This window comes from Curtobacterium sp. MCBD17_035, from assembly GCF_003234815.2.
In the GTDB taxonomy this organism is placed as follows: domain Bacteria; phylum Actinomycetota; class Actinomycetes; order Actinomycetales; family Microbacteriaceae; genus Curtobacterium.
On record NZ_CP126279.1, the window covers coordinates 1021522 to 1136864 of the forward strand.

Annotated in this window: 101 protein-coding genes (2 of these 101 only partly in view); 54 read left to right on the forward strand and 47 right to left on the reverse strand. The window is 70.6% G+C overall.

The annotated features are described in order from the left end of the window. On the reverse strand, window positions 1–165 hold the start of the coding sequence (locus DEI93_RS04935) for an aldo/keto reductase (protein WP_111012891.1). 714 nt of this gene lie to the left of the window's left edge; 165 of the gene's 879 nt are visible here — the first part of the coding sequence; it begins with the start codon at window positions 163–165; its stop codon lies beyond the left edge, outside the window. A 162-nt stretch (window positions 166–327) separates the two neighbouring features. On the opposite strand from DEI93_RS04935, the gene DEI93_RS04940 reads away from it, so the two are divergent. Beyond that, window positions 328–918, forward strand: coding sequence for a YdcF family protein (locus DEI93_RS04940; protein WP_181435438.1), 591 nt, complete (start codon window positions 328–330; stop codon window positions 916–918). A 185-nt stretch (window positions 919–1103) separates the two neighbouring features. On the opposite strand, the gene DEI93_RS04945 is transcribed toward DEI93_RS04940, so the two are convergent. Then, entirely contained in the window at window positions 1104–1445 is a 342-nt protein-coding gene (locus tag DEI93_RS04945; RefSeq protein WP_111011342.1) for a hypothetical protein, read from the reverse strand. A gap of 10 nt (window positions 1446–1455) precedes the next feature. Between DEI93_RS04945 and DEI93_RS04950 the strand changes: the two genes are divergently transcribed. From DEI93_RS04950 to DEI93_RS04960, 3 genes are all read left to right on the forward strand, one after another. After that, on the forward strand, window positions 1456–2409 hold the full coding sequence (locus DEI93_RS04950; RefSeq protein ID WP_146244109.1) for a hypothetical protein: 954 nt from the start codon (window positions 1456–1458) through the stop codon (window positions 2407–2409). A gap of 93 nt (window positions 2410–2502) precedes the next feature. Beyond that, complete coding sequence (locus DEI93_RS04955) at window positions 2503–4167, forward strand: ABC-F family ATP-binding cassette domain-containing protein (RefSeq protein ID WP_111027408.1); 1665 nt, start codon at window positions 2503–2505, stop codon at window positions 4165–4167. A gap of 57 nt (window positions 4168–4224) precedes the next feature. Further along, window positions 4225–5739, forward strand: a complete 1515-nt coding sequence (locus tag DEI93_RS04960) for an outer membrane protein assembly factor BamB family protein (RefSeq protein WP_111120515.1) — start codon at window positions 4225–4227, stop codon at window positions 5737–5739. Window positions 5740–5760: 21 nt separating this feature from the next. On the opposite strand, the gene DEI93_RS04965 is transcribed toward DEI93_RS04960, so the two are convergent. Next, on the reverse strand, window positions 5761–6549 hold the full coding sequence (locus DEI93_RS04965; protein WP_111027406.1) for a helix-turn-helix transcriptional regulator: 789 nt from the start codon (window positions 6547–6549) through the stop codon (window positions 5761–5763). 49 nt (window positions 6550–6598) lie between these two features. Here DEI93_RS04965 and DEI93_RS04970 point away from each other — a divergent pair, with 49 nt between their 5' ends. From DEI93_RS04970 to pgi, 3 genes are all read left to right on the forward strand, one after another. Further along, complete coding sequence (locus DEI93_RS04970) at window positions 6599–7042, forward strand: DUF2000 family protein (RefSeq protein ID WP_220035694.1); 444 nt, start codon at window positions 6599–6601, stop codon at window positions 7040–7042. Between the two features lie 95 nt (window positions 7043–7137). Continuing rightward, window positions 7138–8124, forward strand: a complete 987-nt coding sequence (locus tag DEI93_RS04975) for an aldo/keto reductase (protein WP_111011336.1) — start codon at window positions 7138–7140, stop codon at window positions 8122–8124. Between the two features lie 300 nt (window positions 8125–8424). Beyond that, window positions 8425–10152, forward strand: coding sequence for a glucose-6-phosphate isomerase (pgi, locus tag DEI93_RS04980; protein WP_111027405.1), 1728 nt, complete (start codon window positions 8425–8427; stop codon window positions 10150–10152). A gap of 167 nt (window positions 10153–10319) precedes the next feature. Here pgi and DEI93_RS04985 read toward each other — a convergent pair whose 3' ends face one another. Next, a complete protein-coding gene (locus DEI93_RS04985) occupies window positions 10320–11564 on the reverse strand; it encodes an endo-1,4-beta-xylanase (RefSeq protein ID WP_111120514.1) in 1245 nt (414 codons plus the stop codon). A gap of 250 nt (window positions 11565–11814) precedes the next feature. On the opposite strand from DEI93_RS04985, the gene DEI93_RS04990 reads away from it, so the two are divergent. Next, window positions 11815–13131: an LCP family protein gene (locus tag DEI93_RS04990; protein WP_111120513.1), complete on the forward strand. Its 1317-nt coding sequence runs from the start codon at window positions 11815–11817 to the stop codon at window positions 13129–13131. A 13-nt stretch (window positions 13132–13144) separates the two neighbouring features. On the opposite strand, the gene DEI93_RS04995 is transcribed toward DEI93_RS04990, so the two are convergent. Beyond that, window positions 13145–14176: a LacI family DNA-binding transcriptional regulator gene (locus DEI93_RS04995; RefSeq protein ID WP_258368749.1), complete on the reverse strand. Its 1032-nt coding sequence runs from the start codon at window positions 14174–14176 to the stop codon at window positions 13145–13147. Window positions 14177–14333: 157 nt separating this feature from the next. Here DEI93_RS04995 and DEI93_RS05000 point away from each other — a divergent pair, with 157 nt between their 5' ends. The 4 genes from DEI93_RS05000 to DEI93_RS05015 all read left to right on the forward strand — a co-directional run bounded on the left by DEI93_RS05000 (window position 14334) and on the right by DEI93_RS05015 (window position 20172). Then, window positions 14334–15632 (forward strand): ABC transporter substrate-binding protein, encoded by a 1299-nt coding sequence (locus tag DEI93_RS05000; protein WP_111011332.1) that lies wholly within the window; start codon window positions 14334–14336, stop codon window positions 15630–15632. Window positions 15633–15654: 22 nt separating this feature from the next. After that, window positions 15655–16668: a carbohydrate ABC transporter permease gene (locus tag DEI93_RS05005; RefSeq protein WP_111027433.1), complete on the forward strand. Its 1014-nt coding sequence runs from the start codon at window positions 15655–15657 to the stop codon at window positions 16666–16668. Continuing rightward, window positions 16668–17594 (forward strand): carbohydrate ABC transporter permease, encoded by a 927-nt coding sequence (locus DEI93_RS05010; protein WP_111120512.1) that lies wholly within the window; start codon window positions 16668–16670, stop codon window positions 17592–17594. Before DEI93_RS05005 ends, DEI93_RS05010 begins: the two co-directional genes overlap by 1 nt. Window positions 17595–17745: 151 nt before the next feature. Further along, entirely contained in the window at window positions 17746–20172 is a 2427-nt protein-coding gene (locus tag DEI93_RS05015) for a beta-xylosidase/alpha-l-arabinosidase (RefSeq protein WP_111120527.1), read from the forward strand. Between the two features lie 127 nt (window positions 20173–20299). On the opposite strand, the gene DEI93_RS05020 is transcribed toward DEI93_RS05015, so the two are convergent. The 5 genes from DEI93_RS05020 to DEI93_RS05040 all read right to left on the reverse strand — a co-directional run bounded on the left by DEI93_RS05020 (window position 20300) and on the right by DEI93_RS05040 (window position 25752). Continuing rightward, on the reverse strand, window positions 20300–21184 hold the full coding sequence (locus tag DEI93_RS05020) for a phytanoyl-CoA dioxygenase family protein (protein WP_111120742.1): 885 nt from the start codon (window positions 21182–21184) through the stop codon (window positions 20300–20302). A gap of 196 nt (window positions 21185–21380) precedes the next feature. Next, a complete protein-coding gene (locus tag DEI93_RS05025) occupies window positions 21381–22376 on the reverse strand; it encodes an acetylxylan esterase (protein WP_111011451.1) in 996 nt (331 codons plus the stop codon). Continuing rightward, window positions 22377–23891 carry a xylulokinase gene (gene xylB, locus DEI93_RS05030; protein WP_111011452.1) on the reverse strand — a complete coding sequence of 505 codons (1515 nt, stop codon included), beginning with the start codon at window positions 23889–23891 and terminating at the stop codon, window positions 22377–22379. Next, window positions 23884–25077, reverse strand: a complete 1194-nt coding sequence (gene xylA, locus DEI93_RS05035) for a xylose isomerase (protein ID WP_111119509.1) — start codon at window positions 25075–25077, stop codon at window positions 23884–23886. Before xylA ends, xylB begins: the two co-directional genes overlap by 8 nt. 126 nt (window positions 25078–25203) lie before the next feature. Beyond that, window positions 25204–25752, reverse strand: a complete 549-nt coding sequence (locus DEI93_RS05040) for a TetR/AcrR family transcriptional regulator (protein ID WP_111011454.1) — start codon at window positions 25750–25752, stop codon at window positions 25204–25206. 80 nt (window positions 25753–25832) lie between these two features. On the opposite strand from DEI93_RS05040, the gene DEI93_RS05045 reads away from it, so the two are divergent. Continuing rightward, window positions 25833–26795, forward strand: a complete 963-nt coding sequence (locus tag DEI93_RS05045) for a ketopantoate reductase family protein (protein ID WP_258372208.1) — start codon at window positions 25833–25835, stop codon at window positions 26793–26795. Here DEI93_RS05045 and DEI93_RS05050 read toward each other — a convergent pair. Further along, complete coding sequence (locus DEI93_RS05050; protein ID WP_111011455.1) at window positions 26770–27966, reverse strand: ROK family protein; 1197 nt, start codon at window positions 27964–27966, stop codon at window positions 26770–26772. The genes DEI93_RS05045 and DEI93_RS05050 overlap by 26 nt on opposite strands. A gap of 261 nt (window positions 27967–28227) precedes the next feature. Here DEI93_RS05050 and DEI93_RS05055 point away from each other — a divergent pair, with 261 nt between their 5' ends. From DEI93_RS05055 to opgC, 8 genes are all read left to right on the forward strand, one after another. Continuing rightward, a complete protein-coding gene (locus tag DEI93_RS05055; protein WP_220037859.1) occupies window positions 28228–29322 on the forward strand; it encodes a substrate-binding domain-containing protein in 1095 nt (364 codons plus the stop codon). Next, window positions 29319–30365 (forward strand): ABC transporter permease, encoded by a 1047-nt coding sequence (locus tag DEI93_RS05060; RefSeq protein WP_220035698.1) that lies wholly within the window; start codon window positions 29319–29321, stop codon window positions 30363–30365. Before DEI93_RS05055 ends, DEI93_RS05060 begins: the two co-directional genes overlap by 4 nt. Before the next feature lie 2 nt (window positions 30366–30367). Next, entirely contained in the window at window positions 30368–31198 is an 831-nt protein-coding gene (locus DEI93_RS05065; RefSeq protein ID WP_111011457.1) for an ATP-binding cassette domain-containing protein, read from the forward strand. A 222-nt stretch (window positions 31199–31420) separates the two neighbouring features. After that, on the forward strand, window positions 31421–32629 hold the full coding sequence (locus DEI93_RS05070; RefSeq protein ID WP_111119508.1) for a PP2C family protein-serine/threonine phosphatase: 1209 nt from the start codon (window positions 31421–31423) through the stop codon (window positions 32627–32629). Window positions 32630–32637: 8 nt separating this feature from the next. Further along, complete coding sequence (locus DEI93_RS05075; protein ID WP_111119526.1) at window positions 32638–34626, forward strand: glycosyltransferase family 2 protein; 1989 nt, start codon at window positions 32638–32640, stop codon at window positions 34624–34626. Continuing rightward, on the forward strand, window positions 34623–34955 hold the full coding sequence (locus DEI93_RS05080; protein ID WP_111011459.1) for an STAS domain-containing protein: 333 nt from the start codon (window positions 34623–34625) through the stop codon (window positions 34953–34955). The genes DEI93_RS05075 and DEI93_RS05080 overlap by 4 nt, the downstream gene beginning before the upstream one ends. Continuing rightward, complete coding sequence (locus tag DEI93_RS05085) at window positions 34948–35391, forward strand: ATP-binding protein (RefSeq protein WP_111119507.1); 444 nt, start codon at window positions 34948–34950, stop codon at window positions 35389–35391. Before DEI93_RS05080 ends, DEI93_RS05085 begins: the two co-directional genes overlap by 8 nt. Further along, window positions 35388–37907, forward strand: coding sequence for an OpgC domain-containing protein (gene opgC / locus DEI93_RS05090; RefSeq protein WP_258372207.1), 2520 nt, complete (start codon window positions 35388–35390; stop codon window positions 37905–37907). The genes DEI93_RS05085 and opgC overlap by 4 nt, the downstream gene beginning before the upstream one ends. A gap of 3 nt (window positions 37908–37910) precedes the next feature. On the opposite strand, the gene DEI93_RS05095 is transcribed toward opgC, so the two are convergent. Then, window positions 37911–39476, reverse strand: a complete 1566-nt coding sequence (locus tag DEI93_RS05095) for a long-chain-fatty-acid--CoA ligase (protein ID WP_111119506.1) — start codon at window positions 39474–39476, stop codon at window positions 37911–37913. 339 nt (window positions 39477–39815) lie between these two features. Here DEI93_RS05095 and DEI93_RS05100 point away from each other — a divergent pair, with 339 nt between their 5' ends. Then, entirely contained in the window at window positions 39816–40865 is a 1050-nt protein-coding gene (locus DEI93_RS05100) for a zinc-binding alcohol dehydrogenase family protein (protein WP_111119505.1), read from the forward strand. Between the two features lie 100 nt (window positions 40866–40965). Here the strand turns inward: DEI93_RS05100 and DEI93_RS05105 are convergent, their stop codons facing one another. Then, on the reverse strand, window positions 40966–42696 hold the full coding sequence (locus DEI93_RS05105) for an HAD family acid phosphatase (RefSeq protein WP_258372206.1): 1731 nt from the start codon (window positions 42694–42696) through the stop codon (window positions 40966–40968). Between the two features lie 149 nt (window positions 42697–42845). Between DEI93_RS05105 and DEI93_RS05110 the strand changes: the two genes are divergently transcribed. Beyond that, on the forward strand, window positions 42846–43955 hold the full coding sequence (locus DEI93_RS05110) for a hypothetical protein (protein ID WP_111119504.1): 1110 nt from the start codon (window positions 42846–42848) through the stop codon (window positions 43953–43955). Window positions 43956–44012: 57 nt separating this feature from the next. On the opposite strand, the gene DEI93_RS05115 is transcribed toward DEI93_RS05110, so the two are convergent. Both DEI93_RS05115 and DEI93_RS05120 read right to left on the reverse strand, forming a co-directional pair. Further along, the gene (locus DEI93_RS05115; protein ID WP_181436010.1) at window positions 44013–45581 is read right to left on the reverse strand and encodes a hypothetical protein; all 1569 of its coding nucleotides are present in this window, start codon (window positions 45579–45581) and stop codon (window positions 44013–44015) included. An 11-nt stretch (window positions 45582–45592) separates the two neighbouring features. After that, window positions 45593–45988: a hypothetical protein gene (locus DEI93_RS05120; protein ID WP_111011465.1), complete on the reverse strand. Its 396-nt coding sequence runs from the start codon at window positions 45986–45988 to the stop codon at window positions 45593–45595. 181 nt (window positions 45989–46169) lie between these two features. Here DEI93_RS05120 and DEI93_RS05125 point away from each other — a divergent pair, with 181 nt between their 5' ends. Beyond that, window positions 46170–47108: a C40 family peptidase gene (locus DEI93_RS05125; RefSeq protein WP_258372205.1), complete on the forward strand. Its 939-nt coding sequence runs from the start codon at window positions 46170–46172 to the stop codon at window positions 47106–47108. Window positions 47109–47220: 112 nt separating this feature from the next. On the opposite strand, the gene DEI93_RS05130 is transcribed toward DEI93_RS05125, so the two are convergent. The 3 genes from DEI93_RS05130 to DEI93_RS05140 are packed head-to-tail and all read right to left on the reverse strand — an operon-like array spanning window position 47221 to window position 48771. Further along, window positions 47221–48324: an SDR family oxidoreductase gene (locus DEI93_RS05130; RefSeq protein ID WP_111119503.1), complete on the reverse strand. Its 1104-nt coding sequence runs from the start codon at window positions 48322–48324 to the stop codon at window positions 47221–47223. Between the two features lie 7 nt (window positions 48325–48331). Beyond that, complete coding sequence (locus DEI93_RS05135) at window positions 48332–48604, reverse strand: hypothetical protein (protein WP_111011467.1); 273 nt, start codon at window positions 48602–48604, stop codon at window positions 48332–48334. Window positions 48605–48609: 5 nt separating this feature from the next. Further along, on the reverse strand, window positions 48610–48771 hold the full coding sequence (locus tag DEI93_RS05140; RefSeq protein WP_181435443.1) for a hypothetical protein: 162 nt from the start codon (window positions 48769–48771) through the stop codon (window positions 48610–48612). Window positions 48772–49027: 256 nt separating this feature from the next. Between DEI93_RS05140 and DEI93_RS05145 the strand changes: the two genes are divergently transcribed. After that, window positions 49028–49561, forward strand: a complete 534-nt coding sequence (locus tag DEI93_RS05145) for a hypothetical protein (RefSeq protein ID WP_111011468.1) — start codon at window positions 49028–49030, stop codon at window positions 49559–49561. Between the two features lie 10 nt (window positions 49562–49571). Here DEI93_RS05145 and DEI93_RS05150 read toward each other — a convergent pair whose 3' ends face one another. Beyond that, window positions 49572–49994, reverse strand: a complete 423-nt coding sequence (locus DEI93_RS05150; protein ID WP_111011478.1) for a PPOX class F420-dependent oxidoreductase — start codon at window positions 49992–49994, stop codon at window positions 49572–49574. A 112-nt stretch (window positions 49995–50106) separates the two neighbouring features. Here DEI93_RS05150 and DEI93_RS05155 point away from each other — a divergent pair, with 112 nt between their 5' ends. The 5 genes from DEI93_RS05155 to rlmN all read left to right on the forward strand — a co-directional run bounded on the left by DEI93_RS05155 (window position 50107) and on the right by rlmN (window position 58136). Continuing rightward, complete coding sequence (locus tag DEI93_RS05155; RefSeq protein WP_111011469.1) at window positions 50107–51048, forward strand: NADP-dependent oxidoreductase; 942 nt, start codon at window positions 50107–50109, stop codon at window positions 51046–51048. A 197-nt stretch (window positions 51049–51245) separates the two neighbouring features. Next, entirely contained in the window at window positions 51246–53747 is a 2502-nt protein-coding gene (locus DEI93_RS05160) for a glycosyltransferase family protein (protein WP_146244372.1), read from the forward strand. 264 nt (window positions 53748–54011) lie between these two features. Beyond that, window positions 54012–55490 (forward strand): mannitol dehydrogenase family protein, encoded by a 1479-nt coding sequence (locus DEI93_RS05165; RefSeq protein WP_111119501.1) that lies wholly within the window; start codon window positions 54012–54014, stop codon window positions 55488–55490. 251 nt (window positions 55491–55741) lie between these two features. After that, a complete protein-coding gene (locus DEI93_RS05170; RefSeq protein ID WP_111119500.1) occupies window positions 55742–56650 on the forward strand; it encodes a hypothetical protein in 909 nt (302 codons plus the stop codon). A 235-nt stretch (window positions 56651–56885) separates the two neighbouring features. Continuing rightward, window positions 56886–58136 (forward strand): dual-specificity RNA methyltransferase RlmN, encoded by a 1251-nt coding sequence (gene rlmN / locus DEI93_RS05175; protein WP_111119499.1) that lies wholly within the window; start codon window positions 56886–56888, stop codon window positions 58134–58136. A 253-nt stretch (window positions 58137–58389) separates the two neighbouring features. Here the strand turns inward: rlmN and DEI93_RS05180 are convergent, their stop codons facing one another. After that, window positions 58390–58968 carry a TetR/AcrR family transcriptional regulator gene (locus tag DEI93_RS05180; protein WP_111012765.1) on the reverse strand — a complete coding sequence of 193 codons (579 nt, stop codon included), beginning with the start codon at window positions 58966–58968 and terminating at the stop codon, window positions 58390–58392. A gap of 97 nt (window positions 58969–59065) precedes the next feature. On the opposite strand from DEI93_RS05180, the gene DEI93_RS05185 reads away from it, so the two are divergent. The 4 genes from DEI93_RS05185 (at window position 59066) to solA (ending at window position 63316) form a co-directional block, all read left to right on the forward strand. Next, window positions 59066–59947: an NAD-dependent epimerase/dehydratase family protein gene (locus DEI93_RS05185; protein ID WP_111119498.1), complete on the forward strand. Its 882-nt coding sequence runs from the start codon at window positions 59066–59068 to the stop codon at window positions 59945–59947. Between the two features lie 288 nt (window positions 59948–60235). After that, entirely contained in the window at window positions 60236–61216 is a 981-nt protein-coding gene (locus tag DEI93_RS05190; RefSeq protein WP_111119497.1) for a sugar phosphate isomerase/epimerase family protein, read from the forward strand. Beyond that, window positions 61213–62166: a 3-hydroxyacyl-CoA dehydrogenase family protein gene (locus tag DEI93_RS05195; protein WP_111035988.1), complete on the forward strand. Its 954-nt coding sequence runs from the start codon at window positions 61213–61215 to the stop codon at window positions 62164–62166. Before DEI93_RS05190 ends, DEI93_RS05195 begins: the two co-directional genes overlap by 4 nt. 10 nt (window positions 62167–62176) lie before the next feature. Further along, the gene (solA, locus tag DEI93_RS05200) at window positions 62177–63316 is read left to right on the forward strand and encodes an N-methyl-L-tryptophan oxidase (protein WP_111119496.1); all 1140 of its coding nucleotides are present in this window, start codon (window positions 62177–62179) and stop codon (window positions 63314–63316) included. A gap of 23 nt (window positions 63317–63339) precedes the next feature. On the opposite strand, the gene DEI93_RS05205 is transcribed toward solA, so the two are convergent. Continuing rightward, a complete protein-coding gene (locus DEI93_RS05205; protein ID WP_258372204.1) occupies window positions 63340–64224 on the reverse strand; it encodes an oxidoreductase in 885 nt (294 codons plus the stop codon). 66 nt (window positions 64225–64290) lie between these two features. Between DEI93_RS05205 and DEI93_RS05210 the strand changes: the two genes are divergently transcribed. From DEI93_RS05210 to DEI93_RS05220, 3 genes are all read left to right on the forward strand, one after another. Next, window positions 64291–64896 (forward strand): LppP/LprE family lipoprotein, encoded by a 606-nt coding sequence (locus tag DEI93_RS05210; protein WP_111119494.1) that lies wholly within the window; start codon window positions 64291–64293, stop codon window positions 64894–64896. A gap of 8 nt (window positions 64897–64904) precedes the next feature. Continuing rightward, complete coding sequence (locus DEI93_RS05215; RefSeq protein WP_258372203.1) at window positions 64905–65576, forward strand: hypothetical protein; 672 nt, start codon at window positions 64905–64907, stop codon at window positions 65574–65576. A gap of 92 nt (window positions 65577–65668) precedes the next feature. After that, window positions 65669–66094: a RidA family protein gene (locus tag DEI93_RS05220; RefSeq protein ID WP_258372202.1), complete on the forward strand. Its 426-nt coding sequence runs from the start codon at window positions 65669–65671 to the stop codon at window positions 66092–66094. Between the two features lie 45 nt (window positions 66095–66139). Here DEI93_RS05220 and DEI93_RS05225 read toward each other — a convergent pair whose 3' ends face one another. From DEI93_RS05225 to DEI93_RS05240, 4 genes are all read right to left on the reverse strand, one after another. Next, complete coding sequence (locus DEI93_RS05225) at window positions 66140–66688, reverse strand: hypothetical protein (protein WP_111119492.1); 549 nt, start codon at window positions 66686–66688, stop codon at window positions 66140–66142. 219 nt (window positions 66689–66907) lie between these two features. Next, window positions 66908–67369 carry a ribose-5-phosphate isomerase gene (locus DEI93_RS05230; RefSeq protein ID WP_111119491.1) on the reverse strand — a complete coding sequence of 154 codons (462 nt, stop codon included), beginning with the start codon at window positions 67367–67369 and terminating at the stop codon, window positions 66908–66910. After that, on the reverse strand, window positions 67366–69162 hold the full coding sequence (locus DEI93_RS05235; protein ID WP_111119490.1) for a dihydroxyacetone kinase family protein: 1797 nt from the start codon (window positions 69160–69162) through the stop codon (window positions 67366–67368). The genes DEI93_RS05230 and DEI93_RS05235 overlap by 4 nt, the downstream gene beginning before the upstream one ends. Window positions 69163–69232: 70 nt before the next feature. Continuing rightward, window positions 69233–69913, reverse strand: a complete 681-nt coding sequence (locus DEI93_RS05240; RefSeq protein ID WP_111119489.1) for a GntR family transcriptional regulator — start codon at window positions 69911–69913, stop codon at window positions 69233–69235. 350 nt (window positions 69914–70263) lie between these two features. On the opposite strand from DEI93_RS05240, the gene DEI93_RS05245 reads away from it, so the two are divergent. The 6 genes from DEI93_RS05245 to DEI93_RS05270 all read left to right on the forward strand — a co-directional run bounded on the left by DEI93_RS05245 (window position 70264) and on the right by DEI93_RS05270 (window position 77201). Next, window positions 70264–71601 carry an ABC transporter substrate-binding protein gene (locus DEI93_RS05245; protein ID WP_181435271.1) on the forward strand — a complete coding sequence of 446 codons (1338 nt, stop codon included), beginning with the start codon at window positions 70264–70266 and terminating at the stop codon, window positions 71599–71601. Window positions 71602–71902: 301 nt separating this feature from the next. After that, window positions 71903–72748: a carbohydrate ABC transporter permease gene (locus tag DEI93_RS05250; RefSeq protein WP_258368376.1), complete on the forward strand. Its 846-nt coding sequence runs from the start codon at window positions 71903–71905 to the stop codon at window positions 72746–72748. Then, on the forward strand, window positions 72748–73647 hold the full coding sequence (locus tag DEI93_RS05255) for a carbohydrate ABC transporter permease (RefSeq protein WP_111119487.1): 900 nt from the start codon (window positions 72748–72750) through the stop codon (window positions 73645–73647). The genes DEI93_RS05250 and DEI93_RS05255 overlap by 1 nt, the downstream gene beginning before the upstream one ends. A gap of 75 nt (window positions 73648–73722) precedes the next feature. After that, complete coding sequence (locus DEI93_RS05260; protein WP_111119486.1) at window positions 73723–75483, forward strand: GH39 family glycosyl hydrolase; 1761 nt, start codon at window positions 73723–73725, stop codon at window positions 75481–75483. A 34-nt stretch (window positions 75484–75517) separates the two neighbouring features. Beyond that, window positions 75518–76354 carry an aldo/keto reductase gene (locus tag DEI93_RS05265; protein ID WP_111008488.1) on the forward strand — a complete coding sequence of 279 codons (837 nt, stop codon included), beginning with the start codon at window positions 75518–75520 and terminating at the stop codon, window positions 76352–76354. Between the two features lie 76 nt (window positions 76355–76430). Next, a complete protein-coding gene (locus DEI93_RS05270; RefSeq protein ID WP_111119485.1) occupies window positions 76431–77201 on the forward strand; it encodes an SDR family NAD(P)-dependent oxidoreductase in 771 nt (256 codons plus the stop codon). Window positions 77202–77488: 287 nt separating this feature from the next. Here DEI93_RS05270 and DEI93_RS05275 read toward each other — a convergent pair whose 3' ends face one another. From DEI93_RS05275 to budC, 4 genes are all read right to left on the reverse strand, one after another. Next, window positions 77489–77686, reverse strand: coding sequence for a hypothetical protein (locus tag DEI93_RS05275; RefSeq protein WP_111119484.1), 198 nt, complete (start codon window positions 77684–77686; stop codon window positions 77489–77491). A 125-nt stretch (window positions 77687–77811) separates the two neighbouring features. After that, window positions 77812–78432 (reverse strand): hypothetical protein, encoded by a 621-nt coding sequence (locus DEI93_RS05280; protein WP_146244371.1) that lies wholly within the window; start codon window positions 78430–78432, stop codon window positions 77812–77814. 101 nt (window positions 78433–78533) lie between these two features. Beyond that, complete coding sequence (locus DEI93_RS05285) at window positions 78534–79193, reverse strand: hypothetical protein (RefSeq protein ID WP_111119482.1); 660 nt, start codon at window positions 79191–79193, stop codon at window positions 78534–78536. A gap of 160 nt (window positions 79194–79353) precedes the next feature. Continuing rightward, window positions 79354–80121, reverse strand: a complete 768-nt coding sequence (budC, locus tag DEI93_RS05290) for a meso-2,3-butanediol dehydrogenase (protein ID WP_111008493.1) — start codon at window positions 80119–80121, stop codon at window positions 79354–79356. 421 nt (window positions 80122–80542) lie between these two features. On the opposite strand from budC, the gene DEI93_RS05295 reads away from it, so the two are divergent. After that, entirely contained in the window at window positions 80543–81334 is a 792-nt protein-coding gene (locus DEI93_RS05295; RefSeq protein WP_258372201.1) for an SHOCT domain-containing protein, read from the forward strand. A 182-nt stretch (window positions 81335–81516) separates the two neighbouring features. Here the strand turns inward: DEI93_RS05295 and DEI93_RS05300 are convergent, their stop codons facing one another. The 3 genes from DEI93_RS05300 to DEI93_RS05310 form a co-directional block, all read right to left on the reverse strand. Further along, entirely contained in the window at window positions 81517–82482 is a 966-nt protein-coding gene (locus DEI93_RS05300; protein WP_111027396.1) for a PASTA domain-containing protein, read from the reverse strand. Window positions 82483–82658: 176 nt separating this feature from the next. After that, the gene (locus tag DEI93_RS05305; RefSeq protein WP_111027397.1) at window positions 82659–84053 is read right to left on the reverse strand and encodes a hypothetical protein; all 1395 of its coding nucleotides are present in this window, start codon (window positions 84051–84053) and stop codon (window positions 82659–82661) included. Window positions 84054–84265: 212 nt separating this feature from the next. Then, the gene (locus DEI93_RS05310) at window positions 84266–84883 is read right to left on the reverse strand and encodes a hypothetical protein (protein WP_111026779.1); all 618 of its coding nucleotides are present in this window, start codon (window positions 84881–84883) and stop codon (window positions 84266–84268) included. A gap of 143 nt (window positions 84884–85026) precedes the next feature. On the opposite strand from DEI93_RS05310, the gene DEI93_RS05315 reads away from it, so the two are divergent. Both DEI93_RS05315 and DEI93_RS05320 read left to right on the forward strand, forming a co-directional pair. Further along, on the forward strand, window positions 85027–85347 hold the full coding sequence (locus DEI93_RS05315) for a nucleotide pyrophosphohydrolase (RefSeq protein ID WP_111026780.1): 321 nt from the start codon (window positions 85027–85029) through the stop codon (window positions 85345–85347). Then, complete coding sequence (locus tag DEI93_RS05320) at window positions 85334–87082, forward strand: DUF2075 domain-containing protein (RefSeq protein ID WP_111026781.1); 1749 nt, start codon at window positions 85334–85336, stop codon at window positions 87080–87082. The genes DEI93_RS05315 and DEI93_RS05320 overlap by 14 nt, the downstream gene beginning before the upstream one ends. 37 nt (window positions 87083–87119) lie before the next feature. On the opposite strand, the gene DEI93_RS05325 is transcribed toward DEI93_RS05320, so the two are convergent. The 10 genes from DEI93_RS05325 to DEI93_RS05370 all read right to left on the reverse strand — a co-directional run bounded on the left by DEI93_RS05325 (window position 87120) and on the right by DEI93_RS05370 (window position 97784). Beyond that, window positions 87120–87290: a hypothetical protein gene (locus DEI93_RS05325; RefSeq protein ID WP_181434684.1), complete on the reverse strand. Its 171-nt coding sequence runs from the start codon at window positions 87288–87290 to the stop codon at window positions 87120–87122. Between the two features lies 1 nt (window position 87291). Further along, the gene (locus DEI93_RS05330; RefSeq protein ID WP_111026782.1) at window positions 87292–88542 is read right to left on the reverse strand and encodes a hypothetical protein; all 1251 of its coding nucleotides are present in this window, start codon (window positions 88540–88542) and stop codon (window positions 87292–87294) included. Further along, entirely contained in the window at window positions 88532–89152 is a 621-nt protein-coding gene (locus DEI93_RS05335; RefSeq protein ID WP_111026783.1) for a hypothetical protein, read from the reverse strand. Before DEI93_RS05335 ends, DEI93_RS05330 begins: the two co-directional genes overlap by 11 nt. Before the next feature lie 105 nt (window positions 89153–89257). Then, window positions 89258–89857, reverse strand: a complete 600-nt coding sequence (locus DEI93_RS05340; protein ID WP_111026784.1) for an SHOCT domain-containing protein — start codon at window positions 89855–89857, stop codon at window positions 89258–89260. A 213-nt stretch (window positions 89858–90070) separates the two neighbouring features. After that, complete coding sequence (locus DEI93_RS05345; RefSeq protein WP_111026785.1) at window positions 90071–91165, reverse strand: type I restriction endonuclease; 1095 nt, start codon at window positions 91163–91165, stop codon at window positions 90071–90073. Window positions 91166–91258: 93 nt separating this feature from the next. Continuing rightward, the gene (locus DEI93_RS05350) at window positions 91259–93349 is read right to left on the reverse strand and encodes a nuclease-related domain-containing DEAD/DEAH box helicase (protein ID WP_111026786.1); all 2091 of its coding nucleotides are present in this window, start codon (window positions 93347–93349) and stop codon (window positions 91259–91261) included. A 100-nt stretch (window positions 93350–93449) separates the two neighbouring features. Further along, window positions 93450–94082, reverse strand: a complete 633-nt coding sequence (locus DEI93_RS05355; RefSeq protein ID WP_181436009.1) for a uracil-DNA glycosylase — start codon at window positions 94080–94082, stop codon at window positions 93450–93452. Between the two features lie 523 nt (window positions 94083–94605). After that, the gene (locus DEI93_RS05360) at window positions 94606–95427 is read right to left on the reverse strand and encodes a carbohydrate ABC transporter permease (protein WP_258372200.1); all 822 of its coding nucleotides are present in this window, start codon (window positions 95425–95427) and stop codon (window positions 94606–94608) included. Continuing rightward, window positions 95427–96530, reverse strand: a complete 1104-nt coding sequence (locus DEI93_RS05365) for a carbohydrate ABC transporter permease (RefSeq protein ID WP_111008502.1) — start codon at window positions 96528–96530, stop codon at window positions 95427–95429. The genes DEI93_RS05360 and DEI93_RS05365 overlap by 1 nt, the downstream gene beginning before the upstream one ends. Before the next feature lie 3 nt (window positions 96531–96533). Beyond that, window positions 96534–97784 (reverse strand): ABC transporter substrate-binding protein, encoded by a 1251-nt coding sequence (locus tag DEI93_RS05370; protein WP_111008503.1) that lies wholly within the window; start codon window positions 97782–97784, stop codon window positions 96534–96536. 228 nt (window positions 97785–98012) lie between these two features. On the opposite strand from DEI93_RS05370, the gene DEI93_RS05375 reads away from it, so the two are divergent. Further along, window positions 98013–99098: an ROK family protein gene (locus tag DEI93_RS05375; protein WP_111119480.1), complete on the forward strand. Its 1086-nt coding sequence runs from the start codon at window positions 98013–98015 to the stop codon at window positions 99096–99098. Between the two features lie 185 nt (window positions 99099–99283). Here the strand turns inward: DEI93_RS05375 and DEI93_RS05380 are convergent, their stop codons facing one another. Further along, window positions 99284–101050, reverse strand: coding sequence for a class I mannose-6-phosphate isomerase (locus DEI93_RS05380; protein WP_111119479.1), 1767 nt, complete (start codon window positions 101048–101050; stop codon window positions 99284–99286). Between the two features lie 391 nt (window positions 101051–101441). After that, window positions 101442–102500 (reverse strand): LacI family DNA-binding transcriptional regulator, encoded by a 1059-nt coding sequence (locus DEI93_RS05385; RefSeq protein ID WP_111119478.1) that lies wholly within the window; start codon window positions 102498–102500, stop codon window positions 101442–101444. A gap of 155 nt (window positions 102501–102655) precedes the next feature. On the opposite strand from DEI93_RS05385, the gene DEI93_RS05390 reads away from it, so the two are divergent. The 3 genes from DEI93_RS05390 to DEI93_RS05400 all read left to right on the forward strand — a co-directional run bounded on the left by DEI93_RS05390 (window position 102656) and on the right by DEI93_RS05400 (window position 110628). Further along, window positions 102656–105859, forward strand: coding sequence for a glycoside hydrolase family 38 N-terminal domain-containing protein (locus tag DEI93_RS05390; protein ID WP_181436008.1), 3204 nt, complete (start codon window positions 102656–102658; stop codon window positions 105857–105859). A 209-nt stretch (window positions 105860–106068) separates the two neighbouring features. Next, a complete protein-coding gene (locus DEI93_RS05395) occupies window positions 106069–109605 on the forward strand; it encodes a TM0106 family RecB-like putative nuclease (RefSeq protein ID WP_111119476.1) in 3537 nt (1178 codons plus the stop codon). Window positions 109606–109725: 120 nt separating this feature from the next. Further along, window positions 109726–110628 (forward strand): alpha/beta hydrolase family protein, encoded by a 903-nt coding sequence (locus DEI93_RS05400; RefSeq protein WP_111119475.1) that lies wholly within the window; start codon window positions 109726–109728, stop codon window positions 110626–110628. Between the two features lie 50 nt (window positions 110629–110678). On the opposite strand, the gene DEI93_RS05405 is transcribed toward DEI93_RS05400, so the two are convergent. After that, a complete protein-coding gene (locus DEI93_RS05405) occupies window positions 110679–111209 on the reverse strand; it encodes a hypothetical protein (RefSeq protein WP_146244370.1) in 531 nt (176 codons plus the stop codon). A gap of 272 nt (window positions 111210–111481) precedes the next feature. Here DEI93_RS05405 and DEI93_RS05410 point away from each other — a divergent pair, with 272 nt between their 5' ends. Beyond that, entirely contained in the window at window positions 111482–112249 is a 768-nt protein-coding gene (locus tag DEI93_RS05410) for a nuclease-related domain-containing protein (protein ID WP_111119522.1), read from the forward strand. Here DEI93_RS05410 and DEI93_RS05415 read toward each other — a convergent pair. Both DEI93_RS05415 and DEI93_RS05420 read right to left on the reverse strand, forming a co-directional pair. Further along, window positions 112232–112483, reverse strand: coding sequence for a hypothetical protein (locus DEI93_RS05415; protein WP_111119473.1), 252 nt, complete (start codon window positions 112481–112483; stop codon window positions 112232–112234). The genes DEI93_RS05410 and DEI93_RS05415 overlap by 18 nt on opposite strands. 229 nt (window positions 112484–112712) lie before the next feature. Beyond that, window positions 112713–113576 (reverse strand): fibronectin type III domain-containing protein, encoded by an 864-nt coding sequence (locus DEI93_RS05420; RefSeq protein WP_181436007.1) that lies wholly within the window; start codon window positions 113574–113576, stop codon window positions 112713–112715. On the opposite strand from DEI93_RS05420, the gene DEI93_RS05425 reads away from it, so the two are divergent. From DEI93_RS05425 to DEI93_RS05435, 3 genes are all read left to right on the forward strand, one after another. Further along, the gene (locus DEI93_RS05425) at window positions 113557–113853 is read left to right on the forward strand and encodes a hypothetical protein (protein ID WP_181436006.1); all 297 of its coding nucleotides are present in this window, start codon (window positions 113557–113559) and stop codon (window positions 113851–113853) included. The two genes, DEI93_RS05420 and DEI93_RS05425, sit on opposite strands and share 20 nt — an antisense overlap. A gap of 183 nt (window positions 113854–114036) precedes the next feature. Beyond that, on the forward strand, window positions 114037–114900 hold the full coding sequence (locus DEI93_RS05430) for an alpha/beta fold hydrolase (RefSeq protein WP_111119471.1): 864 nt from the start codon (window positions 114037–114039) through the stop codon (window positions 114898–114900). Between the two features lie 40 nt (window positions 114901–114940). After that, a protein-coding gene (locus tag DEI93_RS05435) for a dipeptidase (protein WP_258372199.1) crosses the window boundary here: on the forward strand, window positions 114941–115343 show its 5' portion. Its footprint extends 782 nt past the window's final position; only the first 403 of its 1185 coding nucleotides appear in the window; the start codon lies at window positions 114941–114943; its stop codon lies off the right edge, out of view.

The following is a 115343-nucleotide window of genomic DNA, read 5'->3' on the forward strand; positions in this document are numbered from 1 at the left end:
GTAACCCAGCCCGAGTGCGGAGGTGACGGCTGCGACGCCGTCGCTGCCCCGGGCCTCCAGGCTGCCGAGCCCGATCGCGGGGAACGCGAGACCGTCGGCGGTCCGGCGCTGCGGTGCCACCGCGGCCGGTTCCGGTCGGAACGCACGCTGCTCGTCGTCCTGCATGCCGCGCTCCTGCCCCTCGGCTGCGCGACGCGGTGTCGCCGCTTCGATCATCCAACCGCGTCGCGCGCTGCTCCGCGCCTGGACGCGACGGATGCGCTGGACGCGACGGATGCGCCGGACGCGGTGGCGGTGGCGGCCGTGGCCGATGCGACCATGGGTGCCGTGACAGCGCGCGCTCCCCTCGGGTTCGTCGTCGGCCTCGCCGCGATCGTCACGGGCGGGCTCGCCGTCGCGGAGGCCCTCACCTGGTTCGCATCGCGCGACCTGACCGCGGACGGTCCGGACGACGGCGCCGAACTCGTGGTGGTGCTCGGGTACCGGTCGAGTCCCCGCGGACGGACGAACGTGGTGCAGCGCTGGCGGACCGGGATCGCGCTCCGCAGTGTCTCCGACCACGGACGCCTCGTGTTCACAGGCGGCCCGACGCGGGGCGTGCGGTCGGAGGCCTCCGTGATGGCGGAGGACGCCGTGCGCCGGGGCTTCCCCGCCGATCGGGTGGTGCTCGAGGAGGAGTCGCGGACGACGTGGGAGAACGTCCGGAACACGGTGGACCTGCTGCGGACCGCGGACACGATCCGGTTCGCCTCGAACACGTTCCACGCGCGGCGAGCGCGCCGCTACCTGATCCGGCAGGCGCCCGAGCTCGCCGGTCGTCTGCGCCCGGCTCGTGACTTCGTCTGGGGGGAACGTCCGGTGCTCACGACGTTCCTGCTCGTGTACGAGCTGGTCAGGACCCGCCTGCGACCGTCTTGACGGCGTGTCCGAACCTGAATGCATCTGCGAGTTCACTCAGGTCCAGGTGCCCCCCGAACGCGTGACGTACCCCGAAACGGCGCGGCGAGCTCCACAGGTCGCGTCACTCCGGGCTTCTGAACCTGGAGAAACGCCGTGCATCGGGGGGACGAAAAACCGTTACCGTTCCCTCCGCTCACGACCTTTCAGGGAGGGGACGAGCCCATGGAGATCAGGAACTCGAAGCAGGACACCAGCCACGGCTTCCAGCGGCGCGCATCAGGGCGCGCCGCGGAACCCGGGAGTCGCGTACGGACGCGCGGGATCGTGTCGGCCCTCACCACGGCCGTCATCGCATCGATCGCGCTGACCGGATGCGCGACGAACACCAGTGCGCCGACGCCGGCCAGTGGCGCCGGCCGATCGGTGACATCCCACACCGCACCCGGCGCGATCCGGACCGGAACGGCCTCCACGGGCACCGTCCGGGCGGCCATCGACGTCGCGCGTTCCACGACGGCGGGCACGCCCTCGCCGAACGTGGTCACGACGGCCGCAGTGTCGACTGCCGAGCACGGCAAGGGCGTCTCGCCCGGCGGCGTGTACGAGAGCACCATCAACCGCATGTCCGCGAGCGGAGCGCTGTCGGTGTTCACCGACATGCGGTCCGTGGGCGTGCAGTGGGTGCGGCTCGACTACAACTACGCCGGGTCGGTCAGCGCCCACGGCGGCGCCAGCGACCAGACCATCCAGCAGGCTCGCAAGGCCGGACTCGACGTCACCGTGGTCCTCGGGGACGGCACGACGACCATGCCCGAGTCGGCCGGGTTCACGGCGAAGAACGGCTGGCTGACGTCGTCGGTCAAGCGTCTGGCGTCGATGGGCGTGCACCACTTCGAGGTCGGCAACGAGGTCAACCTCGGCGCCCAGTGGGGTGGGAAGGCGAACCCGACCGCGTACGTGGGGCTCCTCAAGACCGTCCACCCGATCATCCACGCGGCCGATCCGAGCGCCGTGGTTCTCATGGCGGGCATGGCGCCCTACGGCAAGCAGGCACCCGGGAGCGTCGCCCAGGGGAACAACTACAACCCCATCGACTTCATCCGGCAGCTGTACAAGCAGGGCGGACACGGGTCCTTCGACGCCGTGAACCTGCACCCGTACACGTACCCGGCGATGCCGACGGCCGCGGACGGCGGCTACAACATGCTGTCCGTCCTGCCGGACCTGCTGGCGCTCATGAAGCAGCAACAGGACGCCAGCATGCGGATCTGGTGGACCGAGAGCGGGATGCCCACCGGCCCGGACGGCGGATACCCGACGTACACGGTCGCGCAGCAGCAGCAGACGATCACGGGACTGTTCCAGGTCGCCGCGAAGTACCCGCAGGTCGGCCCGGTCTTCCTGTACGACTGGCAGGACGGTGGGGTGGACGGCGACTTCGGGCTGTACACGTCGTCGCACCAGAAGAAGGCGTCCTACGCGACCTTCGCCGCGGCCACCGCGAAGTAGCGGCACCAGCGCTGCGGCACCGGGCCCGCACCGCACTGCACCACACCCGGGGGAGCGCCACGATCGCGTTCCCCCGGGTGGGAGCATGAGCAGATGACCGCCACGCTCGTCGCCAAGGACCTCGCCGGTGGGCACGCCGCTCGCACCCTCTTCGACTCGCTCGACCTGACCGTCGCGCCCGGTGACGTCATCGGCGTCGTCGGCGTGAACGGGGCCGGCAAGTCGACGCTGCTCCGCCTGCTCGCCGGGGTCGACGAACCCCTGGCGGGGTCGGTCGCGCTGTCGCCGAAGGACGCGTTCGTCGGCTGGCTGCCGCAGGAGCACGAGCGCGTCGAGGGCGAGACGATCGGCGGGTACCTCGCGCGACGCACCGGATGTGCGGCGGCGACCGCGGCGATGGACGATGCAGCCGCGGCGCTCGCCGAGCCCACCGCCGGTGACGCTGCTGGTGACGACTACGCGGTCGCGCTCGAACGGTGGCTCGCCTCCGGTGCGGCGGACCTCGACGAGCGCATCCCGGTCGTCCTCGCGGATCTCGGACTCGACGTCGACACGGGCCACGGCTCGCTCACGGTCGACTCGGCGATGACGTCGCTGTCCGGAGGCCAGGCGGCACGGGTGGGCCTCGCGGCGCTCCTGCTGTCGCGGTTCGACGTGGTGCTGCTCGACGAGCCGACGAACGACCTCGACCTCGACGGCCTGGCCCGGCTCGAGGAGTTCGTCCGGGGCCTGCGCGGCGGTGTCGTCCTGGTGAGCCACGACCGGGAGTTCCTGGCGCGCTCGGTCACGGCCGTGCTCGAGCTCGACCTGGCCCAGTCGTCGCACCGGCTGTTCGGCGGCGGGTACGACGCGTACCTCGAGGAGCGCGCGCTCGCCCGGCAGCACAAGCGGGACGCCTACGAGGAGTACGCGGCGACGAAGGCAGACCTCGTGGCCCGCGCGCGCACGCAGCGCGAGTGGACGAGCCAGGGCGTGCGGAACGCCATGCGGAAGAGCCCCGACAACGACAAGCTCCGCCGGAAGGCGTCGGCGGAGTCGAGCGAGAAGCAGGGGCAGAAGGTCCGCCAGATGGAGTCACGGATCGCCCGGCTCGACGAGGTCGAGGAGCCCCGCAAGGAGTGGCAGCTCGAGTTCACCATCGGCACGGCGCCGCGGTCGTCGTCGGTGGTCGCGACGCTGTCCGAGGCGACGTACGTGCAGGGCGACTTCACGCTCGGTCCGGTCTCGCTCCAGGTGGCCGCGCGCGACCGCATCGGGATCACGGGTCCGAACGGCGCAGGCAAGTCCACGCTGTTGCGGGCACTCCTCGGCGGGCAGGAGCCGACCTCCGGCACGGCGTCCACCGGGTCGAACGTGGCCGTCGGTGAGATCGACCAGGCGCGCAGGCGGTTCACGGGCGCCACGGCGCTCGCCGAGGTGTTCGAGGGGCTCGTGCCCGAGATGTCCACCGCCGAGGTGCGGACCCTCCTGGCCAAGTTCGGGTTGAAGGCCGACCACGTCGGTCGCGCCGCGGGGGAGTTGTCGCCGGGTGAGCGGACGCGCGCCGGTCTGGCGCTCCTCCAGGCCCGCGGGGTGAACGTGCTCGTGCTCGACGAGCCGACGAACCACCTGGACCTCCCCGCGATCGAGCAGCTCGAGCAGGCACTCGACGCCTACGACGGCACGCTGCTCCTGGTGACGCACGACCGCCTCATGCTCGAGACCGTGCGACTCGACCGCCGTTGGCACGTCGAGGAGGGCCGGGTCACGGAAGTCTGACCAGCGGGCGTACCGACGGGGACCGGTCGGGCTACCCTCGGCGCCGAGGAGGGCTCGATGACGACCCATCACGATCGAGACCGACGGCGCGGGGTGCGCCTGCGCACGCTGGTCGTGCCCGTCGCCGTGCTGCTGCTCGCCGGGTGCACGGCCGGGAGGCCCTCCGTCGCGCCGACGACACCGCCTCCGTCCGCCGGAGCGCCTGCTGGTACCGCGTCGACGAGATCGGACGGACCGTCCGCCCCGTCCGGACCGTCGACGGGGACGGGACCGTCCCGAGCCGCCACGTCCGACTCGTGGCCGAGCTACCACGGCACCGCGACGCTGACGGGTGCGGTCCCCGCCGGGGCGCCTCTCGACCACGCGACGCGGAGGTGGTCGGTCGACCTCGGCGGCACCGTGCAGGGGCAGCCCGTCGCTGCGGACGGACGCATCGTCGCCGCCACCGAGCGGAACCGGGTCGTCGCCCTCGACCCCACGACCGGGCACGTGCTGTGGTCTCGGACGCTCGGCACACCGCTCACGCACGTCGCCGCCGTGGCGGGCTGTGGCGACATCGACCCACTCGGCATCACGAGCACGCCCGCGATCGACCCGGCGACGCGCATCGTGTACGTGGTCGCCGAGGTCGACGCCGGCCGGGGCGTCGTGCACCACGTGCTCTCGGGGCTCGACCTGGCCACGGGGCGGACGGTGCGGACCGAGGACGTCGACCCGCCCCTCCCGGCCGGCGAATCGCCGGTGCACCTGCTCCAGCGGGTGTCCCTGGCCGTGGCGAACGGCCGCGTCTACGCCGGCTACGGCGGCAACGCGGGGGACTGCGGGCACTACCACGGCTGGGTCGTCGGGGTGCGCGAGAGCGGCGCGCCGGACCCGGTGTCGTTCGAGGTCGCCCCGGACGGCGAGGGCGGAGCGGTCTGGGAGTCGGGCGGCGGCATCGCGGTCGGTGCCGACGGGCACCTGTTCGTCACGACGGGCAACGCGAACCCCGATCCGCCGCAGGGCGGCCCCGATCCCGAGCGGTACACCGAGAGCGTCGTGGAGCTGTCCCCGGACCTCCGGCCGCTCGCCGCGTTCAAGGACCGCGTCGCGGGCGGCGACGAGGACCTGTCGACGAGCAACCCCGTGCTGCTCCCGGGCGGGCTCGTGTTCGCCGTCGGGAAGACGGACACCGCGTTCGTGCTGCGGCAGGGAGACCTGTCGCAGGTGACCGCGATCCGCCACGTGTGCGGCAGCGACCCGGACGGCGCACCCGCGTTCGACCGCCGCACGGACCGCGTCTTCGTCCCCTGCCGAGGCGGCGGGATCCAGCGGGTCGACCTCGCGACGCGGACGCTCGGACCCCGACTGGCGGGTGCGAACAGCGGACCGACGCTGATCGGCAGGCACCTCTGGGCCGTCGAGTACCCGACGGGGACCGTCTCGGAGTGGGACCCGCGGTCCGGGCGCCGACTGCAGACCCTCCACACGGGGACGGCGTTGCCGACGTTCGCGACGCCGACGTCGGTGGACGGCCTCCTGCTCGTGCCCACGGTCCATGGTGTGACGGCGTTCGCCGGGCGGTCCTCGTAGCACGCGGCGTCCCGGAGCGCTCTACGCCGCGGCGAACGTCCCCGGCGTCGTCCCGAGCACGCGACGGAACTGCCGCGTCATGTGGGGTTGGTCCGCGAACCCGGCCTCGGCGGCGGCGTCGACCGGGCGACGCCCCGCGAGCAGGAGTCGGCGCGCCAGGTCGACCCGCCGCGCCGACACGTACTGGTGCGGTGCGATCCGGAACGCCGCCGAGAACACGCGGGCGAGGTGTGCCGGGTGGACGTGCAGCGCGGCGGCCGCGTCGGCGATGGTGAGCTGCTCGGTCAGGTGCTCGTCGAGCATCGCGCGGAAGCGTCGGGCGAGGACCGGGTCGTCGCGGTCCGTGGCGTCCGCGCCGAACGCGTCGCGGAGCCGGGCGCCGAGGCGCAGGACGCCGAACTCGACGGCCAGGGCGGCCGTCGTCGGCGCGGCCTGCGCGAGCGCGGCGTGGATGCTGGCCACGCCCGCCGCGAGCGTCCCGTCCGTGAACGCCGGGTGGTGGACCGCGCCGCCGATCGTCCCCGCCGGCAGCCACTCCGGTTCGAGGTACAGCACCCGCTTGCGGTAGCGCTCGCCGCCGGTGGCGGTGCGCCCGGTGTGCGGGACGCCCGGCGGCAGGACCGTGAGCGTCCCGGGCTTCACGTGGTGCCGTCGGCCGTCGAGTTCGTAGACGACGGCACCGTCGTCGACCGTCAGGAGGGTCCAGCTGTCGTGCGTGTGCGCCGGGTACGCGTGCTCGAGGTGCTCCGCGTGCAGCACCTCGCGCACCAGGGGCACGGCGGGCCGCCACGCGCGCACGGACTCGACCATGCAAGGAACGTACAAGACGACCGGGTGTGCCCGGCGCGATCGTGGGGACATGGCACCGCTCGACGACACCACCACCGAACCCGTCCGCTTCGACACGAAGGTCGTCGTGGTGCTCCACGACGACCTGCTGCCCTGGCAGGAGCTCAACGTCACCGCGTTCCTGACGAGCGGCATCGCCACGAGTGAGCCGGACCTCGTCGGGGAGCCCTACGCGGACGCGGACGGCAACCGGTACCTCCCGATGCTCCGGCAGCCGGTGATGGTGATGTCGGCCGGCCCCGAGGTCCTCGCCGCCGCGCGGACCCGGGCGCTCACCCGCGGCGTCCCGCTCGCCCTGTACACGCGCGACCTGTTCGCGACGGGGCACGACGCCGCCAACCGCGCAGCCGTCGCCGCCGTGGCGGCCGACGACCTCGATCTGGTCGGCATCGCCGTGCGCGGGCCCCGGAACGCGGTGGACAAGATCACGAAGGGTGCGCGCATGCACGCCTGACGCGCGCTCCGCGGTGTCCACGCACCCCCGAGCAGCGGCGAGCACCATGGAGGTCGTGCACCGGCTGGTCCTCGGCCGGGCAGACAGGAGACAGCATGGAAACCCGCACACTCGGCGACCTGCAGGTCGGTGCGATCGGCCTCGGCACGATGGGCATGAGCGCCTTCTACACGGGCGCCGGCACGGACGACGCGGAGTCGGTCCGCACGATCCACCGGGCGATCGACCTCGGCGTCTCGTTCTTCGACACGGCGGAGGCGTACGGGCCGTACACGAACGAGGAACTCCTCGCCCGCGCGCTCGGCGACCGTCGCGACGACGTCGTCATCGCGACGAAGTTCGGCCTGATCCGTCACGTCGAGGGCGAGACGACCCCGAGCACGGAGCGGCACATCACCTCGGACCCCCGGTCGGTCCGCATCGCACTCGAGGGGTCGCTGCGCCGGCTCGGCACGGACCACGTCGACCTCTACTACCAACACCGCGTCGACCCGGAGGTCCCGATCGAGGACGTCATCGGGCAGCTCGCCGGCTTCGTGCAGGAGGGCAAGATCCGTCACATCGGCATGTCCGAGGCGAGCGCCGCCACCATCCGCCGGGCGCACGCCGTCCACCCCATCACCGCGCTCCAGAGCGAGTACTCGCTGTGGACGCGGGACCCCGAGGGCGAGGTGCTCGACACCCTGCGGGAGCTCGGCATCGGGCTCGTGCCGTACTCGCCGCTGGGCCGGGGGTTCCTGACCGGCGCGATCACGAAGCCGTCCGACCTCGACTCGAGCGACTTCCGCCTGGCGAACCCCCGGTTCCAGGAGGAGGCGTTCGCGGCGAACATGCGCATCGTCGACGAGGTGCGCACGGTCGCGGACGAGGTCGGCGGCACACCCGCGCAGGTCGCGCTCGCGTGGCTGTTGGCGCAGGGCGAGGACCTCGTGCCCATCCCGGGCACGAAGCGTGTCTCGCGGCTCGAGGAGAACCTCGGCGCGGCGGACCTCACGCTGAGCGGCGAGCAGGTCGCGCGGCTCTCCGCACTGCCGGCACCCACCGGCGACCGCTACCCGGACATGGCCCCCATCGGGCGCTGACCAGACCGGCGCTGACCGGACGGGCGCTCACCGGACGGGCGCTGACCCGATCGTGCGCTGACCCGATCGTGCGCTGACCCGATCGGACGCTGACCGAGCGCGTCGTCGCCCCGCGGGGCGAGCCGCGACGGACGGGAGGGACGGTGCCGGACCGCCCCGTCCCTCCCCGGCGTCCCCTGTCGCCCGGTCGTCCCCACCTGCCGCCGGGGGGAGCGGCAGGGGAATAGATTTGGACCCGGCCCGCCGCGCAGCGCCGCGTGATCCGCGAGCCGTGCACCGTTCCCTGTTCAGGAGGACCCCTTGACCGAATCCGCTCCCGTCGATCCCACCTCGACCGAGGCCTGGCGCGCCCTGGCCGGCATCGCCGACGGCTTCACGCCGGACCTGCGTGGGTGGTTCGACGCCGACCCGGACCGGGCCGACCGGTACACCTTCCAGGCCGCCGACCTCACCGTCGACCTGTCGAAGGGCCTCGTGACCGAGGAGATCCTCGGCCACCTGCTGCAGCTCGCGCAGGACGTCGACGTCCCCGGCCGCTACCAGGCGATGATCCGCGGCGAGCACATCAACGTCACCGAGGACCGCGCCGTGCTCCACACCGCGCTGCGTCGTCCGGCCGCCGGTTCCGACCTGGTCCCGCCAGCGGGCTTCGAGGTCGACGGGCAGGACGTCGACGCCGACGTGCAGGCCACGCTCGACAAGGTGTACGGGTTCGCCGAGCAGGTGCGGTCAGGGGCGTGGAAGGGCGTCACCGGCAAGCGCATCGAGACCGTCGTCAACATCGGCATCGGCGGGTCGGACCTCGGCCCCGTCATGGTTCACGAGGCGCTCAAGCCATACGTGCAGCAGGGGCTCGAGGCCCGCTTCGTCTCGAACATCGACCCCGCCGACATCTACGAGAAGACCGCGGACCTCGACCCGGAGACGACGCTGTTCATCGTCGCGTCGAAGACCTTCGGCACGCTCGAGACCCTGACGAACGCCCGACTGGCCCGCCAGTGGCTGTGGGAGCGGCTCGGTGCCGCCGGTGCGATCGAGGACACCGACGAGTCCCGCAAGGACGCCGTCGCCAAGCACTTCGTCGCCGTCTCGACCGCGCTCGACAAGGTCGCCGCGTTCGGCATCGACCCGGAGAACGCGTTCGGGTTCTGGGACTGGGTGGGCGGCCGCTACTCGGTCGACTCGGCCATCGGCACGTCGGTCGTCATCGCGATCGGGCCGGACAACTGGCGCGACTTCCTCGCCGGGTTCCACGCGGTCGACGAGCACATGCGCACCGCGCCGCTCGAGCAGAACGTCCCCGTGCTCATGGGCCTGCTCAACGTCTGGTACTCGAACTTCCTCGGTGCCCAGAGCCACGCGGTCCTGCCGTACACGCAGTACCTGCACCGTTTCGCCGCCTACCTGCAGCAGCTCACGATGGAGTCGAACGGCAAGCGGGTCCGCTGGGACGGCTCCCCGGTCACGACCGACACCGGCGAGGTCTTCTGGGGCGAGCCGGGCACGAACGGCCAGCACGCCTTCTACCAGCTCATCCACCAGGGCACCCGGCTGATCCCGGCGGACTTCATCGCCGTCGCGAACCCGGCGCACCCGCTGCAGGACGAGACCGGTGACGGTGGCGCCGTGCAGCCCGGACAGGACGTCCACGCGCTGTTCATGGCGAACTTCTTCGCGCAGACCAAGGCGCTCGCGTTCGGCAAGACGGCGGACGAGGTCCGCGCCGAGGGCACGAAGGAGTCCGTCGTGCCGGCCCGCGAGTTCCCGGGCAACCGACCGACCGCGTCGATCCTCGCACCGGCACTCACGCCGAGCGTCGTCGGCCAGCTCATCGCGCTGTACGAGCACATCGTGTTCACCGAGGGCACGATCTGGGGCATCGACTCGTTCGACCAGTGGGGTGTCGAGCTCGGCAAGCAGCTCGCGCTGCAGATCGCTCCCGCGGTCGACGGCGACACCGAGGCGCTCGCGTCGCAGGACGCCTCGACGAAGGCGCTCATCGCGAAGTACCTCGAGCTGCGCGGCTGACGCGCGTGCCGGGCGCGCAGATGCGCGCCCGGACGACGAGGGCGCGGTCCGACGACCGCGCCCTCGTCGTCTGTCCGCGCCCGTTCGGGTGGTTCCGCAACCCAGGGGAACGGTCGGGAGGGACAGGACGGGCCGGTGCCGTGCCTCCCGGCCGCGGGTCGGTGCGGTCAGGCAGCCGGGACGGTCAGGGCGATCCGCTGCGCGTCCGATCCGAGCGTGAAGGGCGTCGTCGTGCCGGCGAGCCGTGCCGCATAGTCGCCGCGGAAGCCGCTCACACGGACCTCACCGCGTCCGTCGGTGACGAGTTCGGTCGGTCGGAGCCACCACGCGTCGCGGACGAGGCGGCGCAGCGCGTCGTAGGAGGGCTTGGGGGAGCCGTCCGCCCGGACGAGTCCGATCGGCGCGCCGAGCCACGCGCCCGCGTCGGTGATGCCCCAGTACGTGATGGCCTCGACGGCCTCGTGCCCCACGAGGCTCCGGTAGTGCCGGTCGATCTCGTCGGCCTGCCGCGCCTCGCCCTCGGGTGTCGACGGCCATGACGGCACCTGGTGGTCGTTGAGGTCCTCGATCTCCGCGGGCATGAGTTCGCCGGACACGAGCGAGGACTCGGTCATGTGGATCGGGAGGCCGAACCGCGCGAACCGGTCGACCGTCGCGAGCATCGTGTCCTCGCCCCAGTAGCCCTGGTGCATGTGCGTCTGCAGACCGAGGGCGTCGAGCGTGATCCCCGCGTCGAGGACCTCCTCGACGAGGTGTTCGTAGTCGCTCGACAGGTCGAAGTCGTTGAGCAGGAGCCGGGCCTCCGGGTTCGTCGCACGGGCCTCCTCGAACGCCATCCGGATCATCGGCACGCGGCCCCGGGCGCGGGCGAGGGGTGTGATGGCATTGTCGCCGTTGTCGAACACCGGCATGATGACGACCTCGTTGATCGCGTCCCAGGTGTCGACGAGCCCGGCGAAGTCGGCGACCTCACGCCGGATGCGCGAGCGCTGCAGTCGCTCCACCTCGTCGAGCGGCAGGCCGAGCAGCCAGTCCGGCTGCACGGTGTGCCAGACGAGCGGATGGCCCTTGAGCGCGATCCCACGGTCGCGGAACCACCGCGCCGCGGCCCGGAGGCGCGTGGTGTCGGGCGCGCCCCGCTCCGGTTCGAACCGTCCCCAGTAGAAGGGGAGGGTCGCCGTGTTGAACACCTCGGCGTACCGCTGCGCCAGCGCCTCGGTCCCGACGTCGTCGGGCTCGCCGTTCGCCAGGCCGATGAAGTCGAAGCCGATGTTGCCGAACACGAAGGCGTGGCGGGTCTGCTCGACGGTGATCGGGACGGCGGGCTGCGGGGTGCCGGCGGCGTCGACGACGGCGAGGACGGCCTCGCCGAGCCGTGCGGCCGAGCCGGGCGGGGGGAGGGTCTCGTGCATGTCGGGCGCCTTCCGGACAGCGTCGTCAGGTTTGTTGTGGGCGAGAACATAACACGGACGGCGTGCGACGGCGTCCGGTCGCGCCGGATCCCGCGCGCCGCTCCGTCCGGCCGCGCCGGTTCCCGCGCGCGGCGGTGGGGCCGGTCGCAGCGAACCTGAGTGCCGATTCAGGGTCGCGGCGCGGCCAGCACGCTGTTCGCACCCGCTTCCGGGATGATCCTGGGACGGCACCGAACTCCGAGGGGGACGAATGGCGCGCGAACGTGCGGCAGCGAACGGCGGCATCGCACGGCACGGACGGCTCCGCCGCTCGAGCCGGGTCGCCGCCGTCCTCCGGATCCTCGCCGCCGTCGTCGCGGTCGCGGTCGTGAGTTCCGGTTCCGTCGCGGCGATCGCGACCTGGCAGGTCCTGCAGGGCGCCAAGCCCGCGGTGACGCTGGCGTTGCCGGGCGTGAGGCACGAGGCCGTCCCGACGCTCACCGCGCAGTCGGGTGAGGTCAACATGCTGCTCGTCGCCACCGACACCCGGACCGGGCAGGGCGCGGGGTTCACCGGCGCGGCGAACCAGGCCGCGAGTTCCGGGGTCGGGCACAACGACACGACGATCCTGGTCCACATCTCGCAGGACCACACGCATATGGCCGTCGTCAGCTTCCCCCGCGACCTCATGGTGCCCATCCCGGCGTGCACGAACGACGACGGCTCGGTCACACCGGCGTCCTCGAGGGCGATGCTCAACACGGCGCTCTCGCGCGGTGGGGAGCGCCACGGCCTCGCCTGCGTCGCGGGGACCATCAGCCAGCTGACCGGCGTTCCGATCTCCTACGCCGGCATGGTCACGTTCGACGGCGTCGTGCGGATGGCGGACGCGGTCGGCGGGGTCCAGGTCTGCCTCGCCACGCCGATCCACGACCACAACGTCTCCCCGGCGATCGACCTGCCCGCGGGTACCCGCTCGCTGTCGGGCGCCCAGGCCGCCGCGTTCCTCCGGTCGCGGGACGGCGTCGGCGACGGCAGTGACCTCGCGCGCATCAGCAACCAGCAGACGTTCATGTCCGCCCTCGCGCGCCAGGTCGTCTCGGCCGGGACGCTGACGAACCCCGCGAAGGTGCTCCGCCTGGCCGACACCGCGTTCCGCAGCATGACGCTCTCGGACACCCTGACGGATCCGCGGACCCTCGCGCGCCTCGCGCTGGCCGTCACGACGGTCGGCCTGTCGAACATGGTGTTCGTGCAGTACCCCGTGGTCGACGACCCCGAGGACCCGAACCGGGTCGACGTCGCGATGGACCCGGCGGGGATCCTGAACGCCGCGCTCCGTCATGACGACCCGATCGCGCTCTCGGCCGGCAGCCTCGGTCGCTCGGCCGTGGTCGACCCGAACCCGCCGAAGGCGGCCGCCCCGACCGCTCCGCCGTCGCACGCTGCGGGAGGCCCGTCCAAGCCGGCAACGGCGCCCTCGTCGGGTGCGTCCACCCCGAGCGCGCCGGCCACGACGGCGCAGCTCCCCGGGTCCGTGTCGGGGCAGAGCGCCGCCACGGTGACCTGCGCGGCCGGGCGGGACTGACCTCCCGCCCGCCTCAGCGCGTGGGGGCCGGCCCGGTGCTCGCGCGGACCACGAGCGTCGCCGGGAGCTGGACGTGCTGCGGGACGTCCTGTCCGCGGAGCAGGTTGAGGAGCATGTGCACGGCCTCGGCGCCGAGGTCGTGCAGTGGCTGCGCGACCGTCGTGAGCGGCGGGGTGGCGTTCGCGGCGAGGGGGACGTCGTCGAAGCCGACGACCGACAGGTCCTCGGGCACGCGGAGACCGAGCTCGTGCGCGACCTCGAGCACCCCGAGCGCCGAGATGTCGTTCGCCGCGAACACCGCGGTGGGACGGTCCGGACGGGTGAGGAGCGCACGGGCGACCTCGGCGGAGAGCGCGGTCTGGTACCCGCCGACGCGCACGAGCTCCGGGTCGAACGGGATGCCGGCCGCGGCGAGGGACTCCCGGTAGCCGGTCTCGCGGAGCTCGGCGGACGCCAGGTCCTCGCGGCCGCGGATGTGCGCGATGCGCCGGTGTCCGAGGCCGATGAGGTGCTCGGTCGCTGCCCGCGCACCGCCGACATTGTCGGAGTCGATCGCCGCGTGGCCCTCGGGACCGGTGTGCGGGTCGATCGACACGACCGGCACCGACGTCGACGACATGAGCGTCGTGGGCGTGACGACGATCGCGCCGTCGATGAGGGTCCCGGCGAGCCGCGACAGCGACCGGCGCTCCCAGCCCGGCCGGGTCTCGCCCGACACGAGTCCGGCGTACGCGAGGAGCTCGTACCCCGTGCCGGTCGCCGCGGACGAGATGCCCTTGAGCAGCTCGGTGGAGAACGGCTCGAACTCGGTGACGAGGATGCCGATCACGTCGGTGCGGCTCCGACGGAGGCTCCGGGCGACGAGGGAGCTCTCGTAGCCGAGGGACTCGATCACCTCGAGCACGCGCTTCGACGTCGCGGGTGCCACCCCGTCGCGCCCGTTGATGACCTTCGAGACCGTCGGCACGGACACCCCGGCCGCGCGCGCGACGTCGCTGATGGTGGCGCGCCCGGGCGGGGGAGCGGACTCTGCGACGGTCTCCACGTGCTCACCGTACCGCCCGGATCGTGCGACATGAGTCGTCGCCGCGCTCACCGAAATCGTTATCGATATCGATTGACAACGTGAGCCACGCCTGCCACGCTCTCGTCTGCGGCACTCGAAGCCGCATGTCAACGACGACTACCGAGGGGTTTCCACAATGACGAGGAAGATCAAGCTCGCGACGGCCATCGCGCTGGCCGCGGGCACCGCACTGCTCGCCACGGGCTGTTCGAGCGGCGGTTCGGACAACGCGTCGGGGAACGGCAAGGTCACCATGACCTTCTGGCACAACTCGACCACCGGCCCGGGCAAGGCGTTCTGGGCGGACACCGTCAAGGACTTCGAGGCCGCCCACCCGAACGTCACCATCAAGGTCCAGGCGATCCAGAACGAGGACCTCGACGGCAAGCTCCAGACGGCCCTCAACTCCGGCGACGCCCCCGACATCTTCCTGCAGCGGGGCGGCGGCAAGATGAAGGCCATGGTCGACGCCGGCCAGGTCATGGACATCTCCGGCTCGATCGACAAGGCCTCGAAGGCCGCGATCAACAAGGGCACGTTCGCCGGCTACGAGCAGGGCGGCAAGACCTACGCCATGCCGATCGACGTCCTGCCCGAGGGCATCTGGTACAGCCAGGACCTGTTCAAGGCCGCCGGGATCACGAGCACCCCGAAGACCATGACCGAACTGAACGCGGACATCGCCAAGCTCAAGAAGTCGGGCGTCGCACCGGTCGCCGTCGGTGCCAAGGACGCCTGGCCCGCCGCGCACTGGTACTACAACTTCGCGCTCCGGGAGTGCAGCCAGGCCACGCTGAACAAGACCGCGTCCAACCTGAAGTTCGACAGCAGCTGCTGGACGAAGGCCGGCCAGGACGTCAAGGCGTTCAACGACACGAAGCCGTTCAACAACGGATTCCTCACCACGGCGGCGCAGCAGGGCGCCGGCAGCTCCGCCGGTCTCGTCGCGAACCACAAGGCGGCCATGGAGCTCATGGGCTCCTGGGACCCGGGCGTGATCTCCTCGCTCACCCCGAACGCCAAGCCGCTGCCCGACCTCGGGTTCTTCCCGTTCCCGTCGATCTCCGGCGGCTCGGGCAAGGCCGGCGCGATGATGGGTGGCCTCGACGGCTACTCGTGCTCCGCCAAGGCGCCGAAGGTGCCCTGCACCCAGTTCCTCAACTACATCGTGACGAAGTCGAGGCAGGAGGCGTACTACAAGGCGTTCGACACCATCCCGGTGAACGAGAACGCGCAGTCCGTCGTCACCGAGCCGTACCTCAAGGACGTCCTCGCCGCGTACCAGAAGGCGCCGTACGTCTCGCAGTACCTCGACACCCTCTACGGCCAGAACGTCGGCAACGCGCTGAACACGAGCGTCGTCGACCTGCTCGCCGGCAAGGGCAGCCCGGCGGACATCGTCAAGACGACCAGCCAGGCCGCGGCCAAGGGCTGATCCCGTGTCCGCGAACACCTCCATCGCTGCGGGTCGGGTCACCGACCCGCAGCGCCCCCCGGGTGCACCGGAGGCGGGGCGGGGCGCACCACGTGCCTCCCGCCCCGCCGGCCGGCGCGGTACCCGGGCTCCGGCCGACTGGCGCAAGCGCGCCGAGATCGCCGTGCTCGCCGGACCGGCGGTCGTCGTCTTCGTCGGGTTCGTGATCCTCCCGGTCGTGCTCGCCGCCTACTACGGGTTCTTCCGCTGGGCGGGCTACGGCACCCCGACCGACTTCGTCGGACTGCACAACTACGTCGTCATCTTCACCGACAGCGCGTTCCAGTCCGTCCTGCTCCACAACGCGTTCATCGTGGTGCTGTCCCTGGTCCTCCAGGGTCCGCTGGCGATCTTCCTGGCGCTGCTCCTCAACCAGAAGATCCGCGGTCGGACGCTCGTCCGGGTGCTCGTGTTCGTGCCGTACGTGATCTCCGAGGTCATCGTCGGCACCGGCTGGAGCCTCATGCTCCAGTCGAACGGGGCGGTGAACGACCTCCTGCAGGCCATCGGCCTCGGCGGCCTGCGCGCGGACTGGCTGTCGAACCCGTCGATCGCGATCTGGACCCTGCTCCTCATCATCTCGTGGAAGTACATCGGGTTCGCCGTGATCCTGTTCCTCGCCGGGCTGCAGAGCATCCCCGAGGAACTGTTCGAGGCCGCCGCCATCGACGGTGCCGGCTACTGGCAGATCCAGCGACGGATCACCCTGCCGCTGCTCGGACCGACCATCCGCATCTGGGCGTTCCTGTCGATCATCGGGTCGCTCCAGCTGTTCGACCTCGTCTACATCATCTGGGGTCAGTACATCGCCTCGACCGCCGGGACCTCGACGATGGCGACGTACATGGTCGGGAACGGCCGCAACTCCGGCAACTACGGCTACGGGAACGCGGTCGCCGTGGTGATCTTCCTGATCTCCCTCATCGTCGCGCTCCTCTACCAGCGCTTCGTCCTGCGCCGCGACACCGCGGGCGCACTCACCGAGAGGAACGGCTGATGGCGACCACCACCATCGACGGCCGGGAGGCCCGCTCGGGCCGGTCTCGCGGCGTCCGGTCCGGCATCCCCGGCCCCGGCAGCACCCCTCCGCGACGGTCGGGCGCGGCGAACACCCACGTCAACCCGATCACCTACGTCGTCGCGATCGTCTTCATCGCGGCGAACCTCGCCCCGGTCCTCTACATCGTCCTGGGCGGCTTCCGGACGAACGCGCAGATCACGACGAGCCCCGCGGGCCTGCCGGACCCACTGCAGTTCGGGAACTACGCGAGCGTGCTCTCGAGCGGGGTGTTCTGGCAGGAACTCGGCAACTCCGCGATCACGGCGATCGCCACCACGGTCGGCGTCGTGGTCCTCGGACTCATGGTGAGCTTCGTGCTCGCGCGCTACCACTTCGCCGGACGCGGGGCGCTGTACGCGCTCTTCGCCGCGGGGCTGATGTTCCCGATCACGGTCGCGATCACCCCGCTCTACCTGCTCGTCAAGGACCTCGGCCTGACGAACAACCTGGCCGGGGTGATCCTGCCGCAGATCGCGTTCGCGCTGCCGACGACCGTGATCATCCTCGTGCCGTTCCTCCGGGCGATCCCCGACGAACTCGAGGAAGCCGCGTCGATCGACGGTGCGAGCCGGCTCGGGTTCTTCTTCCGGATGATCGTGCCGTTGTCGCTGCCGGGTGTCGTCACCACCGGGATCCTCGCGTTCATCGCGAGCTGGAACAGCTACATCCTGCCGCTGTTCATCCTCAACAACGAGGGGCAGTACACGCTGCCGCTCGGTGTGCAGGCGTTCTCGTCCCAGTACTCCGTGGACACCGCGAAGGTGCTCGCGTTCACGACGATGTCGATGATCCCGGCGCTCGTGTTCTTCACGATCTTCCAGCGCCGCATCGTCGGCGGCCTGACCGGCGCGGTGAAGGGATGAGCGCCTCCCAGCGTGCGTCGCGCACCATCCCGACCACCGGTCGCCCCACTCCGACGAAAGCGAGGAACGCGTGACCACCGCGATCCCCACCACCACCACCACCACCGACGTCGACGACCACGCCGTCGTCGCCGCGGCGACGCCCCCCGCCATGCCCACCGTGTCCGACCGGGTCCGCGCCCTGCACGCGCGGATGACCCTCGAGGAGAAGGCGGCGCAGATCGTCGGCTACTGGCTCGACCAGAACGGCGTCGTCGCGCCGATGCAGGGCGAGATGGCCGCGGGGCAGGACGCCTCGGCTCCGCTGGCGGAGGTCACCCGCGACGGCATCGGCCACTTCACCCGCGTCTACGGCACGCGACCGGTCGACGCCGAGGAACGCGCGGCGTGGCTCTGGGGCGAGCAGCGCCGCCTCAAGCGCGAGACCCGGCTCGGGATCCCCGCGCTCGTGCACGAGGAGTGCCTGACCGGGCTCGCCGCATGGCGCGCCGCGACGTTCCCCACGCCACTCGCCTGGGGCGCCGCGTTCGACCCGGAGCTCGTCGAACAGGTCGGTCGCGCCATCGGGGACTCCATGCGCGAACTCGGCGTGCACCAGGGGCTCGCGCCCGTGCTCGACGTCGTCCGTGACCCCCGCTGGGGCCGCGTCGACGAGTGCATCGGTGAGGACCCGTACCTGGTCGGGACCGTCGGTACCGCGTACGTGCGGGGGCTGCAGGACGCCGGCGTGCACGCCACGCTCAAGCACTTCCTCGGCTACTCCGCATCGCGCGCCGGGCGGAACCACGCCCCCGTGCACGCCGGGCCGCGCGAGGTCGCCGACGTGTTCCTGCCCCCGTTCGAGATGGCGGTCCTCGACGGTGGCGTCCGATCCGTCATGAACTCCTACGCCGAGATCGACGGCGTGCCCATGGCCGCGAACGGCGACTACCTGACCGGGGTGCTCCGGGAGCGCCTCGGGTTCGACGGCGTCGTCGTGGCGGACTACTTCGCCGTCGCGTTCCTCGAGGTCATGCACGGCGTCGCGGCCGACCGGGGTGAGGCGGCCGCGCTCGCGCTCGAGGCCGGCATCGACGTCGAGCTGCCGACCGGTGACGCCTACCTGCAGCCGCTCGTCGACCGCGTCCGCTCGGGCGAGTTCGACGAGGCGTACGTCGACCGTGCGGTGCTCCGCGTGCTCGCGCAGAAGGAGTCGCTCGGCCTGCTCGACGACGACGCGTACGAGGACGAGCCGCCGACGGCGATCGACCTGGACTCGCCGCGCCACCAGGCGCTCGCCCGGCGGCTCGCCGAGGAGTCGATCGTGCTCCTCCACAACGACGGCGTGCTGCCGATCGGGAGGTCCGGGGTCGACTCCGGCGCCGGTCGTCCGGCACCCGCCCGGGTCGCCGTGATCGGCCCGAACGCGGATCGGGCCGAGGCCCTGCAGGGGTGCTACTCGTTCGCGAACCACGTGCTCGCCGGTCACCCCGACCTGCCACTCGGGTTCACGATCCCGACGGTGCTCGAGGCACTGCCCGGCGCGTTCGCCGCGGCGGGCCTCGGTGCCACCGAGATCGTGCACGCCGTCGGCTGCGCGGTCGAGGGCGACGACACGACTGGCTTCGCGGAGGCCGTCGACGCGGCGGCCGCCGCCGAGCTCGCGGTCGTCGTCGTCGGCGACCAGGCCGGACTGTTCGGCCGGGGCACCGTGGGCGAGGGCAACGACTCCGAGTCACTCGAACTGCCCGGCGTGCAGCGGCAGCTCGTGGAGGCCGTGCTCGCCACCGGCACGCCGGTCGTCGTGGTCCTGCTCACCGGTCGGCCGTACGCGATCGGGTGGGCGCTCGACGGCACGGGCCCGAAGCCGGGCGCGGTGCTGCAGGCGTTCTTCCCCGGTGAGGGCGGCGGGCTCGCGATCGCCGACGTGATCACCGGTCGCGTCGCACCGTCCGGGCGTCTGCCCGTGTCGCTGCCCCGGTCCGCGGGGGCGCAGCCGTACTCGTACCTGCACCCGGTGCTCGGCGGGCCGTCGGACGTCACCGCGACGGACTCGACGCCGCTCCGGCCCTTCGGGTTCGGGCTCGGGTACACCACGGTCGCGTACTCGGACCTCGTCGTCGACCGGACCGTCGGCGCCGGGGACACGTTCACGGCCGCCGTGACCGTGACGAACACCGGTGCGACCGCGAGCGGCCACGTGGTGCAGCTGTACGGCCACGACGTCCAGGGTTCCGTGACCCGTCCGGTGGTGCAGCTGCTCGGCTACGCGCGGGTCGACCTCGAGGCGGGGGAGTCCGTCCGCGTCGCCTTCGACGTGCCGACGACGCGCTTCGCCTTCAGCGACCGCCGCATGGTCCGGGTCGTCGAGCCGGGCGACGTCGAGGTCTGGGTCGGCGATCACGCGGCGGCGTCGGCGGCCCCCGTCGACACCGAGGAGACCACGGGCGGCGTCATTGTGAACGAGAAGCAGGCCGTGGCGCAGGACCTCCCGGGTTCCGCGACGCCGCGCGCGACGCTCACGATCGCGGGGCCGGTGCACGAGGTCACGACGGCGGACGAGCGGCTCGTCGCCTGGCGGGTCGTGTCGGGCGTCTGACGCGCGGTGCCCGCCGGGCGGGCGCCGGGCCTCCGCCCCGGTTCCGCGAGATCGCAGAAGATGCCGCTTCCAAGTCATGGGGAGCGGCATCTTCTGCGATCTCGGTGGGGGGAGGTGGGCCTGGGGGTCAGGCGCCGCCCATCATGAGGCCCTCGATGTCGTGCTTCTGCACGATGGGCGTGAGCTCGTCGACCACCGGGCAGACGAGGTGGTCGCGGACCCGCTGGGGGAGCGACTCGTGGAACGCATGCGTGACGGCCATGTCGTGGTGCTCGGCGTTCCCCGCACCGGGCGCGTCGATGCCGAGCACGAGCACCGGACGCGGCTGCGACGAGAAGTTCTGCGTGCCCCGGTGGATCGTGAGCGCGGACCGGGCCGCGATGTCACCCATGTTCGGGTACTTGCGGACGGCACGCTCGGCGTAGCGCGGCGCGAAGGACGCTGGCGGGAACATCTCGTGGTCGAACTCGGGCGAGAGGTCCCACTGCGTGCCGAGGGCGATCTCGAACGGGCCCATCTCGTCGACCGTGTCCACCGCCGTGAGGTTGAAGGCGAGGGACGTCAGCCGCCGGTCCTCACGCGTCGCCTCGGGCATCCGGAAGTCGCGGTGCCACGGCTGGTTCTTCGCACCCGGGAACGGGATGTCGAAGCCGAGCTCGACGATCTGGTACTCCGGCCCGAGGACCGCCTCGCTGAGCTCGCGCACCCACGGGTGGTCGACGATGTCGACCCAGCCGCGGAGCTGCTCGGGGTGGATCTCGACGTAGTAGCGGCGCGGACCGCGGCCCATCGTGCCGCCCTTCCGCGCGAGGGCCTGGTGGAACGCGACGTACACGTCCTCGGCCATGTCGGTCGCCCACTCGCGGGAGAAGGCGCCCTTCTTGCCGATCGTGCCGTCGGTGTAGAGCGCGCGCACGGCCTCCGCGATCTCGGGCGAGGCGCCCTCGGGAACGGGGATCCGGTCGGGGCCCCCGAGGCTGATGTCCTCGAGGTCGGTGCTGGTGTCGGTCATCGTCGTCCTTCCGCCGTCGCCCTCGCCGTCGAGGGCACGTCAGCAGTATCGTCCTCCGACCCTGCCGGGCTCCTCCGGTCATCCGCGAGATCGCACTTGTTGCCGCTCTGGACAGCGCCAGAACGGCAACAAGTGCGATCTCGCGGAGGAGGGGAGGAGGGGGAGGCGGAGGAGGGGGAGGCGGGGACGAAGCGGGCTAGAGGTGCGCCGCCAGGAACCTCGCCTGCTTCGGCCAGTGGTGCCCACCGCCGCCCTCGTGCCCGTTGTACGGGTAGACCTCGATCACGGCGTCCTCCGACGCGAGCGCGTTGAACGCCGCGAACGTGGTGCGGGGCGGCACGATCTCGTCCATGAGCGCCACGGAGAACAGCGCCGGTGCCGTGATCCGCTTGGCGAAGTTGACGCCGTCGAGGTAGCTCGCCGTCGTCCACACCGCCTCGGCGTGGTCGCGGTGCACGGCGAGGTAGCGCACGAGCTCCTGGTACGGGTCGCTCACCGCCACCTCGGCGCCGTGCTCCCAGTCGGCCAGGAACGCGACGTCGGGCATGACCGCGACGACGCCGTCCCCGTGCGACTCGGCGAGGGCCGCGGCGGCGATCGCGATGCCGCCGCCCTGGCTCCCGCCGGTGACCGCCACCCGCGCCGGATCGACGAACGCGAGCGTCCGCACCGCGTCGACGAGCCGCAGGGCATCCGTGTGGACACGCCGGTAGAAGTGCTCGTGCGGATCGAGGATCCCGTTCGTCATCCACCCCGCGACCTGCCCGTTCGACGCGTGCGGGTCCGGCGTGTCACCGCCGTTGCCCCAGCCGCTGCCCTGTCCGCGCGTGTCCATGACGACGTGGACGTACCCGGCGAGGGCCCACTGCACGCGCTCGCCCGGCAACCCGCGGCCACCGTTGTAGCCGAGGTACTCGACGACCACCGGGAGCCGCTCGTCCCGCGGCCGGCGTGGACGGGTGACCCACGCCCGGACCGGCTCGGCCGCGAAGCCGGGGAACGCCAGGTCCTCGACGACGAACTCGGTGATCGGCGTGCTGGCCGGCGTCAGGACGGGCCCGACGCCCGCCGTCGTCGCGGCCTGCCGCGCTTCCGCGATCGTCGTCCGCCAGAACGCGTCGAAGTCGTCCGGCTCGCGCACCACCGGCCGGTACGCGCGGAGTTCGGCGAGCGGGAGGTCCGTGAACGGCATCTACAGGCTCCTGCGGTACGCGGCGAGCACCTCCGGCCGCGGATCGGCCGGGATCGTGTCCGCCGCGAGCGGCCAGTCGGGCAGCGCACCGCCGAGCACCCACGCGGCCTGCCGCGCGGCGCCCGCGGCCACGTACTCACCGGGGTCGGGGATGAGCACGTCGCGCCCGAAGACCTGCGCGGCGATGGTCCGCACGGCGGGGTTCTGCGCGGCCCCGCCGATGAGGAACAGGCGCTCCACGCGGGTCCCCGTGCCCTCGACGGCAGCGAGACCGTCGGCGAGGGCGCACAGCATGCCCTCGACGGCGGCACGTGCCAGGTACGGGCGCGTGGTCGTCAACGGGGTCATGCCGAGCAGCGAGGCGGTGGCGTCGGGCCGGTTCGGGGTGCGCTCGCCGACGAAGTACGGCACGAGCACGAGCCCGCCGGCGCCGGCCGGGGCCTCGAGCGCGAGCGCGCCGAGTTCGCCGTGGTCCGCGCCGAGCAGCCCACCGATCACCTCGAGCACACGCGCTGCGTTGAGCGTCGTGACGATCGGGAGGCGCGCCCCCGTCGCGTCGGCGAACCCCGCCACGGTCCCGCTCGGGTCCGCCAGGGAGGCCGTGGTGACGCCGAACACGGTGCCGGACGTGCCGAGGGACACGGCGACGTCGCCCGGCCCGAGGCCGAGGCCGAGTGCGGCCCCGGCGTTGTCCCCGGTGCCCGGGCCGACCACGAGACCGGCGTGCGCGACGGCGCCACCGGGGAGTGCGACCTCCCGGTCGAGCGTGCCCATGGCGGCGGACGGCTCGACGACGCGGGGGACGACCACCGCGTCGCCGCCGTCCGTCGCGGTGCCCGGCCGGGCCTCCCGGAGCACCCGCCCGAGCGCCCGCTCGAACAGGTCGGCGTCGTAGGCGCGGCGGGCCGGGTCCCAGTAGGCGGTGCCGCTCGCGTCCGACGCGTCGGTCGCGAGTGCGTCGAGGTCCGGTCCGAGCGGGCTCTCGTCCGCGGGGCCGTAGCCGCGGAGGCGCCAGGACAGCCAGTCGTGGGGGAGCGCGACCGCGGCCACCCGGGCGGTGTTGTCGGGTTCGGTGTCGCGGAGCCACCGGAGCTTGGTCGCCGTGAACGAGGCGACCGGGACGAGGCCGGTGCGCTCGACCCACTGCTCCGGGCCGAGCTCGTCGACGAGGTCGGCCGCGGCACCGGCGCTGCGGGTGTCGTTCCACAGGAGCGCGGGGCGGATCACCCGGCCGTCGGCGTCGAGCACGACCATGCCGTGCTGCTGCCCGCCGACGGCGATCGCGGCGACGTCGTCGAGCCCGCCGGCGTCGGTGATCGCCGCGCCGAGGGCGTCCCACCACGCGGCGGGGTCGACCTCGGTGCCGTCCGGGTGGCTCGCACGACCGGAGCGGACCACCCGGCCGCTGCGGGCCTCCCGGATGACGACCTTGCAGGACTGCGTGGACGAGTCGACCCCGGCGACGAGGAGGTCCTCGTCACCGGGGTCGGTCGTGCTGGCGAGCGACTCAGCCACGCGCGCCCATGAGGTGCTCGAGGGTGAGCTGCTGCAGCTTGACGAAGCCGAAGCCCTTGCCGCCGAAGTACGCGTCGGCGTCGAAGTCCTCGAAGGCCGAGCGGTCGGCGAGGAAGTCGTCGTACGACTCGCCCTCGTTGAGCGTCGGGGTGCGGAGCTCGGCGACCTTCGACGCCTCGAGCGCCGCCTGCACCTCGGGGTCCGCGCGGAACGCCTGCGCGCGCTCCTTGAGGAGCAGGTACATGCGCATGTTCGCGGCGGCGGAGTCCCAGACACCGTCGAAGTCCTCGGTGCGGCTCGGCTTGTAGTCGAAGTGGCGCGGGCCGTCGTACGCCGGGCCACCCTGCGGTGCGCCGTGCTCGAGGAGGTCGACGAGCGAGAACGCGTTCTGCAGGTCGCCGTGCCCGAACACGAGGTCCTGGTCGTACTTGATGCCGCGCTGGCCGTTGAGGTCGATGTGGAAGAGCTTGCCCTGGTAGAGCGCCTGGGCGATGCCCGCGGTGAAGTTGAGGCCGGCCATCTGCTCGTGCCCGACCTCGGGGTTGATCCCGAACAGCTCCGGGCGCTCGAGGGTCTCGGTGAACGCGATCGCGTGCCCGAGGGTGGGCAGGAGGATGTCGCCGCGGGGCTCGTTCGGCTTCGGCTCGATCGCGAACCGGATGCCGTAGCCCTTGTCGGTGACGTAGTCGGCGAGGAGGTTGACGGCCTCGCGGTAGCGCTCGAGCGCCGCCTGGACGTCCTTGGCGGTGTCGTACTCGGCGCCCTCGCGACCACCCCACATGACGAACGTCGTCGCACCGAGCTTGGCGGCGAGGTCGATGTTGCGGAGGACCTTGCGGAGGGCGAACCGGCGGACCTGCCGGTCGTTCGAGGTGAACCCGCCGTCCTTGAACACCGGGGCGCTGAAGAGGTTCGTCGTGACCATCGGCACGACGAGGCCGGTGGACTCGAGCGCGCCCTTGAGGCGGTCGATCTGCTTCTGGCGCTCGGCGTCCGTCGAGCCGAAGGCGAACAGGTCGTCGTCGTGGAACGTCAGGCCGTAGGCGCCGAGCTCGTCGAGCTTCTCGACGGCCTCGACGACATCGAGCGGGGGACGGGTCGGACCGCCGAACGGGTCGGTGCCGTTGTACCCGACGGTCCAGAGACCGAACGAGAACTTGTCGTCGCGGGTGGGCTTCGTTGCCATGGTGCGCTCCTGAAGGGGTTTGTTGTGAGTCACAACGTATTGCACGACGGACGGGTCCGCAAGGGCGCGCGGCGCGTCGGCTCCTGACCCATCACAGGCCCTCTGGCGCGTCGCCTCGCCGCTCGGTCAGCGGGCCTCCAGTCCGCGGATGACGAGTTCCGCGACGGAGCGGGCCTCCATCGCCCAGTCGGGGCGGTCGATCGCGGAGCCGATGCCGTGGAGTGCGATCATCACCGCGCCCGGGGTCACGTCGTCGCGGATGGTGCCGTCAGCGGCCGCGCGGGCCATGAGGTCCGCGACGGTGCGCTCGAGTTCGCTCCCACCCTCGGCCTGCGTCGCTGGGGTGACGAGGGCGGCGAAGGCGCGCGCGAGGGCGACGTGCTCGATCACGTGGTCCACGAACGCGCGGAGGAACCCGACGAGCCGTTCGCCGGCCGGCCGCGATGCGTCCCGGGCACGCTCGCACAGCGCCGCCACTTCGCCCTGGTAGACCGCGGCGGCCAGTGCCTCCCGTGTGGGGAAGTGACGGTAGAGCGTCCCGACCCCGACGCCAGCCCGCTCCGCGAAGTCGTCGAACCGGATCTGTTCGTCGTGCTCGAACACCGATCGCGCGGCCGCGACGATGGCGTCTCGGTTCCGGCGCGCGTCAGCGCGCAGGGCCCGCTCCTCGGCCATGTGCCCTCCCGGTTGACGAACTGGAGACGACCTCCGTATCGTCCAGACCGGAGATCGTCTCCACGTTAGTGATCGGAGGCATGATGCGGATCCTCATGGTCGGGCGGGGCGTCATCGCGACGATCCACGGCCAGGTGCTCCAGGAGGCCGGGCACCATGTCGAGTTCCTCGTCCGCCCGGGCCGGACTCGCGAGTACGGGGCCCACGTCCGCACGGATCTCGTCGACGGCAGGCAGGGACTGCTCGGCCGACGGCGGCGCACCACGTTCGCGACCCGGCTGCGCGAGTCCGTCGAGCCGGGGGACGGCTTCGATCTCGTCGTGCTCAGTGTCGGGCACCATCGTCTGCGGGAAGCCGTGGCGTCCCTGGCTCCGGTGGTCGGCTCGGCCACGGTGCTGGTCCTGGGCAACGTGTGGGACGACCCCGTCGCCGCGGTGGCTCCGCTCCCCGCGGATCAGGTGGTGTTCGGGTTCCCCGGCGCAGGCGGGGGATTCGACGGCGACGGCGTCCTGCACGGCGCGCTGCTCCGTTCGGTCGTGCTCGGCTCGAGCGGGACGCCGGGCGATCGACGGGCACCCGAGGTGCGGACGACGTTGCAGCAGGCGGGACTCGTGGTCCGGGACGAGCCGGACATGCGCGGATGGCTGTGGTCGCACTTCGTCATGGACGCGGGCATGTTCTCCCAAGCGCTGACGAGCGGCGGCCTGGCGGCCATGATCGGAGATCGCCGCGCGCTTCGCGGGGCGTTCCTGACGAGCCGGGAGCTCCTCCCGGTCCTCGCGGCGCGGGGGGTCGACATCGGGCGCCACCGCGGCGCGACGACGCCCGCTCGGTTCCCCGGGATGTCGGCCGCATCGGCGGCGTGGGCCACCCGCCTGCTCCCGATCGCACGGGCGAGCCTGGCAGCACACACCGATCCCCACGCGGCGGAGCCCCGTGCCGTGCTGGAGGACATGCTCGCCACCGCACGTGCGCTCGGCATCGCGACCCCGCGGCTGGAGCGGTCGGCCGAGGGGCTCAGCCCAGCGTCGGCAGCTCGGTGAGCACGTGCTCGAGCGGCAGCGACGCCGCACCGATGAGCAGGATGTCCGCGCCGAGCTCCGCCCGTCGGATCTGCACGTCGGGGACGAGCGGCGCGAGCAGGTGCGCGTCGAAGGCGCTGCGGAGGCGTGGACCGTCTGCCGCCGCGAGGGCTGCCAGGAACCCGCCGAGGACGATCCGCTCCGAGCCGAGCACGTTCACGACGCTCGCGAGCGCGATCGCGAGGGTGTCGATCTGGCGCTCGACCTCCGCGACCACGGCGCTCGACCGGCTGCTGCCGCCCTCGGTCGCGGCGAGGAGCATCCGCTCGAAGGTGTCGGGGTCGGGTTCGCGCACGTCGAGCACCGCGGCGAGCCGAGCCCGGGTCACCGCGGCCTCGAGGGTCCCGACCAGGCCGGCGCTGTCCCGCGACCCGTCCGTCCGGATCGACACGTGGCCGATCTCGCCGGCGTGGCCGCTCGCGCCGAGCAGCGGCACGCCGCCCGTGACGATCCCACCGCCGATGCCGCTCGCCCCGCCGTTGACGTAGAGCAGGTCGTCCGCCCCCCGGCCGGCGCCGAACACCCACTCGGCCGCGGCCCCGAGCGAGGCCTCGTTCGCGGCGCGGACCGGCATGTCCAGCGCCGAGGCGAGCTGGGCGGCGAGTGGGACGTCGTGCCAGTCCAGGTGCGGCGCCAGGCGGACGACCCCGTCGGCGACGCGCACGAGCCCGGGGACGGCGACGCCCGCGCCCACGACCACGGCACCAGGCGGGAGGTCCGCGCGGATGGCGGCGACGGCCTCCTGGGCGATGGAGGCGACGCGTTCCGGTGTCGGAGGCTGGTCCACGTCGACACGGACGCGCCGGACCACACGGCCGCCGAGCAGCACCGCGGCGACCCGGACGGCGTCGATCTCGGGGTGCACGGCGATCCCGACCGCCCGGTCGGCGGGGCGGACCGTGGGGCTCGGACGGCCGACCGATCCCGCGCCACGGACCTCGTCCTCGATCACGAGCCCGCGGTCGACGAGCTCGCCGACCAACCCGGCGACCGTCGAGCGGTTGAGGCCGCTGAACCGGGTCAGGTCGCTCCTGGTGGCGGGCGTGGCGTGCACACGACGGAGCAGCGACGTGAGGTTCTGGTGACGTCCCAGGTCCTTCCGCCGCGCCTGCGATGCGCTCGCTTCCGCCATCCCGTGATCGTAGCGACCGCGCCCGACCGGGCACCGACATCGTTTTCGTTCGGCGATCGGGCCTTCTTCGGGGGACAAGCTGGGTGAGCGCTGTTCACGAACCATCGGATGGGAACGTTCGCTCAGCTTTCTTGACCGCCCGGAGAGACCGGGTCTAGGAATGCCCCAATCCGTGGCACCGAAGCGCGGGGGGAGACGCGTCGGACACCGACGACGTCCTCGTCGTCGGTGCCGCACGCAGCCCGATACGAGGAGGTATCCGTGGAAGACGACGCGGTCGAGAACGCAGTTGCGGCGATGGGGGCCGGGCCTGGCCCGAGCCGGAGGGGACTGGTCCGCGGAGCGGGACTGGCAGGTGCCGCCGCGTTGGCGTCGGGCCTGCTGTCGTTCTCCGGCGGGGACATGGCGAGCGCGGCCGGGAAGGCAGGGAACTTCCCGTCGACGCCCGGGTTCAAGTTCGTGTTCATCAACCACGTGACCACGAACACGTTCTTTCAGGCCACGCAGTACGGACTCGCCGACGCCGCCTCGATGCTCGGCCTGCCGAAGCCCCAGTGGACCGGCTCGGAGACCTCGAACGTGTCGCAGATGGTCAGCGCGTTCAACACCGCGGTCAGCGGCGGCGTCGACGGCATCGCCGTGTCACTCGTCGACAAGACCGCCTTCAACGAGCCCGTCAAGAAGGCGCTCGCCGCGGGGATCCCCGTCGTGTCCTACAACGCGGACGTCACCGGGAACGCGCGGCTCAACTACATCGGCCAGGACCTGTACGCGTCGGGGCAGGCCGCCGGCGAGCACATCGCGAAGCTCCTGCCGAACGGCAGCAAGATCGCGATCTTCATCGCGACGCCGGGTGCCCTCAACATCCAGCCGCGAGCGGACGGTGCGATCGCGGCGCTCAAGGCCGCGAACAAGGGGTTCCAGGTCAAGCAGATCGCCACCGGGGCCGACGAGGGCAAGGAGCAGAGCGCGATCGACGCGTTCTACACCGGGAACAAGGACTACAAGGGCCTGTTCGCGGTCGATGCGGGCAGCACCCAGGGCGTCGCGAACGTCATGAAGAAGTACGACCTGGCATCGCAGGGCTACAAGGGCGGCGGGTGGGACCTCCTGGCCTCCACCGAGAAGTCGATCCGCCACGGCATCCTCAGCTTCACGATCGACCAGTCCGCGTACCTGCAGGGGTTCCTGCCGACGCTGTACCTGTACCTGTACAAGCTGTCGGGCACGCTCGTCGCACCACCGCTCACCGACACCGGCCTCAAATTCGTCACGAAGAAGAACGTGAAGCCGTACCTCAAGTCGACGAACCGGTTCGAGGGCAGCTCGTCCGTTCAGAAGTACCTCACGTCGTGAGCGACGACGCCATCGGCCTCCAGACGGAGTCGCCCACCCCGGCACCCATGTCGTCCGCACCCCGACCGGCTCGCCGCGGCCTCCGCGGCGGGCCGCTCGGGGGTGTGCTCCGGATCCGCGAGTTCTCGGTGCTCGTCGTCGACGTCGCGCTCATCATCTACTTCGCCGCGACGAACCACGCGTTCCTGACGGGGTCGAACATCGGCAACATCGCGAACTTCCTCAGCGCGGCGGCGATCATCGCGGCGGGCGAGGTGTTCCTGCTCATCTGCGGCGAGATCGACCTGTCCGCGGGCATGACGTTCGCGCTGACGCCGATCCTCATGGTGACGTTCGCCGACGCGATGCCGCTGTGGACGGCGCTCCTGCTGGCGCTCGTCGTCGCGACGCTCATCGGGTTGTTCAACGGGGTCGTGAACCAGTACCTCAAGCTGCCGTCGTTCATCGCGACGCTCGGGACGCTGTACGGCCTGCACGGCGTGGCCCTCGCCATCGCGGGGAGCACACCGCTGCCGGCCCCCACGAAGGGCGCGCTCGTCGCGGTGTTCGGCGGGTACCAGTGGTCCGAGCTCGTCTGGGCGGTGCTCATCGTCATCGTCATGCAGGTCGTGCTGACGAGCACCCGGTCGGGCGTGCACACGATCGCCACGGGCGCGAACCTCGTCGGCGCCTCCGAGGCGGGCATCGCGGTCCGGCGCGTCAAGATCCGGGCGTTCATGCTCACGTCGCTGTTCGCCGGGCTCGCCGGCATCCTCGACGGCACGAACATCGCCAAGTCGTTCGACCCCAACGCGGGCGGCAACGACCTCATGTTCATGGCGATCGCGGCCGCGGTGCTCGGCGGGACGTCGCTCATCGGCGGCTCCGGCACCGTCGTCGGCGCCTTCCTCGGTGCGCTGCTCCTGGCCGTGCTCCAGGACGGCTTCAACATCGAGGGCATCTCCGCCACCACGTTCGTCATCGTCGAGGGCGCGGCGATCCTGCTCGCGATGATCCTCAACATCTACCTCGCGCGCTTCCGGCAGCGAGCGAAGGAGCAGTAGCCATGACCACCACCACGGGTACGGGCACGACCGACCGCGCGCCGGGAGGCACGCCACCGGCGCTCGAGGCACGGCACGTCAGCAAGCGGTTCGGGTCCGTCACCGCCCTGCGCGACATCAACCTGCACGTCGGCAAGGGCGAGGTCCTCGGGCTCATCGGCGACAACGGCGCGGGCAAGTCGACGCTCATCAAGATCCTGACCGGGTACCACCAGCCGACGGAGGGCGAGCTGTTCCTCAACGGGGACCCGGTCACGTTCACCGGCATCGGCGACGCGCGGGAGCGGGGCATCGAGACGGTGTTCCAGGACCTGGCGCTCGTCAACACGCTGCCCGTGTACCTCAACCTCTACCTCAACAAGGAGCTCCGGCGCGGGCCGTTCCTCCGCCGCTCGGAGATGCGCGAGAACGCTCGCCGGTACCTCGACGACATCGGGATCCGGATCGCGTCGGTGAACGACGAGGTCGCGAACCTGTCGGGTGGTCAGCGGCAGGCGATCGCGGTCGCGCGGTCGGTGTACTCCGACGCGAGGATCCTGCTGCTCGACGAACCACTCGCGGCCATGGGGGCGAAGGAGGGTGGCATCATCCTCGACTTCATCTCGATGCTCCGCGAACGCGGCGAGGTGTCGATCATCCTCATCGCGCACAACTACACGCAGGTGTTCGACGTCTGCGACCGCGTCAACCTGCTGCAGCACGGCGAGATCACCCTCGACAAGCGCACCGACGAGGTCTCGGCCGAGGAGGTCCTCGACATGGTGGCCAAGGAGTACCGGCGCGGCGGACGACTGGCCGAGGGGCGGGGGCGGTTGCTCGACGAGGTGCGGTAGCGGCGGCGCGGCGCGGTTGGTCTGCCCCAGTCCAAGGGGCGAGATGACCCCGGCGCGCCCCGCACAGTGCGCACGGCACCCGATCATGCGGTAGACAGAGTGGTACGCGCTCGATCCGAAGCCATCGGCCGGCGCGGGCGGCACGTGTCGACCGGACCCCCTGGAGGTCCCGCCCGGACGCGCCACCGTTTTCCGTGTGCTCGTGATCAGGAGGCATGCGCTGTGGGGACCCAACCGACCCTCGACGACGCGACGACCGACCAGCCCAGCGTGCGCGAGGACCGACGGCAGCGCGCCGTCGAGAGCCTCGGGCTCACCGAACCGGACCGCAATCCGCGCCTCGACCGGATCACCCGGATCGCGCGTGCCATGTTCGGCGTGATGATGTCCTCGGTCACGGTGATCGACCGTGACCGCGCGCTCTACATGGGCCGTGCGGGGTTCGACGACGCCGAGTCCGGCCGGGGGGACACCCCCTGCAAGCTCGTCACCGACACGGGCGAGGTCATCACGACGGACGACGCGCGCCTCGACCCCCGGTTCGCCGACATCCGGCCCTTCGTCGAGAACGGACTCGCCTTCTACATCGGGCACCCGCTCACCGACGCCTCCGGCAACGTCGTCGGGTCGTTCTGCCTCATCGACAAGGAGCCCCGGACGCTCTCCCCCCGCGAGATGCAGGAGTTCACCGACCTCGCTGCGTGGGCCCAGGAGGAACTCCTCGCCGAGGCCGAAGCCGTGCGAGCGCGCGACACCCAGCAGGCCCTGCTGCCGGAGCGGCCGCTCGTCACCGACGAGGTCCGCGTGGAGGGCGTCTGCATCCCGTCGCTCGGCGTCGGCGGCGACTACTACGACCACGGCGTCGTCGGACGCCTCGTGCACGTCGCCATCGGCGACGTCATGGGCAAGGGCACCGCGGCGGCGATCCTCGGGGCCGCCACCCGTGCCGCCGCCCGGACGATCGTGCCCTCGATCACCGACGAGGTCTCGCTCGGCGCGGCCGTGGACCGTATCGAACGGGCCATGACCGGCGACCTCCAGCGCACGAACGCCTTCGTAACCTACTTCCACGCCACCATCGACCTCGACACCGGGCGCCTCGCCTACGTCGACGCCGGCGCGGGCCTGTCGATCCTCGTGCGCGCGGACGGGACGGCCGAGCAGCTCACCGGCACGGGCCTCCCGATCGGGATCCTGCCGCAGCCACACACCGCGCAGACGACGACGCTGTACCCGGGCGACCGCCTGGTCCTCGTGAGTGACGGGGTGCTCGACGTGCTGGACGACGAGATCGTCTGGCCGGACGAGCTCGCCGGCTACACGCGCGAGGCGGCCGACATCCACGCCCTCGTCGAACGCATCCGGTCACTCAGCGCCGAGCGGGTGCCGCTCGACGACGTCACCGTCGTGGTCGCGGAGTACCGCCCGTGACCCTCGAGATGACCCGCCGGGACCGGCGGCTCCTCGAGCACACGACCTCGCGTCGGCGGCTCGTCACCATCCGGGTCGTCGTCGTCCTCGCGGCGCTCGCCGGGGCGGACTACGTCGGATGGCGCTGGGTCGCCTCCGTCAACTGGCACTCGTGGTGGATCGCCGTGCCGCTCATCCTCGCCGAGACCTACAGCGTCATCGACTCGCTCCTGTTCGCGTTCGGCGCCTGGCGGATCCGCGAACGCGGCGAACCACCGGCCCCACCCGCCGAGGACGTCACGGTCGACGTCTTCATCACGACGTACAACGAGCCCGTCGAGCTCGTGATGCGCACGGCGCTCGCCGCGGTGGCGATCCGGCATCCGCACACGACGTGGATCCTCGACGACGGCGCGCGGCCGGAGATCCGCGAGGCCGCCGAGGCCGCGGGCATCGGCGTGATCACCCGGTCGTCGGACTGGATCGACCGGCCGCGGCACGCCAAGGCCGGCAACCTCAACAACGCGCTGCTGGCGACCGAGGGGGAGTTCCTCCTGATCCTCGACGCCGACCAGGTGCCCGACCCGCGCATCCTCGACCGCACCCTCGGGTACTTCAAGGAACCGCGGATGGCGCTCGTGCAGACGCCGCAGTGGTTCGAGAACGTGCCCGAGTCCGACGTGCTCGGCAGCCAGGCGCCGCTCTTCTACGGACCGATCCAGCAGTCGAAGGACGGCTGGAACGCCGCCTTCTTCTGCGGGTCGAACGCGATCCTCCGCCGGGAGGCCCTGATGCAGTTGGGCGTGTCCCGGTACGTCGACGAGGTCGAACAGGGCGTGCATCGCGCAATCGGCACCTCGCGCCGGTTGCTCGCGCGGGCACGGGAGGAGGCCGAGGGCCAGCCGCGCGTGCTGCAGGCGCTCGACGAGGCCGGGGCGATCGTCGACCGCGCGCGCGCCGAGCTCGCGAACGGCGACGGCATCGCCGACGTGACCTACCGGTTCCAGCGCGGCATCGACGCGATCGCGTTCCGGTTCGCCGGCGCCGACCTCGCCGCCATGCGTCAGGACCTGGCGGAGCTCGCCGCGCTGTCCGTGGAGGCCGACACCTTCGCCGCCATCGACGACTCCGCGCTCGACCTGCTCGGCCAGCGCGACGCGTCGCCGATCGTCGCGATCGAGGCGATCTCGCTCCTGGTCGGCGCGCTCGACGTCAGCCGTGGCGACGAGGCCCAGGCGATCATGCCACTGGCCACGATCTCGGTGACCGAGGACATGGCGACCGCGATGCGCCTGCACGGCCTCGGCTGGCGGTCGGCATACCACGACGAGCTCCTCGCACGCGGGCTGGCCCCCGAGGACCTGCCGACGATGCTGACGCAGCGACTCCGTTGGGCTCAGGGCACGATGCAGGTGTTCTTCCGCGAGAACCCGCTGGTGCAGCGGGGCTTGTCGTTCGCGCAGCGCCTCATGTACTTCTCGACCATGTGGAGCTACCTCTCCGGGTTCGCCGCGGTCGTGTACATCGCCGCGCCGGTGCTCTGCCTGGCGTTCGGGGTGGTGCCCGTCCAGGCGTACAGCGTCGACTTCTTCGCGCGGCTCATCCCGTTCCTCGTGCTCAACCAGGTGCTGTTCTGGGTGGTCGCGGCCGGACGCCCGACGTGGCGCGGGCAGCAGTACTCGCTCGCGCTGTTCCCGGTCTGGATCGAGTCGGTCACGTCCGCGTTCCGCAACGTGTACCTCGGGCAGCCGCTCGGGTTCCGCGTGACCCCGAAGACGAAACAGGAGTTCACCGGCCACCGGTGGGATCTCGTGCGGCCGCAGCTCGTCGCCATGGGGTGCCTCGTCGCTGCGCTCGTGCTCGTCGCCGTCCGTTACGCGGCGGGGCAGGCGCACGGCATCGCCCCCCTCATCAACTCGGCATGGGTCGTCTTCGACCTCGCGATCTTCAGCATCGTCATCCGGGCCGTTCGCTACACGGGGCCGGATGCGCTCCGGGAGAAGGAAGAGACAGCATGATCACCGTGGACGTGGAACCCGTCGAGGGCGGCGTCGTCCTGACGCCGAAGGGCCGGCTGACGGTCGCATCGGCACCGAAGCTCCGTGCGGTCGCCACGGAGCGGCTCGAGGCGGGGGACCAGATGCTCGTCGTCGACCTCTCCGGCACGACGTTCGTCGACTCGTCCGGGCTCGGCGCGCTCGTGTCCCTGCTCAAGTCGGCGCGACAGGCAGGCGGCGACCTCCGCCTCGTGGCGCCGTCCGAGCAGGTGTCGATGGTGCTCCGCCTGACGAACCTGGACCGGATCCTCCAGCCGCGCGCATCGGTCGAGGACGCCCTCCGTGACTGAGCAGCCCGCCCCGATCACCGGTGGTCGACGCGTGCACATCGACGTGCCCGCGACACTCGAGAGCATCGAGACCCTGCAGGACGCGTTCGACCGCTGGTGGACCGAGCTCGGCGACGAGGCAGCGATCGCCACGCGGTTCTCGTTCGAGACGGCGATCGTCGAGATCGCGGCCAACATCGTCGAGCACTCGCGGCGCAGCGACGCCGAGGTCGGTGGTCGCCGCTACACGCTCGACCTCGACGCGACGGACGAGGTCCTCGTCGCCGAGTTCCAGGACAACGGCCTGCCCGCCGACATCGATCTCGCGGCCGTCACCATGGCCGACATCGAGGACGAGAGCGGTCGCGGCCTCGCGCTGGCGCTCGCGAGCCTCGAGCGGCTCGACTACCGCCACGAACACGGCCGCAACATCTGGACACTCGTGTGTCGACGATGAAGCGGCGCACGACGCGCGCGGTGGCCCTGGTCATCGCGATCGCCGTGCTCGTGCTCGGGGGGACGGCGCCCGTCGCGTCGGCGGCCACCCGGTCGTCGCCCGCGGGCGTCACCGCGTCGGGGACCCCGCGCGGGACCGGCACCTGGTTCGGGCCCGACCTCGACTGGGCGAACGACGCCCCGGACGGGTACGCGGGCCGACTCGGCGCGACGCCGTCGATGTACGGCATCGACGTCGACTACCCGGTGGACGCGCGCGCTGCCCAGCAGTGGCGGACCGCGGCGCGCCAGGCCGCCGCGCAGGGCGCCGTCCTCGTGGTGAGCTTCGAACCGAGGACCTCCCTGGCACGACTGGACGCGGCCGACGCCCGGCGCGCCGACGGACTCCTGGAACAGGTCCGGAAGCAGTACGGCACGGAGCAGCTCGTCCGGTTCGCGCCCGAGATGAACGGCACCTGGGTCCGGTGGGGGCAGCAGCCGACCGAGTTCGTCAGCGCCTTCCGGCAGCTCGCACGCGTCGTCCACGCGGGGACGTCGAAGGCCCGCATGGTCTGGTCACCCTCCTACGGCTCCGGCTACCCCTTCGGTGAGGCCGCCGGTCGCCTCGCCTCGGCGAACGCGATGGACATCGCGGCACTCGACACGAACCACGACGACCGCCTGACCGAGGCGGACGACCCGTACGCGCCGTACTGGCCGGGCAGCGCCTCGGTCGACTGGGTCGGTCTGTCCATGTTCTTCTTCGGCAAGGGCAAGGCGACCGCGGCGGCGGGCCGATCGGTGTCGCTCTCGCAGAACGCGGCACCCGTCGCGGGTGAGGTCGACCGACGCTTCGACGAGTCCTGGGGGTACACCCAGCCCCAGGACCGCACCTTCTACCAGCGGTTCGCGGTCGGGGAGCACCGGCCGCTGTTGCTCGACACCGGCGCGCTGGACGTCCACTCGCTCGGCGGGGCCGCCGAGCTGACGGTCAAGCAGGGCTGGTGGCGCCAGGTCATCGCCGCGTTGCCGAGCCACCCGCTCGTCCGGGGCGTCACCTGGCTCGAGGCCGACCGTGAGGAACCCGAGGCGGGCAACCGGGTCGCGGACTGGCGGGACACCGCGGTCCGGGGGATCGCCGGGTCGTTCCGGACCGACCTGCAGGACGCCGGACGCTTCGTGTTCGGACCCGTCACGGACCGCGTCACCGCCCAGCAGGGCAGCGCGGCGACGAACCAGCAGCTCGAGACCGGCGGCGACCAGATGGCCTGGATCGTCGCGTGCGCGGTCGTGCTCGCGCTGACGTTCCTGCTGTCCGGGCTCGTCGGTCGGCTCGCGCCGTCCTGGCGGTACGACGACGACGGCAAGCCCGGGCGCGACCTCCGGATCGACCTGTTCCGCGGGTTCATCATCCTCGCGGTCGTGATCACGCACGTCGAGCTCGCCGGGCCCTACTCGTACCTCACCCTGCACGCGATCGGCGCGATCACGGGTGCCGAGATGTTCGTGTTCCTCAGCGGACTCGTGCTCGGCATGGTCTACCCGCTGGGCGTCGCGCGGTTCGGCGAGTGGGCCTCGGCGGTGAACGCGTGGCGGCGCGCCCGGAAGCAGTACCTCGTCACGCTCGGGGTGATCCTGGTCGTCTTCGCGCTGAGCTTCGTGCCGTTCCTCAAGGCGTCGGCGATCACGACGTTCACGGACCGGGGCACGGGCACCGGCGGGGTCGGCGCGGAAGGCCGCGTCTACGACCTCTACCCGAACGCCATGCGGCTGCTCGACTACCCGCCGCCCTGGTACGCCGTCCGGCAGTTCCTGCTCCTCGAGATGGGCCCGTGGCCGTTCAACATCATGGGGCTCTTCGTGGTGCTCAGCATCGCGATCCCGGTGCTCATGTGGATCATCCGACGCCGTGCGTGGTGGGCGCTGCTCATCGTCAGCTGGGCGCTCTACGTGCTCGATGCCGTGCGCCCCGACCTGTCGCCGCTGCCGTCGCAGTTCGAGGCCGTGTTCCCGCTCTTCACCTGGCAGGTGGTGTTCACCCACGGGCTCGTGCTCGGGTACTACCGGCGGCGGATCATGGCCGCGCTGACGAGCCGTGTCGGCAAGCTGCTCATGGCGATCGGCGTCGTCGGGTACGCCGGGTTCCTCGTCTACGTCTGGGCGGGTCACGTCGCCGGGTTCACCCCGACGCCGTTCCCCGCCGGGATGTACGACGAGCTGTACAACACGGCGTACCAGCGCGTCGACCTGCAGTGGGGCCGGCTCGTCGACATCGCGTTCTTCGCGGTCGTGTCGTACGCGGTGCTCACCGTGTTCTGGAAGCCGATCAACGCCGCGATCGGGTGGCTGTGGATCCCGCTCGGGCAGGCGAGCCTCTACGTGTTCGTGTGGCAGGTGTTCTTCGTGCTGCTCATCGCGTCGATCCCCGGCCTCGACAGGTCGAACGTCCTCGAGGGCATGCTCATCCACACCGCGATGATCCTGCTCAGCTGGTACATGGTGCGGAAGCGGTTCCTGTTCGCGGTCATCCCGCGGTAGCCGTCAGGCGGAGTACGTCGCCGACAGCGTGCGCCGGAGCACCTTGCCGCTCGGCCCGAGCGGCAGGGAGTCGACGACGTGGAACACCCGCGGGTACTTGAACGCGGCCACGCGCGTGCGCATGAACGCGTCGATGGCGGCGACGTCGGCGTCCGGGTCGCGGAGCACGACCGCCGCGTGGACCTCTTGTCCGTGCACGTCGTGGTGCACCCCGAACACCGCCGCCGACGTGACGTCCTCGTGCCGGTGGAGCACCGACTCGACCTCGGACGGGTACACGTTGTAGCCGTTCCGGATGATCATGTCCTTCTTGCGGTCGACGATCGTCACGTAGCCGTCAGCGCTCATCGTGCCGATGTCGCCCGTGCGGAGCCACCCGTCGCACATGGCTGCGGCCGTGGCCTCGGGCTGACCGAGGTAGCCGGTGAACAGGTTGTGTCCGCGCACGACGAGCTCGCCGGTCTCGCCCGGGGCGACGGGCACGACGCGGTCCTCGACGTCCGCGTCCGCGATGACGACGTCGACGCCCCAGATGGGCAGTCCGACGCTCCCGGCACGGCTCGGGACGCCCTTCGGGTTCACGGCGATGACAGGCGAGGTCTCGGTCATGCCGTAGCCCTCCTGGATCGGTGCGCGGAACGTCGCCTCGAACCGCTCGAGCACGGCCTCCGGCAGCGCGGAACCGCCGGAGATGCAGAAGCGCAGCGGTGGCCGTTCCGTGGTGTCGCGGGCGGCCTCGAGCAGGGCGATGAACATCGTCGGCACGCCGTCGAACGCCGTCACGCGGTGCCGGACGCACAGGTCGAGCGCCGTCGCCGCATCGAAGCGTGGCAGCAGCACGATCGTCGCGCCCCGGCGGAGCGAGGTGTTCATGACGACCGTCTGCCCGAACGTGTGGAACAGCGGCAGGCCGCCGAACACGACGTCCTCCTGTCGCAGGTCGAACAGGTCGATGAGCGACACGTTCACCTGCTCCATGAGCGCGAAGTGCGAGCCGACGGCACCCTTCGGCGTCCCCGTCGTGCCGCTCGTGTACAGGACCGTCGCCGGTTCGAGCGGGTTCACCGCGACGTACTCGTCGATCGGGTCCGCACCGCCCTCGAACTCGGCCAGCGTGACGTCCGCGCCGACCTCCGCTGCCGACGCGGCCCCGACCGCCACGACGAACGCGCCGACGTCGCGGGCCGCCGGTCCGGCCTGCGGCAGGATCGACGCCGACGCGACGAGCACCCGGGCCTCCGAGTCCCGGAGCACGTGGGCGATCTCGTCGCGCTTGAAGAGCAGGTGCACGGGCACGACGACCGCGCCCATGGCGAGGACCGCGAAGTACACGCACGGGAACTCCGTGATGTTCGGGAGCATGACGGCGACGCGGTCGCCGGGTCGGACGCCCTGCGCCCGCAGCGCACCCGCGATCGCGCGGACCCGTTCCCACAGGTCCGCGTACGTCAGGGTCTCGGTACCGCCGTCCGGGAGGGCCGTGATCACGGCCGCCTTCGACCGGTGCCGCCGCGCTCCCTCGGCCGCGATCGCCGCGACGTTCATCGTCCCGAGTCCGGGATCGGGCATGGTCTCCTCCTCATCGCGGTGCGCGTCGACGGCCCCTCCCAGGGGCGCAGGACGGCTGCGGCCATCGACCGTGTCCCGACTCCGCGTTCCGGGGGATGGTTGGTCCTCCGGTGGCCGGCGTGGCGATGCCCGGTGCTCATCCTGCCAGCCGCGTCCGTCGCCCGACCATCCCGCGAACGGGAGGCGTCGGACCGGCCGACCCATGCCTCCCGGAAGCGGCGCTGCAGACGGGCCCGGGCCCGCGGGGTCCCGATCGCATCGACGACACACCATTGACGACACGGAGTGTCATGGTGCAGAGTGATGACATTGCGTGTCGTCAAGTGGAGGAGCTGACTCATGGTGGAGAACGAGGCCGTCTGGCTGCGGAGTCCGGTCGGGCGGTTGCGGATCGGCCCCGCGCCGATGCCCACCCCGGGGCCGGGGGAGATCGTCGTGCGGGTGCGTGCCGTCGCCGTGAACCCGGTCGACGCGATGTCCGGCCTCGCGCGTCCGTTCGTGACGCCGTGGCTGCGGTACCCGGCGGTACTCGGCTCGGACGTCGCCGGCGAGGTCGTCGCCGTCGGACCGGACGTGCGGCGGTTCGGGATCGGGGCGCGCGTGCTCGGTTCCGCCGCGGGGCAGGAGCGACACCGGAACGCCGCTGCCGAGGGCGCCTTCCAACGATTCGTCCTGCTGCAGGAGCGCAACTGTGCCCCGGTCCCGGCGTCGATGCCGCTCGAGGACGCCGCGGTGCTGCCGCTCGCACTGACGACCGCGGCGGCCGGCCTGTACGAGCCGGACCAGCTCGGCCTGGCCGGGCCCTCCCTGGACCCCGAGCCGCGTCGAGCAGTCGTCCTGGTGTGGGGTGCGTCGACGAGCGTCGGGTGCAACGCCGTCCAGCTCGCGCGGGCCTCCGGGTACGACGTCCTCGGGACCGCGTCCGACCGGAACCACGATCTCGTGCGCGGACTCGGCGCCGAGCAGGTGTTCGACTACCACGACCCGGACGCCGAGCGGCGGATCACCGACGCGATCGGCGACCGGCCGCTCGCGGGGACGATCGCGATCGGCGCGGGCTCGCTCACCCGCACCCTCCGCGTCGTCCGCGCCACCGCGGGGAGTCGGCGCCTCGCTTCGGCCTACCCCACCCCGGCGACGCGACTCCGTGCGCGGTCCGCACGGCGCGAGGGCATCACCGTCTCCGCGATCTGGGGTGGAACGCCCTTGGTCAGCCAGGTGGGTCCGCTCGTCTACGAGGCGTTCCTGCCGCAGGCCCTGGCGACGGGCCGCTACGTCGCCGCTCCGGAGCGCGAGGTCGTGGGGCACGGGATCGCTGCTGTCCCCGAGGCGCTCGCCCGGCTGCGGCGTGGTGTCTCGGCGCGGAAACTCGTCGTCACCCTCGACTGAGCGCGCGCTCCTGGCGCTCCGCGCGCGGCCCGACCCATGACGAACGGGAGGCGGCGAGCCGTCGTGCTCACCGCCTCCCGTCATCGGGACCCGCCGGAGGTCAGGGCAGGTAGTACGTCGGGTTCGGCAGCTTCACCGACCGGTCGGCCGAGCCGCCGATGAGGTCGCTGTACTGGTCGCCCCAGTTGCTGACGATGTCGTACCGGCCGCCCGCAGCCGACTCGATGTGGGCGCGCGTCTGCGACTTGTACTCGATCGTCGTGCAGGACGCGGTCGCGCAGTGCACGTACGGCGGCTGCTGCGAGGCACCGATGCCGGTCCACTTCGTGTAGTAGGTCCGGTTGCCGTGCTGCGTCGCGGCGAACTCGGGGTACCCGACCTTCCGCAGGTTCGCGATCGTCGCTGCCTGCTGGCCCTCGTTCCGGCCCGTCAGCCCGATGACCGTGCAACCGGCCGCACGGGCGACCGCGACGAGGGAGGTCATCGACGGCGTCGCCGGGAACCGCTGGCCCTGCACCCAGACGTCCTGCTCGGTGGGCGAGAACGTGAAGTGCATGTCCGCGACCTCCATGTCGTACGTCCACAGGGTCGTGTCGTCGGCGTCGAGGACGATCGCCGGGTTGCGGTGCCGGGCCCTCGCGATCGCGCACTGCGCCACCACGACCGGCGCCTGTCGCGCGACGATCGACCGCACCTCGCGGATGTAGGGGCTGTCCGACTTGTTCGCGATGCCCGTGCCCGGGTCGCCGTAGTACGTCGCGATCGTCTTCTTGACGGAGTCGATGTTCGGGATGCCCTCGCCGCCCTGCGTCGCGCCCGATGAGCCGTCGGGTGCCATCGTGAAGTGCGTCCGGGGTGCCAGCCAGGGCTCCGAGACCCCCGGCAGGTCCGCCGAGGGGAGGAAGTAGGTGGGGTTCGGGAGCTTGAGGGTGTGCTCGGCGTACCCGCCCTGCAGGTCGGAGTACTGGTCGCCCACGTTGAGCGTGATCGTGTAGCCGAGGTCCTGCTCGATGTGCTTGCGCGTCCCCGCCTTGAACTCGACCGTCGTGCACGTCGCGACGCACGTGACGTACGAGGGCTGCTGGGAGGCACCGACGCCGGTCCACTTCGTGAAGAAGTCGTCGGACGTGAATCCGTCGTACCCGTCCTTCGCCAGGTTGGCGAGGGTCGCGGCCTTCTGGTCGTCGTTGCGGCCCGTGACGCCGAAGATCGTGTAGCCGATCGCCGCCGCCCGGTTCACGAACGACACCATCGACGGGGTCGCGGGGAACCGCTCGCCCTGCACCCAGACGTCCTGCTCGGCGGGCGAGAACGTGAAGTGCATGTCCCCGACCTCCATGTCGTACGTGAACAGCGTCGTGTCGTCGCTGTCGAGCACGATGGCCGGCTTCTCGCCCGCGGCCACGGCGGCGTCGTACTGGCGCTGGAGCTGGCCGCTCTCCCGCCGCACGATGGCGGCCATCTCGCGGATGTAGGGGCTGTCGGTCTTGTCGGCGATGCCCGTGCCCGGGTCGCCGTAGTAGGTCGCGATCGTCTTCTTGACGGAGTCGATGTTCGGGATGCCCTCGCCACCCTGGGTCGCGCCCGAGGAGCCGTCGGGCGCCATCGTGAACTGCGTCCGTGGTGCGAGTGCCCGGTCGACGCCACTGCCGACCCCGCCCTGACGGTGGTCCGGCGTGATCGTCGTGGTGTGGTGCCCGACGACGGGCGACGCGGTCGCGACCCCGGCGCCCAGGAGTGTCGACCCGAGCACGAGGCCGACGGTCGTCACCCCCACGACGGCGAGTCGGACGGCGGTGGTGGAGCTGCTGATCCCCTGATGTCTGCGCAACTGGTTCTACCGTTCTCGTGGATGCACCCCGTTCGGGGGTGTGCTCGGCACGATACCTGGGGATCGGCACAGGAACGAGCATGAATTCGCCGAGGCGACGAGCGATCCGGAGCCTGAGGATGCGTCAAGGTGTCGTTCCACCCGATCGCGTGGCGGAGCAGGATGACGACGGCGGCGCCGACCCGACGGCGCTGCCGGGAGGCAGGACCATGCGCATCCTCGCGTACATCCTCAGCGTGCTCGTGTCGACGGTGCTCAGCATCGGCGGAGCACTGCTCGTGGCGATCCAGCTGCGGGGCGGCCCCGACGGTCTCGTCGTGGCGGCCGGCACGGGCGTCGCCCTCATCGTGTACGGTCCGCTGCTCCTCGGGTCGTGGAACACGTTCTGGGATCGACGGTCCTCGCCCGACGCTGGTCGGTACCTGCGTCGGGCGGGCGTCGTCGTGCTCGCGGTCGACCTCGCCGCGGTCGGCCTGCTCGTCGTCGCGACGGTGGTCGCGGGCGGACCCGTGTGGGTGCCCGTGCTCGTCGCGCTCGTGACCGCGCTGCTGCTCGTCGTCGCGAGACCGCTCGGTGACCGCCTCCGGCGCGCCGAGCGCCCACTGGCGTCGCCCTACCGGTGGCAACCCGTGGACCCCGGTCTGATCCGTCGGAAGCTCCTGATCGTGTCGGTGGTGTTCGCTGGCATGGTGGTCCTCGCGTCGGCGTGGGTCGTCGTCGATGCGGTCCTCGGGCGCGAGCGTGGTCTCGACCTCGCGACGACGGGACTCCTCGGGGCGGAGATGACGTTCATGGTCCCGGCGTTCGTGATGGTCGTCCTGGTCGTGCCGCTCCAGCGCCGGTTGCGGGATGCGGCGGGCCGCGATCTCGCACGCCTCCGGCAGTTCAACAAGGTCGTCCTCCGTGGGAAGGCCCTCGACCTCTCGGCGGCGGACCAACGGGCTGCGGCGCGGTACGCCTCCACGGTCCCGACGGTCCTCGGGCTGCAGATCGGGTACTTGGCGCTGTTGTACGCCGGGATCGCCTGCAACGAGTTGTCGTTGACCCTCGACGGGATGACGCGGCTCGGCATCGTCTACCTCGGGGTCCTGGTCGTCGGGGCCGCGGTCGCCATCCCCGCGGCGGTCGTGCGGATGCGTCGCGCTCGCGCCTACGCCGTCGCGCACGCCGACCTCCTCGACGACCACGGCGGTGACGACGGGGTCGCGGCCGCGAACGTCGTCTCGGTCGCCCCGCCGCAGCCCCACCCAGGGGTGTGACGGACGGGAGGCACTCCACTGTCGTGCGCAGCGCCTCCCGTTCGTCGCCCCTGCTGCTCAGCCGCCGGGCGTCGGGGACGGCGTCGCGGTCGGCACGGCCGACGACTCCGCCCGCTTGGCGAGCTCGTTCAGCGCCGCCTGCGCCAGGTCCCGGAGCTGCTGTGGCGTCAGCTTCGACAGGTCCGGGGATCCGGCCGACCCGGTCGATCCGGAGGCTCCGCTCGAGCCCGAGGCACCGGTCCCGCCGTCCGTCCCCGCGGACTCCGTGCCCGATCGGGTCACGACGTCGCCGTTCGCGTCGTACAGCGTGGCCGCGCCCGCAGCGTCGATGACCGCGCGGTAGACGACGCCCTGGGACTGCCCGATGGAGGCGACCCACTGGTTCCGCGCTCCGGGCACGATCTCGAAGATCTTGAGCCCGCTGGCCCAGTCGGGCAGGTAGCTGTAGGTGGTCTTGATGGTCGAGGCCACCGACGAGTTCGCCTGCCGCGCGGACCCCTTCTCGTACTCGTAGACCGTGATCGGGTTCCGGCTGCCGGCGTGACCGACCGAGGCGTCGACGACGGAGAGCGCGACGACCGAGGACGACGACCCGGGCGGGGTGAGCGGGGTGACGTACGTGGCGTGGTCGTCGCTCGCCCGGCGGAGTCCGAGCTCGGACGGGTTGAACGAGTCGGGGTTGTCCGAGTCGTCCGACGTGTCCTCGTACCCGGAGCGGTGGAACCAGTAGTCGCCGAACGAGCCGAGCGCACGGAGGGCCACCCGCTGTCGCTTGGCGAGGGACTGCGGGTACGCGGGGCCGGGGAGGTCAGTGGCACGGGTCACGATGCGGACCTCGCCCGTCCGGCCGTTGTACAGGGCGTCGCCGGCGAAGTCGTACGACGTGTCCCAGAACCCGTGCACCTGGGTCAGCGGCACGACGACCTCGGGGGCCCGGCCGTCGCAGTACCCGTAGACGTCGGTCGGGTCGAAACCGACGGTCGGTGGGGTCGCGGCGTCGATCGCGCGGGTGAGCGAGTTGGTCGGCAGGGACCCTCCGACGCGGAGCCGCGCCGTGCGCGTGAAGTCGCACGTCGTCACCTGGTCGGGCTCGGTCTGCCCGAAGAGGGGCATGTCCTGCACCTGGACGCTCTCGTAGCCGGCGAGGAACCCGCGACGCTGCACGAGCGCGTCCCACAGTCCGTGGCTGCGCTGGTCGGTGAGCGACTTGACCGGCAGCGCCGTGCCCGTCGTGTCGCCGAGGTTCTTGGTCGACGAGGTCGCGGCGACGTCGTACGGGGAGCGTTCGGCGAAGCTCGGTGCCGGGTGGTCGACGGTCCGGACGTCGGCGACGTACAACCGGTCGACGTCGTACGCGTGCCGGACCCAGGCGACCACGGAGCCGGCGAAGACGAGCACGAGCACGGCCGCGAGCACGGCCCGGAGCGACGGCCCGACGCGGAGTCCCACGAGCACGAGCGCGGCCAACACCGCGAGGGGGATGAGGACGAACGCACCGGCGACACCCGTGCGCACCACGCCGTGTGCGACCTGCGGACCCCACAGCCAGGCGATCAGGGCGACGACGGCGATCCCGACCGCGGCGGCCGTGATGCGGGGACCGGTCAGGGGCGGCAGGAAGCGCATCCGACGATCATTCACCACGGAGTGACGAGCTGCTCCCGCGGCAGTCCGTTCCGCGCGGCCCAGCGGTCGAACGCGCCGCCGTCGTTGAGGGGTGCGTCGCGGTCCACCCGGTGGCCCAGGTCCCGGAGGCGCACCGCGAGTGCGTGTCCCTCCGCGCGCAGCGGTCGGACCCCGACGCCCACGACGGCGGAGCCGGCGAGCACGGCGAGGGCGGCGACCACGACGCCGACCGGTGCGGGTGCCAGGGCGGCGGCGGCCGCGGCGACGACGAGGAGCACGATGAACGCGGCGAGGGCGCGGTAGGCCGGCAGGCGGACGCCGGCCAGGCGGCGGGCGTTCTCCGGGCCGATGCGCGCCGCCCAGATCCGGTCGCTCGCGGTGGTGTTCCATCGGCGGATGACGGGCATGTCGTCACCGTACGGAGGCGCCGGCGTTCGGTCATCCCCCAGATCGCGCGCCACCGGACGGGTCGCATCGAACCTGTGGAGACCCGCAGGCGCGCACGGCCCGCTGCCAGGGCGACCGTCAGACGGTTACCAATACGTTATCTTCTCGTGTCCCGCGCTCGGCGGGACGAGGAAGGGACACATGGCAGGACGACACGCGCTCCCCGTCGAGGACCGCCGCACCCGACGTGCCGACACCAGCGCCGTTCGTCCCCGTCCCACCGCAACCGTCGCCGAGCGCGTCGTCGTCGTCGCCTCGCCCCTCGCCGAGCACCGCCCCGCCGAGGCGAGCCGCCGGGCCGAGATCCGCCGTGCCGAGGCCCACCACGCCGCAGCCCGCCTGGCCACGGTCCGTCGGGTCACCGCCGCCCGCGCCCTGCCGGTCGTCGCGACCGCCCCGGCCGTCGCCGCCCCGGTCCTCCGTCACGAGCGCCGTGCCGTGAGCGCGAAGCGTCTCTCGCTCATCGTCGCCCCGATCCTCGCCATGACGTCGTGCATCGCGTTCGGGCTCCCCGCCAACGCGGACACGCTGAGCAGCGCCGCCGCGGCCGTCACCTCGTCGACCCCCGGCGCACAGCAGTACACCGTGTCGCGGGACATCACGCTCCCCGTCATCGAGCACGACGGCACGACGATCATCGCCGCGCCCGCCCCGACCGAGGTCGTCGTCAGCGGCGGTGCGACCGTCTCCGGCGCGCAGAGCGCGATCGTCGACGCCCTGAGCGCCGGCGGCAAGCGTGCGCAGGTCATCCAGACCGCGCTGACCTACCTCGGCGACACGTACGTCGAGGGCGGCGCGACCCACGCGGGCATCGACTGCTCGGGCCTCGTCATGGTCTCGTACGCGTCGGTCGGGATCCCGCTCGTCCACTACGTGCCGACGCAGGACGCCGCTGCGACGACGATCCCCGAGTCCGAGGCGCAGCCCGGCGACCTCGTCGTCTACGACAGCGAGGCCCACATCGGCCTCTACCTCGGCAACGGCCTCGTGATCCAGGCACCGCACCCGGGCGAACCCGTCGACATCATCCCGATGTTCTCCGCCCCGCACCACTTCGCGCGGGTCCTGCCCGCCGACTGACCGGCGGACGGGAGGCGCGGGACCGGCGCGCCCCGGACCTCCCGGGATCGTGTCTGTCAGGAGGCGCGGGACCAGGCCGATCCGCACCTCCCGGCGTCCGCGCCGATCGTGCTCAGACCGGCTCGACCTCGACGCCCGGTGCGGCCGGCAGGATCCGCCGACGACCGAGGTCGTCGAGGAGCTCGACGAGACGGTCGGCGCTGTCGTGGCACTCGCCGAACCCGGCCTGCCGGAGCTTGATCACGTTCGACACGTTGTCCCACGTCGAGCCGAGGATCATGTCCCCGAACCGCCAGTCGACGAGCTCCGTGTACGGGGTCGGAACGAGACCGTGCCGCTCCACCATGCGGTTCCACAGGTCCTCGCGCGGTGGCATCACGGTCGCCAGGGGGAGCGTCTGCGGCTCGCCGAGCTCGAGGCCGAAGTGGTCCGCGAGTCGCTTCCAGAGGTGACTCCACCGCACGACGTCGCCGTTGGTGATGTTGAACGCCTCGCCCGCCGCGGTCGGCGCCGAACCGGCCCAGTCCGTCGCGCGCGCGAGGAGCTCGGCGTCCGTCATCTGGTACAGGATCCGGTCGTACGTCTCGCGCTGCCCCGGGAACCGGAGCGGCAGACCGAGCTCGCGGGTCATCGCGACGTAGGTGCCGATCGCCATAAGGAGGTTCATCGGCGTGCCCTGCGCGTACCCCATTACGGCCTCGGGCCGGAACACCGTGAGCGCGAACCCCCGCTGGGCCGCACGCTCACGCAGCAGGTCCTCTTGGTCGTAGTAGAAGTTCGGCACGAGGAGACGCGGGTCGTCCTCCTTGGCGGGCGTCGTGAACCGGCCGAGGTGGGCGCCGTAGTACTTCATGCCCTGGTAGAGCGTCACGTGCCGGAGTGGAGCGCCGAGCCGGTCAAGTGCGTCGAGGGTGTGCTCGAGGAGTGCCACGTTCGGGCCGATCTGCTCCGCGAGGTCCGCCTTCTCGATGTACGCGGCGAACGCGAGGCGCGTCGTGTCGGACGCCGCGCGCAGCCCCTCGACGGCGGCGTCGGCGTCGAGCAGGTCCACCGGCAGGTGGGTCCAACCGGACACGCCCTGCGGCGCCCGGCGGCTGATGCCCCGCGTCGTCACACCAGTGCGGGCGAAGTGCTCGACGACGCTGCGACCGACGACGCCGCCAGCACCGGCGACCAGGACCGCGTCGTTCGTCGGGGCGGTGGTCTCGGTCGTCATGGGCGTCCTAGGTCTCGTCGGCTCCTGCGATCGTGCGCGCGGCGTTCCGGACGCCGGCACAGAGCAGCCCGACCTCGGGTTGCATCGACACGATCTCGTCGAACCCACTCTGCACCTCGGAGTACCCGAGGAGCCCAGCGACCGCTTGTCGGGGGATCGCGTGGGTCCGGAGCATCCACTGCCCGCTCGCGGCGAAGCACGGCGTCATCGTGCGCTGCGGCGCGTCCACGGGGAGCGACGCCGCCCGCCCGAGCCGGTGGGTGTCCGGCCAGCCGTCCACGTCGATCAGTCCCGTCGACGGAGCGCGGACGAATCGCGGAAGAAGTCCTCGTAGCGATCGTCGTGCCCTGTCTCGGGCGCGTACCCGCGGCGCCACAGCTTGCGCTGCCGCTTGAACGTCGTGATGCGGACCGGTGCGACGCCCGGTTCGGACTCGTACGAGCTCATGCCCATCATCCCTGTCGTCATGCGCAGTCGTGACGATGCCGGGACTGCCCCGACGCAGTTCCCGGCTTCCGTCTGGTAGTGCCAACCGTACCTCGGATGAGGGGCAGAATGTCGGTTCTCGTCCGTTCGATGCGGGACTGGCCCAGGTGCTTCGCGCAGCGGCTCTCGTGCGCCGTCAGGTCCTGCGCGGCAACCGGTCCGGCGACCCGGCTCCGCGCACGGCTGCCGCGTGGGACGTGTGGACGTAGAGTGGGGCATGGCCGTCCAGACCGCAACGATCATCGCGCTCGTCGGTGCCGGTGCCACGGGCCTCCTCGACGAACTCGGCGCACTCCGCGGGGTCGACGCCCTCCGACTCGGCGAGGCGGACGCCGACGGCACCGCGCGGATCAGCGCATCGAACGGGACGTACGTCGTCCACGACGCCGACCCCCTGGCGCACGTCGCCGCCGCGTGGGTCGAGTTCTTCGACGACCGCAGCACGCTCGGCACGCTCGAGCTCGAGGTCGAGACGGCGCTCGCCGCCTTCGCCGCGGGCCACCGCGTCATGCCGGACTACTACGTCGTGCTCGACCCGGAGTCCGTCGAGGGCACCTGGCGGCACTGGTGGTTCGGGGCGCTCGCCGTCGAGGGACCGCGACGGGTGCTGCCCGAGCCGGCTTCGGCCTGGGCGGTCCGGAAGCGGCTCGGACGGCTCCCGATGGCACCGCGTTGGAAGGACCCGGCGGCCTGGTTGCCCGACCTGCGGTTCACGATTCCGGACCGCACGGGTCTCGCGGGACTGGGCTGAGCGATGTCCGTCAGGTCGTCGGCTGGTCGTTGTCCTTCATGGCGCCCCAGCCCGTCCACCGGTCGATCTCGATGACGCCCGTGGTGCGCGGCCGGACCTGGTCCGGGTAGGCGCCGCCCGTGTAGTGGGTCGAGATGCGGTCGATGTCCCGGAGGCCCTCGTCGGCGTACAACTCGACCACCCGGCCGATCAGGGTGACGTGGGTGTACCAGTCGCCCTCGGCGAGGACCGTCAGGCTGACGCGCTGGTCACGCCGCAGGTGCTTGAGGCGCACACGGCTGTCGTCCATGCTCACGAGGACCCGGCCGTCCTGCCACAGGTACCAGGTGGCCGCGGTGACGGGCGTGCCGTCCGACCGCAGGGTGGCGATGACGGCGGGGTTCGGCTGCTGGAGCATCGCGACGGCGTCGTCGGGGAGCGGTGGCAGGGACATGTGGTCTCCGTTCGTCGTGGGATCGGTCCCCGTCATCCTGGCAGGTGCGACCTCGACGGTCGGCCGGGGGCTCGCTGGGTGTGGAGGGCCGCGGTCGCGGTAGACCAGGAGGATGCGCGTCATCGGAGTACAGGAGTTCGGAGGGCCCGAGGCCCTCGCCGTCCACGAGGTCCCGGAGCCGCACGCCGGCCCGGGCGAGGTGCGGATCGGGGTGCGGGCGTTCGCCGTCAACCCGACCGACGCCGGTGTGCGCGGCGGCGGACGCGACCTCGGCGGCGCCCAGCCCCCGTACGTGCCCGGCATGGACGCCGCCGGCATCGTGGACGAGGTGGGCGAGGGCGTCGACCAGTGGCAGACGGGCGACGAGGTCATGGCGATCGCGCTGCCGCTGCGCGAGCACGGGGGAGCGTACGTCGAGCACCTCGTCGCCGCGCCGGACTCGATCGCCCGGATCCCGGCGGGTGTCGGCTTCGAGCAAGCCAGCACGCTCCCGATGAACGGGCTGACGGCCGTGCGGATCCTCGAGCTCATGCACCTCGAGCCCGGCCAGACCCTGATGGTGACCGGAGCCGCCGGGACCCTCGGCACGTACCTCGTGCCGCTCGCGAAGCAGGCCGGACTCGTCGTGATCGCCGACGCCGCCGAGAAGGACCGTGCGCTCGTCGAGTCGCTCGGTCCCGACCACGTCGTCGAACGCGGGGACGGGGTGGTCGATCGGATCCGGGCGATCGTGCCCGACGGGGTCGACGGTCTCGCGGACACCGCGCTCTTGCACGAGCAGGTCGTCCCCGCGATCCGGGACGGGGGCGTCTTCGTCGCCGTGCGCGGCTGGCCGGGCAACGGCGAGCGGGGCATCCGGTTCGAGCGCGTCATGGTGTTCGACGAGTACCACTCCGGACACAAGCTCGACCGGCTCCGGCAGGACGTCGAGGACGGCCTGCTCACCCTGCGCGTCGCCGAGGTCCTGCCCGCCGCGGACCCGGAGTCGGCCCGCGACGCCCACCGGCGCATGGAGGCCGGGGGCGTCCGTGGTCGGTTCGTGCTCGTCTGGTGACACCGGGCCGGGAGGCGGTGCGAGCGCGGGTGGGCGGGGGCGCGGTCCTCGTCGTACCCGCGCCGTCGCCGTGATGACGCGGCTCGGTGCGTCCGGGTGACCGGACGGGTGAATCCGGGCGGGACGCATCCCCGACGACCGGCGGGAGGCCGTCGGCCGCGGACCGGAGCGTGACGGCGGCGACCTAGCGTCGGCGGGTGGCCCCGTTCCTCCCGACCGACAGCAGACGAGTCATGGCGATCCGGCGGCTCGTCGGGTTCGCGGTGCTCCCCGTCGTCGGCGGGCTCGCACCACTCGTCGCGGTCCCCGCGGTCGCCGCGCGGTTCGGTGCGGAGGGGTGGCGCGACGTCGCGGTCGGGCAGTCGATCGGGGCGGCCGCGGCGGTCGTCGTCGAGCTCGGTTGGGGGATCAGCGGGCCGCAGCGGTCCGCCCGTCAGTCGCTCGGCAACCTCCGTCGCTCGGTCGGGCTCGCACTCGTGACCCAGGTGCTCGTCCTGCTGCCGGTGACCGCGGGTGTCTGGGTCGTCGCGCACCTGGTACCCGTCGGTGCTCCCGCGCTCGTCGGCTGGATCGGCACCGCGGGGGCACTCGGTTCGGTCAACGTCGTCTGGTGCTGGATCGGCCTCGGGCGGCCGGGGCCGATCCTCTGGGCGGACACACTGCCCCGCACGCTGCCGGTCGTCGTCGCCGCGGTCGCCCTCGCTGCCGGTGCGCCGCTGTGGGTGTTCCCCCTCGCCCTGGTCGTCAGCGGACTCGTGCCGGTCGTGCTCGGGACGACGCTGCTCGGCATCGGACCGGCGACCCTGCGACAGCTCACCCCGCGGCTCGTCGTGCGCGCCGTCCGGATCCAGCTGCAACCGCTCCTCGGACGCGTGCTCAGCGCCACCTACATCAGCGTCCCGATCACGCTCGCCGGCGTCAGTGCGCCCGGGGCCGTCGCGGTGTTCGCCGCCGCTGACCGGCTCCAGCGATGGGCGCTCACCGCGCTCAAGGCCCTGCCGACCGCACTCCAGGGGTGGGTGGGTGGCCCCGCCGATCCGGACCGGCGGATCCGCCGGGCCTGGGTCGCGCTCTGGGGGAACGTCGGCGTCGGGGTCCTCGTCGGCGCCGGGTTCGTCGTCGTGGTCCCCGCGGTCTCGCGCGGGTTCTTCGCCGGCGTCGCCACCGTCGCGCCCGACCTCGCCGTGCTGAGCGGCCTGCTCGTCGTCGTCGTCACGACCTCGCGGGCCACCGGTGGCCTGGTGCTCGTGGCGCTCCGCGGGGTCCCCGCGATCACCCTGAGCGCCGCCGCCGGATGCCTGGTCGGGGTGCCCGGGGTGCTCGTCCTCGCCCGCGTCGACGGTGCGCGCGGAGCGATGCTCGGGGTGCTCTCCGCCGAGGCCGCGGTGCTCGCCGTGCAGGTCGTCGCCGTCGTCGTGCTCGATCGGCGGCGGCGACGGCGCGTCCGGCGGGCCACATCGGTCCTCCGCGTCGCACACGTCCGCGTCGACGACCCCGCCTACCCGCGCAACGCCCGCGTGCGCCACCACCTGCGTGCGGCGGGGTTCACGGTGGACGTCGTCCGGCGCCACCGGGGCGGGAGCGTCATCGGACGGATGACCCGCGACGTCCGCACGGTGCTCGGGCTCCGTGGGTACGACGTCCACCTCCTCGCCGAGATGTCGCTCGTCGTCGCACCGCTCGTCGCACTCGTCGCGCGGCTCCGCGGCGGGGTCGTCGTCGTCGATCGGTTCGTCGGGCAGTACGAGACGGACATCGACGACCACGGTCTTGCGGCCCCGCGGTCACTCCGCGCCCTCCGCTGCCGGGTCGTCGATCGCCTGGCCGAACGCTCCGCCGACGTGCTGCTCATCGACACCGAGGTGCGGGCCGCGGCGCTCCGGGAACGGGTGCCGGCGCGGACGGCCGTGGTGAGCCTCCCCGTCGGGGCGCCGGCGTGGGCGGGCCCGGCGGCGGTCCCGCCGGCGGAGGCTGGCGCCATGGCCGTGTCGCGCGCCGGCGCTGCTGCCGACGTTGCTGCGGGCGCTGCTGCCGGCGTTGCTGCCGACGTTGCTGCGGGCGCTGCTGCCGGCGCGGGCGCCGGCGCTGCCGCTGAGGCCGGCACGTTGCCTTCGGGTCGCGCGGCCGCTGCGTCCGGGCCGCTCCGCGTGCTGTTCTACGGCCACGACGTCCCGCTGCACGGCGTCCCGGTCATCGTGTCGGCGCTCGGCGAGGTCGGTCGTCCCATCCGCGCGACGTTCGTGTCGTACGCCTCGGTCCTCGAGCGGATCCGCGCACAGCTCCACGACGAGGGCGACCGGGTCGACGCGACCCTGCTCGAACCCGTGCCGGCAGAGGAGCTCGCCACGGTCATCGCCAACCACGACGTCGTCCTCGGGGTGTTCGGCACGTCGGACAAGGCCCGGTCCGTGATCCCGAACAAGGTGTGGCAGGGGCTCGCGTGCGGGCGGACCGTCATCACGGCGGCGAGCCCGGCGCTCGCGGAACTCCGCCCGCTCGTCGGTCCTCAGCTGGTCGAGGTGCCGCCGGGCGACGCCGAGGCGTTGGCCGGTGCCCTGCGCGCGGTCGTCGACGGCCCGGTGCTCTCGGACGGTCCGTGGGTCGGCACGGCCGAGCGGCTCGAGGCGTACGCCGCCGCGAGGCACGCACGGTTCGCCGCGCTCCTCCGCCAGCGGTGTGCGGCGCGTGCGGGAGCCTGAGGTGCGACAACCCGGCGGGTGCGCCCGCGGACGACGACCTGGCGGGTGCGCGCGCGGACGACGACCTGGCGGGTGCGCGCGCGGACGACGACCTGGCGGGTGCGCGCGCGGACGACGAGGGCGCCGCCAGACGACAGCGCAGTCGTCGTCCATGCGCGCACGTCCGAGTCGGCCCGACCCGTGCCACCACTCCCGCAGACGCCACCACCGGTCGTACAGTGACGGGAGGGGCGTGCGACGGAGCGCGCCACGGGAGGACCCCACATGACCACGCTCAGCAACGCCACCCTCGACACGCTCACCGGCGTCGCCGTGCCCACCTACGACCGGAGCGCCGTCACGACCGGCATCGTCCACTTCGGCCTCGGCAACTTCCACCGGGCGCACCAGGCGATGTACGTCGACCGGCTCATGAACGCCGGGGGAGAGCTGTGCTGGGGGATCACCGGCGTCGGGGTCATGCCGCGCGACGCCGAGATGCGCGACGCGCTCGACTCCCAGGACCACCTGTACACACTCGTGCTCAAGCACCCCGACGGGACCCTGGAGCCCCGTGTCATCGGCTCCGTCGCGGACTTCCTGTACGCCCCGGACGACCCGGAGGCCGTGCTCGCCCTGATGGCCGCGCCCACCACGCGCATCGTGTCCCTGACCGTCACCGAGGGCGGTTACAACATCGATCACGTCACGGGGCAGTTCGTCCTCGACGCCCCGGCGATCGCCGCGGACCTGACGCCCGGGGCGACGCCGACGACGATGTTCGGGTTCATCACCGAGGCCCTGCGCCGCCGCCACGACGGGGGCATCCCGCCGTTCACCGTGATGTCGTGCGACAACATCCAGGGCAACGGCGACACCGCCCGGCAGACCATCGTCGCGTTCGCCACCGCGAAGGACCCGGAGCTCGGCGCGTGGATCGAGCGGCACGTGTCGTTCCCGAACTCCATGGTGGACCGGATCACCCCGGTCACCACGGATGCCGACCGGGCGATGGTCCGGGACGAGTTCGGCATCGACGACGCCTGGCCCGTCGTCGCGGAGCCCTTCGAGCAGTGGGTGCTCGAGGACCGGTTCACCCTGCGCCGTCCGCTGTACGAGACGGCCGGCGTGCAGGTCGTCGAGGACGTCGTGCCCTACGAGCTCATGAAGCTCCGCCTGCTCAACGCCTCGCACCAGGCGATGGCGTACTTCGGCCTCCTGTCCGGGCACACGTACGCGCACGAGGCCGCGACCGACCCGCTGATCGCCCGGCTCCTCGAGCGCTACATGGACGAGGAGGCGACGCCCACGCTCGACCCCGTGCCGGGCATCGACCTCGACCAGTACAAGGCGACGCTCATGGAGCGGTTCGGCAATCCCGCGATCCTCGACACGCTCGCGCGGCTGGCCGCCGAGTCGTCGGACCGGATCCCGAAGTGGCTGCTGCCGGTGGTGCGCGCCGACCTGGAGGCGGGCCTCCCCATCGACCTGTCGGCCGCGGTCGTCGCCAGCTGGGCCCGGTACGCCGAGGGGGTCGGCGAGCACGGCGAGCGGTTCGAGGTGGTCGACCAGCTCCGCGACGTCCTCATGCCCGCGGCGGCGCAGCAGCGGTCGGACGACCTCGCGTTCCTGCGCAACCGGGAGGTGTTCGGGGACCTCGTCGACGACGAGCGGTTCACGGCGCCCTACCGTCGCAGCCTCGGCACCCTCTGCTCCGCCGGTGCGCAGGCGGCGCTCGACGAGGTCCTGTCGGTCCGCCGCTGACGCGGCCCGTTCCCGCCTGCCCCGTCCCGTCGCGCCCGCCCGCTCTGCCCGTCCCGCCGCCCAAGAACCCGCTGGTTTTCGACAGATCCGCTGTCGGACGACACCGACATCGTCGCCACATCCGCACGCATCTCGTGCGCCTGCATGCAGCGACGACGCGGCGGTCGTTCAACACCAGATCGGTCGTTCCGTCCGGGAGGCCCGGTGCGCCTCCGCCCCGCCGCTCCCGGCCGCCGTGCCACACTGGCGCGATGCGGTGGACGGGGGACGTCGAGCGGGGTGCGTGGTTGGTGGCCCGGCTCGGCCGGTGGGCGAGCGTCGGCGGTGTCGTCGGGGACGGTTGGGAGGCCTACGCCCGGGTCCTGCATCCCATGGGGGCCGTCCGGACCGAGTACCGGGACGACGACCCGGCGGAGCATCCCCGCGACCCGTGGACCTGGTCCGAGGTCGCGCGGCGCCTCAGGGTGCCGCTGACCCCGCTCACCTCGTCGACCGTGCTGCTCGGCGAGGACGAACACGGCGAGGACGAGCACGGCCGCGAACTGCCGGACGGGTGGAGCGTCGAGCCGCCGGTGCAGGGCGGACTCGAGCCGCGCCTCCTGGCTGCGCTCACGTCGTCGCTCCGCGCGGCGACGACGACCCCGGACGCGGTGACGGTCGGGGTCTGGAGCGGGTGGGGCGCGCTGAACCGGGACTTCGGTTTCGCCGGCGTCGGCTATCTGGGAGAGCTGCCCTCGGCTGAGCAGCGGGCGGCGGACCTGCGCGAGGCGGAGGCCGGTCGTCTCGAGCAGTTCGAACTCGACGTGTCGTCCGAGGTGTCGGCGGCGATCCAGGGCGGACCACTCCTCGAGGCGCCGTGGCGAGAGTACGTGCTGCTCACGGGCAGCGTCGCGGAGCTCGCCGACCCCGACTGGGGCTTCGACGCCAGGATCGGGTGGAGGCGGAGCGTGTGGGGCGCCACTCGGTGGCCGATGCCGCAACTCATCTGGCCGGCGGACCGAGCATGGGTCGTCGCGTCGGAGATCGACTGGGACTCGACGATCGTCGGCGGCTCCCGGGCGCTGGTCGATGCGGTCCTGGCCGCCGAGCGGTTCGAGGCGTTCGAGGTCCATCCGGATGACGTCCCTGCGGCCGGTCCGTCGGGCAGCGGAATGGGCTGATCCGGGGCGTTCCCGCGGCGATTCCCGCGTCGACGACGGGTCGGCCGGCGACGGAACCGCTGTCGTTCGACGTCCACACCGTCGGTGGTTGCGGAAGCACCGGACGTGGGCCTATCAGCCGACCTTGCCGTTGTCGGACGACGCCGGGGGTGGCGGAAACAGGCGGACCGGCCGGGGCGGGGGCAGCAGGACGCCCGGACTGTCGGAAACGACCGGGGTCCCGTAGAATCGCCCGATGCCCTCCGACCTCCGCACCCCCGGCCTCCGCCCCGCGACCGTGAGCACGGAGGCCGCCCGCCCCCAGGTCCGTCCGACGACCGAGGGCTGGAAGCAGCAGCTCGACCCGACCGGCCGCCCGCTGCTGCAGTTCGCGTCGCCGAAGCGCGGCAAGCCGCCGGTGCACCTCGCGGACCTGTCGGCCGAGGAGCGCGTCGCCCGCGTCAAGGAGCTCGGCCTGCCGGGCTTCCGGGCGAAGCAGCTCATGACGCACTACTTCACGCACTACACCTCGGACCCGGCGGCGATGACGGACCTGCCCGCCGCCGGACGCGAGGAGCTCGTCGCCGGACTGCTGCCGCCCCTCCTGACCGAGGCCCGGCGCCTGACGACCGACAAGGGCGACACGATCAAGTTCCTGTGGAAGCTGCACGACGGCGCGCTCGTCGAGTCGGTGCTCATGCGGTACCCAGGCCGGATCACGCTGTGCGTGTCGTCGCAGGCCGGCTGCGGGATGAACTGCCCGTTCTGTGCCACGGGGCAGAACGGCTTGACGCGCAACATGTCGACCGCCGAGATCGTCGAACAGATCGTCCGGGCGAACGCGGCGCTGGCGGCGGGGGAGCTCGCGGGTGCCCCGACCCGTGGCGGCCAGGACCGAACCGACCCCGAGCGCGTCACGAACATCGTGTTCATGGGCATGGGGGAGCCGCTCGCGAACTACAAGCGCGTGATGGACGCCGTGCGCATCATGGTCGCACCGCAGCCGAACGGCCTCGGCATGAGCGCCCGGCACATCACCGTGTCGACGGTCGGACTCGTGCCCGCGATCGACAAGCTCGCCGACGAGGGCATCCCCCTCACGTTCGCGCTCTCCCTGCACGCGCCCGACGACGAGCTCCGCGACGAGATGATCCCGGTCAACTCCCGCTGGAAGGTCGACGAGGCCATCGACGCCGCGTACCGCTACTTCCAGAAGACGGGCCGTCGGGTGTCGATCGAGTACGCGCTCATCAAGGACATGAACGACCACGCCTGGCGCGCCGACCTGCTCGCGCACAAGCTCAACCAGCGCGGCCACGGCTGGGTCCACGTCAACCCGATCCCGCTCAACCCGACGCCCGGCTCCGTGTGGACGGCGTCGGAGCGCGACGTGACGGACGAGTTCGTGCGGCGCCTCAACGACGCCGGCATCCCGACGACACTCCGCGACACCCGCGGCAAGGAGATCGACGGCGCCTGCGGGCAGCTCGCCGCCGCCGACGTGTAGGGCGACCGCCCGCCGGCGGCGACCGCCCGCGGGCCGGGAGGCGCGGTGCGGGCTGGTGCCGTCCCTCCCGTCCGACGTCCGGTGCGGGGTGCGCTCGCCGACGACAACGGGACATGCGCCCGCATGCGCACTCGTCGTCGGCGTGCGCACGTGCGGCGCGCGGTACGAGTGGCGCCCGCAGGCGACAAGTGCGCCCGCAGGCGACAGCGCAGTTGTCGCTGGCGCGCGCAGATGCGGCGCGCGGGCCGCAGCGTCAGCCGAGTGACGCCGTCGCGGCCCGGAGGTCCTCGAGCGCGGCGAGCGCGTGCGGCGCGAGCCCGGCATCGTCGTCGCGGGGACCCTCGACCCAGCGGCTGTAGCCCTGCTTGAACGCGAGCAGACCCATCTCGGCCGCGAGGTGCGCGGTGGCGGCCGGGACACCGCGGGCGACGAGCGCGTCCGTCATGGCGACGGCGAGCCCGACGCTCTTCAGCGCGTCCCGTCCCTGCAGCTCCGCGCTCGCGGCGACGGCGGCCCGGAGCCGAGGCCCGATGTCGCGGTTCATCGGCCCCATCTCGTCCGAGGCGCGTGCGAGCCCGGCTGCGACGGCCTCGAGCGGGGACGCGTCGGCGGGAGCGGCGGCGATGCCCTCGGCGAGCAGGGTGCTCAGGGTCTCCTGCCCGGCGACGAGGAGTTCGCGCTTGTCCGGGAAGTACCGGAAGAAGGTGCTCTTGGTGACGCCGGCACGTTCGGCGATCTGCGCGACTGTCGTCTCGTCGTAGCCCTGCTCGGTGAACAGGTCGACGGCCGCGAGGACGAGTCGGTCCCGCGCTCCCGGTTCCCATCGCGCCATGCCATTCATCCTACGGCTCCGAGTCCGTGATGGGACAGTTGTCCCATCACGGTGCTACGGTGATGGGACAACAGTCTCATCACCCGGAGGAGTCCCCATGCACGTCTTCGTCACCGGCGGCACCGGCACGATCGGCACGCCCGTCGTCGCCGAGATGCTCGCCAACGGCCACACCGTCCTCGCCCTCGCCCGCTCCGAGGCCTCGGCCACCACGCTCGAGCAGGCCGGCGCCAGCACGATCCGGGGGAGCATCGCCGACCTCGACGTCCTCCGCACGGCTGCCGGGCAGGTCGACGGCGTGATCAGCCTGGCGTTCAGCCGCGACTACGGGTCGACCGAGTCGCTGCAGCAGGGCATGGCCGAGGAGACCGCGGCGATGACCACGCTGGCCGACGCGCTCCTGGGCAGCGACCGTCCGCTCGTCGTCGTCTCCGGGACGCCGTGGGCGGAGGGCCGCCCGTCCACCGAGGAGGACCCGCTGCCGACCGACGGACCCGTCGGCGGGCGCGGCATCACCGTGAACGCGATCCTCGGGTACGCCGACCGGGGAGTGCGGTCCTCGGCGATCCGCCTGCCCCGCACGGTGCACGCGAACGGGACGGGCGGGCTCGCCGGGCTCCTCACCGAGAACGCCAGGAGGACCGGCGTCGCGGGCTACCCGGGTGACGGCAGCCAGCGCTGGCCCGCCGTGCACGCCGCCGACGCCGCGGTGCTCTTCCGGCTGGCGCTCGAGTCCGCCCCGGCGGGGTCCGCGTGGCACGCCGTCGCCGACGAGGGTGACGCCGTGATCGACCTCGTCCGGGTGATCGGTCGGCGCCTCGGCCTTCCGGTCGAGCAGGTGCCCGAGGAGACCTTCGGCCCGTTCGGACCGATCTTCGCGACGGACCAGCCGGCCTCGAGCGCGATCACCCGCAGGGCGCTCGGCTGGACCCCGACGCACCCGAGCGTGCTCGAGGACCTCGAGCTCGTGCAGCCCTGACCCCCTGGCGGCCGGGAGGGACGGGGCGGGCTGGCACCGTCCCTCCCGGCCGACCCGCCGCGGCCCCTGCACGTGCGCGCGCCGACGACAACTGCGCTGTCGCTGGCGCGCGCACTCGTCGTCGGCGCGCACCCGCGCGCGCCGACGACGACTTCGCGCGCACCCGCGCGCGTCGACGACGACCACGCGCGAACTCAGCCGAGACGCCCGGGCCCGGACCCCCGCGGTCACCACCGGAGTAACGTCGGCCCCGGTGTCGCCCATGACGCCGATGTGCGAGGAGGCACCGTGGCCCGAGGACCAGACCGACCCGGAACCGAGCAGGACTGGGACCCCGCCACCTGGACCGCCGACACCTGGCCGATCGGCGTGTGTCTGCACGGGTTCCCACCGGTCGGTCGCGACGGCACCACGCTGCACGACGCCCCGATCGCGGTGTGGGACGACATCTTCGCCCAGATCGAGCGGGTGGGCTTCACGCTCGCCGAGATGGCCGACGACCGGATCCGCCCCGCCGACTACGACCCCGGCAAGCGTGACGAGCTCCTCGCCACCGCCAGGGAGCACGGCATCGGGATCCCCAGCGTGCACCTGCAGCGCCGGAGCGTCATCATGCCCGGGCACGAGGAGGAGAACCTCGCGTACGCGCACCGCACGATCGACGCCGCGGCCGCGTGGGGCATGCAGGTGTTCTCGACGGGGCTCCACCAGCCGTTCAGCGAGGCCCAGCGCAAGGCCCTGTGGTTCTGGACCGCGCCCGGGCCGAAGGACCCCGACGACCCGGAGGTCTGGGACCGCGCCGTCCGGTCGATCCGCGAGCTCGGCAAGCACGCCGCCGACGTCGGGCTGCCCCTCGCGCTCGAGATGTACGAGGACACGTACCTCGGCACGGCCGAGAGCGCCGTCCGGTTCGTGGAGGCGGTGGGCCTCGACAACGTCGGCCTCAACCCCGACGTCGCGAACCTCATCCGCCTGCACCGTCCGGTCGAGGACTGGCGCGAGGTGTTCTCCGCGACCCTCCCGTACGCGAACTACCTGCACGTCAAGAACTACACACGCGACGAGGCCGGTGACGGCTCCTGGGCGACGAGCGTCCCCTCGACGATGGAGACCGGCATCATCAACTACCGGCAGGTCCTGCGCGAGGCCGTGGACGTCGGGTTCCGCGGCATCATCATGACCGAGCAGTACGGCGGGGACAGCCTCGGCGTCTGCGCCACCAACCACCGGTACATCCGCACCCTGCTGCCCCAGGAGGTCGCACGATGAGTCAGATCAGAGCCGCCGTCGTCGGATCCGGGTACATGGGTGGCGGGATCGCGCAGATGCTCGCGCTGTCCGGGGCCGAGGTCGCCCTCGCCGACGTCTCCGCCGAGATCGCCGCGAGCAACCACACACGCCTGCTCGACGAGGCCCGGCAGTTCGTCGCCGATGGGCTGTTCCCCGCCGACGCGGTCGAGCGCATCGCCGCGCTCGTCCACCCCGCCGAGTCCGTCGAGGCCGCCGTCGCCGACGCCGAGTTCATCGAGGAGGCCGTGCCCGAGAAGATCGAGATCAAGCACGCCACCCTCGCGCGGATCAGCGCAGCCGCGAGCCGGGAGGCGGTGATCGGCTCGAACACGTCGACCATCCGCATCAGCGCACTCGCCGAGGCCGTCGAGGGACCCGAACGGTTCCTCGGGGTGCACTTCTCGAACCCCGCGCCGTTCATCCCCGGCGTCGAGATCATCCCGCACGAGACCACCACCGAGTCCGCGATCACGACCGCCGAGACGATCGTCCGCGCGACCGGCAAGCAGACCGCCCGGGTCAAGGACAGCGTCGGCTTCGTCCTCAACCGCCTGCAGTACGCGCTGTTCTCCGAGGCCGCGGACATCGCCGCCGAGGGCATCGCGAGCCCCGAGGACATCGACACCATCGTCCGGACCACGTTCGGCTTCCGGCTGCCCGTGTTCGGCCCGTTCGCGATCGCCGACATGGCGGGCCTGGACGTGTACGCGTTCTGCTACGCGTCCCTCCAGACCCGGTGGCCGGAGCGGTTCGCGACCCCGGAGTCGCTCGCCGCGCTCGTGGCCGAGGGCAAGTTCGGCACGAAGTCGGGCGCCGGCTACCTCGACGTCCCGGCCGACCGGACGCCGGAACTCGTCGCGTACCGGAACCGGGCGTACGTGGCGTTGCAGAAGCTGCTCGACGAGCTCGGCCCCGCACCGATCGACTGACCGGACCGCGATGGAGGAGTTCGACGTCGCCGTCGTGGGCGCCGGGGCGCTGGGCAGCGCCGCTGCCCACCACCTGGCACTCCGGGGTGCGACGGTGGTCCTGTTCGAACAGTTCGAGTTCGGTCACGTGCGCGGTGCCTCCCACGACACATCGAGGATCCTCCGCACCTCGTACGGGGACGAGGCCTACGTCCGGCTCGCGAAGTCGGCGTACCGGGACTGGGCCGAGCTGGAACGCGTCAGCGGCGAACGCCTCGTGACCACCACCGGCGGCGTCGTGTTCGTGCCACCGGGCAGTCCGTACCCCGTGACGGCCTTCACCGCGGCACTCACGGCGCAGGACCTGCCGTTCGAGCTCATGGACCGGGACGCGGTCGCCGCCCGATGGCCGCAGTTCACCCTGCCCCCGGGAGTCGAGACCGTGTTCTCGCCCGACACCGGGATCGTCCCCGCGTCCCGCACCGTCGCCACGCTCCAGATGCAGGCACGGTCGCACGGAGCGGTGCTCCGCGACCGGACACGGGTCGAGGAGCTCCGACCCCAACCCGACGGAGTCGTCGTCATGACGACCGCGGGGACGGTCCGAGCGCGGAAGGTCGTCGTCGCCGCCGACGCGTGGACGAACGCGCTCATCGCGCCCCTCGGTGTCGAGGTCCCGCTCGTGACGATGCAGGAGCAGGTCACGTACTTCGGGCCGGACCGCCCCGAGGACTTCGGCGACGACCGGCTCCCCGTGTGGATCTGGGAGGACGAGCCCTGCTACTACGGGTTCCCGACCTACGGGGAGCCGACCGTCAAGGCGGGTCGAGACGCCTCCGACAACCGCATGACGCCCGACGAGCGGACCTTCCGGCACTCGGAGGAGCTCCTGGACCAGCTGCGGGCGTTCATGCGCGGGTTCCTGCCCGCCAGCGGCGAGGACGTCCGGACCATCACCTGCCAGTACACGCTGACCCCCGGCCGGCGGTTCGTGGTCGACGCGCTGCCGGAGCACCCGGACGTGCTCGTCGCGCTCGGGGCCGCCCACGCGTTCAAGTTCACGCCGACGATCGGGCGGATCCTGGCGGAGCTCGCCCTCGATGGTCGGACCGATGACGACATCAGCGCCTTCCGGCTCAGGGATGTCCTGGCCCCCGTGCCGACCGCCTGACCGTCCGCGCCGGGCCTCCCGGGTCAGCCGGGTCCGTCGCTCGCGGCGGCGAGCAGCGGCACGACCACGTCGCTGACCGGGGTGGGGATGCCGTGCATGCGGCCGAGCCGTGCCACGACCTCGTTCCGGATCCGCCACTCGAGCGGGCGGTCCGCGGCGCGGTCGGTGAGGATCGAGGTCCCGAGGTCCGCCGGCTGAGCGCGGAGACCGTCGAGGACCTCCTGCGGGACGTCGTCGCCGAGGCGGGCGCCCGCTGCCCGTGCCACGGCGAGGCACTCGGCGAGGTAGTCGAGCGTCAGCCGGGCGACGTCCTCGCGTCGGAACATCCCGGATCGCCGCCCGCTCAGCGCCATGAGCCCCGCGGCGGCGTTGTGGAGCAGCTTGCGCCACGCGACGGTCACGAAGTCCTCGGTGACGTCGACCGCGCACCGGGTGCTCTTGAGGACATCGACCACCGACTGCGCCGCCGGCACGTCGGGGAGCGTGAGGCGCGGCGGTCGCCGCAGCGCCACCGTGCCGTCCGGCTCGGCCTGGGCGGGGAACCACACGACGGCCGGGAGGACCGTGCCCGCGACCCACCGACCGACGCTCGCCTCCTGCTCCACCCCGTTCTGCAGCACGCACACGACCGTGTCTGCGTGGCACAGCGCGGGGAGCCAGGGCCCGGCGGCCTCGATCTGGGTGGCCTTGACGGCGAGGAACACGACGTCGACGGGTCCGGACATCGTCGTCGGATCGGTGTGCACCGGCCCGGGGACGACGACGACCGCGCCGTCCGGGGTCCGGAGTCGGAGGTGCTCCCGCGGCGTCCGGCCGGCGAGCAGCGGGGTCCGACCGGCCTCGTGGAGCGCTGCTGCCACCGTCGTGCCGATCGCACCCGGGCCGACGATCGCGATGCTCGGGTCCATGGACTCCATCCTGGCGCTTCGGCGCACGGTCAGGACGCGCTCGGCGAGCGGGGCCAATGTGGAGGCATGCTCACACGACGTTCCTCGGGTCTGGTCCTCCTCGGCACGGCGCTCACCGTGGTGCTCGCCGGATGCGCGGGCGGGACCACCTCGCCACACCCGAGCAGCACGGCGCGCACGGTCACGCACAGCACCCCGACACCGTCCGCCGCCCCCGCCTCGCCCAGCACCACGAGCACCCCGAGTGCGACGAGCACGTGCGGACCCGCGACGGGGCGGGCTGCCGCCGCGACGGGGATCGCGGCACTCCCGCTCCCGGTGAACCTGCGGGGAACGGCCCACTGGGACGCGGCGGGCGCCGACTACTCCGGGTACGACCCCTGCGCGCCGCTGTCGTGGTCGGTCGTGACCGTCTCCGGCTCCACGGCGAGCTCCCCGTACGCGATCCTGCTGTTCCACGACGGCACCTACCTCGGAACCGCGACGAAGGAGCAGTACGCGTTCCAGCCCACGGTCCGGCGGACCTCGTCGACGAGCATCGCCGTGACCTACCCGTACCCGCAGGGCAACGACTCCGACGCCGATCCGACCGGCCGCGGGAACGCCACGTACACCTGGGACGCCGGTGCCGGGAAGGTCACGATGGACGGCAGCACGCCTCCGGCGCAGTGAGTCAGCCCGTGTCCGACATGCTGGTGGGCGAGCACCGCACGACGTCGGCGTCGCTCGCTGTGACGGCCCGGCGGCATCCGTCGACCATCGTGTTCAGCGTGCTCGCCGTCATGTTCGCGGTCCTGACGGTCGTGCTGCTCGTCCGCATCCACGGCGTCCACTCGGACGCGTTCCCGCTCGCCCTGCGCGCCGGGGGTCTCGCCACCATCGCGTGCGCGGCCGGTGGCCCGCTGCGTCTGGTGCGACTCCGCCGGAGGGACGAGCGCGGTGCGCTGAGCGCCCGGAATCCCGGGATCGCCTTCGTCAGCGCGCTGGCGACCCCGACGACGAAGGACGACCTCGCCGCGTGGGACCCCGGTCTCTCCGTCACGTTCCCGTGCCAGCTCGCGTTCTCCGCGCGGGGCATCGCGATCTGGGACACCGAGACCGACACGGAGGGCCATCGCCTCGCGGAGCGGGCCGAGGTGCTGTCGATCGAGCCGTTCCACACCCCGGACCACTCGTGGGAACAGTCCGAGCAGGGATGGGGCGTCGTGCTGCACCTCGCCCCACGCGACGGCGTGAGCACCAGCCGGTACACGGGCGTCGTGCACCTGCGGGTCGAGGACGCGCAGACGGAGCGCGACGAGTACGCGGCCAGGCAGTCGATCGCGGTGATGGAGCGGGCGCTCGGCCGTTGACTACTCGGCGGCCCACGCCTCGTCCTGTGCAGGTGATCGAGCGGAAGGCCCGGTGCCGGACCACGCTGACGAGGAGCGAGGAGGATGGTCGCGTGAGCGAGACGACCGATCCGAAGACCGTGACGCTCATCCGGTCCGCGAGCCTCGCGCAGGGTGTCGACTACGCCTACGCCGCGACCGCTCCCGCCGACGCGCGGCTGGTGTTCCTGGCGGGGGCCTGTCCCGTCGACGAGACCGGCGCGACCGTCGCGCTCGGGGACCACGCCGGACAGGCTGCCAAGTGCGTCGAGAACATGGTGACGGCGCTCCGCGCGGCAGGCGCCGGCATCGAGGACGTCATCAGCACGCGGGTCCTCGTCGCGTCGTCGCGGCAGGCGGACCTCATCGCCGCCTGGGACGTCGTGCGTGCCGCGTTCGGTGCGCACGACGTCCCGAGCACCCTGCTCGGCGTCACCGTGCTCGGGTACGACGGGCAGCTCGTCGAGATCGAGGCGGTCGCCGCGGTCCTCGACGTGTGACGTCCCGCGGCGGCGGGCGGTCACCGTAGTCGAGCGGACGGTCGGTCAGCTGCTGACCCCCGACAGGTCGCACGCGTTCGTGCGGGGCGCCTGCACGCCGAGCGGCGTGTCGAGGTGCTCGGTCCGAACCGTGCCGAGTCGTCCGCGGTACGACACCTGCACGTCGCCGATGGCAACCGAGCGGGCGTGCTGGGCCACGGTCATGCTCACGAGGACCGTCGACCAGCTCCGGGCTGGCAGGTTCGCGGCGACGGCATCCTGGACGTGGCCCTGACGGCGGAAGGACCGCAGGGGCCCGAAGGTGTTCAACGAGAGGCGCTTGCCGCTGATCACCCGGAAGCGCACCTTCCCTGCGCCGGTCTGCTCGCCCGCACGCATGCCCATGACGCGGACGGGCACGGACGAGTCGTTGCGTACCGGGATCGTCACCGTCATGGAGCGCGGCCCGTTCCGCGCGGCCCATCCCGCGCACACATCGCCGCTCAAGTGCGCCGTGTCGAGCCGGTCGGGCTGGGTCAGGGCGATGGCGAACAGGGCTGCGAGCACGAGGGCGGTGACGACGGACACGGCGATCGCGTGACGCGCGAGGGACACGGGCCGAGCATAGGGGAGCATCAGTCAGCTACGGGTCGCATGGACCACGGCGGTCATCGTGCTCGACCACGCTGTGTGGTCGTTCCCGCGGAGAGGGACCGGTCCGCGGCCTCACCGTCGCCCGGCTCGTCATCTTCGGCAGCACCGCCGTCGGGTCGACGCTCGCCGGGGCGCTGAGCACCCGACCCCCTGCGGGCGTGAGCGCGTCAGCCCTCGTACTCAGTGCGCCGCTTCGTACGCCCGGATCTCCTCGACCTTGTCGTTCGACGCGCTCGAGCTGTCGAACTCGTACGTCAGCCACTCCCGCACGTTGCGGCGGGCGAGCTCGAGGCCGATGACGCGCTGCCCCATGCAGAGCACCTGCGCGTCGTTCGACAGGATCGACCGCTCGACCGAGTAGGAGTCATGCGCGGTCACGGCCCGGATGCCCGGCACCTTGTTCGCCGAGATCGCGACGCCGAGGCCGGTGCCGCAGAACAGGATCGCCCGGTCGGCGTCCCCGCGGGCGACGATCTCCGCCGCGGCGGTCGCCACGGTCGGGTAGTTCGTGTGCCCGTCGGCGTCCACACCGACGTCGACCACCGAGGCCACGAGGTCGCTCGACTCGAGGTCCTTGCGGATCGCTTCCTTGTAGTCGTACCCGGCGTCGTCCGAGCCGATCACCAATCGCCACTGGGTCATCGCGTGGCTCCTTCCTCGCGACGGTCTGTCGCTCCGGGGTCCCGGTGTACTCCGTCGTCGTCCGTGCCATCTGCGAGTGCGTCGCCAACGGCGCCGACGATCGCCGCGAACGACACGGCGCCTGGGTCGGGGGAGCCGACGGCCTTGTCGCCGTGCGTCTTCGCGCGCCCGAGGTGCGGCACGAGGTCCGCGGTCGACGCCGCACCCTCCTCGGCAGCGGAGGCGGCGGCCGCCCACGCGGTCGCCAGGTCGTCGCCCGCCTCGACCCGCGCGGTGAGCGTGTCGGCGAACGGCACGAGCGCGTCCACCATCGTCTTGTCACCGACGGCCGCTCCGCCCACCGACTGCACGGCCTCCCGGCCCTGGGCGACACCGGTCGCGACGGCGGTGGCGGTCGGCTGCGTCTCGTCGTCGAGCTCGCTCGCGAGGGTCCGCAGCAGCACGCCCCACAGCGCGCCCGAGGTGCCGCCCGCGCGGTCGGCCCAGCCCGCGCTCGCCCGGTGGAGGACCGTGGCGGCGCCGCCCTGGGCCTCCAGAGCGGCGGTCGCGGCGTCGAGTGCCGCGCTCGCGCCGCGCTGCATGCCGATGCCGTGGTCGCCGTCGCCGGCGATCGAGTCGAGGCGACCCCAGTCGTCGACGTTGTCCTGGACCGTCGTCGCGACCGTGCGGAGCAGGTCGACGATGTGTGCCGCGGACTCGCGGGACTCCGCACTGGAGGGCCGGATCGCGTCCTCCGTGTCGGCCTCCGCGGCCGTCGGTCCGGCGCTCACGAGGTCCTGCTGGACGCTGCCGCGACGGAACGCCGGGGTGTCGGCGGGCGCGGTCCACAGGCGCTCGAGCTCGTCGTCGAGCCAGAGCAGGGTCAGGGACGCACCGGCCATGTCGAAGCTCGTGCAGAACTCGCCCACCTGCGGGTCGACCACGGTGAGTCCGCGGTCCTGCAGCAGCCCGGCGATCGAGCGGTAGACGACGAACAGCTCCTCGACCTTGACCGACCCGAGCCCGTTGAGGATCGGGACCACCCGCGCGCCGTCGAGGTCGACGCCCTCGGGGATCTCCGCCTCGGCGAGGAGTCGCTCGACGAACAGCTCGGCGAGCCCCTCGGCGCTGGGGATGTCGGTCTCGTCGATGCCGGGCTCGCCGTGGATGCCGAGCCCGATCGCCATGCGTCCCTCGGGGACGTCGAACAGGGGTTCGTCGGCGCCGGGCAGCGTGCAGCCGCTGAACGCGACGCCCATCGACCGCGTCCGCTCGTTTGCCAGCACCGCCACGCGCTCGACGTCGTCGAGGTCCATGCCCTCGGCAGCGGCGGCCCCGGCCACCTTGAACACCGTGAGGTCGCCCGCGATGCCGCGACGCTTGCCGCGCTCGTCGCTCGACGCGCTGAAGATGTCGTCCGTCACGAGGACCGTGCGGCAGTCGATGCCGTCCGCCCGGACCGCGTCCTGCGCTGCCGTGAAGTTGAGGACGTCGCCGGCGTAGTTGCCGTAGCTGAGCAGGGCGCCCCGGCCATGCTCGCTCGCGCGGATCACCGACTCGACCTGGATCGACGACGGCGACGCGAACAGGTTGCCCATCGCCGCACCGTGCGCGAGCCCCGGACCGACGAGACCGCCGAACGCCGGCCAGTGACCCGAACCGCCGCCGATGACCACGGCGACCTCGGGGTCCGGGCTCCTCGTGGATCGGGTGACACCGCCTCGGACCTGGCGAACTCGATCGCCGTTCGCGAGGACGAAGCCCTCGATCATCTCGTCGACGAACTGGGTGGGCTGGTTCCACAGACGCGTCACGACACTCGCTCCTTCGTTGGACCGGACGTGGTGATCGGGATCCTAGCGACGTGGTCCGGGCGTCGCATGGTCATGACTCGTTCTCGGGATGGTCTTCGAGGAGCATCCCGTACGCACCAAGCAGGTGCTGCTCGATGGCTGCAGCAGCTCGTGCGGGGTCACCGGTCGCGAGGACGTCGCGAACGGCCTTGTGCTCATCGTGACCGACTTCCAGGAAGTCGCGATGGGACGTGTTCCGGGCCTGGAGGAAGAACTCGACCTGACTCCGGATGAACTCCCACGAGCGCTTGAGGCGCTGGTGCTCGGCGGCTTCGTAGAGGAGATCGTGGAACGCCAAGTCGAGTTCGACCGCCTCGGTCGGGCTGTAGTCCGCCGTCACCTGCTGCATCCGATCGAGGATCACATCCATCGCGGCGAAGCGTGCGGGCGTCATACGGGTGGCGGCTCGCTCGATCGCCAGCCGTTCGAGCGCGAGTCGGAGCGAGTACACCTCGTCGATGTCCTGCCGCGTGAGCGTCACGACGAATGCGCCTCGGTGTCGACGGAGCTCGACGTAGCCCTCATTGGCCAGCTGGGAAAACGCTTCGCGCACGGGACCCCGGCTGACTCCGAGTGCCACCGCGATCTCCGTCTCCTTGAGGTGTTGCCCCTGGACGAGGTCACCGCGGCTGATCATGTCGCGGAGCACGTCCACGACGCTCTGCGAGAGCGCGGGCTGCGCGACGGGGGCGTTGAGCCCTGGAAACGTCATCCGGGCCTCCTTCGAATCGAGATTGTAAACAATAAACCCTTGACAGTCAGCATTCGGCCGCTAGATTGACCGTAGCTCGTCGCCCACCAGGACACGCAGAAGTGACCACCGGGACCGCGACGATCATCTCGTGGCGTGCCCGACGTGCCATTTTTCGGCGCGCTCCGCGCCGTGCAGAGGGAGTCCCAGGCGGGACCGCCCAAACAGGAAGGTCAAGGATGACCGACACCCCGCTGTCGTGCCAACGGTTCCCTGGCCATCTCGTGGTTCCGCCTCGGTCGACCTCCCACGATCGAGATGACGTGTGGCTGACGACGACGTCGACGAGCTACAACCGAAAGGGAATCACAGTGCACAAGAAATCGTTCCTGGCGGTGCTGGCAGCGGCTGGCCTCGTCGCGGTGAGCGCCCTGGGCTTCTCGGGTCCGGCGAATGCCGCCGGTCGCTCCTGCGCCAACAAGATCGTGGATCCCGCGGCGCCGGTGGTCACCCTGTGGGCCTGGTCACCGACCGCGTCCGTCGCGGTCGACCAGTTCAACAAGGCGCACAAGGACGTGCAGATCTGCTGGACGAATGCCGGTGCGGGCTCCGCCGAGTACGACAAGTTCTCGACGGCCATCGCGGCGAAGAAGGGCGCTCCTGACGTCATCATGCTCGAGACCGAGCAGTTGCCGAGCTTCGAGATCAAGAACGCGCTCGTCGATCTCAGCAAGTACGGGGCGAACAAGGTGAAGCGCCAGTTCTCGGCCGGAACCCTGAAGGACATCTCGCAGAACGGCGACATCTACGCGATCCCGGACGACGGCGGGCCGGTTGCCATGATGTACAACAAGCAGATCTTCGACAAGTACGACCTCACGGTGCCGAAGACCTGGGCGGAGTACCAGTCGGCGGCGGAGAAGCTCAAGGCCGCGGGGGGACCGGCCTTCGGCGACTGGCCGAGCGACACCCCCGCGTTCACACAGGCGATGTTCAATCAAGCCGCCGGCTCGACTGCGAAGCAGAGCTTCAGCTACAACATCAAGAACAAGGCCGCGCTCGGTGTGAAGATCAACAGTGCGGCCAACAAGAAGGTGCTCCGCTACTGGTCGAACCTCGTCGACAAGGGACTCATCACCACCGTCGGCCAGCAGACCACCGACTTCACGACCAAACTGTCGAAGAACCAACTCGCCACGATGATCGCCCCCTCTTGGGAGCCCGGCCACCTCGGTACGTTCGGCATCCCGACCGGTGATGACGCTCCCTGGCGGCTGGCACCGCTTCCGCAGTGGAGTGCCAACAAGTCGGTGCAGGTGAACTGGGGCGGGTCCACCTACGCAGTGACGTCGCAGTCCAAGACCCCGAAGCTCGCCGCCGAGGTTGCGATCAAGCTGTTCGGGAACGAGAACCAGACCACGATCGGGGCACACTTCCCGATGCACTTGAAGGCGCAGAAGGCGGATTGGTTCGTGAACGCGTCGGACCCCTTCTTCGGCGGCCAGAAGTCCAACAGGGACGTCTGGATCCCCGCAGCCAAGGGTTACAAGGGCACCGTCTACAGCCCGTTCCAGAACTACTACTACACGCAGCTGCAGTCCCAGCTCACCAAGACCAACTCCGGGTCGTCGACCAGCAAGGCACTGAACTCGCTGCAGGCGACCATCACGAAGTACGCGACCTCGCAGGACTTCTCCTTGAAGAAGTAGTCGGGGCGCACCCGCCGGCGAGAGCGCGTTCCGCGCCATGCATGCTGGCGCCTCCGCCGGCAGAACGCCGCGACGAGCGGTACCACCCTTCCGGAGCTCTCGGACACCACATCCCCGAGAGCTCCGGATCGGGATCCATCGGACCGGGTGCGCGAGCCGCCGTGTCCGGCATCAACGAACAGACGAGGACAGTCGAATGAGTGGCGCTGAGTCTTCGGTGGCAACGACGCCAGCGAAACAGAGAAACACGATCGTGCGTGCCCGGCGGGGTGGAGTGAGGAGGCGACAAGGGCTCGGATGGTTGTTCATCGCACCGTTCGGTGTCGTCTTCGTCGTCTTCCTGATCGTCCCGCTCGGGTACGCCTTCTACCAGAGCCTGTTCAGCCAGAGCCTGGTCGCCGGCACCAGCTTCGCGGGATTGAGCAACTACGTGAAGGCCTTCACCGACCCGGACTTCCTGGGCGGAGCTGTCTTCGTCGTCGTCTTCTCGGTCGTGCTCATCCCCATCCAGATGGCGATCTCACTCGCCGCTGCGCTGGTGCTCGACACGCTCACGACCAAACTGGCTCGGTTCTCACGGCTGATGATCTTCGTCCCGTACGCGATCCCCGCCGTGGTCGGCGCCCTCATGTGGGGCTTCCTGTACAGCCCGAGCTTCGGGCCGTTGAGCGACCTGTTCGCGCTGTTCCACACGTCGGCGCCCAACCTCTTGAGCTCGCACAACATCTTCGGCGGCCTGCTCAACGTGGTGGTCTGGCAGTGGGTCGGCTACTACATGATCATCATCTACGCGGCACTCCAGGGCATCGACCCCAGCCTGTACGAGGCGGCTCGGCTCGACGGGGCGAGCGCGCGTCAGATCGCGTTGCGGGTCAAGGTCCCGCTCGTCACATCGGCGCTCGTGCTGATCCTCGTGTTCGCGCTCATCGGCACGCTCCAGTTCTTCACCGAGCCCACCGTGCTCACGCCGCAGGCGAACGGCTCGATCGGACCGGCGTTCACGCCGAACATCTACGCCTACAACCTGGCGTTCAAGTTCTCCCAGATCAACTACGCGTCGGCGGTCTCGTTCGCCCTGGGGATCATCGTGTTCATCGGGGTCTACATCTTCCTGTTCCTGACCCGTAAGAAGGGGAGTTTCCTCTGATGGCAACGACCGCACCCGCGCGAGCGAAGACGTCGAACCGGGCCTCGGCGCCGTCGAGCAAGGGCCGAGGCGCGAAGAAGCCGAGGAACGTCGCGGCCCACGTGTTCCTCGTGGTCCTCGTCGTGTACTTCCTGCTCCCCATCTGGTGGCTGTTCGTCGCCAGCACCAAGGACGCGCACGGACTGTTCAACCCGTCCGCCGGCGCGCTGTGGTTCGACAAGACCTTCGCGCTGTTCCAGAACATCGGCATGCTCTTCAGCTACAGCCACGGCATCTACCTCCGATGGCTCGGGAACTCGTTCCTGTACGCACTCAGCGGTGGCGTGGGGTCGACCGTCCTCGCGATCCTCGCGGGCTACGGATTCGCCAAGTTCGACTTCCGAGGGCGCAACCTCAGCTTCGCGATCCTGCTCGGTTCCGTGATGGTGCCGCTCACGGCGCTCGTGATCCCGACGTTCGTGCTCTTCTCGCAGATCAACCTCACCGACACGATCTGGGCAGTGATCCTGCCGTCGCTGCTCAACCCGTTCGGCGTGTACCTGATGCGGGTCTACGCCGCGGACGCCGTCCCGGACGAGATGCTCGAGGCTGCGCGTATCGACGGCGCGGGAGAACTCCGGACGTTCTTCCAGGTGGCGCTCCCGCTGATGCGCCCGGCGATCGTCACGGTGCTGCTGCTCTCGATCGTGGCCACCTGGAACAACTACTTCCTCCCGCTCGCGGTGCTGTCGAACAACAAGCTCTACCCCGTGACCGTGGGCCTGGGGCTGTGGAACGGCCTCGCCTCGGCCAACAGCGGAACGGGGACCGACTCGCTCTGGAGCATCATCGTCGTCGGTTCCTTCATCTCCGTCATCCCGCTGATCATCGCGTTCCTGACCATGCAGCGGTACTGGTAGGGCGGGTTGGCGATCGGCAGCCTCAAGTAGCTCCTCCCTCCTCCGAACATCAACAGCACCACGAAAGGTTCGACAATGACGTCCACGACCGACACCGAGCAGGGCACCGGCCAGCAGAACGCCAAGAACCCCGGCATCGCCGTCAGCACCGTCTTTCCAACTGCCGGTGGCCACGACCCAGCAGCGCCACACGTGCGCAGCGCGACAGTCAGGGTCGACGCTGCCAGCACAGGCACCGCGATCACGCCGATCTGGGCCAGCCTCGGGTACGACGAGATCAACTGGACTTACACACCGACGGGCAAGCGCCTGCTGCGGACCATCGGCGACTTCTCGCCGACCGCGTTCCACGTACGACCCCACTACATCTTCATCAGCGGAACCGGATTCGGTCTCCCACACCAGGGCAGCGGCAACGTCTACCACGAGGACGAGACCGGCACCCCGTTCTACGACTTCACGATCGCCGACCAGACCTACGACGCCATCGTGGAGGCTGGCCATCACGTGTTGGTGGAGCTCGGGTTCACGCCGCGCGACCTGGTGCCCGACCACGCCCACACCGAGCTCACGCTCACCGAGAGTCCCACCGTGTACAGCGCGTACGAAGCCGGGCAGTGGGGGTACCCGCCCAAGGACTACGACAAGTGGGCCGGACTCGTGACCGCCCTCGCTGAACACGTCCTCGAGCGGTACGGCGAGGACGAGGTGTCGACCTGGCTCTGGGAACTCTGGAACGAGCCCGACATCTTCTACTGGCGCGGTACGCCCGAGGAGTTCGACCGTCTGTACGAGGTGACCGCGGCAGCCGTCCGCCGTGTGCTGCCGACTGCGAAGGTCGGAGGCCCCACCGTCACCGGGGGACCGGACGGGACCGGCTTCATGCGGCAGTTCCTGGCCTACGCGGACGAGCGGGACCTCCCGATCGACTTCGTCTCGTTCCACACCAAGGGGTCGCACTTCACCCCCTGGCGGACGTACGGTCCGACGGGCGGTGAAGCGCCGGTCAAGGAGTCGCCGATGACGACCAAGATGTTGTTCGAGATCCGGAGCCTCCTGCGCGTCATGGCGGAGTTCCCGCGGTACGCCGACGTACCCGCGATCGTGGACGAGTGCGACGCGGGTGTGCCCGCGCACTGGGGCGTCTACGACAACTCGAACTTCGGGTTCCAGAACACGGAGTACTACCCCGTGTTCCAAGCCAACCTCATGAAGAAGATCCTCGACCTCAACGAGACCGAGGTGGCCTCGGTCCGCGAGGCCACCACCTGGAGCTTCTACTTCGAGGGTGAGCGCTACTTCGAGGGAACGCGTGCGCTCATGACGGCCGGGGAAGTCGAGAAGCCGTTCCTCAACGCCTACCGCCTCTTCGCGAAGCTGGGTGGGACCCGGATCGCCGCCGCGTCGGACGCAGCCTGGGACGTGAGGGAGCTCGACACCACGGCTCCTGCGAGCCCCCCGGAAGAGGTGGACGTCCTGGCCACACGCGCCGATGACGGCGAGGTCGCCGTGCTCGTGTACCGACACACCGACGACCAGTACCAGTCCGATGACGTCGCGGCCTCGGTCACGGTGGACGTCTCCGGCCTGGCCGCGTCCGAGTACCGTCTGGAGCACTTCCGGATCGACGCCGAACACAGCAACGCCCACACGGTCTGGAAGGAGCTCGGTTCGCCCCAGGACCCCACTGAGGAGCAGCTGTCCGCGATCCACGCGCGGATGGGTCTCGAGCGCCTCGAGGACGAGCGGTCCCTCGACGTCGCGGACGGCGCAGCGAGGATCACGATCGAACTCCCGCTCGAGTCCGTATCGCTGCTCGTCCTGAGCCCGCGATGACGACGCACCCGTTCTGCCGACCCTGGAGGCGCGCATGACCGTTCCGACCATCGCCCTGAACAACGGCGTCGACGTGCCCCAGGTCGGGTACGGCGTGTTCCAGATACCCCCCGACGGCGCACAGGAGGCGGTCGAGGCGGCGCTCGAGGCCGGGTACCGTCACATCGACACGGCAGCCGCCTACAACAACGAGAGCGGTGTCGGTGCGGGGATCCGCGCGAGCGGTGTCCCTCGCGAGCAGGTATTCGTCACCACCAAGCTCCGCAACGGCGAGCAGGGCGCCGACAGCACGCGCCGAGCGTTCGCTGCGAGCATCGAGCGCCTCGGCCTCGACTTCGTGGATCTCTACCTCATCCACTGGCCGTCTCCGGCGCGGGACGCCTACGTGGCGAGTTGGAAGGCGATGGAGCAGCTGTACCGCGACGGCGCGGTGCGCGCGATCGGGGTCTCGAACTTCCTCGTCCCGCACCTCGAGCGGCTACTGGACGAGACCGAGATCGTGCCGGCGGTCGATCAGATCGAGATCCATCCGTCGTTTCAGCAGCGCGAGTTGGTCGAGTACGCCCGGTCGAAGGGCATCGCGATCGAGGCCTACTCACCGCTCGGGCAGGGTGCAGCCCTCCGGCACGGGACGATCGTGGCGATCGCGGAGCAGCACGGGGTGACGCCGGCGCAGGTCGTCCTGCGGTGGCACCTGCAGCGCGGCAACATCGTCATCCCCAAGTCCGCCGACCCCGGGCGGATGCGGACGAACCTCAACGTCTTCGGCTTCGACCTGACCGAGGACGAGGTCGCGGATCTCGACGCGCTCGAGGCGGGAGCGCGCGTCGGCGGGGACCCCGCCGTGTTCGAGATCTCCCAGATCCGCTGAGCACGGAGGGCGTCCTCCCGTCCGTCGTCCAGGTGCCGCCGACGCGGGCCTGACCATCACCACGAAAAGAGAGAACATGACTTCCACCTTCCCTGCGGCACGCGCCGCGATCGTCACCGGAGCGGCGTCGCCCCGCGGGATCGGTCGGGCGACCGTGTCACGCCTGGCCCGCGACGGATGGAACATCGGGATCATCGACCTGGACGGTGACGCGTGCCGTCAGCTGGCCGCGGAACTCGAGACGGAGTTCGGCATCAGCGCTGCCGGAGCCGGGGCGAACGTCGCTGACGAAGCGGCGGTCCGCGCTGCCGTCGACGAGCTCGAGGCCGCGCTGCCCCAGATCGTCGCGCTCGTGAACATCGCCGGCATCAGCTCCGCCACGCCGTACCTCGACCTCGAACCCGGTGAGTGGGCGCGTGTGCTCGACGTGGACCTCAACGGCGTCCACTACGTCTCGCGACGCGTGGCCGAATCGATGGTCAAGAGCGGCGTCGGACGCATCGTCAGCATCTCGTCGGTGTCGGCCCAGCGCGGTGGCGGGACGTACAGCAAGACCCCGTACTCGGTCGCGAAGGCCGGCGTGATCGGACTCACCCGCGCGCTCGCTCGGGAGCTCGGTCCGCTCGGTGTCACCGTCAACGCCATCGCCCCCGGCCCGATCGACACCGACATCATGGGCGGCACGCTCACCGACGAGCGCAAGGCCGCGATGGCCGCGGACCTGCTGGTCGGGCGCGTCGGCACCGTGGACGACATCGCCGTCGCCGTCGAGTTCCTTGTCCGCGAGGACACGGCGTTCATCACGGGGCACACACTGAATGTCGATGGTGGGCTCTACATGAACTGACCGCCCTGGGCACGCAGACGACAAGTGCGCGTGCGCGCGCGGGGCACTTGTCGTCCACGTGCGCACGTGCGGTGGTGCAGGCGTGGGTGGTGGCCATCTCGGCGCCGAGGACGTCATCGCGTTGATGCACGCGCCGCAGTGACGGGTTCCGACAGGCGCACCTCGAACCAGCGCTCCGCCAGATCTGCCAGCTCCTCGCCCGTGAGGGGCAAGCCCTCCGCCGTCAGGTCCAGGAGCGGATCGGCCCCGTGGCTGTCGCCCGATGTGCTCAGGACTGTCGAGCGGGGTCAGTCCTCCTCGTCGGCGGCCGATTCGGGCTCGACCTGCGTCTCCGCCATCCGGTTCCGGAGCTGGTCGGCCATGCTCGAGGCGCCTTCACTCCCGTGGTCGTTGTCCACCTGCTCGATCAGGCCCGCCAGCTTCTCCTTGTTCGTCGCGTCGGTGGCGCCGTCCACGACGGGCTCGGTCTGCTCGTTGTCGCTCATGGCGCGGACGCTACGCGCAGTGCCTCCGTGTCGCGGCGCGTCGATCGCGCCGATGGCGCGTGTCGACGACAAGCGGTCGGTCGGACGACCGCGCCCTTGTCGTCGGCGCGCGCTTCTCGCCAGCGTCAATCCGATGCGAGGGCGATCCGAATGACCTCCACCGCGTCAGGGTCAACGCCAGCGCGCCGGCTCAGCGACGGATCCCGCTTGATGCGCGCTGCGGCCGCGAGCAATCGACGCCGCTCCGTGGCGGTCAGGTCGATCCCGAGCGCGTCACGACGCTCGACCAGTGCTGCAAGTGTGGCGATGTCCACGAGGTGGCGGGAGTTGTCCTGTCCGGCGAGTGCGTCGGCCGCCGCGGCCTTGCTCACCAGTGCACCCTGCAGTGTGGGACGGAGCAGGCGCCCAACGCGTCCGTTCACGTCGACCTTGACCTCTGAGGCGCGATACAGCGCACCTTGCGTGCCGGGCGCCGCGATCGTCGTTCCTCCGCGGACGCCGCGCCGAGTGTCAGCACGCTCGCCGAGGAATCGAGCCTGCAGGACATCGATCTGAGCGCCTTCTCGGACCCACCGATGTTGGTGCCCCTCGAACGAAGTCCCGTCTGGCTCGAATCCGAGGTCGGCGAGCACCCGCGTGAGATCCCAGAGGATCTGTGGATGCGCGCGGACGTCGAGCGCGACGTCGGCGTCCTGGGTCGGACGTGCGCTCGCAGAGCCCCGCTCCCAGCACAGCGACTGCACCATCTGGCCGCCGACGAGGATCCAGTCCCGCGGCAGTCGTTCGTACACATCGAACAGCGCATGCCATGCAGCTGCCTGCGCGGACGCGAGGGAGGGCGCAACGATCACTCGTTCGTCCCTCGAAGGAGCTGTGCCAGCCGAGCGCGCTCTCGTGGGCCGCCGTCCGTCGCGAGATCGAGGAGGAGCGTCGACAGCGGGAGCGTGGCGGGCGGGCGGTCTGCCTCGACGTGGAGAGCGACGTTCGGGGACACTGATTCTCGGAGCAAGAACTCGCGCCGCAGGGTGTCCATGTCCTGCTCCGCCACATGGGCTTCGAGGAAGTCCGGGGCGCTGATCTCCGCACGTGGATCGCTCACGCCCCCGAGGACGAGGCGATCGTCCGATCGAAGGTCGGCCATGTCGGCAGGTTGCACGAACAGCATCAGAGGTCGCTGCAGGACGCGAGGGCGGAACCAGGTGATGAAGACGTCGGCCGCGTGCTCGTCGTGGCGGAGGGCGTGGAGCCGCGCATCGAGGCGATGACGCTCGGTCGGACGCAGTGAGACTCGCAGTGCGTCGCTCCCGTCGATCATCGACAGGAGCGCGGCGGCCATGCGTTGCGCGAGCGGACGACTCCGCTGAGGACGCAGCTGTTCGCCGTCGTCGATGAGCCAGACGCCGCTCGCCTTCCGGGCCGGCAGGACTCCCTGGCGCGCTGCCTTGCGGACGATCTGCTCAGAGAATCCGTACTGGTGCGCGTAGTCGGCGATGCTCACCTCGGCCATGCACACAAGTGTATCGGCCCTAGTCGACTAGTGTGCATCCGCCAGTGCAGGGAACCCGTGCCGTCGGCGGTGTCCGGCGGACCAGCGAGACGCGCGCCGACGACGAGTGCGCGGCCAGGCGACGGCGCAGTTGTCGTCGGCGCGCGCGGTTGCGGCAGCGCTACGCCTGCGGCGGCTGACCGTTGCTCGCGGTCGTCCCGCCGTCGACGGGCAGGATCGCCCCGGTGATGAACGACGCCTCGTCGCTCGCCAGGAACAGGATCGCGGCGGCGACCTCCTCGGGCTGACCCCCGCGGCCCAGAGCAATTCGCTCGGCGAACGCCTGCTTGAGCTCCTCGTTCTGCGCCTGCTGCTGCGTCATGTCCGTCCAGATGAGCCCGGGCGCCACCGCGTTGACGCGCACCCCGTGCTCCCCGTTGTCGAGCGCCGCCGCCCGCGTGAAGTTGCTCACGCCGCCCTTCGCCGCGTTGTACGGGCTCATGCGCCAGTCGCCGCTCATGCCCGACACGCTCGAGGTGTTCACGATCGACCCCTTCGTCTCGCGCAGGTGGGGGAGCGCTGCGCGCGTGCCGTAGAACACGGCGGACAGGTCGGTCTCGATGACGCGGCGCCACTCCTCCGGCTCGATCTCGGTGATGTCGCCCGAGGTGAACGTCCCCGCGTTGTTCACGAGCACGTCGAGGCGGCCGTAGGTGTCGACGGCGGTGCGCACGGCCTCCTCCATCGTCGCCGGTTGCGCGACGTCGCCGGTGATCGTGGTCACGGCACCGTCCGGGAGGCTCGCAGCGGTCTCCGCGATCTTCTCGCCGACGGAGTCCACGGCCACCACGCGGGCACCCTCGCCGACGAACGCGCGCACCGTCGCCGCGCCGATCCCGGAGCCCGCTCCGGTGACGATCGCGACCTTGTTCTCGAATCGGTTGGGCATGGTGGTTCCTCTCATCGGTGGCGGGTGCGGTGCCTCCATTGACCCACCACCGCGCTCGGCGGCACTCAGCCGGGAGGCTCGGCTGCAGCCCGTCGGTTCGATGCCTGTGGACGCGGGTCCGGACCGTCGAGCGCCCGAATAGGATCCGGGGCGTGACGACATCGACGCCCCGCGAGCTCGCGGTGGAGCTTGGGTACCGGGACGAGACGCGTCCGGGCGCGGTCGTTCGCAGGTACCTGCGACAGCGGTACCCGGAGCACCCGAAGCACGAGCGCGCGCATTGGCCGCCGCGATTTGTCGTGACAGCTTTGAACGGCTGGATAGGGGAGCTGCGAAAGACACAGCGCTACCTGTGCGAGAGCGGCTGCTCGAGGCCGCGGCAATCGTATGATGAGAACTCCGCTTGAACGAGGAGAATGCAATGAGCACGGCGCCGGGTTGGTACGACGACGGTCAAGGACAACGACGCTGGTGGGACGGAACGAAGTGGACCGAGAAGACCAGCGACAGCGCTGTTGTCAGTGCCCCCTCGGGCTTCGCGGCTCGTGTCGCGGGCGGGATCTTCAGCAAAGCGAAGGACGCGGCGGGGCAAGCGGCGTCGGAAGTTCGTGACAACCTGACGAATGCGGTGTCAGGGGCGGCGAGGGCTCGTAGGGACCTAGAAGCTTCTGACGTTCTCCAGCCCGAGTTGGCTCAGCCCCTCTACGAGGTTGTCAGTCACATTGACGGGAAGAACGCCACCGTTCGACTATGGCCCGATCGCCTCGAGTGGGAACGAGGGCGAGGAGTGTCAGGAGTCAAGGTCGCTCTTGGCATCATGACTTCTGGTGCTTCGTTTCTCGCAACCGGCGTCAAAGGCGGTAAGGACGCGTACGAGATGCTCCCGCTCGAGCATGTTTCTGGCGTGGGGAACAAGAAGGACGGCCTGCTCTACCATCGCGTGGAGGTAGGGACAGCGGGGGGAACGGTTAGCTTCCGCGTCAAGCGCGAGGACGCGGCCCAGTTCCGGGAGGCGATTCTGCAGCAGCTGCGCGCGCGCGCCGCAGCGCCCACGATCGTCGAACTCGCCGCCCCTGTCGGCGCTGCGCCGAGCTTGCCTGCGCAGCCGGATCACATGCAGCAGCTTCAACAGCTTGGAGCACTTCGTGACGCCGGCGTCCTCTCAGAAGAGGAGTTCGCCGCGAAGAAAACCGAGATACTCGCGCGCATGTGAGAGGGCGAAGGTCGCCGCCCGAACGCGAAGAGACTGACTGTTGCTCCCTCTCCGCATGACCATCCGCGTACCGGAACCGCCTCTTGCTGCAGCGCCTGCAACCGCGAACGCCAGCAGTACATGAGGGAGGGGCGTCGCCAGCTGGCGCCGTCCCTCCCTTCCGTACTGCTGGCGTGATCGCGCTAGTTCGTCTTTTCGAAGATCGTTCCATCGCCGAACGACGCCACGCCGCCGTGGAAGGAGTCGGGAACCTCGAAGGCCACTTGTCCCTGCGCCGTCTGACCCGCCCCCAAGGTCACGCTCGGCATCTCCGTCAGCCCTTCGACGAGCGTTGTCGAGTCGTACACGTTTCCGCTCGCGTCCGAGAGCGCCAGATCGTAGGCGACAGTGCTTGCGTCGACGCCAGCCGTCGTTGCGACAACATGCACCGTCACCACGACGTATTTCTTGCCCGCGTCGGGTTGCTCGAACTCATTGGAGGAGACGAAGTTGTCGTTGTAGGAGTCGACCCATTCTTGGTAGTCGGCCTTCGTACCATCGATTCGGTTCGTGCTCTCCATGTCGAACTTGTTGCCCGCAGGCGCGGGAGCTGCGACAGACGACCCAAGCGGCGGTTGTGCCGTCAGGGAGACCACTGTTCCCGGGGCGATTTCGCTGCTGGCAGCGGGATCCTGAGCGGTGACCGTCTGATCATCGTCCGCGCCATTTGCGTCGAAGAGAAGGTCCTGACTCTCGAGTTCTTTCTCAGCAGCGGAGACGGTCATCCCGACCACATCCGGTGCGCTGACCTTCGTCGGCGCGGCTTTCGTCGCGTGAGCGGCAGCAGGCGTGTCAACTGCGACGCTCGGGGTTGTGGAAGCACCGCCGCCGTAGATCGCTCCAAACAGAGATGCCAGCAGGATGCTCGCGCCACCGAGAATGGTCGCCGGAAGTCCCCTGCCGGTTCCTCGACGCAGCGCGATGATCCCAAACACGAGCGCGAGGATGCCGAGCACGAAGCCGACGTACAGCAAGCCGGGAATGAATGCGAGGGCCACTGCAATGATTCCGAGGATCAGCCCCGCCTTCCCGAGCCCTCCTCGTTGAGCCGGTGGAGCGGGCAGCGGGGCATACGGTCCCAGCGGCGGCTCTGAGTAGTTGTTGGACATGGCAGTGCTCCTGATGCTGAGTCGGGTTCAGGTCTCCGTCCAGCCTACGGTTGCTGTGCGTTCACCAACAAACTGGCAATGGCCCCAGTACGCGGGAGACGCGAGGCGGAGCGCTTTTTCCGCCGTGAACTCCGGCACGACCTTCGACGCAAACGCCCGTCGCGGCCACTCCACGTCTATCGTCCGCCCGACCGGGAGGCCGGGGCCGGCCCCACGACGTCGCCCCAGCCGTCCAGGTCCGCGTGATCCGGGCCTCCCGGCAGTGTCGCTCCGGCGTCCTGAACCGGCCAGGCGTGTGATGCCGAGGCCGGCGCCACGGGCGCGCGCTGCGGCCGGACCTGGGCGAACACCGGCTGGTCGTTCCCGAGCACACGGGAGGCCACGGCGAGGACCGACGGGCTGACGCGGGGGAGGACCCGCGGTGCGACGAAGCGCGCGACGACCTCGGCGACGCCGCCCCACAGCACGAACATCACCGGCGTCCACGGGGTGACGCCCGCCGATGCCGTGGTGTCCGCGTTGATCGACGCGGCGGAGAGCGCGGCGTGCGCGACGACCGTGCCGAGGACCATCGTGAGGAGGCCAACCAGCAGGTACGCGGCCGGTGTCAGCGCCCAGTCGAGGACCGGCCGTGCGGCCGCCGAACGTCGCACGGCGAGTCCGAGCCCACCCAGGAACACGCTCACGACCGCGGCGAGGACCGCGAGCCACAGCCAGCCCGTGCCCGAGAACACGGTGAGGGTGTGTGGCGTGCTCGTGTCGGAGCCGCCCAGCGACAGCAGGCGACCCACCGAGTCCGAGACGCCGGCACCGCCGAACAGCCCGAGCGCCACGACCACGACGGCCACGTTCCCGATCACCAGGGGGAGCACAGGAGCTGCGGTGTTCTGCTCGACGGCGGCCACCACGATGAGGGCGACCGTCACCAGCGCGGTGAGCGCGGCGAACTGCGTCATGACGACGCGCACGACGCCGAACCACGCGGCGAGGGCGCTGCTCAGCGTCGCCACGACGATCGCCCGCGCGAGGAAGCTCGCGATCGCCCCGACGAGGAACGCCACGAGGACCGCGCCAGCACCGAGCCCGCTGATGGTGCTGACCGCCGCGCCGCTCCCGCCGGGGATCCGGACCGGGAGGACCAACCCGGCCACCAGCGTCAGGACCGCCAGCACGACGCCTGACAGCAGCGACATCGCGACGTGCTGCGTCAGCGAGCGCGGTCGCGTGATCCGGCGGCTCAGCACGACGATCGCGATGATCTGCGCCGCGGCGATGAAGAGGGGCACGAACCCGATCGCGATCGAGCCGGCGAACTGGACGATGAGTGCGCCCTGGCCGCTGATCCCGAGGCGGCCGAGGTCGGCCAGCAGGATCAGCTGGACCGGGGTCGCGGCGATGTCGCTGATGCTCGTCAGGGTGTCGGAGAGGTTCGCGGTGCCCGAGCCGGTCGTGGTCTCGGTGTGCGGCGCGAGGAGGGCGGCGAGGAGCATCGTCAGGATGCCGATGGCGTACGCGGCGATGAAACCGCCGACGCCGACGAGGGCCGCGCGGACCCAGTGAGCCGCGGACATCGTTGCGAGTGCCCTGCTGATGCGTCGAGCGGGTCTCGGCGCCGTTGCGTCTCTCGGAGTGCCGTAGCTCATGTGAATCCCCCTCGGCTCTGGTGCTCGGGGTCATCCTGGCAGAGCGCTCAGCCGCGGCGCCAGGGCGCACCTCGCCGTGGTTGTCGTGTGTAGCTCTAGGCGAGCGCAAGGAGTTCGGAACCCGAGCTGCCGTTCGTGCGTCAGTCGATCGCTCGCGGCCTCGGCGAGGTGGCATTCAGGGAGACTCTCGCAGTGGTGTAGTTCTGACGAGTGCGACTGATACGGAGGTCATCGACCAGCCGCGCCAACAACTCGTCGTACGCCTTCCGGTACCCGTCGAGGACGTCGACGCCGATGTGGTCGTGCGGAGCGAGGGTGAAGTGCTGCTCCCATCCCGGCTGCCAACCGATGTCCTGTCGACACCAGGCCTGACTTCGTCTGTACGAGCTGCTGATGATCTTCGCGTCTGAACCCCAGGCGCCGAAGGTACTGAAGCTCCGCGACATCAAGTTCTCGTAGGCGGCAGACACTGCTCGCGAGAACAAGGGGGCTGCACAGTAGAAGTCGCTGTCCAGGTGCCGCTTGAGCGCCACGATGTCGGGTGGCGCATCGTCACGCCAGCTTCCGATGAACGTGACATAGCACATCAGCCGATTCAGATTCGGAACCAACTGCTGGTAGTAGTCGACGCGAAGCCTGAGCAGCTCGGAGTTCCGCGACTGCCGCTTGGTTATGACGATACCGAGCACCGCGACCAGGATCGGCGTCAGTGCGGTGCCGATCGCCGTGACGACGGTCGTCCAAGCGCCAATGTTCACCCGGGAAGCTTCCCGTGACCGTGCTCTCCTTCGAGCGACGACACGCTGCCGGGATCGGACCTCCTGAGTGCCCCACGGGCGGGAGGCTGTTCTGAGGCCCTACTGGGCCTCATGACGCGCCTTTCGGCTGTTAGCGTTCGTTCATGCCGGACGACGGACTGATGGGCGAGTTACGAGCCTTCGTATCCGAACGCGATTGGGGCCAATTCCACAGTGCGAGCAACCTCGCCAAGAGCGTCTCGATCGAGGCGGGGGAGCTCCTCGAGTGTTATCAGTGGAGCGACGATGCGCCGCTCGAGAACGTGCGTGGGGAACTCGCTGACGTGTTGACCTATTGTCTGATGCTCGCGGACCGACTGGGGCTCGACCCGGAGGCGATCATCAGGACGAAGCTCGAAGAGACCCGCCAGAAGTACCCGGTCGACCGAGCGAAGGGCCGGAGCACGAAGTATGACCGGCTTTAGCATCGAGCGCCTGCCGTTCGACGCTGCGCGGGTCCAGGCGTGGCGCGAGCTCGATCCCCGGTTCACGAACTGGCCCGTCGTCTACGTTCTCGACGATGGCAAGCGTGTGTACGTGGGCGAGACTCGCAACGCGGCGGCGCGTATGCGCCAGCACCTCGAGTCCGAGGAACGCGGCTCTCTCGGCGCCGTGCGCGTGGTGCTCGATGACACGTTCAACAAGTCCGTCTGTCTCGACCTCGAGTCTCGATTGATTGGACTCTTCGCGGGTGAGGGCAAGTACGCGGTGCTCAACCGCAATGAGGGCATCGTCGACGCGGACTACTACGCCCGCGCCAGATATCGCGAGAAGTTCGACGCGATCTTCGAAGCGCTCCGCGAGCAGAAGCTCTTCACCCGCAACGTCGCGGAGATCGAGAACAGCGAACTGTTCAAGCTCTCGCCGTTCAAGGCTCTGAATCAGGATCAAGCTGTCGCCATCGAAGACATATTGGAGGGCTTGTTCGAGGACCTGGAGAGCGATACTGGCGACATGATCGTGATCCAGGGCGCGCCCGGCACTGGGAAGACCGTCGTCGCGGTTTACCTGATGAAGCTGCTCAGTGACATCGCGCGGGGCATCGACATCGACGAATTGGACGGCGATTCCCTGTTCAGCGACTTCTTCGTGGCTGACAACCACGAATTGCTGCAGGGCTTCCGCATGGGCCTGGTCGTGCCGCAGCAGGCGTTGCGCGCTTCTCTCCGGAGGGTCTTCGCCAAGACGCCGGGGCTCCACCCGTCGATGGTGCTCACGCCGTTCGATGTCGGGAAGAGCAGCGAAGACTTTGACCTGTTGATCGTCGACGAGGCGCACCGCCTGAATCAGCGGGCGAACCAGGCGTCGGGCCCGCAGAACAAGAGCTTCGGCGAGATCAACGCGGCACTTTTCGGGAGCGACGCCGACCACTGGACGCAGCTCGACTGGATCCGCCGGAAGAGCACGAATCAGATCCTCCTCATCGACTCCGAGCAGAGCGTGCGGCCGGCGGACCTCCCGAACGAGCTGCAGGTGAACGTGATCGCCGAAGCGCGTGAGCATCACCGGTACTACCGTCTGCTCTCCCAGATGCGAGTTCGCGCGGGCGAGGACTATGTGGAGTACGTCCGGGCCATCATGCGTGACGAGAATCCCGCTCCGCAGATGTTCGCGGACTACGAGTTCCGCATGTTCGACGACCTTGGCGAGATGCACGACGCCATCCGGGTGCGAGACGAGCAGTACGGTTTGTCGCGACTGGTTGCGGGATATGCGTGGCCGTGGAAGAGCAAGAGGGATCCGTCCGCCTACGACATCGAGGAAGACGGGCGCCGGCTTCGCTGGAACCAGACGCAAACGGACTGGATACATTCGGCAGGCGCCGTCGACCAAGTGGGCTCGATTCACACTGTTCAGGGGTACGACCTGAACTACGCTGGCGTTATCATCGGACCGGACCTCCGCTACGACGAGCACGCCGGGCGTATCGTATTCGATCGTTCGAGCTACTTTGACAAGAAGGGCATGGAGAACAATCCACGGCTGGGGATGACGTACTCCGACGAGGATCTGTTGCGCTTCGTGTCGAACATCTACGCGGTGCTGCTGACTCGTGGTATCCGCGGCACTTACCTGTGGATCGCCGATCGCGCGCTCCGTCAGAGGTTTCGCGACTATGCTTGGTCTGAATCCGGGGCCTCGCCGCGCCGAGGTGCGTGACTCGCCGGTGGTGTCGCTTTTCGCCTTCATCGACCCTTCAAAGTGAAGATCCTGGGGTCATCCTGATGCCGACGAAGAAGTTCCGCATGACGAACGCCGAGAACGGCAGGGCGACGACGGCGTGGATGATGATCAGGCCGGTCGCGGTGTCGAACAGGCGGACGTGTCCCTGGCACGATCGCTGAAATAAGCGGGGGCCACGCAGCACGCTAGGACTCGTCGTCCGCCTTCTTCGACCCGCTGCGCGGCATGATCCGCTCCGCGAACGCGAGCGCCGCCTCTCCGGCTGCGGACCGCGCCTTGGTGACTGCCGCATCTCCGAGGCGCTTCGCACCGTCGATGCCGCTCTCACCCGCGTCGATGGCCTTGTCCCTGATTTCGAGCGCTGCGGCCGACCACCGCTTTGACTCCAGAGCCTGCCCGGCGCTCTCGATGCCCAGATGGCCGTGGAACTGGGTGACGCCGCTTGCCATCTGATTCCTGGAATCGACCACGACGTGCGCATTCAACGGGTGGAGCAGCACATTCGAGTTGGCCCGCTCGGCGGCGTCGTCCATGCGGCTCAGGATCTTCGTCGTGCTCGTCTTGATCAGGTCGCGACGTGCTTCGCGTGTGAGGGCCAGCGCGGTCCGGTGGTCGTCGATCTCGCCAGGGGTTGCTTCGAGCACTCGATCGAGTTCGAGCACGGAGTGGGCGTCCTGCAATTGGAAGCAACGTGCGACGACCGCCAACCAGTCTCCGACTGATGCCTTGGCCGCCTCGGAAGCGGCTGCGAGATCGCCCATCTTCGACTTGCCCTCGAGCTTCTCTGCAACCGCGTCGAGCTGCCGGAGCGCGTACGCCTGGACGGTGTCAAGCATGACGGACGTGTGCTGCACCTTCTGCCACGTCGTGTCCGGGACGCGACCCATGTTCTCGCGGACCCGGAGCGCATCGGTGAGAGCGAGGTCGACGCCGATCATGTCGGCGAACACTGCGTCCTTCTGCGCCCGAAGGATGTCGTCGACCTTTTCATCGATCTTCGCGAGGTAGTCCGTCACCTCGTCCATTGCCTGCTGCATGGCGACCTGCGCCATGATGCCGGCGGCGCCAGCAAGCAGGGCTGGATTTGCCGCGAGCGCGCCGGGACCCTTCGCGATCTCGAGAATGCTTTTGATCTTCCCGTTCTCCGTCACGATCGCGCGACCGACGCCGGGTTTTGAGCCCTTCATCAGCGGCAGGTTCTTCGCGGCCTCTGCCGATTCTTTCGTCAGCTTCACCCAGCGGCCGGACTGGGCGACACCGTCCGCAGCGGCCTGCGCGAGGGCGCTCGCGGCGCCGGATGACTGCCGGCGGAGTCTGTGGAGGTCAAGCTCACGGGAGGGAAGACCGGTGCTGGACAGGAAGCGCTCCACCGCTGCCGGATCCCCGATTACGGCCAGGCCGGTGCCGTCGTTGATCAGCTCTACTTCATCGTTCATCGTTCTGCTCCTCGGAATGGAGAGGTGTTCGGGTGGTTGTTCGGGAAAGCAGTTCGGCACGGACGCGGGCGTACGCAGTCTCGCCATCTCGGTCGGGCGTAGCAATCCGCACGACGGGTGCGTATCCCAGCGCCGGGAGGGCAATGTCCCGCAGTGCATCGTTGTAAGCGCGCTGCCGCTGGCGGCCGCCGGGGCCGAAACCAACGGCCGGGCGGTGCGCATATTGGCGATCGGCTCGACTCGACCACTCGTCACACAGCTGGAGGTACTCGTTGAGGTCAAATCCGAGCGACAGTTGCGGCGGGTACGCCACGAGCGTTCGGCGCCGTGCCGTTGTGAAGTGCTGTAACTCATCGATCTCGACGACCGTCCGGGTCGCGACGTGGAGGAAGTCTCCGCGCAGGGGTGTCGGACGCTTGGCTGCGAGCTCGTCTTCGTTCCCACCGAGGTCGAGGTAGATACCACGGAGAAGCGAGACCGTCTCGGGCGCGGCATCGCGGAGGTCCAGGTGCCCTCGTTGGGTGATCGCCGGGACGACGTTGCGTTCGAACCGCAGTCCGTCCGCTGCCGCCAGCTGCTCGATCCGTCGTTCCGTGTCACCGACCGGCATGGGACTCACCGCCGGCCCCGTTGCACGATGTTGGCGAACCCACGATCGTCGGAGGGCAACGTCCGCTTGGACAACGGCCCGTGTGCATGGCCGACGTTTCTTGCATCACAGTCGGGCGAGGAGCTCCGCCTTCTTCGGCGCGAACTCCTCCTCAGTCAGGATGCCAGCCTTCGCCAGGTCGGCCAGCTTGGTGAGTGCCGCGAACACCTCGTCCTGGGACAACGAGGAAGGTGCCGCGGCAGGGACCGGCGTTGGTGCAGTCTCCGCCGCCTGCACAGCCGGTACTGACGAAGTCAGAACCGCACTCGTCGCCGGACGGGCCATGACGGCGACGGGAGCTACGTCGACGGGAGAGGATTCGGCCTCTCGGTTGATCGGCCCGCCGTCAGGCTCGGTGATGACCGGTAACGCTGGTGCACCGATGCCGAAGTCCGCGGCGTCCGACGTGCCGTCGAGGACGGCGTCCACAGACTCAGCGGCCGACGCAAACGAGGCGGCGGACGCACGACGTGCGGCGTGCGCGGACTCCAGCGTTTCGAAGATGGACGACACCACGGCCTCCTGCGACGCCAACCAATGCGGCATCCACACCCGCTGCACGCTCGGCCAGTGCATGAGGTTCTCGAGTACCTCGAGCGGCAGGGCATCGCGGTCGGCGACCGTCGAGCGCGACGCCCAAGCAGGTGTGTCGAGCAGGACGGCCATCAGCGGCTCGTCTGGTGCGGACGGGTGCACCAGACGATGTCGACCTTGAAGTCGGACAGGCCGGTCATTGCTCGTTCCTTCTTTGTTCGGTTGCGCGAGGCGAGCGGAGGGGCGGTTCGGGTCGTCGCTCGGCCTGCTTGCTCACCGTGGCATGAGCCACCGTCATATGCTGGAGTCGTTGCGGACAGGGCGCGGAAGCAGCCCCGGTCCGCTTCAGCCAGCGAAGGTGCGAACCGTCTCGCGGATTGCGTCAGCGTGCTCGTAGATGTCCTCGAGTGCGTCGATCGGGTGACGCGTCTCGTTCTTCTCCTGGTCGAACAAGCCGAGGTACTTCTGCTTTTTGCCGTTGAACCAGAGCCGCGCGACCGGCTTGCGGTTGTTGTTGTCGAGCAGCACGGCGAAGTACGACTTCTGATCGCGGTGTGTGACGCGGTAGGGCTTGACCTCGCTGCAGGCGATCGCCTTGACGATCTGGTAGCCCTCGAGCTCCTCCTGGGTCGTGACGACGTCAGAGGGCTGCTCGAGGTTCTCCTCAGCGATGGCTTGGCTTTGAACGCTCTCGACGGACGCTTCGAAATGGGGTGCGGCGAAGGAGCTGCCGAGGGCAGTCTTCAGGCGGTCGTTCACCTGTTCGTTCAGAAACTGCTTGATGGCCTTCGAGACCAGTGTGGTGAACTGCTCGCGCACCTTCTGCGTGTACATACCGTCGTAGACGCGGGTGGTCAAGAACTTGATGAAATCGTCGGATGGCTCGCGGAGTTGTGCGGCCAGCGCGCGCTTCAGGGACCCTACGTACTTCAGCTCTTCGGCGGCACTGATGATCGAGTCGAGATCAAAGCTCTCCTTGGTGAGCTTCTGCAGCTCCGGGAGCAACGTCTCGTCGATGTCGCCGAGGTCGAGCACGAGGAACGGCTTGTCGTCCATCTTGTTCGGAGCGTCGAGGTCCGTGTAGAAGTTGTAGACCTCACCGTTGGTGAGGATGGCGATCCGGGCGTTGGTGACGGAGAAGTACCGGAACAACTGAGAGGCGTGCTCGATCTTCAGCGGCTCGGTCGACTTCTTGCACTCGATCAGGATCTGGACTTCGCTGTCCCGCATGATCGCGTAGTCGACCTTCTCGCCGCGCTTCACGCCGACGTCGGCGGTGAACTCCGGTACCACCTCGAGGGGATTGAACACGTCGTACCCGAGGATCGTCGAGATGAACGGCATCACGAACGCGTTCTTCGTCGCCTCTTCGGTCTCGATGGCCTGACGTTGATTCTGGACCTTCGTCGCGAGAGCTGCCAGACGTTCTTCAAATTCCACTGTGAGCCTTTCCTCGGGTGTTCGTATTGTGGAGCAACTCGTGCTCCATGACTAGTGCGTCCTTCGAGAGGTTCGCGGGTCGGCCGAGCACCCTCAGTGCACACCGACCCAGAGCCCGTCCCGGGCTCGTGTCATTCCGACGTACAGCTCCCGGCGATCGAGCGCGTGTCGTTCTCGGTCCGATTCACGGGCGTCGGCCTTCGGGCGTTCGTCGAGCAGCGAGGTCCGGACGCGGGGGAGCAGGACCTGCTTGAACTCGAGACCCTTCGCGCGCTTGATCGTCCCGACTTTCACGGCGGCGATGGGAATGCCGTTGTACTTCTTCAACGACACACTCGCAATGCCTGCCTCCGCGAGCGCGGTCATCACTCGGTCGGCGTCGGTGTTCGTCCTGGTGAGGATGCCGATGTCGCCGAGACTGGTGTCGACGAGGCGGAGTACCTCGCGAACGCGCGGGACGATGGCGTCGTCGTGCTCCGCCCAGGACGGGAACCGTCGGATGACGGGCGCGGGCCCGGTCTTGGTGACCGCGGACACGGCGTCTCCGGACCCGTCGACACCTTCGATGTCGACGTAGTCGTCGCCGGCGACGAGGTCCTTGGCGAACGCCAGGATCTCTGCCGTGTTGCGGTGATTGACATCGAGCACGACGCCACGCCCCGCGACACTGATTCCGATCTCGCCGAGCGTGTACCCGCCGGGGTAGATGGTCTGCTGGCCGTCACCGATGAGGGTGAGCCCGTCCGGCCGGTTCCCGACGAGCGCGTGCAGCATCGCGACCATGGCACACGACAGGTCCTGCGCCTCGTCGACGATGACGGCCTCGTAGTCACGTAGAGGGTCGGCTCGGAGCGAATCGCGTGCGAGCAGGATGACGTCTGCGTAGTCGACGACGCCGCGGCGGCGGAGGCTCTCGTCATAGGCCGAGTACAGGTCCCATACCGCTTGCCGCTGATCGAGCGTCAACGGGTGCTTGCGGCCAACCCGAGCCAGGTCCGCGTACTCCTCGAACCGCGTGAGCCCGCGTCCCTTGATCACAGAGCCGATCTCGTCCTCCCAGTACGCGAACGAGAACCGCTTGGATCGGAGGGGGCTGTCGGCGTCGACTCCGTTCCATGCCTCGTACAAGGCTCGCTTCGCCTCCATGCCGTCGAGGCGGGCAGGGACCGCGCGGTCCTTGAGGACTTTGATCGCGAACTGGTGGATACCGCTGAAGTCGACGCGGTCCTTCACATCAGGTGCAAGCCGCGTGAGCAGGCTGCCGAGTACCGCCGGCAGCGTTCGGATGTACGTGGCGACGAGGACTCGTTGGCCAGTGCTGCGAGCCAGGTAGGCAGCCCGGTGGAGACCGACCACGGTCTTGCCGGTGCCAGCAGCGCCGCGTATTCGAGACGGGCCGTTGAAGTTGCGGCGCACGAGCTTCGCCTGCGCTGGGTCGAGCGTGGCCATCCACGCCTCGATCGGTGCGTCCAACATGCCGGTGACCAGGTCTGCCTCAAGCTCCTCGGCAGCACGGTGCTCGACGCCCGAGAGGTCGAGCGGGGTCCTCGGTAGCACCGGTGTCGGCACGGTGAGGTCGGGGATGTCCTCATCGAGCGCTCCGTTCATCGGGGCGAAATGCCGCATACACGCGAGCAGGACCGCATCCACCTGCGGGCCCGGTAACCGCCGTTGGTACGCGGTGATGTGCGCGATGAGATCGAGGGCGCCCCGGACGTCGACCGACGCGACCTCGGCGCGAATGCCCTTACGACCGGCAAGCGCGACGACCGCGTGGACCTCGTTCGGCGCGAGGCCGACTTCGGCGAGGACCGCCTCCGCCCCGTATCTCAGGTCCGCGAGGCGCGCTATGTCGTCGGTCACATCCTCCTGGCCGCGGAACATGCGCCCGTCGCTGATCGCGGTTTCACTCCAGGCTTTCGTGTCGACGATGAACACGCCACCCGGTCCGACGACGACCATGTCGACCTGGGCGTGCCGGCTTCCGGGCCAGCGGCGGTCGGCCAACAGGTGATAGCCGATCGCGCCCAGCGGGGCAAGGAGACGTGCGGTCTCCTCCTCCGTCCGATGGGCGATGGCGAACCGCTTAGCGGTCGCCCGCGCGACCCCGGCGGCAGTCTCGAGCGCCGCAGCGCGCCGCAGCTGCCGTTGTGCTTCGACGCCAGCGGATTCCCCTGCGATCACGACCCCGACCCCTCATCTGTCGGCTGATGAGACTCGTACCGACCGCAAACCAGTTTGACGGGACGGACGTCCTGTGTGGGAGTACCCGTTCGGGGGTGGGCTACGCGACGAGCTCGGCGGTCTTCCGAAGCGCCGCGACGAATCGCTCTTTCGCCCCGCGTTGAGCGAACGACTGCCCGGCAGGATGCACCGTCCGGATCACTCGGTACTGGTCGCCGATGATCAGGTCGAGGTGCGCGTCCCATGCCTGTTGTGCCTTCTGGCCGGCGAGGACGATGACGCGGAGGTTCGGGAGCACGTTGAGAAGTCCGCGGAGCTCGACGGCGCCCTGCGCGAGCTCCGCGCTGCTCGGCTTGACCGAAGCGCGGCCGAGTACCCACGGCACGATGTTCCATGCGAGAGCGTGGTCGTGAAGCCCGACGTCGTTCCGGGTGGTCCACACGTTCTGTGCCGTCGGGTCGTCGTTGTCCACGGAAATGAAGCCGCTGCCGCCCCACTCCGGAACGGTCTTCGGGCCTGGTGCCTCGAGCAACAGCAGCGCTCGGGCCGCCACGCCTGATTCCGCCGGGTCGAAGTGAGGGATCACGATCCCTGGCTGCAGCGCTCGTCGGCGCTCCTCGACCTCACGGGCCCACGCCTCGAGCGGCAGCGTCTCTTTTGCGGTGCCGAGCATCGCATTGCGGTCCGCGAGGACATCCGGATCACGCAGTCCGCGGGGCGCGTCGAGGAACATGGAGCGAGCGTAACGAGAAGGAATGCTTGTCAGGCTGCTTCGTCGATGGGCCACACCGTTCCTGGCATCCGCGAAGGCGCTTTTGCCGCCCCGATGGACCTTGTTTGCCCTGTGGCTTGCGGGCATTGGCTTTCCGGCCGCGGAGCAAGTGGCGGTAGCAAGGACTCACCCCGGGATGCTGGCTCCATGCCCGCTCGACTCTCGTGTCACTCGTGTCGTCGAGATCCGGATGCCCAGCTACCGATTGCGACCGATGACGCCGCGCGCCGGAGGGACCGTCACGAGTAGGGCGATGATGGCCGCGCCGACCTCGACCAAGACCATGAGTCAGACCCCCTGCGGGACGGTACGAGCAGCAGCCGAAGCGTCGGACACGCGTCGAGTGACCCTGCGTGTGGATGAAGCTGCACGGTGGCACATGGAATATCAGTAGGAACATGCGACGTCCCGCTGTAGGGAAGCTCAACGACACACAGAAGGGCCGCTCCGGCAGCGCCGGCGCGACCCTTCGAAGTGACTCCGCTCAGTACTGCCCCAACGACAACCCCCGCTGGAAGAACCGCTGCGCGAACCCGAACAGCAGCGCGGTCGGCAGGGACACCAGGAGCGCCGCGGTCAGGATGATCGTGAACCCGGGCCCACCACCCTCGACGGACTGCAACGCGTTGAGCAGGGGCATCACGGGCCGGGTGGACGGGCTCTGCGTCAGGATGAGCGCGATGAGGAAGTCGTTCCACACCCACGTCGCCTGCAGGATGAACACGACGACCAGCGCGCTCCGCGACATCGGCAGGTAGATCCGGGTGAAGATCCGCCAGACGCCGGCGCCGTCGACGACCGCGGCCTCGAACACGCTCGGCGCGATGCCGACGAAGAAGTTCCGCATGACGAACGCCGAGAACGGCAGGGCGACGACGGCGTAGATGATGATCAGGCCGGGCGCGGTGTCGAACAGGCCGATGTCGGCGTAGACGGAGAACCAGGGGATGAGCATCATCTGCAGCGGGAACACCGTGCCGCAGAAGATGATGAAGAACCAGAAGAACCCGTGCCGCACCTTCAGCACGATGACCGCGAACGCCACGGCGGCCCCGAGCGCGACGGCAATGATCGGCGCGACGATCGCGTACACGGCGGTGATCCCGAGGCCGGAGGGCACGTCGGTGTTCTGGAACACCGCGATGACGTTGTCCCACAGGCCGACGGGCGAGCCGGCACTCCACAGGTTGTCTCCGGAGTACGAGGCGGAGCTCTTGCTCGCGTTCGCGAACAGCAGGTAGATCGGCACGAGCCACAGCAGGCCCATGGCGCCGAGGATCACGTAGCGGGGCATGGTCGACCGCATCAAACGGCCCTCCGTTCCGGGGCCGAGGCCCGAGCTGTGGCCGAGGCCGGAGCCGCGGCTGAAGCCGCGGGTGCGGCCCCGACCGTCTCCCGAGGCGAGGCATCGGACGGACCGCTGGCGGACCTCCCGGCCGAGCCGCCGGACGCGCCGGTCCCGCCGTCGCCACCGCGCGTACGCCGGGAGGCCCGACCCGCGCCCGCCCCACCGCGTGCCGCTCCGTCACCCGAGGAGTCCCCGATCGCGAGCTGGCGCCGCAGGTAGATGACGCTCGCGGCGACGGTGATGACGCTGAGGAAGATCGCGACGGCGGACCCGAGCCCGTACTGACTGTTCGAGAACGTGTCGCGGTACATGGTGACGCCGAGGGTCTCGGACACCCGGTTCGGCCCGCCCTGCGTCATGGCCTGGACGATGTCGAACGTCTTGAGGCTGTTGACGATCGACAGGCCGACCACGATGGTCGTGGAGGGCCGGAGCAGCGGCCAGATCATGTACCGGAACATGCGCCAGCCGGAGGCGCCGTCGACGCGCGCGGCCTCGAGCGGCTCCTTGGGGATCGACTGCAGGCCGACGGTGAACAGCAGCGCGTTGACGCCGATGCCCTGCCACGACGCGGCGAGGATCATCACCACGGTGTTGAGCGGGGCCACCTGGAGCCAGCGGATGTCGCTGCCGGGCAGGTGCAAGAACGCGAGTGCCTGGGACAGTGCACCGCCGTTCTGCAGCACGAAGTTGAACAGGATGCCGACCGCGACGCCGGAGAGGGCGTAGGGGATGAGGAACGGCACGCGGAGCCAGGCGGCGCCCTTGAGGCCGAATGACAGGTAAGCGACGAGGAGCCCGATCCCGACGGGGATGAGCAGCGAGCCGCCGACCCAGATCAGTGTGTTGAGGAGCGCGGTGGTGAACACCGGGTCCGTGAACATCGAGGCGTAGTTGGCGAGCCCGACGAACGACGCGCTGCCGAGGCCCGTGTACGACGTGAAGCTGAGGTACACGGTGTAGAGGACGGGGAGGTAGAGGACCAGGACCACCACGGCCGCGCCTGGGCCGAGGAAGGCCCAGGCGGCGGCCTGGTAGTTGGTCGATTTGCGGTCGGCCATCGGTTACTTGTGGCTCTTCCAGTACTGCGCGGCGACCTGCTGGATGCCCGACAGGTACTTCTTCGGGTCACCGGGGTTCGTCATGAACCCGGTGAACTGGTCGAGCGCCTCGGTCAGGATCTGCTGCGGCGTGGCCTCGTAGTAGCGCAGGTACGTCTCGTACTTGCTGTTGTTCGACAGTTCCTTGCTCGCGTCGACGAAGGTCTGCGTCGCCGCGGTGGCCTTCGGGTTGTACGGCAGGTTGTTCTGCTGCTTCGACCAGGCGGTCTGCGCCTTCGCGGTCATCCACCAGGCCGAGTACTTGAGCCCGAGCTGCTTCTGGGACGACTTCTCGGGCACGCACGCCGGCGCGGTCTCGATGGCGACGGGGGTCTTGGCCTGCGCCGGGTTCACCTTGGGGATCGTGAACACGCCCCAGTCGGTTCCGGGCTTGAGGCCGACCTGGTCGATCGTCGACGCGTACCAGGTGCCGAACGGGATCATGGCGAGCTTGCCGTCCTTCATCTGCGTCTCGGGCGCCGTCTTGGAACCCGGGTCGCTGAAGTACCCCTTCTTCTCCATGTCGAGCCAGGTGTCCATCACCTTGACCACGCGCGGATCGGTGTACGAGACCTTGCCGGTCGAGAGGCCCTGGTAGAGGTTCAGGTCCGTGCCGGCGAGGAGGATCTGGAACCACACGAACGCCCAGGGGTCGCCACCCGAGCTCCAGAACGGCGAGATGCCGTGCTGCTTGAGGACCGCGGCGTCGGACATCATCTCGGCCCAGGTCGTCGGCGGCGTCAAGTTGTACTTGGCGAACATCGACTTGTCGTAGTACATGACCCAGTCGTCGACGCTGATCGGGGTGCAGTACTGCTTGCCGTCGATCGTGTAGAGGCTCTTGACGCTCGGGGCGATCTGGCCGTTCGCGATCGCCTTCTTCCAGATGCTCGAGGTGTCCGCGACGAGGCCCTGGTCGACGAGCTGCTTGAGCTGGTCGCCGGTGTGCCAGGTGAACAGGCCCGGCGTCTTGTTCGTCCGGAACGACTGCTTGACGAACGCCTGGAACGCAGGCTGGTCCGCGTAGGTCGAGGACTTGAGCGAGACGCCGATGTCCTTCTGCGACACCTTCGAGAACGACTTGAAGTCCCACGACTTGTCGTTGACGAAGCTCAAGGTGCCGGTGGTGGTGTTCGACGAGCTCGACGACGAACACCCGACGAGCACCGCTGATGCCGCCAGGGTCATCGCGATGACCGGTAGCAATCGCTTCATTTTCACGCTGAACTCCCTTGTTCTCGGCTCGGTGCACGCGTCTCGCCGCTCGTGGAACTCAGTGCGAGGAGTGCGGATGCAATCCGTTGGTATCGTTACCAGGCGCTGACAGTAACATGCGCTGCGACGGAGCGGCAAGGGTGTCGATCCCGAACCGGACGGACTGCGCGGGTCGGACAGCGGCGCCGCCGGACGACGGCGTGACCGGACGACAGGTGAGTGGGGACGATGAGCGGAACGCACCAGCAGCACCGGCCGGGAGGCCCGACCCACGTCATGGACGTCGGTGGCAGTCATGTGACCGCCGCGGTCGTGACGGGGACCGGCGCCGGGATCGCCCTCGATGCGGGCGCAGCGTCTGGCGTCGCGACGGTCACCGGTGGCGTGCCCGGGGCCGGCTTCGAGCGTGCGGATGTCGCGGGCATCGGAGCCGACGTCCGGTGGGCGGTGCGGGCCTCCCGGACGCGGTCGCTCGATGCGGGTGCGCCCCGCGACGTCCTGCTCGAGGTCCTGGTCGACGCCGCCCGCGAGGTCGCTGCCGAGGGTGCACCCGCCTGGACGATCGCGATGCCGGGTCCGTTCGATCCCGTCCGTGGCGTCGGCGACTTCCGGGGCATGGGGAAGTTCGAAGCGCTCACCGGCGTGGACCTCCGGGCTGCGTTGGCCGAGCGGCTCGGCGTGCCCCCGAGGGCGATCGGGTTCTGCAACGACGCGGTGGCGTACGGCATCGGGGAGTGGGCTGCGGGTGCGGGCGAGCGAGCTGCACGGATGGTGTGCCTGACGCTCGGGACGGGCGTGGGGTCGGCGTTCCTCGATCGCGGCGTGCACGTCGACCACGGCGACCTGGTCCCGGACCGCGGTGAGGCGCACACGATCCGGCTCGACGGGCGGCCGCTCGAGGAGACCGTGTCGACCGCCGCGCTCCGGGATGCCTACGCGCGGGCGACGGGTGCCGCGGGTGCGACGGATTCCGCGGGCGCGACGGATTCCGCGGGCGCGACGCAGCACGGCGGGGGAGCGGACGCGCCGAGCGTCCGCGAGATCGCCGACCGCGCGCGGCAGGGCGACATCGTGGCGGCGCGGGTGATCAGCACGACGATGACCGCACTCGGGCGGGCGCTCGGTCCGTGGGTGCGGCGGTTCGGGGCCTCCCGGACGGTGATCGGCGGTGCGATGGCGGGCTCGTGGGACCTGCTCGAGGAGCCCCTGGCGACGGCGCTCGCTGATGCCGGTGCGGTGACCGAGCTCCGGCAGGCGCAGCTCGGGTCGGACGCGCCGCTCATCGGGGCGGCGGTCTGGGCGGACGGCCGCTGACGTCAGGTTCCGGCGGCGTCCGCCCGGCCGAGGCTCGTGCGGACGGGAGCGGGCGGGGGCAGGGGCCGCGATCCGCCGAGCGTGCATGACGCGCCGCTCACTCCCGGGCGGAGCGGCGTGTTGTGCACCCTCGGCGGAGGTGGGGCGGCGTGTTGTGCACCCTCGGCGGATCGCGGCTCCGCGCCCTACCCCCGCTCCGTCCCCCGCACCGACGCCTTGACGGTCCCGAGCCGCTGCCCGACCCCGCGGCCGTGCGGCCGGATCGCGTAGGGGCCGACGGCGGCCGGGACGATGAAGGTCTCGGCGTAGTGGACGACGAACGGCTCGAATGCGCCGGTCGGGCTCTCGACGACGGCCTCGGCGCCCTCGACGAGGTTGAGGACGTTGACCGTGCCGCGGGTGTCGTGCGGGACGACGTCGGTGAACCAGTGCCGGCGGACCTCGATGAACTCGAGTTCGTGCAGGCCGGTGCGCTCCTCGACCCAGCCGTCGCCGGCGGCCACCTCGGTCACCTGGTCGACCAGGTGGTCGCGGGTCCACGTCGTGTCCCGGTCCCACTGCACGTTCGCCATCGCGTGGTCGAGGTGGATCGGACGCGGGACGCCGTCGAGCCCGACCCGGCCCCAGTCCCACATCTTGAAGGTGAAGATGTACGGCGTCGCCGAGATCTCGAGCACCATCGAGTTCGCGCCGGAGCAGTGCACGGTGCCGGCGGGGATGAGGAAGTGGTCGTGCTTCTTGGCGGGGAACGCGTTGACGAACGCGTCGGCCTCGAACGGGGCGGCACCGGTCTCGGCGGTGCGGAGTGCCTGCTCCATCGCTGCGGGTTCGGCGTCCTCGCGGAGCCCGAGGTACACCACGGCGTCGTCGGCGGCGTCGAGCAGGTAGTAGCTCTCGTCCTGCGTGTAGTGCATGCCGAACTTGTCCTGGATGTACCCGGTCAGCGGATGGACCTGGAGTGACAGGTTGCCGCCCTCCATGGTGTCCAGGAAGTCGAAGCGGATCGGGAACTCCGGGCCGAACCGCGCGTGGGTCCGTTCGCCCAGGAGCTCCCGCGGGTGCCGGAGGACCAGGTCGAGCGAGGGGACCTCGACCAGCGTGCCGTCGACGTCGATCAGGAGACTGTTCTCCTCGGGCACGCAGTCGAAGCACCAGGCGTAGTTCTCGGCGTCGTCGAGGTCGAACGTCGTCTTCATCCACTGGCCGCCCCACACGCCGGGGTCGAAGAACGGGACGACCCGGAACGGACGGGTCGTCGCGGCCGCGAGTCCGGCTCGGAACGTGTCGCCGGTGATGAGCTTGGCGGTCGCCATCGTGCTGTTCGCGTCGAGGACGTAGTCGATCCGGTCGAACAGCGCCCGCTTGTGCCGGTCGGCCATCCGCCACTCGACGAAGAACCCGCGCTTGACCTTGCGGAGCTGGTCGTCGTCGCCGTTGTCCGCGCGCCAGTTCGGGGCGCCCGCGCGCTGCCGCTGCTGGATCTCCCATCGGGCGAGGTCGGCGAGGACGATGGTGTCGAACGTCGTCGGCACGAGCGTGGCGCCCCAGCCGTAGACCACGACGGGCCGCTCGGACGCGGCGACCCGGTCGGCCACGGCGGCGAGGCGGTCCGCGTCGTACAGGACGTCGAGCGTGCGATGGTCCATGACGCCGAACACCCGGTCGTCGGTGAGGTTCGGGGCGAGGAGCGCGTCGATGTACTCGGGGGAGTGCGCCGCCGCGGCCTCGACGTCGATGAGCTCGGCGTCGGGGAGCGCCCGCGCGAGCTCAGCGCGCAGCCCGTCGAGGTCGCTGCCGGGGTAGGTGTCGATCGCGATCGGGCGACCGGGAGCCGCGTGTTCCGCCAGTCGCCCCCATGCCTCGGGGCCGGTCCAGGCGTGGTGCCCGGGTCCGACGGCCACCGACGGTGCCGTGTCGTAGGTCGCCCGTGATCCGGTCGGTCGGTCGTCCATCCCCGCTCCCTTCGCGTCCGCGACCGACGCTGGCCGCATGGACGTGTGTTCAGGTTGGTAACGTTATCAGGATCGGCACCGATCGCAAGCCCGCCGGGAGGCCCGGCTCCGTCCCCTCGGGAGGCCCAGCTCCGGCCGGCCTCGGCGCCGCGTCCGGCGTCTCCTCGGGAGCGCTGCCGCTCCTCCCGATGGACCCGAGCCTCCCGGCCGCTGGTTTCGACGTCCCGGTTGTCGTTCGCCAGCAGCACCGTCGAAACTCCCGGGCGGCTGCGGCTCCACCACATGCCCCGCCGCTGCTCTCGACGGTCCCGGTTTCGTTCGACAGCGGGATCGTCGGCATACACGGGTGGTCCTCGAGTGCGGGGCGGCGCAGCCGGGAGGCCCGCCGGCGCTACGCGAAGTCGACGAACTCGACCGGCAACTCCACGAGCCGCGGCGCGCTGTCGTCCCCACGGTCGAGGCGGTCGAACAGCATCCGGGCGGCGACCCGACCCAGCTCGGCGGCGTCGTGCGCGACGACGGACAGCGGCACCGGGGACATGTCCGCGAACTCGAACGAGTCGAACCCGAAGAGCCGGAGCGGAGCGGGCTGCTCGCCGCGGTCCCGCGCCCGCGCCCGGGACTTCGTGATCGCGCGGATCGCGCCGATGGAGTTGCGGTTGTTGGCGGCGAAGACGGCGGTGGGCGGGGCCTCCAGGCCGAGCAGCTGGTCCATCGCCTGCTCGGCCGAGCTGACGTCCTGCTGCCCGAGCCGGACGAGCTCGTCGACGGGCTCGAGCCCGTGGCGTTCGTGCGCCTGGCGGAAGCCCTCGAACCGTCGGCGGCCGGTCGACACCGACACCTGGTTGCCGAGGAACCCGACGCGGGTGTGCCCCTCGGCGAGCATGCGGTCCGTGGCGACGAACGCGCCGTGGATGTCGTCGAGCAGGATCGCGTCCGCGCTGACGTCGGGGAACGTCCGCGACGCGAGCACCACGGGCACGCCGGCCAGGGCGTCGGGGGCGAACCGTGCGGGTTCCCGACCGGCGGGGACGACGATGAGGCCCTCGACCTGCCGACCGAGGAAGTCGGCGAGCAGCTGCTGCTCGAGGTCCTCGTCCTCGTTCGTGACGCCGATGATGATGCGTCGGCCGGCCTCGCCGACGACCTCCTCGACGCCCTGGAGCATCCCCGCGTAGTACGGGTTCCCGACGTTCGTGATGAGCACGCCGACGAGTCCCGAGCGGCGACCCTGGCGGAGTCGGCGGGCGTTCTCGTTCCGGTGGTAGCCGACCTCGGCGATGGCGCGCTCGACCCGGTCCTGGAGCTCGGGCCGGACGTTCTTACCCCCGGAGAGCACGCGGGACACCGTCATCGGGCTGACCTCGGCGACGCGCGCGATGTCCTTGACCGTCGGCGCACCACGACCGCGCCCCGTCGTGGGCCGGCTCCCGTTCCCCGCGGCTGCCATGCCTCAAGGTATACAGCAGCACCGGCTCCGGCCGGTCACACGTGTACAGCAGCACCGGCTGCGGCCGGTCACACGATTGCCCCTTGCGGAGCGCCCCCGTCGTCCTGCTAGCGTTGTTGGTAACGATATCAATTCGACGACGAATGGTGCTGCTGATGACCGACGCCCGTGGTGATCGCCCGACTCGACCCCCGCTGATCTCGGCACAGCCGTGGCAGCACACCGATGCGCGCGTCGGACTGATCGACCGCGCCGTCGCCGCGACCGGCACGATCGGCGGCGAACGTGTCCGCGTCCTGCCCGAGCCCATGCGCGCCACACGGGACGACGTCGAGGTCCAGGCGGTGCGCCTCCTGTTCGACACCGAGGAAGCGGCGGCGCGCGCGACCGACGTCGTGATCGAACCCGGCACCGCGACCGACACCGGCACCGGCGCCGCCGCCGCGGCGGGCGCGTTCGTCGGCTTCGCGACGGCCCCCGACGCGCTGTCAGTGCGCCTCCTGGTCCGCGTCGTCGACGCGCCGACCGCGGTGACCGTCCGGATCCCGTCCCTCGGCGACGGCGCGGTGTCCGTCGAGCTCACGCCGCAGCGGCCGTGGTCCGTGCACGTCGTGCACCACTCGCACTTCGACTTCGGGTACACCGACCCGCAGGCGACGGTCATCGCGAGCCAGCGGTCGTACCTCGACACCGCCATGGACCTCGCCCGCGCGACCGACGACTGGCCCGAGGAGGCCCGGTTCCGCTGGAACGCCGAGGCGCTCTGGGCGTTCACCGACTGGGAGCGGCACCGCCCGCAGGCGCAGGTCGACGAGTTCGTGGAGCTCGTCAAGGACGGCAGGATCGGCCTCAGCGCGATGCCGTACAACCTGCACACCGACACGTGCTCGACGGACGAACTGCACGAGCTCCTCCGCGACGCGCGGCGCATCCGCGACCAGTACGGCATCGACTTCACCACCGCGATGCAGACGGACGTCCCGGGACAGGTGGCGGGCCTCCCGGACGCGCTGCAGGAGGTCGGCGTCAAGTACCTGGCCGTCGCGCACAACTGGGCGGGCCGGTCGCAGCCGCACACCTCGGGCGCGCTCAACCTGCCGCGCATGTTCCGCTGGCGCACCCCCGCCGGCAACTCGGTGATCGTGTGGATGACCGACAGCCCGCACGGCCTGGCGTACATGGAGGGGCCGATGATCGGCTTCACCGAGTCGTACGCATCCGTGGACGCGCTGTTCCCCGCGTACCTGACCGCGCTCGCCACCCGCGGCTACCCGTTCCCGCCCGGGATCTTCGGCGCGCACGGCGAGCAGACCGAGGGCCGCGACGGCTACCCGTGGGAGGTCCTGCACATCCGCACGCAGGGGTTCATGGGCGACAACGGCCCCGCCCGGCTCCAGCTCGCCGAGATCGTCCGCAAGTGGAACGACACGTGGACGTCCCCGACCCTGCGGGTGTCGCGGAACGAGGACTTCTTCGCCGAGGCGGAGGCACGCCACGGCGACGAGCTCCAGACGTTCCAGGGGGACTGGGGCGACTGGTGGGTCGAGGGCGTCGGCTCCGCGGCCGTGCCGCTCGCACTCGCCCGGGAGGCCCAGGCCGCCGTCACCGACGCCGGCGCGTTCTCGCAGGCGGCCGCGTTGATCGGCGCTGCCGCGGTACCGGAGGAAACCGCGCGCCGCACCGAGGCCTACGACGCGATCTCGATGTTCAACGAGCACACGTGGGGCGCCGGGAACTCCTGGACCCACGGGGACGCCGGGTTCGAGTCGGGGGAGCTGCAGTGGCAGTGGAAGGTGGCGCAAGGCATCGGCGCGCACCAGCGGGCCACCGAGTTCCGGGAGCAGGCGATGGCCTACCTCGGCGCCACGGTGCCGCGCGATCCCGACGCGGTCGTCAGCTTCATCGCCGCGAACGCCACCGGCCGCCGCCGCAGCACCGTCGCGCGCCTGCTCGTCAAGGAGGCCCACATCGGCCTCGACCAGGACATCGAGATCCGGGACGGCCGCACCGGCGAACCGCTGCCGGTGGTCCTCGAACCGCAGTCGAACACGGCGCACCGGGAGTCCGGGCGCTGGGCGGTCGTGCGGGTCGAGGACGTCCCCGCGTTCGGGTTCGTCCGACTCGACGTCGCCGTCGCGGCGACGTCCGCGCCGAACGACGCTCCCGTTCCCCTCGGGTCCCGGGCCCGCGCCGAGGTGCTCACGCTCGAGAACGAGTACCTGCGCGTCGTCGTCGACGAGACCACGTCCTCCATCGCGTCGATCGTCGAGCGGCGGAGCGGACGTGAGCTCGTGAACGGGTCGTCCGTCGCTGGGTTCAACGCGTACCTCTACGACCAGTACGGCAGCTCGGGCGCCGGGTTCAACCACCTGGCGAACAAGCTGTCCGTCTCCGACCGGCTCGAACTGCTCGTGTCACGGACGACCGCCCGGCCCGCCGTCGTCCTCGAGCGGACGAGCGACGCGGTCGAGGAACGCCTGGTCTACGAGTTCGTCGCCGACGGGGTGGACTCCGTCGTCGTGACGCTCCGGCTCCGGCACGGCGACGGCGTGCTGCTCATCGAGAACCGCCTGGCCAAGCCGACGACCCTGATCAAGGAGAGCGCCTACTTCGCGTTCCCGTTCGCCGTCGACGACCCGGTCGTCCGGTTCGAGGTCTCCGGCGGGGTCACGGGCGACGGCGTCCCGCACATCCCGGGAGCGCCGCAGCACATGCGCGCGATCCGCAACTGGATCACCCTGACCGACCCGGAGACCCACGACGACGTCGTCTGGGTGACGAAGGACGCGCCGCTCGTGCAGACCGGGAGCATCGCGGTGCCGTACGCGCCGTTCCCCGCGAGCACGAGTCCCGTCGAACCGGGCACCGTGTTCTCGTGGCTCCACAACAACGTGTGGGACACGAACTTCCCGATCGAGCAGGCGTTCACCGCGACCTTCCGGTACGCCGTCGGGGTCCGCACGGACCGGGACGGAGCCTCGACCGAGGGCCTGGCCGTGGCGGCGACCGGCGAACTCGTGCACCCCCTGACGACCGCTGAGGCCAAGGGCCGTCCGGACGTCGCCGCTCGGGCCGACGCGTCCCTGCTCGACCTCGACGACGACCGCGTGCAACTGGTCGGTGTCGTCGCGGGACCGGAGGAGGGCACCTCGATCGTGCGGCTCCAGTCGTTCGCTGACCAGGACGTCGTGCTGACGCTCCGGCCCGGCGTGGCGATGGCCGAGGCGTGGGTGAGCTCGTTCCTCGGGGACCGGGGGACGGACCTCCCGGTCGATGATGGTGCGGTGCGGGTCACGCTTGCGCCGTTCGCGACGACCGCGGTGGGCGTGCGTTGGGGCGGCGGGGTCGCCGCCGACTGACTGCTCACGGCGTCCGCGAGCGCAGATGCGCGGGGGCGACAAGTGCGCGCGTCAACGCGCGCGCACTTGTCGTCGACGCGCGCACATGCCCGGGTGTTTGTCGTCGGGACGCGCAGCAGCACGAGGGCGTCCGACCGCGCGCGCATCTGTCGGCGGCCCCCGGTACCGTCGTCCTGCTCGACCGACGAGCGCCGGCACTGGGGGACCGCATGCAACTGACCGCCGACCACCGCGTCGTGCTGAGCCCGAGCGACCTGAGCGTCTGGGCCTCGTGCGAGTGGGCGTTCCTGCGGCGCCTCGACGCCAAGCTGGGGCGCGCCGAACCCCTGCCCGAGGCGGCAGACGCGATGCTCGACCGCACCGCTCGCCTGGGTGACGAGCACGAGCTCCGGTACCTCGCGACGCTCAAGGCCGAGCACGGCGCGGACCAGGTCGTCGAGTTCGAGCGCCTCGACCCGGACCGGTACGAGCAGGCGGCGCAGGCCGCGGCGGAGGCCATGCGCGCCGGCGTGGAGGTCCTGTACCAGGCGACGTTCCACGACCCGGGCTTCATCGGGTTCTCGGACTTCCTCATCCGCAACGACCGCGGTGAGTACGAGGTCTACGACACCAAGCTCGCCCGGCACGCCAAGATCACCGCGCTGCTGCAGCTCGCCGCGTACGCCGAGCAGATCGAGCGGCTCGGCATCCCGGTCGGGGCGCAGGTGCACCTGGTCCTCGGCGACGAGACCGTGAGCAGCCACGACCTCGCCGACATCGCACCGGTGTACCGGACGCAGCGCGACGAGCTCCGGCGCGTCATCGACGAGCGCATCGCCGCCTCCGAGCCGCTGGCGTGGGGCGACCCCCGCTACACCTCGTGCGGCCGGTGCGGCATCTGCAGCACGCAGGTCGAGGAGCACCGCGACCTCGTCCTCGTCGCCGGCATGCGCCTCGACCAGCGAGCGCGCCTCATCGCGGCGGGCGTGACGAGCATCGACGCCCTCGCGACCGCCGAGGGCCCGGTGCCCGGTGTCAGCGCGGCGACGCTGGCGACGTTGCGGGCGCAGGCGCGCCTCCAGACCGGATCGGAACGCGACCGACAGCGGGCCAGTTCCGACGCGCACCCCGCACCACGGTTCGAGGTGATCGACCCGCAGGCGCTCGCGGCGATCCCGGCGCCGGACGCGGGCGACGTGTTCTTCGACTTCGAGGGCGACCCGCTGTACTCCGAGGACAGCCACACCTGGGGCCTCGACTACCTGTTCGGGCTCGTCGACACGGACGCCCGCTTCACCGCGTTCTGGGCGCACACGATCCGGGAGGAACGGCGCGCGCTCGTCGACTTCCTCGCGTTCGTCAAGGAGCGGCGCGCGCAGTACCCGGGTATGCACGTCTACCACTACGCGTCGTACGAGCGGACGCACCTGCTGTCGCTCGCCGCCCGGCACGGTGTGGGCGAGGACGACGTCGACGACCTGCTGCGCGACAACGTCCTGGTCGATCTGTACCCGATCGTGCGGAAGGCCCTGCTCGTCGGCAGCCGGAGCTACTCGATCAAGAAGCTCGAGCCGCTCTACATGGGCGAGGACCTGCGCGACGACGCCGGCGTGACGAACGCCGCGGACAGCATCACCGCGTACGTCGAGGCGATCGAGGAGCTCCGGAACGGGGACCCGGTCCTGGGGCAGCACGCGCTCGACCAGGTCGCGGACTACAACGAGTACGACTGCCGATCGACGCTGCGGCTCCGCGACTGGCTGCTCGGCCTGGAGGCCCGGGGTCGCGTCGACGACGGCGGCTCCGCACCCGACACGGCCGGGGCCGACGGCGCATCCGACGAGCTGGAGGTCGTGCTCCCGCCGGCCGTGCGCGAGCCCGACCCGGTGTACCTGGCGCTCATGGCCGAGATCGAGGGCGTCGACGCGCTCGACCGCACGGCGGACCAGCAGGCCATCGCGCTCGCCGCGGCCGCCATCGACTACCACCGGCGTGAGGGCAAGACGTTCTGGCAGGAGCACTTCGACCGGCTCCGGAACCCGATCGACGACTGGGCCGACACCCGCGACGTGTTCATCGTGGAGCAGGCCGAGGTCGTGCAGGACTGGGCGAAGCTGCCCGGCAAGCGGACGTTCTCGCGCGAACTCCGCCTGCTCGGCGCGCTCGCACCCGGCAGCAAGGTCCGCGAGGGCACGAAGCCGCACCTCGTCTACGACGAACCCCTGCCGATCTCGATCACCTCGCCGGGGCCGGGCATGCGTGGCGCCTCGAGCAAGGGCGAGGTCCTCGACGTCGGGCCGAACGGCGACCGCATCGAGATCCTGCTCAAGGAGTCGGTCGGGCAGGGGCAGACGGGGCACGAGGACCTGCCGGTGGCGCTCACACCCGCCGCACCGCCAGCCGCGAAGCCGCAGCCCGAGGCGATCGCCGAGTGGGGGCGCGAGGTGCTCGATGCGCTCCCGTCGATGCTGCCCGACCCGGCCCTCGACCTGCTGCGGCGGGTGCCGCCGCGCGGAGGCGTCGTGCCGCTGTCCGTGACGGAGGACGACACCGTCGCGGCCGTCGTCGCGACCCTGCTCGGACTCGACCGGTCGTACCTGGCGATCCAGGGGCCTCCCGGCACCGGCAAGACGTACGTCGGCTCGCACGTCGTCGCACGGCTCGTGCAGGAGCACGGGTGGCGGGTCGGCGTCGTCGGGCAGTCACACGCGACCTCCGAGAACTTCCTCGACGCCGTCGTCGCCGCGGGTGTTCCCGCCGACCGCGTCGTCAAGGTGCCGCAGCGCGGGGGAGATCCCGACCGACTCGAGGCGGCCGCTTGGACGCCAGTCAAGGACAACGTCGCGCTCGCCGCGTTCCTGGCCAGCCCCGCAGCGGGATCGACAGGTCGTCCCGGCGGTGTCGTCGGCGGGACGGCCTGGACGTTCGCCAACGCCAACACCGTCGAACGGCGGTCGCTCGACCTGCTCGTGGTCGACGAGGCGGGGCAGTTCTCGCTCGCGCCCACGATCGCCTCGTCCGTCGCCGCGTCGCGACTCCTGCTGCTCGGCGACCCGCAGCAGCTGCCCCAGGTGTCGCAGGGCTCGCACCCCGAGCCGGTCGACGAGTCCGCCCTCGGCTGGCTGGCAGACGGCGAGCACGTCCTGCCGCCGGAGTTCGGGTACTTCCTGGCGCACACCCGGCGGATGCACCCGGCCCTGACCGCGCCCGTCTCGCGCCTGTCCTACAACGGGTCGCTCACCGCGTCCGAGGCCGTCCTGTCCCGGTCGCTCCGGGGACTCGAGCCGGGCCTCCACGTCGCGCCGGTCGCGCACGTGGGGAACACGACGTCCTCGCCCGAAGAAGCGGAGCGGGTCGTGTCGCTCGCGTCGTCCGTCATCGGGCTGCCGTGGACGGACGGCGGCGTGACCAGGCCACTGACGGACGAGGACGTCATCGTCGTGGCGCCCTACAACGCGCAGGGCGCGCTGATCCGCGCCGCGCTCGACGCCGCCGGGCTGCGCGGGACGCAGGTCGGAACGGTCGACCTGTTCCAGGGCCGGGAGGCCGTGGTCGCCATCGTCTCGCTCGCCGCGTCCTCCGCCGCCGAGATCCCGCGGGGGCTCGACTTCCTGCTCATGCCGAACCGGCTCAACGTCGCGATCTCGCGGGCGAAGTGGGCGGCGTTCGTCGTGTACTCGCCGGGGCTGACGACGGCGCTGCCGACGTCGATCGCGGGGATGGCGTTGCTGTCGCGGTTCATCGAGCTCGTCGACGCTCCGCGGTAGGTCAGGGGGGCCGGGTCGAGCCGGTTGCCAGCGCACGGGTCAAGCGCCGGGCATCGTGTCTCATGGCACACCGGCCCTGCACGCCGACGATCGCGATGCGGCCGCTGGTAGCGTCCGCAGATGGCGCCGACGATTGACGACACCGCTCGCTCAAAGGTTCTCGAGCTCCTCGCGCTTCCATCACCCGATTCGATGCGACCGACAGCGGTCCGTCGAGAGCATCTTCGGCGCGATGAGGGAGTGCAGTACGACCGCGTTGTGCTTGACGCTGCTGACGGCGACACGATCCCCTGCCTACTGCTGACGCCGGATGAGCAGGCCGGGATCGACGTGATCGCGGTGCATCAACACGCGGGAGCATTCGCCATCGGGAAGAGCGAGCCAGCTGGACTCATTGGCGAACCGACCCTTGCCTACGGTACGTCGCTCGCTCGCGCTGGAGCGCGTGTGATCCTGCCCGACCTCGTCGGCTTTGAAGAGCGCCAACGGAGGTGGACCGACGATCCCGCTGCCGACGAGCGACTCGACGCGCTCTTCCGAGTGGCGAAGGGCAGCAGCCTCCAGTCCAAGCACACCGGCGACATCGCCGTCGTGACGAGCTGGATGCAGGACACCAGCGTGGGTCCCACTGATGTCAGGATCATCGGTCACTCGCTTGGTGGTCAAGTGGCGCTGTTTTCCCTCGCGGTCGACGCTCGGGTCTCGAAAGGAGTCGTGAGCTGCGGGATTGGCTCGCTGGCGTCATTTGAGTCGGAGCGCATCCGGCACAACCCGGCGTGGTTCGTTCCCGGCCTGTTGGCATCGGGCGACGTTCCGTTGGTCGCCGCTGCCGTCGAGCAGCCCGTTCTCGTCGCTGCCGGACGCAACGACAAGCTCTTCCCGATGGCCGGCGTGCAGGACGCGTTCGACGCTTTCCGGCCGGGCGTGTTGACCGCGATGGTGTTCGACGGTGGACATTCAATGCCGCCGTTCGTCCTGGACGCGGCCGTTCAGCATCTCCTTGCGTCACCGGCGATGAATTGACCGACGGACAGCTGCGCGGGTTGTCGAGCTCGTCGACGCACCGCGGTAGGTCACTCGTCGCCGCGTTGAGCCGGGATCGCGGCACGGAGCGCCTCGGGAGCCCCGACCTGAACGAGATATTCGCGCCCGTCGTTCAGTCGAACCCGAGCAGCCGGACCGGATGACTGGAACACCGCGAGGGGGCGCCCGGGAGTCTTCCTGATGCCTGTGCCGCTGCGCTCTCTTGCACGGATGACAGTGGGCGAGACCTCGGCGACGTCCTGCAGCGGGATGCTGCGCCGGTACAGGGGAACGACCGCGATCTGGAGCCGGTCCTGGTCGACGGTGACGGACAGCCACTGGATGAGCGCTGCGATGCCGACAAGCCCGGCGACGGTGAACGCGACGATGACCACAGCCCGACCATCACGGTTGCCGGTGCCGAGCATCAGTCCGACGACGACGAGGCTCAGGGCGAGGATCATCGCGCCGACGATTCGGACCCACGCTGGGCCGCCCCGGCGTTCGTGAAACAGCGGTTCGACTGGAGACCGGTCAGTGCTCATGGTCTCCCCCACAACGGCTATCTGAAATGTCAGCACAACGGTGCTACTGCAGGGCTCAAGCATTGCTCGGCCGATCTGGCTGAAGGGCGAAGTGCAGGACCCGGACTGGGGGCACGGGTCCGTTCGGGGTGACGTCCCGCTGCTCCTAGCCTTGGAAGACGTCCGTGGGGGTCACGGGCACTGGCGGCAGGGGGAACGTGAGCAGTCTCACGAACGATGGTCCAACGGTCTCGGGAACCACGGCACGTTCAGCTCCTCGCGGCTCCGCTCCCGTGACGCTCCGTGCCCGGAGGCCGGGATATTCGGTGATGCAGAAGTGCCTCGAGATCCAGCACGGCGCGACGCCGCCCACCCGTCGCGAGCGCTTCTTCGGCAAGGACCCACTCGTGCCCGAGGCGCGGAGCTGGTTCAAGGGCGCGCTGGGTGAGCGGGCCGTCCCGGTCGCACTCGAGCAGCTCGGGCCGGAATGGACCGTCCTGCACGCGGTCCCCGTCGGTACGGGGCAATCCGACATCGACCATGTCGTCATCGGGCCAGGAGGCGTGTTCACCGTCAACACGAAGAACCACGCAGGGCAGAAGGTGTTCGTCGGCGGCGGGTCGTTCATGGTGAGCGGGTACCGGCAGCCGCACATGCGCAACGCCCTGCACGAGGCCGAGCGAGCCGAGCGACTCTTGTCGGTCGCAGCCGGGGTGCAGGTCCGCGTACAGCCGCTGCTGATCCTCGCCGCGGCCGCATCGTTCAAGGTAGGCCGTAAGACCCCGAAGGTCGTCACGCTGCAGGCTCACCAGGTCGGTCGCTGGTTCCACGGCCTTCGACGGGTGAAGTCGGCGGAGGAGGTCCGCTTCCTCAGCATGCTGGCGGAGGAGCGGGGCACCTGGCACGTGGAGTCGCTGGTCATCACCGACACGCTCCGCCACGTGCAGCGGTTCGAGCGGCTCGAACGCGAGGTCATCGCCGCAGCGGGGCGTCGGCGCTTCGTTCGACAGGTGTCCGTGCTCGGGGTCCTCGCCGTTCCGGCAGCGTGTCTGCTTGGGTACTGGTGGGCCATCGCCGTGTCAGCGCTGCACGGCTGAGCCTGATCTCCAGCACGAAGCGCCGACAGTCCGTCGCCACCGATCGAGGCCGCGTGGGAACACCAGGTCCGGCCGCGCCCGGGTGCGCTCGCTGATGCGACGGTCGACGAAGAACCGGCGGCCGCGGCGGTGGAGGAGTCGCCGCAGCGCCAGCTCGGGCGCGGTGTCCCGTCGGCCCAACTGCGCCATGCGTGCCCGCCGCTCATCGTCCGCCTGCCACGTCTCGGCGACCATGCCGGGACGGTAGCGGAGCGGCGGACGGGTGCCGTGCCCCCGGCCCGATCGGTGGACGACGGACGATGGCGCAGACGTGTTCGGGACATATGAGCACGTCAGGAGTCGTGCGCACATGTCCCGGAACGGTCTGCGCGGGGCCAGCGCCCCCGGCCCCGCCCGCACGAGCACTGCGGAGCAGACGACGGAGCAGGCGCACCCGTACGGCCGCCTGCCCCTCAGCCCGCCGTCACGGGTACAGCTTGTTCGTGTCCCCGATCTGGATGGCGCCCTGCGCAGCTGGCCCGGCGCCCGAAGCGGTGACAGCCGACACGGACACTAGGTACGTGATCGTCGAGCCCATGTCGCCCGTCGTGTAGGAGCGCGCGGACGCCGGGAGCACGACGACCGTGGGTGTGGCGTGCGGGAGCGGCTGCACGGTGACCTGGTATCCGAGCACCTTCTGCCCGGCGGTCAGGACCGGTGGTGCCCACGCTGCCGACACCGTGCCCGTGAAGAAGTCCTTGTCATCGCGGGTGAGCACGAGGTTCCGCGGTGGGGTGGCGAGCTCGGGACCGACCCGGACCGTGACGGTCGACGAGAGCCCTTGGCCCAGGTTCCCAGCGACGGTGACCGTGTAGGTCCTGCCTCGGATCAGGTGGTTGAGGACGATGGACGTGTCCCACACGCCGCTCGTGCTGATGCTCTGGGGACCGATGCCGAGCGAGTCGGTGCCATCACGGCTGACCACCCACGGGCCGAGCGCGCCGGCGGGCTGCGTCCATTGGATCAGGGCGCTGCCGAACCTGGCGGTGGCGGAGGCGAGGGGCAGGGGCGTCGCGCTCACACCGGTCGGCGCGGCGCTCGGCGCGGGGGCCATGTGGATCGAGTCGGACGCCGCCGGGCCGACGCCGGCTTTGGTGATCGCCTGGACGGTGAAGGAGTAGTCGGTGTCGCGCGCCCAGTCCGTGTAGGTGTGGGACAGCGTGGATGCCGACACCGTCAGCGTGGAGGTCGGTCCGGGCGCCATCGTCGACAACCGGTAGCCCGTGACGGGCGAGCCGCCGTCGGTCGCCGGAGCCTTCCAGGTCCAGGTGACGGTCTCCTTCGGCACGTTCTGCGACCCGCCGAGTGACTGCGGAGCGCTCGGCAGCGAGGCGAGAGGTGCGGCCGCCGGTTTCGATGGCCCGGCGGACGTCCTGGAGGCGGTGGCCGGCGAGGCGGACGCCGTCACGGCGGCGTGGGTGGCGGCCGCGGACGAGGAGGACGTGGTCGCCGCGGTTGCGGGGACGGCCGCGCCGACTGCGGCGATGCAGAAGGCCGCGGCGAGGGCAGCGAGCGTTGGTTTGCGCACGGGTTCGGGTCCCATCTATGAGAAGCGTGTGTGGTGAGTGGCGCTCACCGTAGACCTCGTGGAGCGGCCCCTGGAAGGGGGTCGCGCGCTTCGTCATGTCGCGCTCCGTGATCCGTCGGCGCACGATCGCCGGCGCGCCCACACCCGTTGCTAGAGTTCCGAGCATCCGCCCGGGGCTTCCACCGACCGGCGTCGAAGCAGACCACCCGGAAGGAACCCGATGGACCTCACGATCAACGGCGCCCGACTCAACGTCGAGGTGCTCGAGCCGACGAACGGCGACCCGGACGCGCCGGTCCTCATCGCGCACCACGGCGGCGGGGGGATCGGTTCGCTCGCCGAGCCGAAGGCCACGTTCGGCCCGCTCCACGACCGCTTCCGGGTCATCGTCTTCGACTCGCGCGGGTGCGGCCGCAGCGAGGGCGTCGGCCCCTACACGCACGAGCAGTGGGCGGCAGACGTCGACGGTCTGCGGCAGTGGGCGGGCGTCGAGCAGATCGTCGTGGCCAGTGGTTCGTACGGCGGATTCATCGCCCTCGAGTACGCCGTCCGCTACCCGGAGCACGTCTCGGCGATCATCCTGCGGGACACCTCCGCCGACGGCAGCAACCTCGAGCTCGCGTTCGAGAACGCGCGGAACCAGGACCGCGTCGAGATCAACTGGGACCACTTCAACCGCTACTGGGGTGGGCAGACGCGCAGCGACGAGGAACTCAAGTCGCTGTGGGCGGAGCTCATCCCGCTGTACGACTACGAGTACGACGAGGAGAAGTCGACGGCGGCGGTCGAGGCCGGCATCTACCGGCACGAGGCGCACAACGCCTGCTTCGTCGACAACTTCCCGACCTACGACCTCAAGCCGGACTTGCCGGGCATCGCCGTCCCGACGCTCGTGACGGTCGGCCGTGGGGACTGGGTCACGCCGGTCAGCGCCTCCGAGACGATCGCCCGACTGATCCCCGACGCGGAGCTCGTCGTCTTCGAGAAGTCCGGGCACTCGCCCCAGGTCGAGGAGCGCGAGAAGTTCCAGCAGACGCTCCGCGACTTCCTCGCCCGCGCGGTTCCCGTCGCGGCCACCGTCTGATCCGCAGCACGAGGAGATCGGGAACGGCGGCCCGCGCATCGTGTCCGGCTACGAGTCCTACGACTATCTCGACGGTGACCTCCACCTACCGCGAGATCCGCTGACGCCGGAGTTCGACCGCGTCCCGCCGTACGACGGCGGGCACACGCCGGCGGTCGTCGAGCGCGCCGAGCGGCTCCTGGCGGCGACCATCACGATCAGCCTGCACGACCACCCGGTCCGGTTCCCCGCCGACATGGCGAACACACCCGCCTACAACCGCACGGGCCGGCAGTTCACCGCGTTCGAGGGCCTGCGCGCCTCCGGGCTGACCGTCGTGTTCGACAACATGATGGACGGCACCGCCACCGTCACGGGCAACACGCCATGGCAGTGGGAGGACGTCGTCACCGACCTCGGGATGCGGCAGGCGGACATCGCCCACCAGTCGGACGTCGTCGTCA

Coding starts and splice junctions, on each gene's coding strand:
- DEI93_RS04955 (WP_111027408.1), top strand. CDS start 2,503: ATGACCGCCACGCTCGTCGCCAAGGACCTCGCCGGTGGGCACGCCGCT.
- DEI93_RS04960 (WP_111120515.1), top strand. CDS start 4,225: ATGACGACCCATCACGATCGAGACCGACGGCGCGGGGTGCGCCTGCGC.
- DEI93_RS04965 (WP_111027406.1), bottom strand. CDS start 6,549: ATGGTCGAGTCCGTGCGCGCGTGGCGGCCCGCCGTGCCCCTGGTGCGC.
- DEI93_RS04970 (WP_220035694.1), top strand. CDS start 6,599: ATGGCACCGCTCGACGACACCACCACCGAACCCGTCCGCTTCGACACG.
- DEI93_RS04975 (WP_111011336.1), top strand. CDS start 7,138: ATGGAAACCCGCACACTCGGCGACCTGCAGGTCGGTGCGATCGGCCTC.
- DEI93_RS04985 (WP_111120514.1), bottom strand. CDS start 11,564: ATGCACGAGACCCTCCCCCCGCCCGGCTCGGCCGCACGGCTCGGCGAG.
- DEI93_RS04990 (WP_111120513.1), top strand. CDS start 11,815: ATGGCGCGCGAACGTGCGGCAGCGAACGGCGGCATCGCACGGCACGGA.
- DEI93_RS05000 (WP_111011332.1), top strand. CDS start 14,334: ATGACGAGGAAGATCAAGCTCGCGACGGCCATCGCGCTGGCCGCGGGC.
- DEI93_RS05010 (WP_111120512.1), top strand. CDS start 16,668: ATGGCGACCACCACCATCGACGGCCGGGAGGCCCGCTCGGGCCGGTCT.
- DEI93_RS05015 (WP_111120527.1), top strand. CDS start 17,746: ATGCCCACCGTGTCCGACCGGGTCCGCGCCCTGCACGCGCGGATGACC.
- DEI93_RS05020 (WP_111120742.1), bottom strand. CDS start 21,184: ATGACCGACACCAGCACCGACCTCGAGGACATCAGCCTCGGGGGCCCC.
- DEI93_RS05025 (WP_111011451.1), bottom strand. CDS start 22,376: ATGCCGTTCACGGACCTCCCGCTCGCCGAACTCCGCGCGTACCGGCCG.
- xylA (WP_111119509.1), bottom strand. CDS start 25,077: ATGGCAACGAAGCCCACCCGCGACGACAAGTTCTCGTTCGGTCTCTGG.
- DEI93_RS05040 (WP_111011454.1), bottom strand. CDS start 25,752: ATGGCCGAGGAGCGGGCCCTGCGCGCTGACGCGCGCCGGAACCGAGAC.
- DEI93_RS05045 (WP_258372208.1), top strand. CDS start 25,833: ATGATGCGGATCCTCATGGTCGGGCGGGGCGTCATCGCGACGATCCAC.
- DEI93_RS05050 (WP_111011455.1), bottom strand. CDS start 27,966: ATGGCGGAAGCGAGCGCATCGCAGGCGCGGCGGAAGGACCTGGGACGT.
- DEI93_RS05065 (WP_111011457.1), top strand. CDS start 30,368: ATGACCACCACCACGGGTACGGGCACGACCGACCGCGCGCCGGGAGGC.
- DEI93_RS05075 (WP_111119526.1), top strand. CDS start 32,638: ATGACCCGCCGGGACCGGCGGCTCCTCGAGCACACGACCTCGCGTCGG.
- DEI93_RS05080 (WP_111011459.1), top strand. CDS start 34,623: ATGATCACCGTGGACGTGGAACCCGTCGAGGGCGGCGTCGTCCTGACG.
- opgC (WP_258372207.1), top strand. CDS start 35,388: ATGAAGCGGCGCACGACGCGCGCGGTGGCCCTGGTCATCGCGATCGCC.
- DEI93_RS05095 (WP_111119506.1), bottom strand. CDS start 39,476: ATGCCCGATCCCGGACTCGGGACGATGAACGTCGCGGCGATCGCGGCC.
- DEI93_RS05100 (WP_111119505.1), top strand. CDS start 39,816: ATGGTGGAGAACGAGGCCGTCTGGCTGCGGAGTCCGGTCGGGCGGTTG.
- DEI93_RS05115 (WP_181436010.1), bottom strand. CDS start 45,581: ATGCGCTTCCTGCCGCCCCTGACCGGTCCCCGCATCACGGCCGCCGCG.
- DEI93_RS05120 (WP_111011465.1), bottom strand. CDS start 45,988: ATGCCCGTCATCCGCCGATGGAACACCACCGCGAGCGACCGGATCTGG.
- DEI93_RS05125 (WP_258372205.1), top strand. CDS start 46,170: ATGGCAGGACGACACGCGCTCCCCGTCGAGGACCGCCGCACCCGACGT.
- DEI93_RS05130 (WP_111119503.1), bottom strand. CDS start 48,324: ATGACGACCGAGACCACCGCCCCGACGAACGACGCGGTCCTGGTCGCC.
- DEI93_RS05140 (WP_181435443.1), bottom strand. CDS start 48,771: ATGAGCTCGTACGAGTCCGAACCGGGCGTCGCACCGGTCCGCATCACG.
- DEI93_RS05145 (WP_111011468.1), top strand. CDS start 49,028: ATGGCCGTCCAGACCGCAACGATCATCGCGCTCGTCGGTGCCGGTGCC.
- DEI93_RS05150 (WP_111011478.1), bottom strand. CDS start 49,994: ATGTCCCTGCCACCGCTCCCCGACGACGCCGTCGCGATGCTCCAGCAG.
- DEI93_RS05155 (WP_111011469.1), top strand. CDS start 50,107: ATGCGCGTCATCGGAGTACAGGAGTTCGGAGGGCCCGAGGCCCTCGCC.
- DEI93_RS05165 (WP_111119501.1), top strand. CDS start 54,012: ATGACCACGCTCAGCAACGCCACCCTCGACACGCTCACCGGCGTCGCC.
- DEI93_RS05170 (WP_111119500.1), top strand. CDS start 55,742: ATGCGGTGGACGGGGGACGTCGAGCGGGGTGCGTGGTTGGTGGCCCGG.
- rlmN (WP_111119499.1), top strand. CDS start 56,886: ATGCCCTCCGACCTCCGCACCCCCGGCCTCCGCCCCGCGACCGTGAGC.
- DEI93_RS05180 (WP_111012765.1), bottom strand. CDS start 58,968: ATGGCGCGATGGGAACCGGGAGCGCGGGACCGACTCGTCCTCGCGGCC.
- DEI93_RS05185 (WP_111119498.1), top strand. CDS start 59,066: ATGCACGTCTTCGTCACCGGCGGCACCGGCACGATCGGCACGCCCGTC.
- DEI93_RS05195 (WP_111035988.1), top strand. CDS start 61,213: ATGAGTCAGATCAGAGCCGCCGTCGTCGGATCCGGGTACATGGGTGGC.
- solA (WP_111119496.1), top strand. CDS start 62,177: ATGGAGGAGTTCGACGTCGCCGTCGTGGGCGCCGGGGCGCTGGGCAGC.
- DEI93_RS05205 (WP_258372204.1), bottom strand. CDS start 64,224: ATGGACCCGAGCATCGCGATCGTCGGCCCGGGTGCGATCGGCACGACG.
- DEI93_RS05210 (WP_111119494.1), top strand. CDS start 64,291: ATGCTCACACGACGTTCCTCGGGTCTGGTCCTCCTCGGCACGGCGCTC.
- DEI93_RS05230 (WP_111119491.1), bottom strand. CDS start 67,369: ATGACCCAGTGGCGATTGGTGATCGGCTCGGACGACGCCGGGTACGAC.
- DEI93_RS05240 (WP_111119489.1), bottom strand. CDS start 69,913: ATGACGTTTCCAGGGCTCAACGCCCCCGTCGCGCAGCCCGCGCTCTCG.
- DEI93_RS05255 (WP_111119487.1), top strand. CDS start 72,748: ATGGCAACGACCGCACCCGCGCGAGCGAAGACGTCGAACCGGGCCTCG.
- DEI93_RS05260 (WP_111119486.1), top strand. CDS start 73,723: ATGACGTCCACGACCGACACCGAGCAGGGCACCGGCCAGCAGAACGCC.
- DEI93_RS05265 (WP_111008488.1), top strand. CDS start 75,518: ATGACCGTTCCGACCATCGCCCTGAACAACGGCGTCGACGTGCCCCAG.
- DEI93_RS05270 (WP_111119485.1), top strand. CDS start 76,431: ATGACTTCCACCTTCCCTGCGGCACGCGCCGCGATCGTCACCGGAGCG.
- DEI93_RS05275 (WP_111119484.1), bottom strand. CDS start 77,686: ATGAGCGACAACGAGCAGACCGAGCCCGTCGTGGACGGCGCCACCGAC.
- DEI93_RS05280 (WP_146244371.1), bottom strand. CDS start 78,432: ATGGTGCAGTCGCTGTGCTGGGAGCGGGGCTCTGCGAGCGCACGTCCG.
- DEI93_RS05285 (WP_111119482.1), bottom strand. CDS start 79,193: ATGGCCGAGGTGAGCATCGCCGACTACGCGCACCAGTACGGATTCTCT.
- budC (WP_111008493.1), bottom strand. CDS start 80,121: ATGCCCAACCGATTCGAGAACAAGGTCGCGATCGTCACCGGAGCGGGC.
- DEI93_RS05295 (WP_258372201.1), top strand. CDS start 80,543: ATGAGCACGGCGCCGGGTTGGTACGACGACGGTCAAGGACAACGACGC.
- DEI93_RS05300 (WP_111027396.1), bottom strand. CDS start 82,482: ATGTCCAACAACTACTCAGAGCCGCCGCTGGGACCGTATGCCCCGCTG.
- DEI93_RS05305 (WP_111027397.1), bottom strand. CDS start 84,053: ATGTCCGCGGCTCACTGGGTCCGCGCGGCCCTCGTCGGCGTCGGCGGT.
- DEI93_RS05315 (WP_111026780.1), top strand. CDS start 85,027: ATGCCGGACGACGGACTGATGGGCGAGTTACGAGCCTTCGTATCCGAA.
- DEI93_RS05320 (WP_111026781.1), top strand. CDS start 85,334: ATGACCGGCTTTAGCATCGAGCGCCTGCCGTTCGACGCTGCGCGGGTC.
- DEI93_RS05330 (WP_111026782.1), bottom strand. CDS start 88,542: ATGAACGATGAAGTAGAGCTGATCAACGACGGCACCGGCCTGGCCGTA.
- DEI93_RS05335 (WP_111026783.1), bottom strand. CDS start 89,152: ATGCCGGTCGGTGACACGGAACGACGGATCGAGCAGCTGGCGGCAGCG.
- DEI93_RS05340 (WP_111026784.1), bottom strand. CDS start 89,857: ATGGCCGTCCTGCTCGACACACCTGCTTGGGCGTCGCGCTCGACGGTC.
- DEI93_RS05355 (WP_181436009.1), bottom strand. CDS start 94,082: ATGTTCCTCGACGCGCCCCGCGGACTGCGTGATCCGGATGTCCTCGCG.
- DEI93_RS05360 (WP_258372200.1), bottom strand. CDS start 95,427: ATGCGGTCGACCATGCCCCGCTACGTGATCCTCGGCGCCATGGGCCTG.
- DEI93_RS05365 (WP_111008502.1), bottom strand. CDS start 96,530: ATGGCCGACCGCAAATCGACCAACTACCAGGCCGCCGCCTGGGCCTTC.
- DEI93_RS05370 (WP_111008503.1), bottom strand. CDS start 97,784: ATGAAGCGATTGCTACCGGTCATCGCGATGACCCTGGCGGCATCAGCG.
- DEI93_RS05375 (WP_111119480.1), top strand. CDS start 98,013: ATGAGCGGAACGCACCAGCAGCACCGGCCGGGAGGCCCGACCCACGTC.
- DEI93_RS05380 (WP_111119479.1), bottom strand. CDS start 101,050: ATGGACGACCGACCGACCGGATCACGGGCGACCTACGACACGGCACCG.
- DEI93_RS05385 (WP_111119478.1), bottom strand. CDS start 102,500: ATGGCAGCCGCGGGGAACGGGAGCCGGCCCACGACGGGGCGCGGTCGT.
- DEI93_RS05390 (WP_181436008.1), top strand. CDS start 102,656: ATGACCGACGCCCGTGGTGATCGCCCGACTCGACCCCCGCTGATCTCG.
- DEI93_RS05395 (WP_111119476.1), top strand. CDS start 106,069: ATGCAACTGACCGCCGACCACCGCGTCGTGCTGAGCCCGAGCGACCTG.
- DEI93_RS05400 (WP_111119475.1), top strand. CDS start 109,726: ATGGCGCCGACGATTGACGACACCGCTCGCTCAAAGGTTCTCGAGCTC.
- DEI93_RS05410 (WP_111119522.1), top strand. CDS start 111,482: ATGCAGAAGTGCCTCGAGATCCAGCACGGCGCGACGCCGCCCACCCGT.
- DEI93_RS05415 (WP_111119473.1), bottom strand. CDS start 112,483: ATGGTCGCCGAGACGTGGCAGGCGGACGATGAGCGGCGGGCACGCATG.
- DEI93_RS05430 (WP_111119471.1), top strand. CDS start 114,037: ATGGACCTCACGATCAACGGCGCCCGACTCAACGTCGAGGTGCTCGAG.